This is a genomic window from Flexivirga meconopsidis, assembly GCF_026162425.1.
GTDB classification, from domain to species: Bacteria; Actinomycetota; Actinomycetes; order Actinomycetales; family Dermatophilaceae; genus Flexivirga; species Flexivirga meconopsidis.
In genome coordinates this window covers 226946-342288 of record NZ_JAOBQJ010000001.1, presented here as the reverse complement: position 1 = coordinate 342288, position 115343 = coordinate 226946, and the positions used below count along the sequence as shown (strand labels likewise).

104 protein-coding genes, 1 tRNA gene and 1 pseudogene (2 of these 106 running past the window's edge) are annotated in these 115343 nt (G+C 68.0%); 46 read left to right on the top strand and 60 right to left on the bottom strand.

Annotated elements, in window-relative coordinates:
• Both N2M23_RS01650 and N2M23_RS01645 read right to left on the bottom strand, forming a co-directional pair.
• A protein-coding gene (locus N2M23_RS01650; RefSeq protein WP_265442800.1) for a type II toxin-antitoxin system VapC family toxin crosses the window boundary here: on the bottom strand, positions 1-178 show its start. The gene continues 236 nt to the left of window position 1, outside the view; only the first 178 of its 414 coding nucleotides appear in the window; the start codon lies at positions 176-178; the stop codon falls past the left edge of the window.
• A complete protein-coding gene (locus N2M23_RS01645; protein ID WP_265442799.1) occupies positions 175-405 on the bottom strand; it encodes a CopG family transcriptional regulator in 231 nt (76 codons plus the stop codon). Before N2M23_RS01645 ends, N2M23_RS01650 begins: the two co-directional genes overlap by 4 nt.
• Before the next feature lie 104 nt (positions 406-509).
• Between N2M23_RS01645 and N2M23_RS01640 the strand changes: the two genes are divergently transcribed.
• The 4 genes from N2M23_RS01640 (at position 510) to N2M23_RS21080 (ending at position 3579) form a co-directional block, all read left to right on the top strand.
• Entirely contained in the window at positions 510-1178 is a 669-nt protein-coding gene (locus tag N2M23_RS01640) for a DUF6308 family protein (protein ID WP_265442797.1), read from the top strand.
• Positions 1179-1527: 349 nt separating this feature from the next.
• Positions 1528-1980: a MerR family transcriptional regulator gene (locus N2M23_RS21085; RefSeq protein WP_425270169.1), complete on the top strand. Its 453-nt coding sequence runs from the start codon at positions 1528-1530 to the stop codon at positions 1978-1980.
• A gap of 46 nt (positions 1981-2026) precedes the next feature.
• A complete protein-coding gene (locus N2M23_RS01635; RefSeq protein ID WP_265442796.1) occupies positions 2027-3049 on the top strand; it encodes a zinc-binding dehydrogenase in 1023 nt (340 codons plus the stop codon).
• A gap of 161 nt (positions 3050-3210) precedes the next feature.
• Entirely contained in the window at positions 3211-3579 is a 369-nt protein-coding gene (locus N2M23_RS21080) for a TetR family transcriptional regulator C-terminal domain-containing protein (protein ID WP_425270184.1), read from the top strand.
• Between the two features lie 417 nt (positions 3580-3996).
• Here N2M23_RS21080 and N2M23_RS01625 read toward each other — a convergent pair whose 3' ends face one another.
• A complete protein-coding gene (locus N2M23_RS01625; protein ID WP_265442792.1) occupies positions 3997-7317 on the bottom strand; it encodes a hypothetical protein in 3321 nt (1106 codons plus the stop codon).
• 1048 nt (positions 7318-8365) lie between these two features.
• Positions 8366-8956, bottom strand: coding sequence for a hypothetical protein (locus tag N2M23_RS01620; RefSeq protein WP_265442791.1), 591 nt, complete (start codon positions 8954-8956; stop codon positions 8366-8368).
• 649 nt (positions 8957-9605) lie between these two features.
• Between N2M23_RS01620 and N2M23_RS01615 the strand changes: the two genes are divergently transcribed.
• From N2M23_RS01615 to N2M23_RS01600, 4 genes are all read left to right on the top strand, one after another.
• Complete coding sequence (locus N2M23_RS01615) at positions 9606-11045, top strand: hypothetical protein (RefSeq protein ID WP_265442790.1); 1440 nt, start codon at positions 9606-9608, stop codon at positions 11043-11045.
• A gap of 608 nt (positions 11046-11653) precedes the next feature.
• Positions 11654-11899, top strand: a complete 246-nt coding sequence (locus tag N2M23_RS01610; protein WP_265442789.1) for a hypothetical protein — start codon at positions 11654-11656, stop codon at positions 11897-11899.
• A gap of 97 nt (positions 11900-11996) precedes the next feature.
• Entirely contained in the window at positions 11997-12959 is a 963-nt protein-coding gene (locus N2M23_RS01605; RefSeq protein WP_265442787.1) for a hypothetical protein, read from the top strand.
• Complete coding sequence (locus N2M23_RS01600; RefSeq protein WP_265442786.1) at positions 12937-13755, top strand: hypothetical protein; 819 nt, start codon at positions 12937-12939, stop codon at positions 13753-13755. The genes N2M23_RS01605 and N2M23_RS01600 overlap by 23 nt, the downstream gene beginning before the upstream one ends.
• Here N2M23_RS01600 and N2M23_RS01595 read toward each other — a convergent pair.
• Genes N2M23_RS01595 through N2M23_RS01580 form a run of 4 tightly spaced genes read right to left on the bottom strand, consistent with a single transcriptional unit; the run spans position 13749 to position 20726 of the window.
• Complete coding sequence (locus tag N2M23_RS01595; protein WP_265443865.1) at positions 13749-14372, bottom strand: ribonuclease D; 624 nt, start codon at positions 14370-14372, stop codon at positions 13749-13751. The genes N2M23_RS01600 and N2M23_RS01595 overlap by 7 nt on opposite strands.
• Positions 14373-14380: 8 nt before the next feature.
• Entirely contained in the window at positions 14381-17467 is a 3087-nt protein-coding gene (locus tag N2M23_RS01590) for a type I restriction endonuclease subunit R (RefSeq protein WP_265442785.1), read from the bottom strand.
• Between the two features lie 5 nt (positions 17468-17472).
• Positions 17473-18702: a restriction endonuclease subunit S domain-containing protein gene (locus N2M23_RS01585; RefSeq protein ID WP_265442784.1), complete on the bottom strand. Its 1230-nt coding sequence runs from the start codon at positions 18700-18702 to the stop codon at positions 17473-17475.
• Positions 18699-20726: a type I restriction-modification system subunit M gene (locus tag N2M23_RS01580; protein WP_265442783.1), complete on the bottom strand. Its 2028-nt coding sequence runs from the start codon at positions 20724-20726 to the stop codon at positions 18699-18701. Before N2M23_RS01580 ends, N2M23_RS01585 begins: the two co-directional genes overlap by 4 nt.
• Before the next feature lie 56 nt (positions 20727-20782).
• Between N2M23_RS01580 and N2M23_RS01575 the strand changes: the two genes are divergently transcribed.
• On the top strand, positions 20783-21109 hold the full coding sequence (locus tag N2M23_RS01575) for a hypothetical protein (protein WP_265442782.1): 327 nt from the start codon (positions 20783-20785) through the stop codon (positions 21107-21109).
• A gap of 21 nt (positions 21110-21130) precedes the next feature.
• On the opposite strand, the gene N2M23_RS01570 is transcribed toward N2M23_RS01575, so the two are convergent.
• Positions 21131-22336 carry an ATP-binding protein gene (locus N2M23_RS01570; RefSeq protein WP_171151905.1) on the bottom strand — a complete coding sequence of 402 codons (1206 nt, stop codon included), beginning with the start codon at positions 22334-22336 and terminating at the stop codon, positions 21131-21133.
• A gap of 249 nt (positions 22337-22585) precedes the next feature.
• On the opposite strand from N2M23_RS01570, the gene N2M23_RS01565 reads away from it, so the two are divergent.
• Positions 22586-23983 (top strand): M4 family metallopeptidase, encoded by a 1398-nt coding sequence (locus tag N2M23_RS01565; protein WP_265442780.1) that lies wholly within the window; start codon positions 22586-22588, stop codon positions 23981-23983.
• A gap of 124 nt (positions 23984-24107) precedes the next feature.
• Here N2M23_RS01565 and N2M23_RS01560 read toward each other — a convergent pair.
• A pseudogene (locus N2M23_RS01560) lies at positions 24108-24613 on the bottom strand (DUF1345 domain-containing protein).
• Positions 24614-24843: 230 nt separating this feature from the next.
• Between N2M23_RS01560 and ppk2 the strand changes: the two are divergent.
• Entirely contained in the window at positions 24844-25911 is a 1068-nt protein-coding gene (gene ppk2, locus N2M23_RS01555; RefSeq protein ID WP_341870573.1) for a polyphosphate kinase 2, read from the top strand.
• Here the strand turns inward: ppk2 and N2M23_RS01550 are convergent, their stop codons facing one another.
• Positions 25912-26796, bottom strand: coding sequence for a LysR family transcriptional regulator (locus tag N2M23_RS01550; RefSeq protein ID WP_265442779.1), 885 nt, complete (start codon positions 26794-26796; stop codon positions 25912-25914).
• Between the two features lie 86 nt (positions 26797-26882).
• Between N2M23_RS01550 and N2M23_RS01545 the strand changes: the two genes are divergently transcribed.
• Positions 26883-28118 (top strand): MFS transporter, encoded by a 1236-nt coding sequence (locus N2M23_RS01545; RefSeq protein WP_265442777.1) that lies wholly within the window; start codon positions 26883-26885, stop codon positions 28116-28118.
• 4 nt (positions 28119-28122) lie between these two features.
• Here the strand turns inward: N2M23_RS01545 and pdxY are convergent, their stop codons facing one another.
• The 9 genes from pdxY to N2M23_RS01500 all read right to left on the bottom strand — a co-directional run bounded on the left by pdxY (position 28123) and on the right by N2M23_RS01500 (position 35811).
• Positions 28123-28971: a pyridoxal kinase PdxY gene (pdxY, locus tag N2M23_RS01540; protein ID WP_265443860.1), complete on the bottom strand. Its 849-nt coding sequence runs from the start codon at positions 28969-28971 to the stop codon at positions 28123-28125.
• Between the two features lie 31 nt (positions 28972-29002).
• Positions 29003-29329 (bottom strand): rhodanese-like domain-containing protein, encoded by a 327-nt coding sequence (locus tag N2M23_RS01535; RefSeq protein WP_265442776.1) that lies wholly within the window; start codon positions 29327-29329, stop codon positions 29003-29005.
• A 25-nt stretch (positions 29330-29354) separates the two neighbouring features.
• A complete protein-coding gene (locus N2M23_RS01530) occupies positions 29355-30281 on the bottom strand; it encodes an Fpg/Nei family DNA glycosylase (protein WP_265442774.1) in 927 nt (308 codons plus the stop codon).
• Positions 30274-31335, bottom strand: coding sequence for an App1 family protein (locus tag N2M23_RS01525; RefSeq protein ID WP_265442773.1), 1062 nt, complete (start codon positions 31333-31335; stop codon positions 30274-30276). Before N2M23_RS01525 ends, N2M23_RS01530 begins: the two co-directional genes overlap by 8 nt.
• 23 nt (positions 31336-31358) lie before the next feature.
• Complete coding sequence (locus tag N2M23_RS01520) at positions 31359-31802, bottom strand: MarR family winged helix-turn-helix transcriptional regulator (RefSeq protein WP_265442772.1); 444 nt, start codon at positions 31800-31802, stop codon at positions 31359-31361.
• Positions 31803-31848: 46 nt separating this feature from the next.
• Positions 31849-33333, bottom strand: coding sequence for a long-chain-fatty-acid--CoA ligase (locus N2M23_RS01515; RefSeq protein ID WP_265442770.1), 1485 nt, complete (start codon positions 33331-33333; stop codon positions 31849-31851).
• Positions 33334-33399: 66 nt separating this feature from the next.
• Positions 33400-33972, bottom strand: coding sequence for an RNA 2',3'-cyclic phosphodiesterase (gene thpR / locus N2M23_RS01510; protein ID WP_265442769.1), 573 nt, complete (start codon positions 33970-33972; stop codon positions 33400-33402).
• Positions 33973-33979: 7 nt separating this feature from the next.
• Positions 33980-34870: an N-acetylmuramic acid 6-phosphate etherase gene (murQ, locus tag N2M23_RS01505; RefSeq protein WP_265442768.1), complete on the bottom strand. Its 891-nt coding sequence runs from the start codon at positions 34868-34870 to the stop codon at positions 33980-33982.
• Positions 34867-35811, bottom strand: coding sequence for a MurR/RpiR family transcriptional regulator (locus N2M23_RS01500; RefSeq protein WP_265442767.1), 945 nt, complete (start codon positions 35809-35811; stop codon positions 34867-34869). Before N2M23_RS01500 ends, murQ begins: the two co-directional genes overlap by 4 nt.
• Before the next feature lie 133 nt (positions 35812-35944).
• Between N2M23_RS01500 and N2M23_RS01495 the strand changes: the two genes are divergently transcribed.
• Both N2M23_RS01495 and N2M23_RS01490 read left to right on the top strand, forming a co-directional pair.
• Positions 35945-36874: a hypothetical protein gene (locus N2M23_RS01495; protein WP_265442766.1), complete on the top strand. Its 930-nt coding sequence runs from the start codon at positions 35945-35947 to the stop codon at positions 36872-36874.
• On the top strand, positions 36871-38037 hold the full coding sequence (locus tag N2M23_RS01490) for an anhydro-N-acetylmuramic acid kinase (RefSeq protein WP_265442764.1): 1167 nt from the start codon (positions 36871-36873) through the stop codon (positions 38035-38037). Before N2M23_RS01495 ends, N2M23_RS01490 begins: the two co-directional genes overlap by 4 nt.
• Before the next feature lie 3 nt (positions 38038-38040).
• Here N2M23_RS01490 and N2M23_RS01485 read toward each other — a convergent pair whose 3' ends face one another.
• The 6 genes from N2M23_RS01485 to N2M23_RS01460 all read right to left on the bottom strand — a co-directional run bounded on the left by N2M23_RS01485 (position 38041) and on the right by N2M23_RS01460 (position 44999).
• On the bottom strand, positions 38041-39378 hold the full coding sequence (locus N2M23_RS01485) for a hypothetical protein (RefSeq protein ID WP_265442763.1): 1338 nt from the start codon (positions 39376-39378) through the stop codon (positions 38041-38043).
• On the bottom strand, positions 39378-40028 hold the full coding sequence (locus N2M23_RS01480; protein WP_265442761.1) for an ABC transporter ATP-binding protein: 651 nt from the start codon (positions 40026-40028) through the stop codon (positions 39378-39380). The genes N2M23_RS01485 and N2M23_RS01480 overlap by 1 nt, the downstream gene beginning before the upstream one ends.
• Positions 40025-40837: a CPBP family intramembrane glutamic endopeptidase gene (locus N2M23_RS01475; RefSeq protein WP_341870572.1), complete on the bottom strand. Its 813-nt coding sequence runs from the start codon at positions 40835-40837 to the stop codon at positions 40025-40027. The genes N2M23_RS01480 and N2M23_RS01475 overlap by 4 nt, the downstream gene beginning before the upstream one ends.
• Before the next feature lie 151 nt (positions 40838-40988).
• On the bottom strand, positions 40989-44033 hold the full coding sequence (locus N2M23_RS01470) for a sunset domain-containing protein (RefSeq protein ID WP_265442759.1): 3045 nt from the start codon (positions 44031-44033) through the stop codon (positions 40989-40991).
• The gene (locus tag N2M23_RS01465; RefSeq protein WP_265442757.1) at positions 44033-44176 is read right to left on the bottom strand and encodes a Z-ring associated ZapG family protein; all 144 of its coding nucleotides are present in this window, start codon (positions 44174-44176) and stop codon (positions 44033-44035) included. Before N2M23_RS01465 ends, N2M23_RS01470 begins: the two co-directional genes overlap by 1 nt.
• 1 nt (position 44177) lies before the next feature.
• Positions 44178-44999: an OmpA family protein gene (locus tag N2M23_RS01460; RefSeq protein WP_265442756.1), complete on the bottom strand. Its 822-nt coding sequence runs from the start codon at positions 44997-44999 to the stop codon at positions 44178-44180.
• Between the two features lie 198 nt (positions 45000-45197).
• On the opposite strand from N2M23_RS01460, the gene N2M23_RS01455 reads away from it, so the two are divergent.
• A complete protein-coding gene (locus N2M23_RS01455) occupies positions 45198-46787 on the top strand; it encodes an amidohydrolase (protein WP_265442754.1) in 1590 nt (529 codons plus the stop codon).
• Between the two features lie 3 nt (positions 46788-46790).
• Here the strand turns inward: N2M23_RS01455 and N2M23_RS01450 are convergent, their stop codons facing one another.
• Together N2M23_RS01450 and N2M23_RS01445 are read right to left on the bottom strand one after the other, a co-directional pair.
• Positions 46791-47366 carry an HdeD family acid-resistance protein gene (locus tag N2M23_RS01450; RefSeq protein ID WP_265442753.1) on the bottom strand — a complete coding sequence of 192 codons (576 nt, stop codon included), beginning with the start codon at positions 47364-47366 and terminating at the stop codon, positions 46791-46793.
• A gap of 82 nt (positions 47367-47448) precedes the next feature.
• Positions 47449-48045: a hypothetical protein gene (locus N2M23_RS01445; protein WP_265442751.1), complete on the bottom strand. Its 597-nt coding sequence runs from the start codon at positions 48043-48045 to the stop codon at positions 47449-47451.
• 192 nt (positions 48046-48237) lie between these two features.
• Here N2M23_RS01445 and N2M23_RS01440 point away from each other — a divergent pair, with 192 nt between their 5' ends.
• Entirely contained in the window at positions 48238-49461 is a 1224-nt protein-coding gene (locus N2M23_RS01440) for a PucR family transcriptional regulator (protein WP_265442750.1), read from the top strand.
• Positions 49462-49516: 55 nt separating this feature from the next.
• Here the strand turns inward: N2M23_RS01440 and N2M23_RS01435 are convergent, their stop codons facing one another.
• Positions 49517-50938 (bottom strand): amidase, encoded by a 1422-nt coding sequence (locus tag N2M23_RS01435; protein ID WP_265442749.1) that lies wholly within the window; start codon positions 50936-50938, stop codon positions 49517-49519.
• 68 nt (positions 50939-51006) lie between these two features.
• Between N2M23_RS01435 and N2M23_RS01430 the strand changes: the two genes are divergently transcribed.
• A complete protein-coding gene (locus N2M23_RS01430) occupies positions 51007-51783 on the top strand; it encodes an ABC transporter ATP-binding protein (RefSeq protein ID WP_265442748.1) in 777 nt (258 codons plus the stop codon).
• Positions 51784-51802: 19 nt separating this feature from the next.
• Here N2M23_RS01430 and N2M23_RS01425 read toward each other — a convergent pair whose 3' ends face one another.
• The 7 genes from N2M23_RS01425 to N2M23_RS01395 all read right to left on the bottom strand — a co-directional run bounded on the left by N2M23_RS01425 (position 51803) and on the right by N2M23_RS01395 (position 57747).
• Entirely contained in the window at positions 51803-52642 is an 840-nt protein-coding gene (locus N2M23_RS01425; RefSeq protein ID WP_265442747.1) for a phosphoribosyltransferase family protein, read from the bottom strand.
• Positions 52609-53517: a phosphoribosyltransferase family protein gene (locus N2M23_RS01420; protein WP_265442746.1), complete on the bottom strand. Its 909-nt coding sequence runs from the start codon at positions 53515-53517 to the stop codon at positions 52609-52611. The genes N2M23_RS01425 and N2M23_RS01420 overlap by 34 nt, the downstream gene beginning before the upstream one ends.
• The gene (locus N2M23_RS01415) at positions 53514-54185 is read right to left on the bottom strand and encodes an HAD family hydrolase (protein WP_265442745.1); all 672 of its coding nucleotides are present in this window, start codon (positions 54183-54185) and stop codon (positions 53514-53516) included. The genes N2M23_RS01420 and N2M23_RS01415 overlap by 4 nt, the downstream gene beginning before the upstream one ends.
• Before the next feature lie 25 nt (positions 54186-54210).
• Entirely contained in the window at positions 54211-54801 is a 591-nt protein-coding gene (locus N2M23_RS01410; protein ID WP_265442744.1) for a TerD family protein, read from the bottom strand.
• A 94-nt stretch (positions 54802-54895) separates the two neighbouring features.
• The gene (locus tag N2M23_RS01405) at positions 54896-56041 is read right to left on the bottom strand and encodes a DUF475 domain-containing protein (RefSeq protein WP_265442743.1); all 1146 of its coding nucleotides are present in this window, start codon (positions 56039-56041) and stop codon (positions 54896-54898) included.
• 141 nt (positions 56042-56182) lie between these two features.
• Positions 56183-56881 carry a class F sortase gene (locus N2M23_RS01400; RefSeq protein WP_265443856.1) on the bottom strand — a complete coding sequence of 233 codons (699 nt, stop codon included), beginning with the start codon at positions 56879-56881 and terminating at the stop codon, positions 56183-56185.
• The gene (locus N2M23_RS01395) at positions 56881-57747 is read right to left on the bottom strand and encodes a DUF4397 domain-containing protein (RefSeq protein ID WP_265442741.1); all 867 of its coding nucleotides are present in this window, start codon (positions 57745-57747) and stop codon (positions 56881-56883) included. The genes N2M23_RS01400 and N2M23_RS01395 overlap by 1 nt, the downstream gene beginning before the upstream one ends.
• A 138-nt stretch (positions 57748-57885) precedes the next feature.
• On the opposite strand from N2M23_RS01395, the gene N2M23_RS01390 reads away from it, so the two are divergent.
• Positions 57886-58677 carry a hypothetical protein gene (locus tag N2M23_RS01390; protein WP_265442739.1) on the top strand — a complete coding sequence of 264 codons (792 nt, stop codon included), beginning with the start codon at positions 57886-57888 and terminating at the stop codon, positions 58675-58677.
• The gene (locus N2M23_RS20865) at positions 58674-59570 is read left to right on the top strand and encodes a CopD family protein (protein ID WP_265442737.1); all 897 of its coding nucleotides are present in this window, start codon (positions 58674-58676) and stop codon (positions 59568-59570) included. Before N2M23_RS01390 ends, N2M23_RS20865 begins: the two co-directional genes overlap by 4 nt.
• Before the next feature lie 12 nt (positions 59571-59582).
• Here the strand turns inward: N2M23_RS20865 and N2M23_RS01380 are convergent, their stop codons facing one another.
• From N2M23_RS01380 to N2M23_RS01350, 7 genes are all read right to left on the bottom strand, one after another.
• On the bottom strand, positions 59583-60170 hold the full coding sequence (locus N2M23_RS01380; protein ID WP_265442736.1) for a TerD family protein: 588 nt from the start codon (positions 60168-60170) through the stop codon (positions 59583-59585).
• A gap of 31 nt (positions 60171-60201) precedes the next feature.
• Positions 60202-60963: a hypothetical protein gene (locus N2M23_RS01375; protein ID WP_265442735.1), complete on the bottom strand. Its 762-nt coding sequence runs from the start codon at positions 60961-60963 to the stop codon at positions 60202-60204.
• Positions 60964-61258: 295 nt separating this feature from the next.
• Complete coding sequence (locus N2M23_RS01370; protein ID WP_265443854.1) at positions 61259-61813, bottom strand: TerD family protein; 555 nt, start codon at positions 61811-61813, stop codon at positions 61259-61261.
• A gap of 43 nt (positions 61814-61856) precedes the next feature.
• Positions 61857-62363: a hypothetical protein gene (locus tag N2M23_RS01365; RefSeq protein WP_265442733.1), complete on the bottom strand. Its 507-nt coding sequence runs from the start codon at positions 62361-62363 to the stop codon at positions 61857-61859.
• Positions 62364-62473: 110 nt separating this feature from the next.
• A complete protein-coding gene (locus N2M23_RS01360; RefSeq protein WP_265442732.1) occupies positions 62474-63901 on the bottom strand; it encodes a toxic anion resistance protein in 1428 nt (475 codons plus the stop codon).
• A gap of 223 nt (positions 63902-64124) precedes the next feature.
• Positions 64125-64478 carry a UBP-type zinc finger domain-containing protein gene (locus tag N2M23_RS01355; RefSeq protein ID WP_265442731.1) on the bottom strand — a complete coding sequence of 118 codons (354 nt, stop codon included), beginning with the start codon at positions 64476-64478 and terminating at the stop codon, positions 64125-64127.
• Between the two features lie 44 nt (positions 64479-64522).
• Complete coding sequence (locus tag N2M23_RS01350) at positions 64523-66085, bottom strand: MFS transporter (RefSeq protein ID WP_265442730.1); 1563 nt, start codon at positions 66083-66085, stop codon at positions 64523-64525.
• A 109-nt stretch (positions 66086-66194) separates the two neighbouring features.
• On the opposite strand from N2M23_RS01350, the gene N2M23_RS01345 reads away from it, so the two are divergent.
• Positions 66195-66842 carry a TetR/AcrR family transcriptional regulator gene (locus N2M23_RS01345; protein ID WP_265442728.1) on the top strand — a complete coding sequence of 216 codons (648 nt, stop codon included), beginning with the start codon at positions 66195-66197 and terminating at the stop codon, positions 66840-66842.
• A gap of 11 nt (positions 66843-66853) precedes the next feature.
• On the opposite strand, the gene N2M23_RS01340 is transcribed toward N2M23_RS01345, so the two are convergent.
• On the bottom strand, positions 66854-67711 hold the full coding sequence (locus N2M23_RS01340) for a TrmH family RNA methyltransferase (protein WP_265442727.1): 858 nt from the start codon (positions 67709-67711) through the stop codon (positions 66854-66856).
• 47 nt (positions 67712-67758) lie between these two features.
• Here N2M23_RS01340 and N2M23_RS01335 point away from each other — a divergent pair, with 47 nt between their 5' ends.
• Both N2M23_RS01335 and N2M23_RS01330 read left to right on the top strand, forming a co-directional pair.
• A complete protein-coding gene (locus N2M23_RS01335; RefSeq protein WP_265442726.1) occupies positions 67759-68445 on the top strand; it encodes a class I SAM-dependent methyltransferase in 687 nt (228 codons plus the stop codon).
• 216 nt (positions 68446-68661) lie between these two features.
• Positions 68662-70341, top strand: a complete 1680-nt coding sequence (locus N2M23_RS01330; protein ID WP_265442725.1) for an HNH endonuclease signature motif containing protein — start codon at positions 68662-68664, stop codon at positions 70339-70341.
• Between the two features lie 51 nt (positions 70342-70392).
• On the opposite strand, the gene N2M23_RS01325 is transcribed toward N2M23_RS01330, so the two are convergent.
• The gene (locus N2M23_RS01325) at positions 70393-70905 is read right to left on the bottom strand and encodes an NUDIX hydrolase (RefSeq protein ID WP_265442723.1); all 513 of its coding nucleotides are present in this window, start codon (positions 70903-70905) and stop codon (positions 70393-70395) included.
• Between the two features lie 73 nt (positions 70906-70978).
• Here N2M23_RS01325 and N2M23_RS01320 point away from each other — a divergent pair, with 73 nt between their 5' ends.
• The 8 genes from N2M23_RS01320 to N2M23_RS01285 are packed head-to-tail and all read left to right on the top strand — an operon-like array spanning position 70979 to position 80433.
• Positions 70979-72055: an acyl-CoA dehydrogenase gene (locus N2M23_RS01320; RefSeq protein WP_265442722.1), complete on the top strand. Its 1077-nt coding sequence runs from the start codon at positions 70979-70981 to the stop codon at positions 72053-72055.
• Positions 72052-73377: a bifunctional PIG-L family deacetylase/class I SAM-dependent methyltransferase gene (locus N2M23_RS01315; protein WP_265442721.1), complete on the top strand. Its 1326-nt coding sequence runs from the start codon at positions 72052-72054 to the stop codon at positions 73375-73377. The genes N2M23_RS01320 and N2M23_RS01315 overlap by 4 nt, the downstream gene beginning before the upstream one ends.
• Complete coding sequence (locus N2M23_RS01310; RefSeq protein WP_265442719.1) at positions 73374-74129, top strand: glycosyltransferase family 2 protein; 756 nt, start codon at positions 73374-73376, stop codon at positions 74127-74129. Before N2M23_RS01315 ends, N2M23_RS01310 begins: the two co-directional genes overlap by 4 nt.
• Entirely contained in the window at positions 74126-75256 is a 1131-nt protein-coding gene (locus N2M23_RS01305; protein ID WP_265442718.1) for a glycosyltransferase family 4 protein, read from the top strand. Before N2M23_RS01310 ends, N2M23_RS01305 begins: the two co-directional genes overlap by 4 nt.
• Positions 75253-76314 (top strand): glycosyltransferase, encoded by a 1062-nt coding sequence (locus tag N2M23_RS01300; RefSeq protein WP_265442716.1) that lies wholly within the window; start codon positions 75253-75255, stop codon positions 76312-76314. Before N2M23_RS01305 ends, N2M23_RS01300 begins: the two co-directional genes overlap by 4 nt.
• A 50-nt stretch (positions 76315-76364) precedes the next feature.
• Entirely contained in the window at positions 76365-77216 is an 852-nt protein-coding gene (locus N2M23_RS01295; RefSeq protein WP_265443852.1) for a glycosyltransferase family 2 protein, read from the top strand.
• On the top strand, positions 77213-79474 hold the full coding sequence (locus N2M23_RS01290) for a glycosyltransferase (RefSeq protein WP_265442714.1): 2262 nt from the start codon (positions 77213-77215) through the stop codon (positions 79472-79474). Before N2M23_RS01295 ends, N2M23_RS01290 begins: the two co-directional genes overlap by 4 nt.
• A complete protein-coding gene (locus tag N2M23_RS01285) occupies positions 79471-80433 on the top strand; it encodes a glycosyltransferase family protein (RefSeq protein ID WP_265442712.1) in 963 nt (320 codons plus the stop codon). Before N2M23_RS01290 ends, N2M23_RS01285 begins: the two co-directional genes overlap by 4 nt.
• Before the next feature lie 26 nt (positions 80434-80459).
• Here N2M23_RS01285 and N2M23_RS01280 read toward each other — a convergent pair whose 3' ends face one another.
• The 3 genes from N2M23_RS01280 to N2M23_RS01270 are packed head-to-tail and all read right to left on the bottom strand — an operon-like array spanning position 80460 to position 83849.
• A complete protein-coding gene (locus N2M23_RS01280; RefSeq protein WP_265442711.1) occupies positions 80460-82328 on the bottom strand; it encodes an ABC transporter ATP-binding protein/permease in 1869 nt (622 codons plus the stop codon).
• A gap of 8 nt (positions 82329-82336) precedes the next feature.
• Entirely contained in the window at positions 82337-83260 is a 924-nt protein-coding gene (locus N2M23_RS01275) for an extracellular solute-binding protein (protein ID WP_265442709.1), read from the bottom strand.
• Between the two features lie 37 nt (positions 83261-83297).
• Positions 83298-83849 (bottom strand): PadR family transcriptional regulator, encoded by a 552-nt coding sequence (locus N2M23_RS01270; RefSeq protein ID WP_265442708.1) that lies wholly within the window; start codon positions 83847-83849, stop codon positions 83298-83300.
• 152 nt (positions 83850-84001) lie between these two features.
• On the opposite strand from N2M23_RS01270, the gene N2M23_RS01265 reads away from it, so the two are divergent.
• Complete coding sequence (locus tag N2M23_RS01265; RefSeq protein ID WP_265442707.1) at positions 84002-84640, top strand: TetR/AcrR family transcriptional regulator; 639 nt, start codon at positions 84002-84004, stop codon at positions 84638-84640.
• A gap of 9 nt (positions 84641-84649) precedes the next feature.
• Here N2M23_RS01265 and N2M23_RS01260 read toward each other — a convergent pair whose 3' ends face one another.
• The 4 genes from N2M23_RS01260 to N2M23_RS01245 form a co-directional block, all read right to left on the bottom strand.
• The gene (locus tag N2M23_RS01260) at positions 84650-85162 is read right to left on the bottom strand and encodes a YqeB family protein (RefSeq protein WP_265442706.1); all 513 of its coding nucleotides are present in this window, start codon (positions 85160-85162) and stop codon (positions 84650-84652) included.
• A 71-nt stretch (positions 85163-85233) separates the two neighbouring features.
• Positions 85234-87756, bottom strand: a complete 2523-nt coding sequence (locus N2M23_RS01255; RefSeq protein ID WP_265442704.1) for a bifunctional FO biosynthesis protein CofGH — start codon at positions 87754-87756, stop codon at positions 85234-85236.
• Positions 87757-88079: 323 nt separating this feature from the next.
• The gene (locus N2M23_RS01250) at positions 88080-88850 is read right to left on the bottom strand and encodes an SDR family oxidoreductase (protein ID WP_265442703.1); all 771 of its coding nucleotides are present in this window, start codon (positions 88848-88850) and stop codon (positions 88080-88082) included.
• 10 nt (positions 88851-88860) lie between these two features.
• A complete protein-coding gene (locus N2M23_RS01245; RefSeq protein WP_265442701.1) occupies positions 88861-90066 on the bottom strand; it encodes an NAD(P)/FAD-dependent oxidoreductase in 1206 nt (401 codons plus the stop codon).
• A 297-nt stretch (positions 90067-90363) separates the two neighbouring features.
• Here N2M23_RS01245 and N2M23_RS01240 point away from each other — a divergent pair, with 297 nt between their 5' ends.
• The gene (locus N2M23_RS01240; protein ID WP_265442700.1) at positions 90364-91413 is read left to right on the top strand and encodes an NAD(P)-dependent alcohol dehydrogenase; all 1050 of its coding nucleotides are present in this window, start codon (positions 90364-90366) and stop codon (positions 91411-91413) included.
• Positions 91414-91515: 102 nt separating this feature from the next.
• Here the strand turns inward: N2M23_RS01240 and N2M23_RS01235 are convergent, their stop codons facing one another.
• A complete protein-coding gene (locus N2M23_RS01235) occupies positions 91516-92397 on the bottom strand; it encodes an undecaprenyl-diphosphate phosphatase (protein WP_265442699.1) in 882 nt (293 codons plus the stop codon).
• A gap of 55 nt (positions 92398-92452) precedes the next feature.
• Positions 92453-93265, bottom strand: a complete 813-nt coding sequence (locus N2M23_RS01230) for a COG4705 family protein (RefSeq protein WP_265442697.1) — start codon at positions 93263-93265, stop codon at positions 92453-92455.
• A 76-nt stretch (positions 93266-93341) separates the two neighbouring features.
• Between N2M23_RS01230 and N2M23_RS20860 the strand changes: the two genes are divergently transcribed.
• A complete protein-coding gene (locus tag N2M23_RS20860) occupies positions 93342-94763 on the top strand; it encodes a sensor histidine kinase (RefSeq protein ID WP_265442695.1) in 1422 nt (473 codons plus the stop codon).
• Here the strand turns inward: N2M23_RS20860 and N2M23_RS01220 are convergent.
• Together N2M23_RS01220 and N2M23_RS01215 are read right to left on the bottom strand one after the other, a co-directional pair.
• Positions 94736-95413 (bottom strand): response regulator transcription factor, encoded by a 678-nt coding sequence (locus N2M23_RS01220; RefSeq protein ID WP_265442693.1) that lies wholly within the window; start codon positions 95411-95413, stop codon positions 94736-94738. The genes N2M23_RS20860 and N2M23_RS01220 overlap by 28 nt on opposite strands.
• 12 nt (positions 95414-95425) lie before the next feature.
• On the bottom strand, positions 95426-97738 hold the full coding sequence (locus N2M23_RS01215; RefSeq protein ID WP_265442692.1) for an excinuclease ABC subunit UvrA: 2313 nt from the start codon (positions 97736-97738) through the stop codon (positions 95426-95428).
• Between the two features lie 65 nt (positions 97739-97803).
• On the opposite strand from N2M23_RS01215, the gene N2M23_RS01210 reads away from it, so the two are divergent.
• Positions 97804-98778, top strand: coding sequence for a helix-turn-helix transcriptional regulator (locus tag N2M23_RS01210; protein ID WP_265442691.1), 975 nt, complete (start codon positions 97804-97806; stop codon positions 98776-98778).
• A 46-nt stretch (positions 98779-98824) separates the two neighbouring features.
• Here the strand turns inward: N2M23_RS01210 and N2M23_RS01205 are convergent, their stop codons facing one another.
• Both N2M23_RS01205 and N2M23_RS01200 read right to left on the bottom strand, forming a co-directional pair.
• On the bottom strand, positions 98825-99484 hold the full coding sequence (locus N2M23_RS01205) for a GNAT family N-acetyltransferase (RefSeq protein WP_265442689.1): 660 nt from the start codon (positions 99482-99484) through the stop codon (positions 98825-98827).
• Positions 99485-99646: 162 nt separating this feature from the next.
• Positions 99647-99729, bottom strand: a tRNA-Leu gene (locus N2M23_RS01200).
• A gap of 213 nt (positions 99730-99942) precedes the next feature.
• Here N2M23_RS01200 and N2M23_RS01195 point away from each other — a divergent pair.
• From N2M23_RS01195 to pknB, 7 genes are read left to right on the top strand one after another with little or no spacing between them, the layout of a single operon-like run.
• Positions 99943-100869, top strand: a complete 927-nt coding sequence (locus tag N2M23_RS01195) for an FhaA domain-containing protein (protein ID WP_265442688.1) — start codon at positions 99943-99945, stop codon at positions 100867-100869.
• Positions 100866-101342, top strand: a complete 477-nt coding sequence (locus N2M23_RS01190; protein WP_265442687.1) for an FHA domain-containing protein FhaB/FipA — start codon at positions 100866-100868, stop codon at positions 101340-101342. The genes N2M23_RS01195 and N2M23_RS01190 overlap by 4 nt, the downstream gene beginning before the upstream one ends.
• Before the next feature lie 7 nt (positions 101343-101349).
• The gene (locus tag N2M23_RS01185) at positions 101350-102630 is read left to right on the top strand and encodes a PP2C family protein-serine/threonine phosphatase (RefSeq protein ID WP_265442685.1); all 1281 of its coding nucleotides are present in this window, start codon (positions 101350-101352) and stop codon (positions 102628-102630) included.
• On the top strand, positions 102631-103992 hold the full coding sequence (locus N2M23_RS01180) for an FtsW/RodA/SpoVE family cell cycle protein (protein WP_265442684.1): 1362 nt from the start codon (positions 102631-102633) through the stop codon (positions 103990-103992). It begins immediately after the preceding gene.
• 25 nt (positions 103993-104017) lie between these two features.
• On the top strand, positions 104018-105472 hold the full coding sequence (locus tag N2M23_RS01175) for a peptidoglycan D,D-transpeptidase FtsI family protein (protein WP_265442683.1): 1455 nt from the start codon (positions 104018-104020) through the stop codon (positions 105470-105472).
• Positions 105469-106734, top strand: coding sequence for a protein kinase domain-containing protein (locus N2M23_RS01170; protein ID WP_265442682.1), 1266 nt, complete (start codon positions 105469-105471; stop codon positions 106732-106734). Before N2M23_RS01175 ends, N2M23_RS01170 begins: the two co-directional genes overlap by 4 nt.
• Positions 106731-108647 carry a Stk1 family PASTA domain-containing Ser/Thr kinase gene (gene pknB, locus N2M23_RS01165; RefSeq protein ID WP_265442681.1) on the top strand — a complete coding sequence of 639 codons (1917 nt, stop codon included), beginning with the start codon at positions 106731-106733 and terminating at the stop codon, positions 108645-108647. Before N2M23_RS01170 ends, pknB begins: the two co-directional genes overlap by 4 nt.
• Positions 108648-108672: 25 nt before the next feature.
• On the opposite strand, the gene N2M23_RS01160 is transcribed toward pknB, so the two are convergent.
• Positions 108673-109986, bottom strand: a complete 1314-nt coding sequence (locus N2M23_RS01160) for a family 4 glycosyl hydrolase (RefSeq protein ID WP_265442679.1) — start codon at positions 109984-109986, stop codon at positions 108673-108675.
• On the bottom strand, positions 109983-110783 hold the full coding sequence (locus N2M23_RS01155; RefSeq protein WP_265442677.1) for a DeoR/GlpR family DNA-binding transcription regulator: 801 nt from the start codon (positions 110781-110783) through the stop codon (positions 109983-109985). The genes N2M23_RS01160 and N2M23_RS01155 overlap by 4 nt, the downstream gene beginning before the upstream one ends.
• 155 nt (positions 110784-110938) lie before the next feature.
• On the opposite strand from N2M23_RS01155, the gene N2M23_RS01150 reads away from it, so the two are divergent.
• The 5 genes in view from N2M23_RS01150 to N2M23_RS01130 are tightly spaced (at most 36 nt apart) and all read left to right on the top strand, a layout consistent with a single transcriptional unit that may run on beyond the window.
• The gene (locus N2M23_RS01150) at positions 110939-111937 is read left to right on the top strand and encodes a carbohydrate kinase family protein (protein WP_265442675.1); all 999 of its coding nucleotides are present in this window, start codon (positions 110939-110941) and stop codon (positions 111935-111937) included.
• 36 nt (positions 111938-111973) lie between these two features.
• Complete coding sequence (locus N2M23_RS01145) at positions 111974-113104, top strand: extracellular solute-binding protein (protein WP_265442674.1); 1131 nt, start codon at positions 111974-111976, stop codon at positions 113102-113104.
• Positions 113101-113991, top strand: a complete 891-nt coding sequence (locus N2M23_RS01140) for an ABC transporter permease (protein ID WP_265442673.1) — start codon at positions 113101-113103, stop codon at positions 113989-113991. Before N2M23_RS01145 ends, N2M23_RS01140 begins: the two co-directional genes overlap by 4 nt.
• Positions 113988-114818: an ABC transporter permease gene (locus N2M23_RS01135; protein WP_265442671.1), complete on the top strand. Its 831-nt coding sequence runs from the start codon at positions 113988-113990 to the stop codon at positions 114816-114818. The genes N2M23_RS01140 and N2M23_RS01135 overlap by 4 nt, the downstream gene beginning before the upstream one ends.
• Positions 114815-115343, top strand: the 5' portion of a protein-coding gene (locus tag N2M23_RS01130) for an ABC transporter ATP-binding protein (RefSeq protein ID WP_265442670.1). The gene runs 515 nt beyond the window's last position; the window shows 529 of its 1044 coding nt (coding positions 1-529); it begins with the start codon at positions 114815-114817; its stop codon lies beyond the right edge, outside the window. The genes N2M23_RS01135 and N2M23_RS01130 overlap by 4 nt, the downstream gene beginning before the upstream one ends.

The window sequence follows — 115343 nt, the reverse complement described above, 5'->3', positions numbered from 1 at the left end:
GGATTCGGGCGTCGCGTTGCGTTCCATCAGCCACCTCGGCGAGTGTTGCCGTGGAGGCGTAGAGGCTCGAGTCCGTGCGCCGAGCGACCTCCGTCCACGCCTGCATCCGGCGTTCACCGAGTGCGAGCGCGGACAACGCTTCCGCGTCAAGCAGGATCGACTGCGGCCGGACGATCACGCAGTGAGCCTGCTCATGATGGCAGCGACTTCCGCCTCGTCGACGGGACCGTGCTCTGCGGTCATCTCGGCGAGCAGATCGTCCAGCGCGTCACGTTCGAGTTGGCGTGCAACCGCGTCGGCGACGTACGCCGAAAAGCCGCGTGCGCCAACGCGAGAGCGCACGCCTTCGGACGTCTCGGCGGGCATGGTGACGGAGTGCTTCTCGGCCCCGGCTTGAGTGGACATGAGAGTTATCCTACTCGAAGTAGGACAAAAGGCGCGTTCGCTGTTGCCCCCTATTCGCGGTCAGACTCTGCCGATGCGAGGGATGGTGACCTACATTGCCCACCATGAGTGGAGGGGACCGGCTTCGCGTTGGACGCGTTACCGTCGGGTTAGCGACAGCGGCCGGGTGGGTCAGTGAGTACACCGACCCGGCGCGCATTGGCAGCAACGCTCCGTACGCGTTCCCGGCGTACGACCGGATGGACACCGAAAGTGATGCGTCTCGCCTGAACGACGGCGATCTGCTCGCGCCGGCGCTGCTCAACGTGACGCCGAAGCTGCGCGCGTTCTACGCGCTGAAGGCGATGCGCACGGACCTCGAAGAGCGGCTCGCCCGACTCGATAACCAGCCGCTCGAGAACCTGGACGCCGCCCAGATCGCAGCGGTAATCAATCTCATGTACGACCCTCTCGACCGCCACCGCGCCGGTCCTCGAACTGGTCTCAACGGAACGACCTACTCCAAGGTCCTGCACCGGAAGCGCCTGGCGCTGCTACCACTCCATGACCGATGGATCAACGCGTGCTACGTCTCCCATGATGGGCCGGTGCCTCCGGCGAAGAAGCGGACGTGGTCGGAGTACATGACCTTGGTCGCGATCGCGATGGCAGAGGACCTCAGTACACAGAGGCGCCAGTTCGACCAGATTGCAGACGCTGCGCACGAGCCGCTAACCCGGTTACGCCTGCTCGACATCGTCGCGTGGAAGTCCCAGGGGAGGTCGCACGAATGATCAACTAGAGATCAGCGTCGCCACGGGCAGAATCGATGCTCAAACTGGACAGAATGTCGGCCCACCCTTCCATCAACCCACGGCTCCGCAGGCATCCCACCGCGCGTCAGCGAATTGCCCTACGAAGCCTGCGGATGGAGCTTCTGCAGAAGACCCGAGGGATCTCGCCGCCACGCGATCCCTGAGGAGTCGGTGAAGACGAGTTCGAGCACTCGGTAACCGCGGCTGCGGGTATACGGCTTCGTCGCTTGCTCATGTTGCAACGGCGCCGGCAACGTCCAGCCATACTGCGGATCCTGCGTGACGACGAACTAAGTGGCGCCAACACACGCAGCCACATCGGCACCACGTGCCGGTGGTGCCGCGAACGTCTGCTCCTATCTCAGACTTTCTCGGTCCGGGAAGCCTTCGGTGGCCCGCAGCGTTGCCACCAGATGTGAAGATCAGCGAAGCCTCCCGGGTCAGTGGTGTGAGTGCACGCTCGTTACGACACTACGAGGAGGCGGGCCTGATCATCCCTGGCCGCTTGGACAACGGATTTCGTGACTACTGCCAGTCAACGATCGACCGAGTGCTCGTGATCCGTTCACTCTTGGGGTCCGGCATACCAGTGCGGTTGGCCAGGAAGGTCCTGCCAGCACCCACGGATGGAACGGGCGCTGGGGACGGCGAGGTTGATGCCGAGTTTCTGGTTGAGGTGCGCCTTTATCGCGATCGGCTTGCTGCGCGCATCGCCGCGCTAAGTGATCAGCGGCGAGCTCTGGAGTCGTATCTGAGGCAGGCTGGTCGCGCCTCTCGATGAGAATCCCTTGACCTTGACGCATGCGTCAGGTTCTTAGGTTCGGTACATGAAGACCAACGAGCCAGCTCGACTGAATGGCGATCCGATGCGGGCGCTCGTGCAGTGCTCGCGTCAAGGACCTATAGACCTCAGCCTCGCAACCGATCGCTGTCCGCCCACACCGGGGCCTGAGGAGTACCTGGTTCGCGTCAGTGCCGCCGGGGTCAACTTCGCCGACGTCATGCAGACGCGCGGCACGTATGGCTCAGGGCCGAAGGCGCCTTATGTGGCGGGCTTCGAAGGCGCCGGCGAGATCGTAGAAATCGGAACAGGGGTCGTCGATGGATTGCCGCTCGGCACCCACGTTGTCGGAGCCGGTTCGGGCGCGTTCGCGCAGTACATGACGATGCCGGCCGCCGGGGTACTGTCCGTGCCGATCGGCTGGCGCGACTCCGGCGCACTAGGCATGGTGCTGAACTGGGCAACCGCGTTGGCCGCTCTCAAGCCGTTAGGTGGAATCCGAACTGGCGACATCGTGCTCATCCATGCCGCCGCGGGCGGCGTGGGCCAGGCAGCGGTTCGGCTCGCTCGCCACTACGGCGCCCGCGTGATCGCCACAGCCTCCCCAGTCAAGCATGACGCTGTCCGCGCACTCGGTGCCCATGAGGTGCTGAGCAGCCACGACCCCGCTATGGCTGACAAGATCAACCGACTGACCTGCGGGGTCGGAGTCGACCTGGTCCTCGAATCGGTGGGCAAGGCTACCCTCGCCAGCAGCCTGGCGGTCGCCAAGCCGTTCTCCGGCACTGTCGTGGTGTTCGGCGCGGCTTCCGGCGACGCAACCTTGACCACGCACGATTTGGTCTTCACCCACCACGCCGCGATCAAAGGCCTCCACATCGGTGCCTTCGCGACCGTAGCACCGGGCCAATACAAATTGTTGCTGACAGAACTTGACGCGTTGATTGCTCAAGGCGTCTATCCCGAGGGCAATCCCCAGGTTCACCCGCTGGCTGAGGGGCCGGAGGTCCTGCGGCAGGTCGAGGCAGGGCTCACTCACGGCAAGCACGCTCTGGATCCCTGGAGTTAGACCCTCGTCGTCGGCCTGCATGCCCGGGATGGCATCAGATCGCCCTGAGCGATCTCACGCCGATGGTGTCGACCGGAGTTCGATGCACTAGTAACGATGATCTTGCGTTCCTGAGTCACGAAGGCGGACGCAGCAACGAGGAAGCCGAGAGCTGAACGGTCATCGATCAATCTCCACGAGCTGGGCATCCGCTCACCGGATGGACTATCGCGGCACTCGATTGCGGCGTCACCTCTGATTGCTGCCTTTATCGCGAAGCGGCCCGCAACCAGACCCTGCCCGGAATTCCGCATGGCTGCCTCATCATCCAGGGCGCCACGAATGTCCACCCCAGGTCCGCGGACGTTGTCGAGCAGCTTGCTCAGCGACGCAAGATGAGCGTCACGCTCATCCAACAGCGCATCGCTGACGATATCAACAAGGGCCTGCTGCCCGAGGAAACCGACGCGCGCCACCTCGCAGAGTACGTCGTGACCGTGCAACAGGGCATGGCCCAGCAGGCCCGCGACGGCGCCGACCGCTCGAGCTGAGAAGCGGTCGCCGAAACCGCGATGCGCGCCTGGCCAGCCGAGATCTCCTAGGGGCCGCAGAGTCGGGGCAAGGTTCGGCGCCGCCGGCGAGGCGGCACCAGGGTCATTGCTGCGACAATACGCGGAATCCTTTGATCGGACCCATCTTGAGTGCGTACCGTCGAAATGAGCAGGATCAACGATCATCTGCACTCGATTACTGTCCGGCATCAGCGATTTTGAGACTTCCGACCTGCGTAGGCGTCGATTCTGAGACCACCTCCGAACGACGAAAATGAGACTAGCTGCGGCCAACGATCGGCGTGCTGCCTGCGCACGCAGTCAGGACGTTGGGTGGGGCCCGACGGGTCACCACAGACATCGTCCGTCATTGGCCTCACCGTGCGAGCGGGCGAGACGCAGTGCGATCCGCCTTCATCACTGCTCGAGAACCCGGCGTCCAGCGAGCGCAACGACTGGGGCCCGACCCAACAAGACCTCGTCGAGCGGTCGGTCTGTGGCGAGTTCGCCACAAGTGAGCAGGGCGAGATTCAACGGGGTGAGCGGTTCCGTTTCGGCCAGCTCCGCAAGTCGTTGCGCCGCCGCTTCATTACCCAGCTCCGGGTACAGCCAGTTGCCGCCAATCGGGGCCCACATCAGAGCCGGAGGCGAACTCTTCACGAGCACGCCGGCGCCCAACGGTGACAAGACCCAGTCACCAGGGAAAACTCGGAAGCTTCGGAGGTCGATTCCGAGTCGAAGCGAGAGAGTGGAATCAATACTAATCATTGTGAGAACAAATCCTGACAGTTGACTGCGCCTGAATCCTTGAACGTCAAGGACTTCCGCGCCGTCGACTTGCTTCCTGAGTCTGAGGATATCAGTGCACGCCTTTGCCAGATTATGCGTTGCTTCCACGTTAGGCTGAAGGTGAGTCTCGCCGATCTGTCCAACGCACACTTTGCCCACGCGCGCCGTGACAGCATCCAACGCTCCATTTCGGACGATCGTGGCAGCGCGAACAACACTGAGTCTTGCGATATCCTCAGCACTCGCTGGCGTTTCGGAAATCCGACTATCGAGGTAGTCACACACAATCCGATTCTTAGCGCTCTCCACTCCACCGAGCAAGCCTATGCACGCGGCTTGCCACGAATTCAGAATCGACGTCCACCCGGGTCCCAGACTGAGATCGTTCACCTCAGTGAATTGGATGGCTTCCTCGAACGACGCCATCGCTTCCTCATATTTACCCATCAAGGCGAATGACTCAGCCAATTCAAAAATCAATTCGACACGCCTGTATGCACTGGGTTCATTCCTAAGCAGCTGAAGAATCCGCTCATGAACGACCCTGGTGTCGATGCTCGGGTCGCTCAATTGACGAGATACCTCCGCATAAGCCGACGCCCATCCCACGGCCCAACCGTCCGTCGATTGCAGTGGAAGCGTGAGCGCGTCGAGATCGTGCTGCCACCTGGCTACCTTGGGCACCCCCAGAAGCGAATCTTGCCTGGCATATACGAAGATGCCTCGCAGCTGTTCCACCGCTATAGCCACTTCGTTGAACCTATCAGGCGTAGCGTCGACAACTTCTTTGATTACACGGATGGCGCCATCGATAGCTTCTTCAATCTCGCCTGCAGGCGCATTCAAATGCAGAAGGATTCCCGCCGTTGACGCGTATATTTTAGCCCTAATGACAGGCGCAGGCAGATCCTCCGCATCGAGGTACATCAGTTCGGTTCGGTATAGCTTCAGAGCTTCCTGGTGACAGCCGCGTTGCATATAGCGTGCGGCGAGATTTCCTATCATGGTGACACCCTCGGGAGTGACCATTGCTGATGCCTCCGCGTGATCAAGGACGTAGTGACACGGCCCTTCGAGGGCTGCCGTGAGACGGAAGTCTTCGTCGTCGAGGGCTTGGAGTAGACACTGCGACAGAGCGATCTGAAGCAGGCTGAGATTGATGGCGCGATCGGTATTCGACTGAAGGCGGCGGACGATGTCGAGAACAACCTCGTTAACACGACCGAGCTCACCCAACGCACTGTCGGACGTCGAACCCTGGAGCAGTCCAAGGCTGACTAGACCGCGCATCGCATCGTCAATGGCGAGGTCGATCTTGCTGTCGTTCTCAGGAATCGCAGTGTTCCGATGGCGATGGTCGACGAAGATGGCAACTCGGCCAGCGAGGCTAATGGGCGCGCTGCGTGGGGGCAGGTAGGCCAGCGCATCGAGCAAAAGGGTAGGCGGCGGGCCAGCGACGGGCTCGAAGCTGGCAAGGTAGTCGAGCGTGACGAAGATTGCCTGTAGGAGGGTCGGGTGTGATTCGTATCCCGCCGGCATCAGGGCGGGCTCGTCCAGAACTCGCTCAGCGAGAATCTGCAAGTAACGGGATACTCCCGTCAGACCACGACCTGTTTGTTTGAGGAATGCACAAGCAAGGTCAATTGCGAGGGGCCAGTTTCCAAGGTTTTCAACCAGGACGCGAGCCAAATCCTCCTGATCGCGCCGGCTAGTGTCGACGCTGAGCCGCCGTCCCACCATGGAGATTGCCTCGGCGGTTTCCATGGGCGGCACATCCAATTGCTCAATGCTGTTCCACTCCATGGAAGTCGTGGAGGTTGCTACTATGTCTACGCAACCATTTGGCGGAATCCAATCCTTTATTTGGCCATATCCCTCCGCGTTGTCGAAGACGATCAACCATGTGCTGGGACTGCTGTTTACACGTTCAAGAAACTTAAGCCGCGCGTCCGTCTCGAGGACTTCCGGGCTGAGTCCTAGAAAGGTTCGCGCATAGTTGCTAATGAGTTCTTGGCTACTAGCGTCAATCCAGAGAATATGAGTGTACCGGTAGCCGATAAGATGGACGAAGTCGGCTGCGAGCATTGACTTCCCGATCCCGGACAGTCCCCAAAGGACAACTTGGCGAGGGCGCCGTCTGTCGGGCGGTCCGGGCAACGCACACAGGACGGCGTTGAGTACGTCGGGACGATGCACTGCGGCCATGGTCGGCATAGTGCCGAATACATTGCCCCAATCATACTGCCCAATCGAGTATGCCAGATTACGGTCCGACATGCCAAGAATCGCTTCAAGCTCGGCGCGGTGAAATTCGCGCGGCCCCCTGCGGCCGGAGAGGTAGAAGATCTCGGCGAGTAGATAGAAGAGCGATGCACGAGACGATTTTTCGCCAATTCCGTGGTCGCCGTAACGCCGCACCCGTAGAAGTCGGCGCCTAAGACTTTCTGCGAGATCGTCTGCTCCTTCCTTCGACACATTCACGGCGAGGTGCGCCAGTTTCGTCAGTTGTGAGTCGTCGAATCCTCTGAGCCTTGCTGCATATTTCTCTGGAAGACCGACGAGGCTCGATCGGATCTGAGGGCCATTCATGTCCTGGCATGTCCTGAGCATCTGGACGATGCGATTGGCGCCGCCCGTGAGTCGCCGGTTGGTCCGCAGTTCATGGCTGTGCGACCTGACGGCGATCAGACGTTCGGCGACGTCGAGCAAATCGGTTGCGGTCATCGCAGCGCCGTCCGGCCCATCGACGGCTGCTTTCGCCTGCACGACGAGGTCGATCTCACCGTCGACCTCAAAAGAGAAGTCGACGACCTCACCGCGTGGGTCCTCAGTGCGTAGAACGAAGTCGGTGTCCGAATCTTCGTAGCGGTCCAGGAGCTCCTCGACCGTTACCAGGTACTGGAACCCCAGTCCGGCCGCGGTCGCTACCCCGCCTGAAACATCGCTCACGGCCGATCCCCTTTGATTCTCTCGTGGGCTCTGGCAGGCTCATTACCACGCTATGCAGAAACCAACCCGGCGGTGGTAGTTCGGCGCCAAACGGCCTCAACTCGCTCGGGCGACCACCGATGAGCGATCGGGAGGACTGTGTTAGACGAACCATAACGAAGACGCCCGACGGCCTGAGCGATCGTTCCGGCGGACTCGGCCGGCTGACGGAAGAGACCGCTATCGGGCTCGCGCCGAATCTCAACTGCCGCCTGTCGGGTCCTCGCCAGGCAGTCCATCGGGAACGGCCTTCTTGCAACCAGCTGTGTAGTCATCATGGTCGATATCCGAACCATCGATCCAGGAGCCATCGGCCGAGTCGCCGTGCTCCGTCGCGATGTCGGCCCCTTCCGACACAGAAGATCTCGCTGGGAATCGGACATCGAGGTCTGGCCCGCGACCTTACGCATTGACGGGCCGAGATTGATCCCGTACTCATGGCCTGCCTTGTATGACGGTGACGACGAGTCGTAGCTACCTAAGAGCCCACTCGCCCCAGCAGCGCCGATCACGATCGTCACTACCAGAAGGGCGACCAAGCCACTGACGACCCAGAACCGGGGAGAGCGGTTCTTCAGGCGACGCGCGCCCGTCGGTACCCAGAGGTGCCATCCTTGAGGGACGGCCCCAAGTCTCGGGCGGGGTCCAGCCTTGTGGCGGGGTCCAACCTGCCGGAGGCGCTGGCCAATTCGGAGGTGGGTTGAACCGGTAGCTGGTTTGCGGCATGGCCGAGTCCATTCTGCGTCGACTGGTGCGTTGGGGGCATCTGCCGATTCCCCCAAGCCGAGTATGAACGTCCATTTGCTTGTTGCCCTCGCGATTTGGAACTCCCGAGCGCCCAATTTCATTACGTTCGCGGCCAGCGCTGTCTGGGGTCAGACCGGGCTCGTCTCACGGTGCCTGGTTGACGGAAGTGCGCCTTATCGGTGGACCCGCAAGGTCGTGGATGGGAACTGCCGCGGATCGCGGCCGGCGCAGACGCAGGGCTCGCGACCGGGCCGGCGTGGACTCATCCCGGCGGTGGTGGCCGAACGACCGTGCAGACGCGTTCGTACTCCTCGTCGCTGAGGAGTCCGCTCAGGTTGGCGACGGCCACCTGCGTCCACGTGCCCGGGTCGGACCCGTCGTCCAGGACACCTGGGGCGTACGCGGTGAAGGTGTAGCTCATAGTCGCCAGCGTGTGCACCAGCTCGTCCCGGTCTGTCCCGTGGACGGTGGCACGCAGGATGACCTCTTCGGGTGTGATCGCGTCGTCGTGCGCGTCTGCCGCGATGAGCATGCGACGAACACGCGGTTCGGTCGCGTGCAACATCGCCGCGATGTCGCGCGGTGAGAGTCCCTGTACCCGCAGACGGTACGCGGCATGCCGATCGTCGATGCGGTTGAGCCGCTCCTGGGCACGCCGAGTGACCGCAGCACGTGCGATCTCGGCGATGTCATCAGCGACCCCGGGCGCGTGGTTCGGGGCGTCTTGCGCCAGGTTTCGACCCCATTGCGGAACATCATCGCGGCCCGTCTTCTGCGACGCTTCCACGAACACACGCGCTGCCTGGACTTTGGTCGCCTGAGACACCGAGCGACGCTGTGCGTTACCAGCCATTGGACGCTCCTCCGCCGACTACACGTCAGAGTCTGCCCCTCGAGGCACGACGCGTCCATCGCGTTCGCTCCAGCATTTCCTAACCTGATCGGCACCCGCGCGTCAGGAGCTCGCGTGGCACCGTAGCTGAGCTCAAATGCGGTTCCAGGTCACTTAGTCACGTGCGCCGCGTTGGTCACCACGTCTGGCTCGATGGACGGGCACCTGCTGCTTGATTAACTCACTTGAGAACAGATTGAGCAACGGACGCAGCCAATCGTTGTCGGAATTGTCAGGGTGGACCGGCGGCCAAGGTGACGCCGCAACCTCGGGTTCATCAAGCACTACCAAAACCAATACGGAACGAGGATCACAGCGACCTGGACGGTATCCCTCGTCGCGCAGTCCGACATCGACGCACCGTGCGAACGATGCGCTGAGGCTGCTGCCGGAGATTTGCCGGAGTCACGGCCGACGGACCCGTCTCGACCCGTAGTCTCGGGCGAAGGGGGAACGCGACAAGGATCTAGTGACCAAAGGGGCTGCTTGAGTGACGGGATACCAAGTCCAATGGGATGGCGGCGACGTGGTACTCCCACCAGGCCCACGGGATGACTCGTGGTCCTTCAGCGTCTGGGATGCGAACGCCGAACGAAGGATCGAAGACTTCGTGCGCCGGTCTCTGCACGGTGCCGAACTGCCCCAGCACGGACTGATCAGCCTGCGTATGTCGCTCATACATCGCCCCGACAACGACTACAACCCGAACGCGATTTCTGTCTCGATGCCAGCAGACATCGGTCAAACCCCAGAGGATCGACATCTCGGCTATCTGTACGATCACCACCTTCGAAAGCTCGGGATGACGGCCCTTGCGAGCCTGGCAGAACTCAGCGGAGGCGAAATCCGCTGCACTGGCTTCTACCAAGGGGGAAACCTTGAGCTCGCACTGCCACACCCGAAAAGGCTCGCAGCCGCCATCGACGCGTTTCTGCCTGACCGGAAACCTCACGACCGCATACACACGAGCAAATCGCCTCAGACCACAGATGCCCTTTCAAGACTAAATTCCTTCGAGTCCCCACGCTCGCAAGTGCGCCAGATCCGTCTGGCACTCGGGACGTCGCGGCGTGGCGAGACGCGCTCCATCAGCCTCGCCGATGTGGACACCGGCCGCAGCCTTGGCCAGATCGCTGACACATACGTGCTTCTCAATGACGAGCGCGACCGTGACAATGTGCTCAATCTGTTGGCCGCCACCGAGGTGCCGGTTGCACAATCAATCACTCAGCCTGCCATCGCGCTGCATCCCGAGTGGCCGGTCGCGGCCATACCGAACATCTGGACATATCGGCTGCTAGATGCGCTTGCGTTTCGCGCACGCAACGTCGAGAAGCCGTATTCGCACGAAACGATGGCGATATACAACCCGGAAACGAAAAAGCTGTGGGTGGAAGACAGTCGGCTCGTCGGGCCGTGCCTGTGTTACGCCTCCAGAGTGGGCATCGAAATCTCAGCGGTGGGATTGCCGCGGAAACCGTGGCACCTAGAGGACGAGATCCCGTTTTACGAACTGAAGTCGAACCGGCGACGTAATCAGCTCGACGAGGCTGCATCCGTTGATGATTCTGACGCAGAGTGGACGCTCCTGAAGTCCGTTCGGCGATTGATCCCTCCGGACCTCTACGCCCCTGGACTTGTCCGGTGGTCTGCGACGCCTTACCCGCGGTTGACGGAACCTTCGGTGGATATCCACGAGCGGTACGTGACTGAGCGCCAGACCCTGTTTGGCAACCATTCGGTGGCACGCTCCGTCGGCAGATGCCGTCTCTGTGGCGAGCTGGGTCTTGCGTTCAGCACGCCCGCCTGCGTCGATGCACTGTGCTACTGCCAGGGGTGCCTGATTCGAGCGACCCGAGGGGCTGCTGAGGATCGCCAGCGTGCCGCGGCAGCGCTCGGCCTGATCGGAAGGCTTGAGTTTGACCAGTCACCCATGCTCGAAAGCCAGCTCGATCATCTGCACATCAATCCAGCCGAGCCCGTGTCAGGCGAATTCATCGACACACTGCTCCTACTGCGCTTCGCGATACGCCGCAACCTCTTCCCGTAGACCTACCTCCTAGAAGAGGCCGGCCTCGCACCTGACGGAGGCCTGCGCCTCAGCAGAGGCACTCTGTTGCGTGCCCGCGACGGGCACCGCTGCCTCTCGATGGGAGAGCAGACGATCTGCGACTTCCTCCACATGCATCACATCGCACACGAGCGTGAGCCCTTTTACCCGTCCGACCCCGAACTGAACCCCAAGGGGCTCCGCCGAGCGGACTGGGTCCTCGCCGACGGAACGTTCGTCGAGCTTTGGGGTCTACCGAATGACCCCGCGTACGCCGCCCGGATGGAACTGAAACGCCAGCTTGCAAATCGATGTGGACTGCCACTCCTTGAGCTGACAAGCGCAGACCTGCCGCATCTCCCACAACGATTCGCCAAGTGGTTACCGGGAGACGTGGGCACCACAACGAAATGGTCTTGGACACCGCGAGTCCCAACCAGGGCCGCCGAGCGGCGTTCGTTTGGTGCCAAGCGTGGCGAGAACGCCAGAAATCAAGCAGCGCGCGCCGAGCGGTTGGCGCGATGCAAGCAGTCCGTGGACGCGCAGAAGGAGGTCTCACCCGAAGTCAGATCGCTCAGCGTCTCAACGTCAGCACAGACACGGTCAAGATGCTCCTGCACGATGGCAAATTCCTGGCTGCCCCCGAGTCTGACCCGGAGCGGTTGCAGTGGGCGCAAGCCGCCACGGAGGCGAAGCGTCGCGGCATCACCGAGGAGGAGTTCCGGACCACCAACACGTTGACCCGACGCAAATCGAACGAGGCATGGAAAGACTCCGCGCTGCTCGAACTAACGTCGACGGATGCTGTCGAGCCTGAGGTGCCCGATTCACAATCGCCGGGCACATCCATCTAGCTGGTCAGCAGATTGGCTGGCCTTGCGCGCAGCCGGCGCGAGGCCCGCTGCAAATTCAGGCACCGAGGCTGTGACAGATGTGGTGCAAGATGGTGGCGTGAAACCTCAGGTGTGGGAGCGGCTCGACGTTTCCGCGTGGGAGGTTGTAGGACGACAGCAGACCGGATCGACAGAGAACCTGTGGCTCGCTGACCCAGACAGTCAAGTCTGGTGGCTGCACAAGGACACGGTCATACCGCGCAACGGGGTCGAGCAGGGCGAGGACTGGTCCGAGGTCGCCTCAACGCAGGTCGCCAGGATCCTTGGAGTGCCTTGCGCAACGACACGGTTGTGCATACGCGAGGGCAGGCGAGGATCGCTTTCGAAGACAGTTCGGCCTGTGGACGCTGACCTATGGGAGGGCCAAGTTGTCCTTCAGGATCTCGGTGTCCCGGACTATTTTCCGCACACTGAGGACCGCCCGGGCGTCGATCCGTCGCGACCGAAGGTCAAACGGCCCGGCCACAGCCTCCCCAACATCAAGCGAGCCTTGGACGCCACGGCGCCGCCACCCGGTTTCGATGGCCCAGCAGCTCTCAGCGGTTTCGATGTGTTCGCGGGTTACCTACTCCTCGACGCCCTTATCGCGAATCGCGATCGGCACGAGCAAAACTGGGCTGTGCTCATCCCTCGTCTTCTCGACCCGCCGAAACGACTGTCTCCGTCATACGATCACGCAAGCAGCCTCGGCTACAACCTCACAGACGACAAAAGGCTGACCTACCTCAGGTCCGACGCCGAGCTGGCTAACTGGGCAAGCAAAGGCACCGCCTATCGGTTTGAACACCAGGGCAGACCACCAACGCTTGTTGCACATGCCATGAACGCTGTCGGGCTCTGCTCACCTGAGGGTGCAGACTGGTGGCGGTCCCGGATAGGCACGCTCGACCTGAGGGAGTTGACTGAGGCATTGCTCGCACAGGACATCGAGGGGTTGTCACACCTCGCGGCTACGTTCGCGTGCGAACTACTCAATACGAATCTTAGGAGGCTCCGCGATGCGGTCCACGAGCGTTCTTGATCGCCGCTCAAGCGCAGCCGACGTCTCAGAAGGGCACGACCTGCTCTTGCTGTGGCAGCACCCCACGACGCGAGAGATTGTGCCGATCGGGCGATTCACGCATGACCGCGGCGAGTTCACGTTCCGGTATACCCGCGCGGCCGAAATGGTCGAAGGACTCCGTCCGCTGCCGGGACTGGGCGACCTTCATCAGACCTACCGCAGCGACCGGCTTCCGGCTGTGTTCGAGCAGCGCGTGATGGAACCAACGAGGCCGGACTACGCCGAATACCTCCACGACATCGGGCTTGATGCGATGCACGCCACGCCTTGGGAGCAGATCGTGCACTCTGGCGGTGAGCGCGCAGGGGACACTCTGCAGTTCATGCAGATCCCAGCCGTTATTGACGGCCGCGCGCGGGCCAGGTTTCTGGTAAGCGGCGTCCGTCACGTCGCAGGACCCGACCGGGTCATCGCGGGACGGTCCGTCAAAGTCACCGACACCCAACACGAAAGCGCTCTGCGCAGCCTGCACCCAGGACAAAGCGTGCGGATCGAAGCAGAAGAGGGCAACCAGGTCGACGTCTGCGCCTGCGTTGCCACGACGGACGGTGTGCCCCTCGGATGGGTGCCACGCGCGCTCTCCGCAAGTGTCCGCGAACTCCTTGATGCCGGGCCAGTCATGGCGACGGTCGTTCGGGTCGGGGCCGAGTCGACACCGTCACATCTCAGACTGGTGCTCGACCTCGACACGCCAGCACCCGCCGGTTTCGAGTTCGACCGAGAAGGTCGTTGGGAGCCAGTCGCGGCTCAATAGGTCAGCGGATTCGGAATACCGGAGACCTCCAGTTGCGCATCCACCGGCATGTAGGCACAGACTTTCTCAAACAACGGGCGCACTCCAGCTTCGACGAGACGCTGACCAAGGAGCTCGGCGAGGACAAGTAGATGCTCGACGTCGGTTGCGGCGTATCGCATCTGCTCCGCTGACAGCTGGGGCGTGCCCCAATCGCTGGTTCGAACAGATCCCTTTGAGATCTCGATGTCTAGCAGACGATGCAGGAGCCCCCGGAGGCTGTGCTGCTCCGACGCCAGATCAGGGAACAGGATCTTCGATGCCGCCTTCGTGCACTCGACTGATCTCACCGAGGCACCCCACCGCCCTTGTAGGAAACGGAGGTCGAAAGGTGCGAAATGGAAGACCTTCACGACGTTCGCATCGGCAAGTAGGTCAGCCAGCTGGGATGGCCTATCCGTGACGTTGCGTAGTAGCACCGCACCGGTCGCAGGCGTGAAGAGCTGGCACAACTGAAGTTCGTCCGTCACCCAATCAAGCCCGCTGGTCTCGGTGTCCACGGCCACCCGTCGCGCAGCGCGAAGGTCGCGAGCCAGCTCTGGTGTGAGGTCCCCTTCGAGGACCGTAACCGGAGTCACCGTTCGACTCACGCGCTCTCTCCTGACTCGCGGATGGTCTTGTAGAACTCGCGGCCGATCATCTGGGTGAGGGCCTGTCGGAAGTCGGGTTTGTCGAGGAACGCTTGAAGCAGACCGCTGTTGATGTCGTGGCGGTCGATCATGGCGCCTTCGAGGTAATCGTCGAAGACGGACATGAACTGGTCCTCGTCGTTGTGCTGCGCGACCGCCGTGACGTGCGCGTTGTCGGCCAGATCAGCCTGGGCTTGCTCGAAGAACAGCTGGTCGGTCTCGGTCAAGTTGGTGCCGAAGCGCTCGTTGAGCAGGCCGATGATCGACGACAACCGCTCACGCGGGTCCTCGTGCTGCTTGCCCTGCCCGCTTCCCTTGTGCCCGGTCTGCTCCGACTCCTCGTCCGTGACCGTCGTCAGCGAAGCATCGGTGAACGCGGTCTTCTCGATCCGCAGGTGCGTCAATACCGCGGCACCCGACAGGTCGACGATCCCGTCTTCATCTTCACCGGGCAGCCGCGGCAGCAGGACTCGTCCGTAGAGGTAGATCCGCTCCATATCCGGCGACGCCACCGGCACCACATGGGAAAGGAATGCGTACAGCCGCGTGAAGTCGCGGAGCGCGGTGCGGAACTCCTCCCGTTCGTCCTCCGGCAACGCCAGGTACCTGGCCAGCGCGAGGTCGGTCTGCGCGTACAACGCTTCATTGGTCTCACCGGTCTGCGCGAGCAGCGCATCCACGAGGGTGTCGACCTCGTCGCCGTCCAGCACGCCGGCCTGCCAGAGCCGGGTCTTCAGGTTGGACAGGATGTTCGGGTCGGTGGGTTGGGCCCAGGTGCGTTCGAAGAACGGCGCAAACGAGGCCTGTACGGCGTCGGCGTCGTTGACGAAGTCCAGCACGAACGTGTCGGTCTTGCCCGGCGCGATCCGGTTCAACCGCGACAGTGTCTGCACGGCCTTGACCCCATCGAGCTTCTTGTCGACATACATCGTGTGCAGCAACGGCTCGTCGAACCCGGTTTGGTACTTCTCTGCGACGATCAACACCTGGTAGTCGTCGGTCTTGAACTTCTTCGGCAACTGCCCCTCGGAGAAGCCATTCATCTTCGGCTCGGTGAACTCCACATCCGGCACATCCGGATCCTCGACCGCTCCCGAGAACGCCACCAGCGCAGCGATGTCTGTGTAGTTCTTGTCCTTGATGTAGGCATCGATGGCCTGCTTCATCCGGACCGCGTGCAATCGGGAACGAGTCACGACCATTGCCTTCGCGTGCCCGCCGACCTTGGCCGCGGTATGGGCGCGGAAGTGCTCGACGATGAGCTCGGCCTTCTGGCTGAACGCCGACGGGTGCAAGGACGCGAACCTCGCCAATGCCGCGGCGGCCTTGCCCTTCGGCAACTCCGGGTCATCACTAGTCAGGCCGTTCGCGAGCCGGTAATACACCGCGTAGGTCAGGTAATTCTTTAGGACGTCGAGGACGAAGCCCTCCTCGATTGCCTGCCGCATCGAATACAAGTGGAACGGCACCAACCGGATACCCTCCGGCGCGGCAACGTCCGGGATACGTTCGCCGAACGTCTCCAGCGTCTTCTGCTTCGGGGTCGCGGTGAACGCGAAGAATGACAGGTTCGGCTGCTTGCCCCGTGCCGCGGCCCGGGCGGCGAGCTTGTCCTGCCCATCCGGCTTCGACTCATCCGCAGCCTCAGCCGACTCGGCCGCTCTTAGCGCGTCATCACCCTTCTTCCCTGTCAGCACGGCCTTCAAATCCGTTGCGGCCTCACCGGTTTGGGATGAGTGCGCCTCGTCCGCGATCACCGCGAACCGGGCGCCGGCCAATTGTGTGGCGTGCTCGGCGACGACCGGGAACTTCTGCAACGTCGTGATGATGATCCGCGCCTTCGCCGACTCCAAGGCTTCCCGCAACTGCGCAGAGTTCTCATCGATCTTCTGGATCGTGCCCGGCGTGTGCTCGAACCCGGTCACCGTGTCCTGCAACTGCCGATCCAACACGACCCGGTCGGTCACGATGATCACCTTGGAGAACACCGGCTGATCCGTGCTCAACCCGACGGCCTGTGCGCCCTTGCCGAGTTCGGGATCGTCGGACGGGGTGTGCAGCGTCGCCAACGCCGAGGCGAGCCAGGCGATCGTGTTCGACTTGCCCGAGCCGGTCGAGTGCTGCAGCAAGTAGTTGTGACCAGGCCCGTAGGAGCGGGCATGCGCGGTCACGGTGCGCACCGCGTGCCACTGATGGAACCGCGGGAACAGCCAACGCCGGTCGTGCGCCTTGATCTTCGACGGCTGCTTGGCGCCGGTGGTGTCTTCGGACGCGAACGACCCGAAGAGCTCCAGCCAGGCGTCGCGATCCCAGACCTGCTCCCACAGGTATGCCGTCTTGTAACCGCCCGGATTCACCGGGTTGCCTTCGCCGCCCTGCTGGCCCGGTCCGCCTGATCCCTGGTTGAACGGCAGCCACCGGGTCTGCTCGCGCGCCAGCCGCGTGGTCATCGACACCACGTCCTGGTCCACCGCAAAATGCACGATCGACCGCGCACGGAAGAGCAGGTCGGCCGGGTTGCGGTCGTTCTCGTACTGGTGCTGCGCCTGCTGCACCCCCTGCCCCGTCACCCGGTTCTTCAACTCCGCCGTCGCGACCGGGATCCCATTGATCAGCAACAGCACATCGATGCTGTCGTGCGGGTTCGACTCACTGTGATGCACCTGCCGGGTCACCGTGCACCGGTTGGTCGCATACAGGTCCCACAACTCCGGAGTGATCCGGTGCGCCGGCCGCCAATACGCCAAGTCAAAGCGGACCCAGTTGACTTCCACGCCCTTGCGCAGCACGTCCAACGTGCCACGCGCGTCGACCTCGTCCGCAACCCGTCGATAGAACGCGGTCTGTGCGGCATCGGTTGACCCGTAATGGTTTTCGAGCTTCTCCCATGCATCCGGCTGCGACGCCTGGATGAACGAGATCAGCTCGAACCCATCGAATCCCAGATCCACCCGGTATGACGAAGCCTGCCCCTGATGCCAACCATGCTCCAGCAGGTAACGCTCGATCGTCTCCTCGAACGCCGCCTCCGAATGTTTCCCCACCACGACTACGCCACCCCTCTCCCCGACGCTGTCGTCACGTCGAACTCACCCGTCACCGCAGCCGTGGTCAACGACCGCTTCCGCTCCTGCATGAGGTCGATGTGCGCCTGCATCTCACTCTCAAGGGACGCCGTTGACTGCGCCGCTCTATTCATCTTCATCCCGATCATCGTCTGTGCGGCTTGGTCAAGAAGCGGGATTCGGTATGAACAGATTTGCTCAGCGCTCAGGTGCGGCACTGACAGTCCAGTCAGCTCGGACTCAACTGCAAGCCGAAATGCTGTTGCTCTGTATGCCCAGTACATGTAGTCGACCTCTAGCGATGGGCCGGGGCGGAGGAGCGCAACTCTCTGTAATAGCAGCGCTGGTAGGTCCTCGGCGGCGACTTTTGCGATTCGCATGCCACCGCGGATCCACGGACGATCCATACCCATCACGACGTCGCCCGCGTGCAAGTTGAAAGGTTTGAGAGACGCGGTCGGAGCAGCCCAGTGCACCGAATCCTCCCAGTTGAGTTCACCGACACCGACGTTGACGCCCCTCAGGAGCCGCACATCCTCAGCGTCATGCGAAAACCCTTCGCTTGGGAACGCATATCCGGGTGTGACCCGAAGCAGTAGTGAGGCCTTCGGATCGGTCTCTTCAGACTGAAAGTCTTGATCCACCAGCGTCTGCAGGCGCATCCGCAGGCTTCCGATCTGCTCCTCGCGGAGGCGGACGATCTCATCGATCCGGGCGACCTGGTCATCCAGGAAGTCCGCGATCTGCCGCTGCTCTTCCAAGCTGCGCCGGCGAATCCTGAAGTCCCGGAGAAAAAGGTCAGGAACGCGCTGCAGACCAGCAACTCCCTGAAATGCCGATACACCCTCGCCAAGGAACTGCTCAGTGTGGAACCCATAGGTCACATACCGCGGGTCGTTTCCAGGGCGCGGCCGAACGATGTGCACCTCCGTACTGGCGGCGCCAACAGTCGTCGGAACGCCTACCGCAAGAGCACTGCGTGCGGCTTGAAACGTAGGTGTCACCTTCGGCACAAGCACGTCTCCGTCACGGAACCGCACGTACCCAGTCGAGACTTCGGACTTCGGCCGAGCCCGCGACAAGTCCAATCGACTAGCAGGCCACACAGCCTCAAGGGGTACAAAGGTGACATCCGAATCTGCTGGTAACGATTCAAATTCGGGAACTGAAGGGTTGACCTCTGCCAGCTCTCGGACTCGGACTGTGTCGGTCATGCCAAGCCTCCGAGCAGTTCTCGAATCCTTGCCTCGCGCTCTGCGATCTCCTTGTCTATTTCGGCGACCGGGCGTGGTGGCGTGTAGACGTAGAAGTGCCGAGTCAGTGGGATCTCGTAGCCGATCTTGGTCTTGCTGTGGTCGATCCACGCCTCGGGCGCGTAGGGATGGACTTCGCGCTTGAGGTAGAGGTCGACGTCTTCGCCGAGTGGGACGTTCTCGTAGTCGCGGAGGTCGGGGTCGGGCAACGAATTGCCCTTGCGGTCTTTAACGATTGGGGCGTCCGGGTCGGGGGTCGCGGCAAGCTTCGCCAACTGTTTAGCAACGGATGCTGAAATGACCGGGCTGAGTTCGGCGATGAGGTCCTTGTCGGAGGCGTAGTCCTTGCCAACATACGACGCGAGGAGGTCAGCGGGTCTCGGCTCATGGTCTCGATACGCGGCTCGTTCCTCGCCGCTACTCGACCGGCGGGCAGGAACTTCTCGACCGGCGGAGGTGCTCTCGTACTTCTGCCATTGCTTGGACTCGGCCAAGGCTTCGAGGACCTCGTCGGTGATCTGCCAGCGACGGCGCAACGGCTGTTCGACGGTGATGCGCTGGAAGCCGAAGGCTTCGTTCGGCAGGACCTTGACCCGCGGTTCGTCGTCGGAGTCGGCGAGGTGGGGCGCATCGGCATACAAACGCGTTAGCTCGGCGATCGTGTCGTCGGTGAGGTAATGCCGTTTGTTGCCAAGGCTTTTGCGCATCTTCGACGCCGCCCCGCGGGCGTCGATCAGGGCGATCTTGCCCTTGCGGTCGGCGCTCTTGCGGTTGGTCAGCACCCAGAAGTACGTGGAGATGCCGGTGTTGTAGAACAGCTGGTCCGGCAGCGCGACGACTGCTTCGAGCCAGTCGTTCTCGATGATCCACTTACGGATGTTCGACTCACCCGAACCGGCTGCCCCGGAGAAGAGCGGGCTGCCGGAGAAGACGATCGCCAGCCGGGACCCGCCGCCGGTGCCGACGACCGGCTTCATGCGGCCGATCATGTGCTGCAAGAACAGGAACGATCCGTCACTCACCCGCGGCAGGCCCGCCCCGAAGCGACCGTCCGTGCCTTCGTTGTCGTGCTCGGCGACGATCGGGTCGGCATACTTCTTCCAGTCCACCCCGAACGGCGGGTTCGCCAGCAGGTAGTCGAACCGGTCGGTGGAGAACCCGTCGGCGGTGAAGCTGTTGCCCAGCACGATGTTGTCCGGGTCCTCACCCTTGATCAACATGTCCGACCGGCAGATCGCCCAGGTCTCCGGGTTCAGCTCCTGCCCGTAGACCTCCAGGTGCGCGTCCGGGTTCAGCGTCCTCAGGTGCTCCTGCCCGGTGGACAGCATGCCGCCGGTGCCGCAGGCCGGGTCGAGCATGGTGCGCACCGGAGCCGGACCCGCCAACGCTTCCTCGTCCTCGCTGAAGAGGATGTTGACCATCAGCTTGATGACCTCACGCGGAGTGAAGTGCTCACCAGCGGTCTCGTTCTGCATCTCCGAGAAGCGCCGCAGCAGCTCCTCGAAGATGTATCCCATCGCCTCGTTCGGCACTAGCTTCGGATGCAGGTTGATGTCGGCGAACTTCGCCACCACCTGGTAGAGCAAGCCAGCCTTGTCGAGAGTGTCGATGCGCTCGGCGAGGCGGTACTTCTCCAGCACGTCGGCTGCGTCCCGGGAGAAGCCTGCGACATACGAGCGCAGGTTCTTGCCGACGTTGGACGGGTCGTTCAGCAGATCGGTGAAGGACAGCGGAGAGGTGTTGTAGTAGGGCTGCTTGGTGACGCGCTCCAGGATCGGGTCGACGTTCTCGACCTTGCCGGCCAGCGCCTTCGCCTTCTCGATCACCTCGGGCTTGGTCGCTTCCAGCGCACAGTCCAGCCGGCGCAACACCACGAACGGCAGGATGAACTGGCCGTATTCGTGCTGGCGGATGTCGCCCCGCAACAGGTCAGCCACGGACCAGACGAATGAAACCTTGTCACTGAACCCCTCTACGCCTGACACCCTCGCGAGGGTAGTCGGTGCGTCACGCTGTCGGTGCTCGACGGCATGGTGTCGACATGAGCTTCCCAACAGCAGACATGGTCAACGGCATGATGCGCCTGACCGAGGCGCGGGCCATCGCCGAGAAGATCAAGCAGCAGCGGCCGGACCTCGCAGATCGGCTGGTCACCAGTGACACCCGACCGCTGGTGCGCTTGGTGCTGCCGGACTCGCGCAGCGTCGCGTGCGGGTTGGTTCAACTCGGCAACGTCGTCAACTGGATCGTCACCACCCCGGACTCCGATCTCGAGGCCGACATGGAGCACCGATTCGACACCCACACGAAGGACGAGCTCGCCGCCATGACGATCGCGGCGTATGACGAGCTGGCCGCTAGAGCGTGACCCAACCGGAAGCGCGTCCAGTCAACTCACGCTCCGCAAGTACCTCCCGAAGTGCGGGACCGTGAACGCGATCCGCCCGCGCTCACCGGAGTAGATGAGGCCTTTCTTCAGCAACGCATCCCGGGCGGGCGAGAGGGACTGCGGCTTCCGGCCCAAGACCGACGCCACTGCGGAGGTGGGCACCGACTCGACATCGTCCAGCTCGTCGGCGTCGAGCTCACCTGCGGCGTCGGCCATGGCGCGCAGATATTCGCGCTCGCCGGGAGTCGCTCTCTCATAACGGGATCCGAAGAATCCGACCGCCAGCTCTGCCTCCGCTGCCGGGGCCGCGACCTCGATGTCGGCGGCCGTCACCGGCGAGCCCGGGGCCACGTCCCAGGCGACCTTGCCGTAGGCCTGGATGAAGTAGGGGTAGCCGCCGGTGGCGGCATACATCGCGTCGAGCGCGGCTGCCTCGAAGTCGGCCTCCTCGTCACGCGCCGGCGTCTGCAACGCCTTGTCCGCCGCCTCCCGCGGCAGCCGGTCGATGCGGGAGTAGCGAAAGAGCCTCTCGCTGTAGGACTTCGACGCCGACAACACCGCCGGCAGGTGCGGCAGCCCGGCGCCCACCACGATCACCGGCAGCGACGCCTGACTGATCTCATGGCACGCCGCGCACAGCGCCGACACGTCGTCGGCGTGCAGATCCTGCATCTCGTCGATGAAGATCGCGATGCCCCGCCCCATGTCGGCCGCCAATCCGCCTGCGTCCGAGAGCAATTCGACCAGGTCGATCTCGATGTCACCCGAGTCGGCCCGGCCCGAGACAGCCGGTGCGTCGATGCCCGGGCTCCACTTGTCGCGCAGCTTCGCATTCGGCCCTGCATCCCGCTGCGCGAACGACTTGATCACGCCGAGCACCTGGTCGACGTCGCCCTGCTGCGAATGCCCAAGCTCGCGCACCGCCTGGTGCAGCGCCGACGACAGCGGCCGGCGCAACCGCTGATCGGGCCGCGCCTCCAGCTTGCCGGTGCCCCACTTCGCCCGGACTGCCGCCGACCGCAACGCATTCAGCAACACGGTCTTGCCGACACCGCGCAGCCCGGTCAGCACCACCGACCGCTCGGGGCGCCCCTTCGCGATGCGCTCCAGCACCACGTCGAAGGTGCGCAACTCATCGTCACGGCCGGCAAGCTCGGGCGGCCGCTGACCGGCGCCAGGGGCGTAGGGATTGCGTATCGGGTCCACGCGAGGACTGTATGGCGCAATCTAGCCTCCGGCCGATATATCGCTAGCGTGTCGTAGCGGAGCTGCCAGCAGTCCCTCGCGAGCAATGTATGGCGCTCTCTAGCGCGCGTCCGATAATGCGCTAGCGGGCGCAATCCGTTTTGGGTTCTTCAAGGCTCGTTAAAGACTCCATCAAGCCGGCCTGCACCGGTGCAGTCCCGTGATCTGCTGTGCGACACCCCAATTCACTACCGTCACGGGAGATCCTCCATGCGCACGTCTGCCCTCGTCGGCACGCTCAGCACCGCCGCCACCCTCGCGGCCGGCACCATCGCCTTCGCCCAGCCCGCAGCACACGCGGCCGGTCCGAACGTGCCGAGCGACGTCACCCAGGTGCGGGTCAAGCACTCGCTGCTCGGCACCCACACCTGGTATCAGCAGCGGGCCGGCGGCCTGCCGGTCGTCGGCGGCTATTACGCCGTGCACGACCTCAAGGGCAAGACCAGCGCCGACGACCACCGTGTCGCGGTCAAGAACCTCGCCGTCGGCAAGGGCCGCATCACCCCGGCCGCCGCCACCAAGGCTGCCGCTCCGCACGGTGTCGCCCGCGGGCAGCAGCTCGTCGTGCTCCCCGGAGACACCGCCAAGGTCGCCTACGAGGTGCGCACCACCGGCGGCAAGAAGGTGTATGTCGCAGCCTCCGACGGGAAGGTCCTCAAGATCGTCGACGAGCGCCGCTTCGCCGACGCGACCGGTAAGGTCTTCGACCCGAACCCGGTTGTGTCGCAACAGAATCAGTCGCTCAAGGACGGCAACAACGCAGCCTCCGCGGTGCCGGCCGCGGCATACAAGACGGTCACGCTGCAGCGTCTGGACGCCAGCGGTTACCTGCGCGGCAGCTTCGCGACGGTGATCAACGAGACCTCCGGCAGCAATCCGGCGGTCAAGGCAACGAACGGCGCGTTCAACTTCGACCGCAGCCAGCAAGGTTTCGAGCAGGTCAACGCCTACTACGCGGTCGATCAGGCGCAGGCCACCATCCAGGGCCTCGGCTTCACCGACGTCAACAACGAGGCGCAGGACCTGTCGGTCGACACCAGCACCGACGACAACTCCTGGTACACCCCGAGCGCCGACACCATCACCTTCGGCACCGGCGGGGTCGACGACGCCGAGGACCAGGAAGTCGTCTGGCACGAATACGGCCACGCCGTGCAGGACGACCAGGTGCCCGGCTTCGGCAGCACCGAGGAGGGCGGCGCGATCGGCGAGGGCTTCGGCGACTACCTGGCGTTCTTCATGTCCCAGCACAACAGCACCAGCACGGCGACCACGCCGTGGGCCTGCGTAATGGACTGGGACAGCACGGCTTACACCTCGACCACGCCGCACTGCATCCGTCGCCTCGACACGAACAAGACCGTCACCGACAAGACCGGTGAGGTGCACGACGACGGCGAGATCTGGTCGCGCGCGCTCTTCGACATCGACAAGAACCTCGGCCGGGACAAGGCCGCCAAGGTCATCTTCGAGGGGCAGTTCAGCTACGCGCCGAACGCCGACTTCGCGCAGGCCGCGAACGCCACCGTCGCCGCCGCCCAGGGGCTGTATGGCGCAGCCGACGCCGCGACGGTCAAGGCCGCGTTCCAGGCCCGCGGGATCCTCTGATGCGTCCGGGGGAGCGCTGGTTTCGATACGCGCTCCCCCGCTTCGCTCCTCCGCGACACTTGCTGGTCGAGTAGGCCGAGCCCCCACGGGCGAGGCCGTATCGAGACCAGCACGCGGGCGCAGATCAGCGCAGCACCGAGATCGCGATGCTCAGGATGATGCTGTTGTAGAAGAACGCCAGGATCGAATGAGTCAGCACGACATAGCGGGTGTGCCGGTCCTGCACGTTGACGTCCGATGTCGCAAACGACGTGCCGAGCGTGAATGCGAAGTAGGCGAAGTCGGATTCGTCCGGGTCGTCGGTCTCGGGAAGGCCAGGGTGCGCGGCTCCTGCTGCCGCTCGTAGTAGAGCCGGGCGTAGCTGTCGGCATACGCGAACTGCAGCAGCGCCCAACCGGCGAAAACTGCTGGCACTGCGACGATCCGGACGGCCGGCACCAGGTCCGGATCGACACCGCTGAAGAGAATGTCCGGCTTGGTGATCAGCAGACCTCCCGCCATCCCGGTGATGCTGGCGAGGAGCGCGCTGAGGAACGCCACCCGATAGCCGGACACCTGATGGATCCAGCTGGTCTGTCGACCGCGGGCGGCACGTCGGACGGCCAGCCAGCGCGTGGTGATGATCGCCATCGCGAGCACGTCCCACACCAACAGGATGAGCAGGTTGAGCGTCCCGCCGGGGGCAACTGCGAAGGCAACGCCCAGCAGCACCAGCACGATCTCGGCCAACCGCCGACTGCTGCGCCACCAGACATCGCGCGGGTCTCTCATGGCGGTAACCGTAGTGCGGCACGTGACGAGCAGGTGAAATCTCCGGCCACCGCTACCGATGCCAGGTCGGGTGCGCGAGACTCGTGGGGATGGACGAGAAGCAGGCCCCCGGCGCACCGACCGACAGTGTGGACGCACGCACCGACGACGCGGAGCACGCCGAGCACCTCGAGCGGGACCACGGGTTCGACGACGAGCACGACGACTACGACGAGGACGACGGCCCGTCGGAGTCACCGGGCTCGACCGGTTCGACTGGCGCACGGGCCGCGAAATCTCCTCTCGCTCTAGCCAGTTGGGCCGGCGCACAGGAGATCGACCTACCGGATCTGCATGCGGACGTCTGGAAGTCGGGCTACCCCTACGACACCAAGATGACCCGCAAGGAGTACGAGCGGATCAAGCGCAGCCTGCAGATCGAGATGCTCAAGATGCAGGCGTGGGTCAAGGAGACCGGGCAGAAGGTCGTCATCGTCTTCGAGGGCCGTGACGCCGCCGGCAAGGGTGGCGCGATCAAGCGCTTCACCGAGCACCTCAACCCCCGTGGCGCGAGCGTCGTCGCCCTCGAAAAGCCCACGGAACGCGAGCAATCCGAGTGGTATTTCCAGCGGTATGTCGCACACCTGCCCGCCGCCGGCGAGATCGTCTTCTTCGACCGGTCCTGGTACAACCGGGCCGGCGTCGAGCGCGTCATGGGCTACTGCACCAACAGCCAGTATCAGGAATTCATGCGCTCCTGCCCGCAGCTCGAGCAGATGTGGGTCAACTCCGGGGTCACGCTGATCAAATTCTGGTTCTCCGTCGGCCGCAAGGAGCAGATCGCCCGCTTCGAGCGCCGCGCGACCGACCCGGTCAAGCAGTGGAAGCTCAGCCCGACCGACCTCGCCAGCCTGGACAAGTGGGACGCCTACACCCAGGCCAAGGAGGCGATGTTCGCGCACACCGACACCGACTGGGCGCCGTGGACGGTGATCAAGTCCAACGACAAGAAGCGCGGCCGCATCGAAGCAATGCGCTACGTGCTCGACAAGCTGCCCTACCCCGGCAAGGACCGTGCGATCATCGGCTTCCCCGACCCCAAGATCGTCGGCTCCGCCAAGCAGATCCTCGACGAGGGCGAGGATGGATTCCAGGGCGGATACCGCTCGGGACGTTGACTATTCGCGCTCGTGACGGACGTCGAGCACCCGCAGCAACGCGTCCACAGCAGGTATGCCGCGAGCTGCTTGCGTCGACACCACGCTCATCCGCCAATGGAGCTGCGCGGTGAGCGGCCGGATGACCACGCCGGTCCCTGTCAGCCCCTGATCGGGCACGACCGCAACGCCGAGGCCGGCCCCGACATACTCCGGCACGGTGGCGAGGTCGGGCACTTCGACGACCACGCGCCGACGCAGCTTCTGCTCGCGCAGGTAGCGCTCGACGGCCAACCGATTGCCGAAACCCTGCGGCATGTCGACGAACGGCTCCTCGGCGAGATCGGCCAGATCGATCCGGGACCGGCCGGCGAGCCGGTGCCCGCGCGGCAGCACGGCAACCAGCGGACTGTCGTCGATCACTACTGGTGCCAGATCGGTCAGCTCCTCGGGCGCGAGCCCGACCAGCCCGATGTCGAGCCGGCCGGCGCGCAGGTCGCGCACGATGTCGGTCGAGCCACGCGGCCGGTGCACCATCGACAGCTGCACGCCCGGGTGCTCACGATGAAACTCGCCGAGCCGGGCCGGCAGGTCCAGCCACGCCAGGTTGGAGACCGTGCCCATCCGGATCCGGCCGGTCAGCCCGGCCCCAGCCTCGCCGGCGAGCGCACGAATCCGCCGTTCACCCTCCAGCATCTGCTCGGCCATCGGCAGCAGCTCGGCACCCAGCGCGGTGAGTTCGACCCGGCGGGTGGACCGGACGAAGACCGCATAGCGCAGCTCCTTCTCCAAGGCCGCCACGCCGGCGCTGACCGTCGACTGCACCGCGGTGAGACGCTCGGCGGCCCGGGTGAAGCTGCGCTCCTGGGCGACTGCGACGAAGTACTCCAGCTGGCGGGTCTCCATGATCCAAGACTAATCGCTAAAGACGATGGATCTATCCATTATTGTTCGTTGGACACGATCAGCGCGGCAGGCGCACCATGGATGCCATGACGGCTATGACGGGTGCCTCCGCACGCCCTGACCTCACCCCCAGCGCAGGCAGCGCACTCCATCGGCGCGCCTTCTGGCTGCTCGCCGCGGCGTTCGCCGCGACGATGGCGTTCACCACCGTGCCGACGCCGCTCTACTCGCTCTACATGGCCCGCGACCACTTCCCGACCGTGATGATCACGGTGATCTTCGCCGCCTACGGCTTCGGTGTGATGGCCGGGCTCTTCCTCGGCGGCCACGTCTCGGACTACCTCGGCCGCCGGCGCGTGCTGCTCGCCGCTGTCGCACTTGAGCTGGTGTCCTGCCTCATCTTCGTCCTCTTCAAGGACGTCGGCTCGCTGCTGGTCGCCCGTTTCATCTGCGGCGCGGGTATCGGCGCCCTGACGTCGACCGCAACCGCGCACCTGGCCGAGTTGCGTGGTGTGGGTGCGCCGCACGAGGACGGCCGGCTCGCGAGCGCCGTTGCCAGTGCTGTGAATACCGGCGGTCTCGCGCTCGGTCCCTTGGTCGGCGGCATCCTCGCGCAGTGGCTGCCGGACCCGTTGACGCTGCCGTTCATCGCGTTCCTCGTCGTGCTCGGACTCGCCGGGGTGATCGCGCTGCTCGCGCCGGAGACCGTGGACCGTCCTGCGCAGCTCCCGTCATACCGCCCGCAGCGAGTGAGCGTGGAGCCGCACCGCCGGCACGAGTTCATTGCGGCCGGCCTCGCCGCCGGCGGCGCATTCTCGGTGATGGGCTTCTTCACCGCGCTCAGTGGCAGCGTGCTCGGCACCGTCATGCACGAGCACTCGCTGCTGCTCACCGGGCTGGTCGTCTTCGTCGCGCTGGGCGCCTGCTCGGTCGCGCAGGTCGCGCTCTTCGCGGTGCGACCTCGCCCGAAGCTGTGGGCCGGGCTCGTGCTGATCGTGGGCGGGCTGGTGCTGATCGCGGTCGCCACTCTGGTCGCATCACTATGGCTGTTCTTCGTCGCGGGCGGCATCACCGGCGCCGGCATCGGGCTGGTGTTCGCCTCCAGCATTGCGGCTGCCAACCGGATGGCCGACCCGGCGAGCCGTGGCGAGACCGTCGCGGGGATGTTCCTGGCGGCGTACGCCGGGATCACGATCCCGGTCATCCTCTGCGGCGTGCTGCTCACCTGGGTGCCGACCACCACGCTCGTGGTCTGCTTCGCGGGCCTGATCATCGTGGTCGCCGGCGCGTCGACCCTGCGGATGCTGCAGCACACGCACTGACGCCTCAGCGCAGGCGGGTGACCTCGAAGCGACCCTGCGGGTGCGCGATCTCGTCCTGCGAGGCGATCAGCTGGATCTCGCGCGTGCCGGCATTGTGCGTGCGCTCCATGATCGAGTAGACCGAATCCGCAGTGTCGGCAAGCGCATTCGCGGGGTCCGCACGCAACCAGTGCGCGAGGAAGATCGCGGCGGTCGCGTCGCCGGCGCCGGAGACATACATCGGCAGCAGCGGCGTCGTCACCATCCACGCGCCCGCGTCGGTGACCACCGCGAGTTGCACTGAGTCCGCTGGGGTTTGGTCGGTCTGCACCGACGTGATCAGCACCGTGCGCGGCCCACGCTCACGCAACGCGTCAGCCGACTCGAGCAGATCGGCGACCGTGTGCACCTCGCGTCCGGTCAGGAAGTCCAGCTCAAACTGGTTGGGCGTGACGATGTCCGCCGCGGGGATCACCCTGTCCCGCATGAATTCCGGGATGCCCGGCCGCACGAAGAAGCCGCGACCGACGTCGCCCATCACCGGATCCGCGCAGTAGATCGCCTTCGGATTGGCCGCCTTGACCCGTGCCACGGCGTCGAGGATCACCGCACCGACGCGCTCACCGCCCTGATAACCGGACAGCACCGCGTCGCACTCGCCCAGCACGCCCCGCTCCTCGATACCGGTGATGACGTCGGCGATCGTCTCGGGATCGAAGACCGGGCCGCGCCACTCGCCATACCCGGTGTGGTTGGAGAAGTGGACGGTGTAGACCGGCCAGACCTCGTAGCCGAGCCGCTGCAGCGGGAAGACCGCCGAGCTGTTGCCCGCATGCCCGTAGGCCACCGACGACTGGATCGACAGGATGTTCAGCACCCGCGCAGTGTATGGCGGGAGCCGCCCCTTAAATGACCTGCGCGTCGCCGCTCTCGGACGTCAGCGGCTTGCCGGCGGCCGACCACTGCTTCATGCCGCCCTCGACGTTGACCACGTCGAAGCCCTGCTGCGACAGCCAGGCCACGGCGCGACCCGACCGGCCGCCGCCGCGGCAGACCACCGGCAGCGGGTTTGCCTCGTCCGCCTCGGGCAGCTCGCCCAGGCGGGCGGGCAGGTCACCGAGCGGGATGTGGACCGCGGTCGGCGCGTGGCCGGCGTCCCACTCGTCCTGCTCGCGCACGTCCAGCAGGACGGCGTCGTCGGGCAGTTGTTCCGGAGTCGTCGCGTTGCTCATGCCACCATCCTCGCCGAGAGCGAAATCATTTCAGCAGCCGGGACATCCGCCGGTCGGCGAGCGGCTTGCCACCGGTCTGGCAGGTCGCGCAATACTGCATCGAACGGTCCGCGAAGGACACCTCACGGATCACGTCGCCGCACACCGGGCACGCCTCGCCGGTGCGACCGTGCACCCGCATGCCGGCGCGCTTGGCGTCCTTCAAGTCCTTCGCCGGTTTGCCCGACGCGGCCGCGATCGCCTCGGTGAGGATGTCGCGCATGGCGTCATACAGCCGGGTGACCTGCTCCTCGTCCAGCGACCCAGCCACCGCGTATGGCGAGAGTTTCGCCGCGTGCAGCACCTCGTCGGAGTAGGCGTTGCCCACCCCGGCCAACACCGACTGGTCGCGCAGCAGTCCTTTGATCTGGCGCGCGGACTCGTTCCTCGTCCGTGCCCCAGATCCTGCACCTTCTGCCGTCCTCCGGCCGGACGTGATCTGCGTCCGCCGCCCCGCCAGCAACGCCGCGAAGTCGTCGCGGCTGATCTCCAGCGGGTCCGGCCCGAGCGAGGCGATGCCGGGCACCTGCTGCGGGTCGGTCACCAGGTAGACCGCGAGCCGCTTCTGCGTGCCGGCCTCGGTCAGGTCGAAGCCGGAGTCGTCGGCAAACCTGCAGCGCAACGCGATCGGCGACTTGCCCGGTCGCAGCACGGTCTGCGGGAGCTTGTCCGACCAGCGCAGCCAACCGGCGCGGGACAGGTGGAAGACCAGGTGGATGCCGTCGGCGTCGATGTCGACAAACTTCCCGTGCCGGGTCACGTCGGTCACGGTCAGCCCGCCGAGCGCCTGCGGCGCCGGGTCGTAGGTCTTCAGCACCGAGAACGACCCGAGCTCCACGGACGCGACCGGCAGGTCGACGATCCGCGAGCGGAGGAAGTCGACAAGACCCTGCACCTCGGGCAGCTCAGGCATCGGCGCTCCTCACCTCTTCGGGCTCGATAGGGCTGCCGGCCAACACTTTTCGCACCAGCCGGTGCAGCGTGAAGCCGTCCGGACCCTCGCAGACCATCACCTGCACCGGCCGCCCGCGGAACTCGTCACGCGCGAGTGGGTGACCATGCGACAACACCTGCTGGGTCGGGGTCAGCTGACGGATCGCGATGCAGGCGACGTTGTCCGGATGCTCCACCGCGAACTCCTCGTAGATCACCGGGTCGTGCTGGCCGTCGTCGCCGACCAGCAGCCACTGGATGTCCGGGAACTCCTCGGCGAGCCGGCGCAGCGTCGAGCGTTTGTGCTCGCGCCCGCTGCGGAATGCCCGGTCCTGCGTCGGTCCCCAGTCGGTCAGCAGCATGGGTCCGGTCGGGAAGCCGTGCCGCCGGAAGAAGCGGGTCAGGATCGGCTGGGTGTTCCAGGCGCCGGTCGACAGGTAGATGATCGGCGCCCCCGGCTCGCCGGCGAGCAGCGAGCGGAACATCGCCGGCATGCCCGGGACCACCTTGCGCGCGGTCTCCTCCAGCACGAACGTGTTCCACGCGGCGATCATCGGCCGCGGCAGCGCGGTGATCAGGCAGGTGTCGTCGATGTCGCTGATGATCCCGAAGCGAGCGGCCTGCGAGATGATCTGCACCGGCGCCTCGGCCTGTATGTCGCCGACCCCGATCGTCGCGGTGTGCCAGCCCGGTGCGAAGCCGTGGTCGCGCAGCTCGACGTCGAGGTAGCCGCCGCGGTCAGTGGTGACCTGCGCGGTCGCGGCACCACACCTGATTTCGACGTCCACCTCGGCCAGCGGAGCGGAGAAGAAGACCTTGAAACCGCGGCGCGCCTTGGCCTCGTCGGCGGTCGGCGCCGTCGCGGGCTGCCCGTCGCGGGCCAGCACCACCCGAGCCATGATGCGGGCGAAGCCGGCCCCGCCATACCCGGTGAAGGGCATCACCTGCAGTTGCCACCCGCGCTTGCGCAGCCGGCGCGCGACGACCGCGTTGAGCGCATCCTCGGCGCGCGACGCAGGGTGGACCTTCGGCATACGGCCAGACTAGAGGGGCCCACTCACGATTGCGGACGTTCGTTCGCACCGACCACGCGCAGGATGATCTCGGTCGCGCTGCGCAACGCCTCCTGCTCCTCCCGCGAGAGCCGGTCGAACTCCGGCGCGAGCGCCCGAGCGCGCGAGGCACGCAGGCTGGCGAGCATCTCGCGGCCGGCGTCGGTCAGCTCGATGAGCGCCACCCGGGCGTCCTTGGAATCGGTGGATCGGGTTGCCCAGCCTGCGGATTCGACCCGCTGCACCTGGGTGGTCATCGTCGGCTGGCTGCAGTGATCGGCGACTGCGAGCTCACCGATGCGAGCCGGACCGAGCTCGTCGATCAGAGACAGCAGGCGCCCCTGAGCCGGCGGGATGCTCAACTCGGCGTGCCGCGTCGCCCAGCGATTGAGCCGCGCCACGGCGCCCAGCAGCCTCGAGCCGGTTTCGTTGACAGGGGTGTCGTTCATGGGCGAATGTTACATAGTTAGTCTATGTGCTGTCAACTCTGTGCCGTCACTTCTGCGGCTCGCGCAGCTCTCGCTTGAGGATCTTGCCGGTCGCGCCCTTGGGCAACGCCTCGATGAACGTGATGGTGCGCGGGTACTTGTAGGCCGCAACCCGCTCCTTCACCCACTCGGTCAACGTGTCAGCGGCCAGATTCGATCCCGGCGCCCGGACGACGTATGCCGCAACTTCCTCGCCGTAGTGCTCGTGGGGCACACCGAGCACCGCCGCCTCGACGACTTCGGGGTGCTCGTAGAGGACTTCCTCCACCTCACGCGGGTAGACGTTGTAGCCGCCGCGGATGATCATGTCCTTGGCCCGGTCGACGATGAAGTAGTAGCCCTCGTCGTCCTTGGTGGCCAGGTCGCCGGAGAAGAACCAGCCGTCCTTGATCGCCTCGGCGGTGGCCTCCGGCTTGTCCCAGTAGCCCTTCATGATCAGGTCGCCCTTGATCGCGATCTCGCCGACCTCGCCCTCGGGGGTGTCCGAGCCGTCGCGCTCGGCCAGGCGCATCTGGACTCCCCGCAGCGGCAAGCCGATCGAGCCGATCTTGCGCGGGTGATCGGGCAGGTTGAACGACGCGACCGGAGACGTCTCGGACAGGCCGTAGCCCTCGAGGATCTTGGCGCCGAAGCGCTCCTCGAACTGGCGCATGACCTCGCCCGGCAGCGCCGCGCCGCCCGAGCAGCAGGTGCGCAGGGTCGCCAGGTCGATCTCGCCGTCGCCGGCAGCGGTGAGCATCGCGTTGTACATCGTCGGGACGCCCTCGAAGATCGTCGCCTTGTCGCGCTGCATGACCTCCAGCACCTTGGCCGGGTCGAAGCGCGGCACCAGCGTGAGGGTCGCACCACTCAGCACACCTGCGTTGAGACCGCAGGTCAGCCCGAAGACGTGGAAGAGCGGCAGGCAGCCCATGATCACGTCGCCCGGCTCGGTGCCGATCAACTGGTCGACGACCATGTGGCAGTTGTCGTCGAGGTTGTGGTGGGTCAGCTCGGCGCCCTTCGGCCGGCCGGTGGTGCCGGAGGTGTAGAGGATGACCGCGGTGTCGTCGGGCGCCCGGTCGACCGGCTCGGGGATCGGGTCGGCGTCGCCGATGAGTGCCACCGGGTCCGCCGGGTCGACGGCCTCGAAGTCGACTCCTGCCTCCTTGGCACCTGCCTCGCCGTCGCCGGGCATGCCGAACATGATCGACGCACCGGAGTCGGACAGGTAGTACTCGATCTCCCGCGGCTTGAACAGCGGGTTCATCGGTATGACGGTGGCGCCGGCCCAGAGCGCCCCGTAGAAGATCACCGGGAACGTCGGCAGGTTGGGCTGTGACAGCGCGACCCGGTCACCCGGCTTGATCCCGCGCGCGACCAGCTTGCCCGCGAATTTCGCTGCCGCATCGCGCAACTGGGCGTAGGTCAGTTCGAAGTCATCGAGCTTGATCGCGACAACGTCGGGGTGCTTGTCCGCGGTCGCTGCGAGGTTGGCCGCCAGATTCGTCATGGCCGCAACTGTAAGCGGGATCACGGCGCAGCGGGAGGGCCTTGCGCGAAGTCGGTTACGCGCGGGTCAGTGCACCCGGTCGTCCAGCAGGGGGATGCGCTCGACGATCTCGTAGCGCGGCCGGCCTCGTGGGCCCTCGCCCAGGTGAGACTCGATCAACGCGAAATCCGTTGCCTGCCAAGGGCTCCCGTCATACGTGCTGAGGACGTCCAGCCAATCGAGTTGCTGGCCGGCACGTTTCAGCCGGCTGACGGTCAGGTGCGGTCGAAAATCCTTGCCGTCCGGCGGGGCTCCGGAGTGCGCGGCGGCCCTGCGCACATTGGTTGCCAACCGATGCAGCTCGTCCAGATCGGCACTCGAGGCGGCGATGTCCAGCCAGAGCACCTTGGCCTGCACCGGATCCGGGAAAGCCCCGGCTCCGTGCAGCCGCAACGTCACCGGCGATCGCCGACGTCCGGCGGCACGCAGACCGTCGAGGAGCTCGTCGAGCCGGGCGTCGTTGACCCGTGCCAGGAAGGCCAGCGTGATGTGCCACTGCTCGGGATCGATCCATGGGTGCTCGGAGCGCGGCTGCAGAAACTCGGCGAGCTCTTCCTTGACCGGCTCTGGCGGGAGCACCGCCGCAAACATTCGCGTCATACAGCTTTCAATGTATGGCGGAAGACACGCTCCCGCCACCGCGAAGCAGCAGCTCGTCGGCCTGCTCCGCATCGACCCCGGCCAGCAGCATCACGATCGCGACCTTGGTGCGGCCGCCTGCCTCGTCAAGCGTCCGGGCCGCAGTCTCGGCATCGACCTCGGCGGCCGCCGCGACGATCCGGCCGGCCCGGTCGACCAGCTTGGCGTTGGTCGGCCGCATGTCGACCATGAGGTTGCCGTAGGTCTTGCCGATGCGCACCATCGCCGCGGTCGACAGCATGTTGCAGACCATCTTCTGCGCGGTCCCGGCCTTCAGGCGGGTTGAGCCGGTCAGCACCTCGGCGCCGGTCGGCACCTCGATGGCGACGCGGGCCTCCCGGCCGATCGCGGATCCCGGATTGCATGCCACCGCAACAGTGTGCGCACCCAGCTCGCGCGCGCGGCGCAGCCCCGCCACGACGTATGGCGTGCGGCCGCTCGCCGCGAGCCCCACCACGGTGTCCCGGTCCCCGACGTCGAGCCGCTCGAGATCGCGTGCTGCCGCGTCGGTGTCGTCCTCGGCACCCTCAACCGCCTGGATGAAGGCACCGTCGCCGCCGGCGAGCAACGCGGTCACCTGGCCTGGATCGGTGTCGAAGGTCGGCGGGCACTCGACCGCGTCGAGCAGGCCGAGCCGGCCGCTGGTCCCGGCGCCGAGGTAGATCAAGCGGCCTCCTGCTCGCAGCGAATCGGCAATCAGCTCAACCGCCTTCGCGATCTCAGGGAGCATGCTGCGCACGGCGGACGCGACCGTCTGGTCCTCGTCGTTCATCAGCTCCAGCACTTGATGGGTGCTCATCAGGTCCAGCCCGGAGCTGCGCGGATTGCGCGTCTCGGTGTCGAGATCGCCTAGCTTCACGAGCGAGTTTCCTTGGCATTGCGCCCTTTTCGGACGCGCTGCGGCGGTCGTCGTACGCTCACGGCCTGGTGGGTCCGGGCGAGGGCCTCGGTCGCGACGTCCAGCGCAGTGCGAGCGACCCCGACGAAGAGGAAATCGACCATCGCCAGCTGTGCGGTGCGACTGGCCAGCGCCCCCGACCGGAAGGTCGTCTCGCGGGCTGCCGTGGTCAGCACGATGTCCGCGTGCTCCACGATCGGGGAATTCGCGAAGTTGGTCAGTGCGATGGTCGTCGCTCCGGATTCCTTGGCGGCAGCGAGAGTTTCGACCACATCGGTGGTGCTGCCCGAGTGTGAGATGCCGATGGCGACGTCCTTATCCCCGAGCAGCACCGCAGCCGTGATCGCGGCATGGAACTCGGTCCAGGCAAAGGAGATTCGTCCGATCCGGTGCAGTTTGTACTGCAGGTCGTCGGCGACCATGCCGCTCGCGCCGATGCCGAAGACGTCCACCCGCGCCGCACCGGCGACTGCCTCGATCGCGGCGTCCAACGCCGCCAGGTCGAGGTGTTCGGCGGTCTCCTGCAAGGCCCGCACCTCGTGGTGCACGATCGTGGCGACGATGTCCTCGGTCGTGGCCGCCTCGTCGAGGTCGGCGGGCGGTTGGCGCCGTGGCCCTCCGAGGGCCGACTCCCGGGCGGCGGCTCCGGCCAGCGCGAGCCGCAACTGCGGATATCCGCCGAAACCGACACTGTGGCTGAAGCGCGCAACGGTGGCGACGGACGTCGACGCGCTCTCGGCCAGGTCGGTGATCGACAGTTGAGCCGCGGCCGCCGGGTCGCGCAACACCACCTCGGCGACGCGGTGCTCGGCGGGCTGCAACGACGGCAACGCGGCACGCATCCGGACCAGCACGTCGCGTGTCGGATCTGCGGACGGTAGTTCGCGGGATTGGTCATCCATCACTGGCCTCCCTCGGCTGTGCGGGGACAGATGTCGACCGATTCCATGTCAACGGCGTCACTCTAACCATCGTATGAAAAGCAACCAACACTATCGCGGCACGAGCCGGAAACGATTCACATACTCTGTGCGCGTGATTCGGGTTCTCGCCGTCGAGGTCCGGCCGATGGAGACCGTCGGTCGGGCCTTCCAGGTGCCTCGGTCGCGACCCAGTCCGCAGGCGCTGCAACCTGTCCCTGACACGCCCGATCTCGACGGCCGCGGCGCCGCGTCGTATGTCGCTGCATCGCGCGTGGTGTCGGACGCCATGCACAACGACCGGGTCGGCCGAAGCGACGTGCTGGCGGTTGCCGCAGCGCCACCGCTGGAGCCCGCGCAGACCGCCCGCCGCATCCGCGAGGTGACCGGTGACCGTGCCCAGGTGGTCGTTGCCGAGTCGGCCGTCGCCGCCCATGCCGGAGCACTCGCCGGCCGTCCGGGCGCGCTGCTCGTCGCAGGCGCCGGCGCGATCGGGGTCGGGATCGACGCGACCGGCGCACTCAAGCTGCGCGACGGGCGCGGTCCGGAGACCGGCGATCTCGGCAGTGCGCACTGGATGGGCCGGCAAGGCTTGCTGCTTGCCATGACGCACGGCGGCGCACTCGCCGACGCCGCACACGCGCGATTCGGGGAGGCGTGGGAAGGGCTGGCGACCGACGAAGGTCCGCACGTGACGACCCAGCGCGTGGACTTCGCACGCGATATCGCTGCCGCGGCAACGGCGGGCAACCCCGAGGCCTACCACGTGGTCCGGTCGGCGGCCGCGTTGCTGGGCCGCACACTTGCCGACGCGTCGGTGACACTGGACCTGGAGGAGGTGCCGTGCGTGATCCGCGGCCGGCTCACCACCATCGGCCCTGACTTCTTGCGCCAAATCCTTTCCGCCGCAACCTCGCTCGACCCGAGACTGCGACTTGTCGACCCCGCGGGCGACACACTCGCCGGCGCCGCGCGACTCGCGATCGACCCCACGACGCCACACGAAGCTCACGTCGTGCGCCGCCCGGACCGGGTCGCCTCGTGATCGTCGCGGGCTGCATCTCCGGCACCTCGATCGACGGGATCGACGTTGCGGTAGGCGAATTCGGCGGCGCGGCCGATGGCCGGCTGACCTTGCGCGCGCTGGGCGCCCGCACGTTCAGCTGGTCGGCGCAGGTCCGCCGGGACCTGCTCGAACTACTGCCGCCCGCAACCACCACGGTCGAGCAGATATGCAGGCTCGACGTGCTGACCGGCCGGGAGATCGCCGCTGCAGTGTCTCGGGCGATCGACGAATTCGCCGGCGGTGCAGCGGATTTCGTCGTCAGTCACGGGCAGACCGTCTTTCACTGGGTCGCCGACGGCCGATCTCAAGGCGGGCTCCAGCTCGGTCAACCCGCGGCCATCGTCGAGCGCACCGGCCTGCCTGTGGTCAGCGATGTGCGCAGTCGGGACATCGCAGCCGGCGGCCAGGGGGCGCCACTCGCCGGCACCCTCGACGTGTTGCTGCTGCACGGGATGACCCCCGTCATACCTCGGGCGCTGCTCAACCTCGGTGGCATCGCCAACGTGACCCTCAGCGACGGGCCGCTCGCGTTCGACACCGGGCCGGCCAACTGCCTGATCGACGCGACGATCGCGGCAGCCACCGGCGGCAAGCAGTTGTATGACGAGAGCGGCCGCCTGGCCGCATCCGGCAAGGTCGACCGGCGCCTGTTGACGCACCTGCTGTCCGAGCCCTACTACCGACTCCCACCGCCCAAATCGACTGGACGCGAGCTTTTTTCGGGCGACTACGTCCCGAGCGGCACCGGGCTGTCCTTGCCCGACCTGGTCGCAACGCTCACCGAACTCACTGCGATCACCGTCGCCGAAGCGCTCAGACCGCACGGCGTGCGCGAGGTCTACGCGTCCGGCGGTGGAGTGCACAATCCGATCCTGACGGCGCGGCTGCAACACCACCTCGGCACCACCGGGCTGCTGACCAGCGACCGGTTCGGGCTGCCGGTCGATGCCAAGGAGGGTTATCTGATGGGCCTGATCGGATACCTGACCTGGCACGGGATCCCGGGCGTTCTGGCCGGCGCCTCAGGCACGCTCACCGGCGCCGACCACGCGCGGGTGCTCGGCCGGATCAGCCCGGGCGACGCACCGCTTCGTCTGCCCGATCCGGGGGTGCGACCCGTCGCACTGCGCGTTGTCGATTGACCGTCACTGGGCTGTAGCAGGCGCGAATCGTGCTGCGGCACGGGCATATCCGATCGCCAGCAACAACAGACCGACGACGACGGCCGTGCTGGCGCCGAGGGTCATCCCGAAGCCGGCGGCGAGCGCCAGGATCGCCGGGTGCATCGCCCACAGTGCACCCGCACCGCGGCCGGGACCGGTCAACATCAGGCCGCCGGTGAGCGGCTCCTTGTGGGCGTAGAGCAGCCCGCTGCCGGCGAGCGCGGCCGCCACCCCCACGCCGTAGGCCGGCGCGATCGCGCCGACACCGGTCACCAAACCGGCCACGGTCACTGCGCAGCACTGCAGCACGGCCAACGGCGCCAGGTGCAGCACGACCTCCTGCTGCCACGGCAGTCCGAGCAGCGCGGGTTCGCCCACCGAGCCGGCGTGGTGCTGCAGGCCGCGCGTCAAGCCCGTGGCGGCCAGGTGCGCCAGCAGCAGGAGCACCGGCAGGACGAGGGGTGAGTCGGCATTAAGGACGACGCGCGTGCCGAGCACGACGAGTGCCGCCAGCTCCGCGATCAGCCAGGCCGCGACCGACCAGCCGCTGCGCAACAGACCAGTGAGGTCAGCCAGCACGACCGTGACCCACCGCCCAGCTGTCGGGATGCGAGCCGGCTTGCGCCGCAACGCGATCGGGAATGCCTGAGCGCGAGCACGTCGGGTGTCGGCGATCATCAGCGACGACGTGACCGCCTCGGACAGCAGCGACTGTCGCAGGAGCAGCGAGCCGGGCAGTGCCGCAACCAGCGACCCCGCCGGGGCGAGCAGGCTCGGCACGTGGCCGCAGGCTTGGCCGCGCAGCCATGCCTGCACGATGACAGCGCCGCCGACTGCGCCGAGCAGCACGCCGGCCGCGAGCGACCACCCGGGCCCACCGCTCAGCGCGAGCCCGGCGGGCACCGCGACCCCGAGACACACGCAGGTGGTGAGCACGACCAGTTGCGATCCGCGCCAAGCGTCGCGCAGGGTCAGGCGACGCGGCAGGTCGGTTGCGACGACGAACTCGAGGTGGCCGGGCTCGGGCAGCACCGGCCCGCGGGTTCGTCCCACCCGGAAGGCGACCGCCGAGCCGACCAGGATCAGCGCGATGACGATGCCGATCGACGCGAACGGCCGGTCCTCGATCCAGCCGGCGATCGCCGGCCACTGGTCGAAAACGTAGTGCGCCAGCACCGACCCGTAGACGATGCCGAGCAGGCCGGCAAGATAGGCGCCGAAGAGCGGCGCCGACATCGGGCCACCCTCGCCACGGAAGCGCAATTCGTAGGCGTCCGAGAGCCGTTCGCGTTCTTCGGCGGAGCCGACCCGGGACGTCATCAGCGTGCGCCCGGGAAGTGCACGGTCCGGGTTGCGGTCGCCTCCGCGAGCGTCCGGTCGTGACAGGCCCAGACGACCGAACTTCCGGCGGCGACACGCTCCCGGAGCACCTCGCCGAGCATGCTGCGGCGCCCCTCATCAAGACGCTGCTCGGGCTCGTCCAGCACGAGCAGTGCAGACGGCCGCAGCAGCACCATGGACAACTCCACGAGTTGGCGCTGCCCGGAGGAGAGTTCGGCCAGGAAGCGGTTGCCGAAGCGCATGATGTCGAGCCGTTCGAGCACGGCCGCAATGCGCTCGCCGGCACCATCCCGGTCGCCGCCCCAGGTCTGATCGATCAGGATCAGATGGTCGGCCACCGTCAGGTCCCGATAGCCGGCGACCGGGCCGATGAGCGGCGCGATGACACGTCGGGTGCCCGCGTCGCGCTCGTCGATCGGCTGCCCGTCGAGGGTGATCGTGCCGCCGGTGGGTTTCAGGTTGCCGGTCAGCACCCGCAGGAAGGTCGTCTTGCCGCTGCCGTTCTCGCCGGTGATCACGACGTTCTCCGCCGGCGCGACGGTCAGCGACGTGGGCGGCAGCATGGTGACCTCGCCGCGCCGGCAGGTCACATCGTCGGCCGAGACCTGTTGAAAGGCAGGGGCTTTCACGACAACCAGCCGACATGATCGTGCAACAGTGCATAGCCCACGAATGCGACGATATCCAGCAACGCATGCGTGATGATCAGCGGGAGCACCCGGCGGGTGCGCAGGTAGACCGTCCCGAGGATCAGACCCATCACGATGTTGCCGACGAATCCGCCGAACCCCTGGTAGAGGTGATAACTGCCCCGGATCACCGCGGACACCACGATGATCAGCGGCAACTTCCAGCGCGCCTGAGTCCAGCGAGTGAAGAGGTAGCCGACCATCACGACTTCCTCGACGATCGCGTTCTGGCACGCCGAGAGGATGAGCACCGGTGCAGTCCACCAGTATTCACCGAGGTCGGTCGCGACGACTGTGGTGTTGAACCCCAGATCGCGAGCCACGACATACAACACCAGGCCCGGTATGCCGATGAGCGCCGCCAAACCGGCGCCGAGCAGCAGATCGCGCCCCGGCATACGGCCGTCGATGCCGAGATAGCGCGCCGGAGAAGGGATTTGGAGCCCGAGCAGGTAGAGCGCCAACAACGCCGGCACGACACCGAGACCGATGTCGACCACCTGATACGCCAGGTCCAGCCAGGCGTTGGTGGACTGAGTGGTGTTGAGGGTCGACGTCTGCTGATTGAGCGCGGTCGTCGACTCAAGGCGCTTGATGATCGACAGGATCGAGTAAATCGCCGATGCACCGAGGCTGAGCAGCAGCACCAGCACCGTTTCGGTGTTGAGGGTGCGCGGTGTCAGCTTGCTCGGCGGCACGTCGAGCGGGCCGCGCCACAAGCTGCGCAACGAAGCGATCACCGCCGACACCGGGCCATTGAAACACTGCTACCTACGAGCGGACGTCAGTCGCCGCGGTATGGCGAGGCTCCCGGCCCGAAGTGCGCTCGGCAACACGGAGCCCGCACCCCCGGGGCCGGGGATGCGGGCTCCTTGCGATGAGCGACGAGTTCGCGCGGGATCAGCGCTTGCGGTGATCCCAGTGCTTGAACCCGGCCTTCTTGGCGGCGTCCTCGTCGACGAACCAGACCTCGGCAACCGTCGCCTGATAGCTCGGGCTGTCGCTGGTGTGGAAGAGCATCGAGTCGGCGTTGCCCTTGATCTTGTACTTGTCCGACGGGGCGCTGCCGTCCTCGCGGGGAGAGGCTGCACCGTCGCCGAACTGTTCCTGGATCGGGTCGGGCGTGCTGTCAGCCGCAGCCGACGTCGTCCCGCCCTGACCGGCGACCGATTTCGCGTCCGCCGAGCCCGCCGAGGCGGCGCCGGTCAGACCCGCGGCACCCGTCGCGCCAGCACCCGCCGCGCCGGCACCCGCCGCGCCGGCAGCCGCGGCACCGGTCGCACCTGCCGTGCCGGTCGACGTCCCGCTCGACGCCTTGTCGCTCGGCGGCGTCTTGTCGAACTCGTCACCGGACTTGGACGGTCGGCGGTTGTGATCCCACCGCTTGAATCCGGCTGCGGTCGCTGCCTTCTCGTCGGTGAACCACACCTCGGCACGGGTCGCCTTGTAGTAGGGCGAGTCCTCGGTGTGGAACAGCATCGAGTCGGCATTGCCCTTGACGGTGTAGCTGCCCGAAGGCGCTTCACCGCCGTCCTTCGGGGATGCCGCACCGAGGCCGTACCGCTGCGCCATCGGGTCCGAGACCGACGAGGAGGTACCCGTCGCGCCGGAGTCCTTGCCCGACGCTGCCGCCGCACCGGCACCGGCCACGCCCGCCGCACCGGCACCGGCCGCGCCGGCGAGCGGAGCAGCCGACCCGGTCGTCGAGCTCCCGGACGTCTGCGTCCCAGCAGCAGGCGCCCCAGCAGTCGGCGAGCCGGCAGTCGGAGCACCGGTCGCACCGGACGCCGTCGAATCGACACCGCCCTTGTCGGCAGTGGCGCCACCAGCAGCCGACCCGGCGGCCTTCTGCTTGTGGTTCCAGGCCTTGAAGCCGGCCGCCTCCGCGGCGGAGACGTCCACGAACCAGACCTCGGCCCGCGTCTGCTTGTACGACGGCGAGGTCTGGTCGTGGTAGAGCCCCGAGTCCTGGTTGCCCTTCACCGTGTATGACGAGTCCGGCGCGGCACCGTCCGCCTTCGGCGACGCAGCACCCTTGCCGTACTTGGCGGTCAGCGGGTCGCCGCCGGCGGCCGCGGACCCGGCGCCTGCACCGCCTGCGGTGTCCGCAGCGCCAGTCGTGCCGGCGCCAGTCGTGCTGCTGGAGGGTGCCGAACCGGTCGCGCTGGACGAGCCGGCCACCGGAGCAGCGGCCCCGGCGGCACCCGACGCACCGGTCGCGGAGTCACCGGCCGTCGCCGCATCCGTCGTGCCGGCACCGCTGCCGGACGCCTTGCCCGCGACGAACGCCGCGCCGCCCGCAGCCGCGGCACCACCTGCCGCGCCGGCCGCCGCAGCACCCGTCGAGCCGCCCGCGCTGCCCGGCGTGCTGCCGGACCCCGCGGTGGTCGAACCGGCGCCGGTAGCCGAGCCAGCCGCACCCGAACCAGCACCAGCGCCAGCACCAGCACCAGCGTCGGTGGACGTGCCCGGGGCCTCCGAGGTGCCGGTCGTGCCGGTGGCTGCCGAGGCACCGGCGCCCGAAGGAGCGGCCGAACCGCTGCCACCGGCCGCACCGCCCGACGCACCGCCGCCACGCTTGCTGCGGTCCCAGTGAGCGAAGCCGGCCGCGGTGGCCGATGCCTCGTCCTTGAACCAAACCTCCGGCTTGGTCGCGTCGTAGCGCGGGCTGTCCGGGGTGTGGAAGAGCATCGAGTCGGCGTTGCCCTTGATCGAGTAACCGGCCGGCGCACTGCCGTCGGCGGTCGGCGACGCGGCGCCCGCACCGAAGCGCGAGGTCATCGGATCGGTGCCGTCCGTCGCGGAGCCGGCCTTGGCGCCGTCCTTCTGATCGGCCGACTTCTTGCCGACTGCGTATCCGGCGACCGCACCGGCCCCCGCGGCTGCGCCACCGGCAGCCACGGTGCCCGCGGCGCCGGTGCCCTGGTCGGCACCGGCCGGCGCGCCGGTCGTGCCAGCAGTGCCGGTGCTGCCAGTCGTGCCAGCAGTGCCGGTGGTGCCGGTGCTGCCAGTCGTGCCGGTCGTGGTCGAGCTGCCCGTCGTACCGCCCACGGCAGGGATCGCCGTGGTCGGCGCGTCATGCAGGTCACCCGAGGCACCGGTCTTCGGGTCTGCCGCCTTCGCGGTGCCCGCTGTGCCGGTCGTCGTGCCGGCGCCCGGGCCACCGACCTTGCCGACGTCGGACTTCTCGACGTCGGTCTTGGGGTTCTGCTTGTCCTCGTGGCGGTGCGCCGCAGCAGCACCCGCGACACCAGCCGCACCCGCGGCGGCGCCGGCGAGGCCGACCTTTTCGCCGGTGCTCAGCCCGTCGTCGTCCTTGCGGGCCAACGCCGGATCCGGCTTCTTGGCTCCGGCGCCAGACGCGCTCGCCTCGGGCGCCTTGTCGGCAGCCCGGTCAGCGGGCCCGTCCGCACTGCCCGCGACCGGCGTGGTCGTCTGCGGCTGCGCCGGCTTGGTGGTGTCGGTGACCTTCGCGTCCGCGTCACGCTTGCGCAGATCGGGCTCGGCGTCGTCGTCCTTCTTCCGCTTGCCGGCAACCGCCGCCGCACCAGCGCCCACGGCAGCGGTGCCGGCCGCGGCGGCGCCGGCGGCCTTCCCGCTCACGCCCGGACGACCGGCATCGGCCTTCGGCTTGTCGACATCCGCCTGGGGCTTGTCCGCATCGACGCGGCGGCCCTCGACATCGGCCTTGTCCCGATCGTTGTCACGGTCCTTGTTGCGCTTGCCGGCGAGCGACGCCGCACCGGCGCCGACGGCAGCGGCGCCACCGGCGGCGGCTGCACCCGCAGCGGCGGTCTTGCCGCGCAGGCCACCGCTCGCACCGCGGCGCTCACGCACCTCGACCTCACGGCTGACCTTGCGGACCACCAGGAACCAGGTGATCAGGAAACCGAGGATGAGCGAGATCAGAATCCACAGCCACTCTTGTTTGAACAGCCAACCCATTAGGACCGACCTCCTTCGAGAACGTCCTTGAACGCGTCACGTTCGTTCGGGAACAACAGGTACGCAAGCAGCAACGCAATCACTGCCCCGACCACGAATGCCACCAGCAACCAGATCCAGGTCTGGAAGAAAAGCCAACCCATTTCAGCCTCCCACCACGGTGATTTCGACGCGACGGTTCTGGGCGCGCCCTTCCTCGGTCTTGTTGTCGCCGACCGGGTTGGCCGATCCGTAGCCCTTCGCGCTGAGGTTTGCCTTGTTGTCGCCCTTGCCGACCAGGTAGTCGACGACCGACTGGGCGCGGCCCTGCGACAGCGTCTTGTTGAACGACGCGTCACCGGTGTTGTCGGTGTAGCCGCCGACCTGGAACTTGGTGGTCGGGCAGCCCTTGATCAGGTTCGCGACCTTGTCCAGTGTCGGGTCGGTGGCCGACTGCAACTTGGTGGAGGCCGTCGCGAACTTCGGCTCGTTGCCCTTCAGCAGGGCGGTCAACTTCTCGCCCAAGGTCGCGCAGTCGTCGGCCGACGAGGACGGACTGGGTGACGGGCTCGACTCGGTGGGGCTCGGCTCGGTGCTCGACGGGGCCGGCGCCGGAGCAGCGGCCGTGCCGCCGCCCTTCACGTCGGCGACGCGCACCCCGTCCACGTTCTTCGCCAGGCTCTTGGCCTTCGCCGCGTCGGCGCCGTCCGGCAGCGTGATCGTGCCGTCCCGGCCGTCGAACTTCACGCCCGCGTCGGACACTCCACCCGCCTTCAGCGCCTCGGTGGTGCGACCTTTCAAGTCTTTCTCGATCGACCCGTGACGCACCAGCCCGGTAATGAGGGCGAGCACTGCGGGTACCAAAATGAGGCCGAGCAACCACGGCAACCAGGCGGGCTTTCGCACCCGCTTACTGATCGTCTCGCGACGGACGACTTGGCCGTCTCCGTCACGACTTTGTGAGGTGTTGCCATCAGCGGGGTCCATGCGGATCTCCTGTCCAGGCGAAGGTACAAGCCCAGCGGAAACTAGCCGTTCCGCACCTGGATGGGAATGGCATCAAGCACCGATTCGTCGTTCTTGTCAGCACATTTACCAAATCGTTACCAATACTTGATATCCGGTATGACGGGTGCTATGAGCCCCTCGAGTCGCCACGCTCGTGCCCTGCCTAAGCTGACCGCCGTGCCCGCTCTCTTCCGTCACCCCCGCATTCACACCGGCGACTCGCACCGCCCGCTCGTCACCGGACTCCTCGTCACCGATGGCGTAATCACCGAAGCAGGGGACGCCGACCAGCTGGCCGCCACGCACACGCGACTGCAGGTCGTCGACCTGCCCGGTGCGCTCGTTCTGCCCGGCATGCATGACGCGCACATCCACACCGCCGCCCTCGCCCGGTCGCTGGTGTCGGTCGACCTTCGCCCGGCGCGGTCGCTCGCCGAAGCGCTCGAGCTCGTGCGCGCGCACGTCCGGACGATGCCGGAGGGTGCCTGGGTCTTCGGCGGGCGCTGGGACAGCAACAAGTGGGAGCGCGCGGTGCAGCCCACCGCCGCAGACCTGGACACGGTGAGCGACGGACACCCGATAGCGCTGTCCAGCATCGACGGTCACACGATGTGGGCCAACAGTGCGGCGCTGCGGCTCGCCGGCATCAACGCCGACTACCGCGACCCCGCCGGTGGTCACGTGGTGCGCGATGCCGACGGTGTGCCCACCGGCATCCTGCGGGAAGAGGCTCAGGGCCCGATCGATTCGCTGTCCGAGAGCCCGGCATCCGGTGAGCTGGCAAGTCTGCTGGTCCTGGCGCAGGACCAGCTGCTCTCGGTCGGCCTGACCAGCGTGACCGACCTCAACGGTGAGGACGCCCGAGCGGCATACCTGCAGCTCAAGGCAAACGGAGACCTGAAAATCCGTGTCAACAAAGGCATTCCGCGCGAGTCGCTGGCGGCAGCGATCTCCGAGGGACGCCGCACCGGAGTCGGGGACGACTGGATGCGGGTCGGCCCGGTGAAGCTCTTCAGCGACGGCGCCCTCGGCTCCCGCACCAGCCACATGGGCAAGGACTTCCACGGCGACCCCGGCAACCGCGGCATCGCGGTGATGACCACCGACCAGCTGTATGACGCAGCCCGCACAGCGGTCGACGCCGGAATAGCGGTGGCAACGCACGCGATTGGCGATCAAGCCAACCACCTGGTGCTCGACGTCTACGAACGCCTGCGCGCCGAGACCGGCACGCGACTGCCGCTCAGCATCGAGCACACCCAATTCCTGCAGCCGCCCGACGTCGAGCGGCTGGTCCGCCTCGGCGTCACCGCGTCGATGCAACCGACCCACTGCACCAGCGACATCGACCTGGTCAATGCGCTGCTGCCGGACCACGAACTGGTCGCCTACGGTTGGCGCACCCTGCTCGATGCGGGCGCGATGCTCGCCTTCGGGTCGGATGCGCCGGTCGAGGAGGCCAACCCGTTCTTCGGGCTACACGCGGCGGTCACCCGGCAGCGCCCGGACGGGTCGCCGACCGGCGGGTGGCAACCCGACGAGCGCATCCGTGTCGATGAGGCGATTGCGGCGTACACCTCCGGATCCGCCCGGTTGGCAGGCGATTTCGACCGCAAAGGCCGGCTCACCCCGGGACGGCTCGCCGACTTCATCGCGGTCGACACCGACATCACCGGTGACGCGGTCGCGGCGGAGCCCGGCCGCATCCGGGACACCGGGGTGTTGCAGACGGTCGTCGGCGGCGAGGTGCGCTGGTCGGCCGGTTGAGGCTCAGGCGACCCTCTGGCGCAGCGCCGATCGCAGCCGAAGTCCACGCGCGACCTCAGCAACTCCGCCGACGACCAGGAAGATGGCGGCGACCAGCACCAGCACACTGAGTGACTCGAACGGCGTTGCCAGCATTACGAATCCGCCGATGAGCAGGAACACCCCAGCCAGCACGTCCCAGCCGGACCCGGGCCGGGTCGACGCCAGTCCGTCGACGAGGCGGCTGACGCCATACATGATCCAGCCGATGCCTATCCAGATCGCGAGTAACAGCACCGACTGAAAGCTGCCGCGAAAGGCGACGGCTCCGACCACGAGGCTGAGGCCGCCGCTGACGATCAGCAACACACGGCCCGGACCGGACAGCTCACCCACGAGCCCGATGACCACCTCGATGACACCGCTCACGACCAGGTAGACACCGAAGAGCAGCCCGACCAGCTCGATGCTCCGGCCGGGCCACGCAAGCACCAGCACACCGACGACGATGCCCAGCAGACCGAGGCCCACGAGCAGTTTCCAACCGTGCTCGGCAAACCCGCTCACCGGCGTCTCGACACTGTTGACCGAAGCGGCCATGGTCCCTCCTGCTGATCGGGAGATGAGATGAGGTGCGGGGCCGGCGACCATCCCCCGACGGGTCACCGGCCCCGCGGGGCAGCTACGGCAATGGAAGGGGTGGTCCGCCGCGCTGCCCTCGTGCCGACCCAATTCCGGCACGAGTCGGGTGGTCGATAACCGGCTGCCCGTGGGGCGCCGGTGGCAACCGGAGTTCGGCGGCGACCTGCGCGGACGGCCGCCGCGCGATCATGCCGCCGAATCCGGTGACGAAGAGGTCGAGCAGACTGGTGTCGCGCTCGCAGGTCTCGGCCACGATCGCCACCCCGCCGTGCGAGACCAGCCCCGCGAAGGTGTCGATGGTGTCTGTGCAGTCGACGGTGTCGACCGGGTGTTCCGGATCGAGAACCCCACGCGCCGGGATCGGCGTGCCGACAACGCTTTTGGTGGCCCGCCCGAACAACGACGCCATCCGGGCTCCCACCGCCGAGATCAGCGACGGCAGCAGCGAGTCCTCGCGGGGCGGGCGCAGGGACAACTCAAGCGTGCGTTCGGCGACGCGCATCGCCCCGCTCGCGGTGCGTTCAACCAGGGCGGCCGACCCGATCTCGGGACATCCGGCGCTCCCGCGCAGGCTGCCGAAGACCGATCTGGTGCGCCTCGTCCTCGGCGTCGTTATGACGGTTGCGTAGGTGGTCATCTGTGTCGTTCCCCCGAACTCCGTTGCGCGACGGACACTTCCGCCGCTGGCAAACCGTGCCCTGAACCCTGCGGTCTGCACTCCACGATCCAAGCCGCATCGGCTCTTGTCATCGTGACAGTTGACCAATCCGCGCGCCTCGCATTGTGTGTTGCGACAAACTGAGCGGTCACCGCGTCCTATCGTGCTGACATGCCGTCGGGATCGGGCCGGGTCGCGACGGCATGGGCCGGGCAACTCGCAGCCGACTCCGTGGAGCGCAACCGCCAGCTCGTGGACCGGTTGCGGGCCGAGATCCCCTCCTTCGGCGACGCCATGGTCACCGTCGATCAGTTGCGGTCGTGGGTGCAAGCGACCAGCCGGGCCTTCGTCGCCTGGCTGCTCGGCGACGAGTCGGTGGAGGGCAACGAGGACGAGCTGACTCTTTTCGGCCGGCGCAGCGCTGGCGCCGGCATCCCGCTCGCCGACGTGCACACGGCGATGGCGATGGCATTCGAGGACCTGACCCGCCGGCTGCCCGAATTCGCCCGCGAGTCGGGCTTCGACGCGGAGGCCATGGTGGAGATCGCCGAACTGCTCTGGACGGGATTCCGCCGGGTCTCGGCGGCGACCGACGCCGGTTACCGGGAGGTCATGACCACCCAGACCATCGAGCGGGCCGAGCAGGCTGCCTTCTATCTGCGAACACTGTTGGCGGGCAGGGAATTCGACCACATGCAGGTCTGGGAGGCGCTCGGTTACCTCGGCCTGGACCCGGTCGGCCGCTTCCGGGTGGTGATCGCGGGACCGGCGCACGACGACGGCGTGCCGCTGCCGGGCGTGCGCGCCCGGCTCACCAACGAGGGCGTGTCGTCGGTCTGGATCAGCGACCTCGACGGGCAGACCGGTCTCATCGGGATCGCTTCCGAGCTGACCTTCCGCCGGTTGACATCGGTGCTGCGGCAGGTCGCGCGTTCGCTGGTCGGGATCAGCTCGGAGGTCGGTGCGCCGGAGATCTCGCAGGGCTGGCGGCTCGCGCGCGTGGCGCTGCAGGCCGCCACTCCCGAGATGGCCGTGCGCACCTTCGGCGACGACGCCCTCGCCGCGGCGACCGTCGCCTCACCCGAGGTGATGGACCTGATCTCCGACGAGGTGCTGCAGGGGCTGCGCAACGCCTCGGCGCGCACCCGCGAAGAACTGCTCACCACCTTCCTCACCTGGCTGGACAGTCACGGGTCGATGGCGGCCGCCGGTCGCCGGCTCGACCGCCACCCCAACACCGTGCGCTATCGGCTGCGCAAGCTGGAGATGCTGACCGGGCGGTCGCTGACGGATCCGCGCGAGACGAGCGAACTCGCCCTGGCTGCAGTCAATTTCATGCATCGCGAGCGTATGGCGGCCTACCTGCGCGAGGGCGACGGCGAACGCAGTGGCTGAGCGCGCCCGACTGCCAGGACACTCACCATCCGGACGCATCGCTCAGATGCTTGCCTCAATCCTGAATGCGCCGCCAGGGCCTCGCCTGCTCCAGCTGCAATGCCAATCGCAGCAGCAGGGACTCTGCCCCGTGGTTGGCACTCAGCATCGCGCCGATCGGCAATCCCTGCTCGGTCGCACCGGCCGGCACGGACAGTGCTGGTCCGCCAGTCGCGTTGTGCAGCGGGGTGAAGCCGGCGTAGTCGACCAACCGGCGGAAGTGCTCCTCGGCCGGCAGATCCGCTGCGAGATAACCGAGTTCGGGAGTGGTGTGGGTCAGCACCGGAGTGAGCACAACGTCCGGGCCACGGGTGAAGGCAACCCGCGAGGCGACCGAGGTGGCCAGCAGTCGGCTCAGGTAGATCGGTGCCTTCCACAGCCGGCGACGCCCCTGCGCCGCGAGCCCCAGCGTCAACGGTTCGAGCTTGGCCTTGTCGAAGCCCTTGCCGAACATTGCCGGCCCGGCCGCCTCGATCACCGCCGAGAGGAAGCGCCAGTAGTCGACGAAGTCGGACTTGAAGAACTCCGGCACCGGCAACTCGTAGGGCTCGACCTGATGGCCGAGCGACTCCAGCTGATGGGCGAGTTCGAGCGTCGCCGCGCGGGTCGGGGCATCGGTGGCCGGCCCGACCGGTGAGTCGAGCAGCAGCCCCACCCGCAGCTTCGTCTCGATCGGCCGGTCGACACCCTCGATCGGCGGTAGCAACCGGTTGCGGTGATTGCGCTGCGCCGCGACATAGAACCCGGCGACGTCACGGACCGAGCGCGCGAGCACGGAGTCGGTGACCACGCGCACCGGCATCGCCTCGCCGCCGTCGGTCAGCCGCAGGCGACCACGCGTCGGCTTCAGGCCGATCAGCCCGCAGGCGGCCGCCGGGATGCGGATCGACCCACCACCGTCGTTGCCGTGCGCGATCGGCACGACGCCGGAAGCCACCCACGCCGCAGAGCCGCCGGAACTGCCGCCGCTGGAATAGCCGAGGTGCCACGGGTTGTGCGTCTGCCGGGTGAGCGTCTCGGTGGTGGCCGTCCAACCGAACTCCGGCATCGTGGTGGTGCCGATCGGGATGATCCCGGTGGCGCGGAATTGCGCCGCGACCCGGCCGTCCTTCTGCTGCGGCACTGCGGGTATGGCGGCCGACCCCTCGGTCATCGGCATCCCGCCGACCCGGATGTTGTCCTTGAAAGCCGCTGGTACACCGGCGAATTCGGCATCTCCCGGGTCCGCGGCGCGATCCCGGGCGCGAGCGAAGTCGTCATACGCCATGGCCTGCAGCTGCGGCTCGAGTCGTTCGGCTCGGGCGATCGCGGCATCGACCGCCTCGCGGGCGCTGATCTGCTTGGTGCGAATGCGCTCAGCGACACCGGTCGCGTCGAGATCTCCCAACGCGTCGTCGGTGAACGCATGCACCCTGGTCGTGGTCTCCTGGGTCGTCACCTACGCAAACGTACCCGGGGCGGCCCGGGCCAACCGCCCGGATCGCGAAATGCCATAGTCGGTAGGCCATGTCAGGGACTGCTTTGGAGCTGCACGAGGTCGCGTTCATCCGGGAGGGCAAGCACCTGCTGGAGGACATCGACCTGACCGTCGGCAGGGGTGAGCACTGGGCGCTGATCGGACCGAATGGCGCCGGGAAGAGCACGCTGCTGAACATCTGCGGCGCGGTGACCTTCCCCAGCCGCGGCACCGCGAGCATCCTCGGCTCCCGACTCGGCACGATCGACCTGCGGGACCTGCGCCGGTCCATCGGCTTGGTCAACCCCCGACACCCGCTGCGGTCCAATCTCGCAGCGCGCGGCATCGTGCTCACCGGCGAGACCGGCACGATCGAGCTGGTGCCGCGGTGGGAGCCTGGGCCGGAGGTGGCCGATCGCGCAGACCTGCTGCTGAAGACGATGGGGGTCGACCCCGATCTGCACTGGCACACGATGTCCCAGGGTGAGCGCGGCCGGGCGCTGATCGCGCGAGCGCTGATGCCGCAGCCGTCGTTGCTCCTCCTCGACGAGCCGTCGACCGGTCTGGACGTCGCGGCGCGGGAGCAGATGATCCGCACTATCGCAGAGCTTCCGGTCAGCCACCCCGAACTCACCACGGTGATGGTGACGCATCACTTCGAGGAACTCCCACCGTCGACCACGCACGCCGCGCTGCTGCGGCACGGCAGGCTGGTTGCTGCTGGTCCGGTCGAGCAGACCCTCACCACCGATCGGGTCACCGAGTGCTTCGAGCATCCCATCGAGGTCGTGCGGCGCCGCGGCCGCTGGGCGGCAATCGCCGGCTGAGAGCAGCCGCAATCGCCGGTCAGCTCGCGCCCGCGCCGACCCGGCGGCCTGCTCCGGTGACGACCGCCTCCCAGGCGCGGACCCGCTCGGCATACGCGGGAACGCCTGCCAATCCGTCGAATTCGATGGCCTGGCACAACCAGCCCCGAAGTGCCGGCGACGCGCCACGCAGGAAGACGACCAACTGATCGGCCGGCAGCGCGAGGACCCGTCGGCAGAACCGCGCGTTGGGCACGAAACGCGGGGTGGCGGCGATCTGCAGGAGTGTGTCGACACCGTCGATCGCGGCCTCGTTGAGCACCGACTCGATGCGCGGCGACCCCGCAAAGTCGTGAGCATCGACGATGTAGAGGTGCCGAACCTGCTCCACGCCGGCGGCGAGCAGGCAGGCGTCCATGGCGAGTTCGTGGGTGCCGGTCACCCGAATGTCGTCGAGAGCGAGCACGCGCGCACCGCGCACGTCACGCTCCGGTGTCAGATTGCCGGGCCCGACGGCGCAGCGGCGATCGGCGATCGTCATCTGCGAGTAGTCGCCGTTGCTGACGCCGCGCCGGAGCACCCGGAATGCGGTGACGTCCAGGTCTGGGCGCAGCGTGCGCAGGTGCTGCACGAACGGCGCCAGCAGGCTGTGCGCGGCGGGCGGCACGCGATCGAAGGCCGACGTGGTGACCTGCACCGGCTGGCCGTCCAGGGCGCGAGCGGCCAGCGCCGCGAGCGCCATCGCATACCGCCGGCCGACGGCCGCGTCGCCGTGCTTGAAGCGCGAATAGCCGACGGCGTCGACCAGACCAGTGCTCGGCAGCCCGGCCTCGGACTTGAGCGCGGTCAGCCGGATGCGTCGCGTGCGATGGTCCTGCATGAGAGCCCTCCCTCGTTGGCGGACACTCGCTCGCCCCCGGTGTGCCCGTGGTCCGACGCCGCGTCCAGCGCGGCCGTTCCTCGCGGATATCCGGCCAGGAACTCCGGGCCGGTCGCGTATGCGTAGTCCCGGAACTGCGCAATGAGCTCCGGTGGGCAGTGCGCCAGGAACTGCGCTGCCTGCGGGTCACCGAGCAGCCGCTTCAGGAAGCGGATGGTGACCACGAACTCGCCGCGCTCGATGCTCGGCAGCATGTCGGTGATCGACCGGACACGAGCGTGGTTGAGTGCCGACTCGATGCTCGGATCGGTGGCCAGCGTGACGTCACAGTCGGCGACGTATGCCGCGATCAGCCGCGCCGCCCCGGCTCCCTTGAGGGTGCCGAGGATCACCTCTTCGGCGAGGCCGGTCACCCGGATGTCGTCGACCACGATCGCGATCGCGTCGTCGATGGACTCAGTCAGCCGAAAACCGATGCTCTGCAGATCTTTTCGCCGGTCATCCGCCGACGACGCCGCATAGTCGATGTGGGTGACCGAGTCCTTGTGCACGTGGACGATGCGGGCAGCGGGAAGATCGGGGCGCCGTGCGTCGAGGTGTTCGCCGACGACCGCGGCGAGGTGATAGCAGGCCGGCGGCGCCACGAGATAGGCCACCGGGAGCACGATCGGCCGCGGATCGGTGCGCAACCACGGGCACTGCTCCAGCAGCGTCGCGGCAAGCTCCTCACCGAGCGCCCGGATCGACGGCACATCCCCGTGCTTCATCAGCGAATAGGTTGCGGTGTCGAAGTTTTCGCCGGTGCGCCCGTCGACCGGCCGGTCAGCGGTGCCGGTCAGCGGGTGCGCGACCACCCGGGTCGTCGGCCCGCTCATCGGACCCCTCGCAGCACCTCGAGCGTTGACACGCCATCGGGGCGCACCAACGCCGCCACCATGCCCGCGGCCTGCGCGCCTTGCACGTCCGCCACCGGGTTGTCGCCGACGTGCAGCACCTGCTCCGCGGGGACATCGAGCACGGCGCGCGCCTCAGCAAAGATCTCCGGGCGCGGCTTGGCGACGCCTACCTCGTTGGAGAAGACTCCGGGGAGCCCGCCGAAACCGGCCAGCGCCAACAGTTTTCGCATCAACTCGCCCGGCAGCATGCCGGTGTTGCTGGTGAGCACGACCGGCACCGGCACAGCCGCCACCGCTTCGGGGAGCTCGGCGGCCAGCGGCACCGGCGGGTGCGCGAGTGCGAGCGCCTCCTGACGGGCCATCAGCTCCGGCGCTCGCGTCTCGACCGAGACTTCCGTCATACCCAGTCGGCGCAGGGTGGCCTCGATGCGCCCGGCGAAGCCGACATCGACGCCGTCGACGACCACCTGGTCGTCGACATCGCGGTCGGCCTGCCGCATGGCAGCGTCGAAGGCGTCGGTCGCGACCGTCGGGGCGAGCGCGTCGCGCACCATCTGGTTGCGCGCCGGTTTGAAGGCGGGATCGCTGCCGAGCAGCGTGCCCCAGATGTCGAGGCTGACGCCGGCCGGGCGCAATGGAGTCGTCATCGTGGGGCGACCCGTCGGTCGACGGTCAGACGGCGCTCATCGCGAGCGGCTCGAGGTCACGGGCGGTGCGGCCGTTGCCGGGCGTGCCGATCGCGGTGAACTGCCAACCGGCGCCGGTGCGCGACACCTTGGCCATCACCAACGCGGTGTGCGAGCCCGACCCGGTCAGCTGGAACCGTGCCAGCTCGGTGTCGCCCGCCATCGAGTCGACGACCCGGACGAAGGCGTTGTCGACCTCGGTGAAGTTCTCACCGCTGTAGGAGTTGACCACGAAGACGATGTGCTCGACCGAGCCGTGCACCTGGGGCAGATCGACGACGATCGACTCGTCGTCCCCTTCACCCTCGCCGGTGAGGTTGTCACCGGTGTGCTGGATCGCCCCGTCGCCCGAGCGCAGCTTGCCGAAGTAGACGGTGTCGAGCACCCGGCCGCCGCCGATCACGATCGCCGAGGCGTCGAGGTCGATCGCCCGCTGCACCTGCTTGCTGCCGCCAAACAGGCCCTTCTTGGTGACCACCTTGGTGTCCCAGCCCAGGCCCATCCGGACCCGGCTCAGCGCGCCGCCGTCGTTCTTGGCCAGGTTGACCGACTGACCCTTGGACAGATTAATGCTCATGCTGCCTCCCTCCTTCGTCGTGAGCCAGCATTCGCCGGCCGTGCCTTTGGTCGCTCGCTGCGCTCGCGTGCCTTTGGTCGCTCGCTGCGCTCGCTCATGCTCGAGCTCCTTGATCCTCGTTGATCGTGTCGTCGGCCCCCTCGGCCGCGTCGTCACGCCTGTTGGCTGCGATCGAGCTGAGCCAGGCCGCCAGGATGAAGGCGATGCCGACTCCGCCGATCACGAACTCGCCCAGCTCGTACTTGATGCTGAGGATCAGCATCACGGCGAGAGCGCCGATCGCCCAGTGGGCGCCGTGCTCCAGGAAACGGTATTCGGCGAGCGTGCCCTGACGGACCAGGTAAATCGTCATCGACCGCACGTAGAGCGCACCGACACCGAGGCCCATCATGATGATCAGCGGGTCGGGGGTGATCGCGAAGGCGCCGATCACGCCGTCGAAGGAGAACGTCGCGTCGAGCACCTCGAGGAAGAAGAACATCGACAGTGCGGCCTTGCCGGCCAGCAGCGCGGTGTGGCCGGTCGAGGAGTGCGCGTCGGCGTCCTCGAACTCCCGGTCCATCCGCTCCTCGCGCGCCTCCATCATTGTCGACAGGCCATTGACCGCGAGATAGAGCACGATGCCGAGCAGGCCGGAGAACAGCACGATCGAGCGCATCTGCACCTCGGTGTGCACTGGCGTCGAGTGGACCAGCGTCTCGCTGGCGATCAGCAGGAAGACGCCCGCGATCACGACGGACAGCACGTCGAGCTTGCCCAGCTTCTGCAACGGCTTCTCGATCCAGGACAGCCAGGTGATCTCCCGCTCCGGGTCGAAGATGAAGTCCAGGAAGAGCAGTAGCAGGAACATGCCACCGAAGGCGGCGATCGCCGGGTGCGCCTCGTTGAGGATGTAGCCGTAGGTGCCGGGCACCGCCGGGTCGCCCTTCTCCAAGGCGAGGTCGAGCGCCTTCATCGGGCTGATGCCGCCGGAGATCGTCACGATGGCGAAGGGGAAGATCAGCCGCATGCCGAAGACGGCGATCAGGATGCCGACGGTCAGGAACATCTTCTGCCAGAACTCGTTGAGCCGCACCAGATACTTGGCGTTGACCGCGGCGTTGTCGAAGGAGAAGACGATCTCGACCAGGATCAGGATCGCGCAGAGCGTGACACCGGTCCAACTGTCGTAGAGGAACGCGACGACCAGAACGAGCGCCGTGATGACGAAGTCGATCCGGAAGTGTTTGAGGGCGGTCAAAGTGTGGCTCTTCTCGCGTGACGGCGGGACAAGGGTGCTGCGCCGGACCGGTGCCCGGCGTGTGGTGGGACGTTCGGCGCTGTCGCCGAGTTCCCACAACGGGGCCAACGGAGAGGCCCGGGCCGGGGTTCCCGGCCGAATTCAGCCGCGGGTCGCCGGCCCGTCCGGGACGGCGACGACCACGCGGTTTTGATCGTAGTGCCCGGTCACCGGGTCGAAGGTGCCGGTGCAGGTGATCAGGACCAGCCGGAGCGCTACCGCCTGGTTGAACGGATCGGCCCCCGCGGTCAGCGTCAGTTTGTTGACGTCATCGACCTCGGTGATCCGGAAATCCTGGCGCCCGGCGACGCCGCCCAGCCTCACCCGGTCACCGCGCTGCGCTGTCAGCAGCTGGGCGAAGACGCCGATGCCGCTCGTTGCCGAGTCGACGTGGCCGGCCAGCACCACGCTGCCGTATGCCGCGCCGACCCGCGCACCGCCGGACCACCAGCCGACGACCCGCGAGTCGTCCGGCGGCAGCAGCACCCCGCCCGCCCCGGGCGTGATCGGCTGCACCCGCGCGCTCACCCGCCCTCGGTCCAGCCGGACGGTGGTCGGCACGAAGGTGAACCGCTGCGTCGGTCCGGGCCGGGCGGCCACGGCCGGGGGCGCGGAGGGTGACGGACTCGCCTCGGCGCTCGTCGTGCCAGTCTCCGGCGCCTGCGGCGCGGCAGGGGTCAGTGTGCGGACCGGACCGGTCGCCGCGCTGGCGCCCGGCGCGGACGCAGCCCCCGTCATACGGCTGGAGCCGCAGGCGGTGAGGAGCAGGCCGACGACCAGCGCAGCGACCGCACCCCGCATCAAGATGAGCGGGTATGACGCAGCTTGCGCCGCGACGCGAGCAGCCCGCCGCCGAGCACGCCGACCGCGAGAAGCGTTGCCGCGGCTGAAGATTCGCCGGTGGAGGTCTGCTGTGATTGCCGGATCAGTGCCTGCGCCTGACCACCGGTGCCCGAGTCGACCTTGACCGGCGGTGCGGCGGCTGCGCCGGTCAGCGGCAGCACCTGCACGATCGCGTCCATCGTGCCGTCCGCGACATCGCCGACGGCGAAGACGCGGGTGAGCTTGCCCGCCGCGACCGGCAGGTCGACCGGCCCGAGCACGGTCGGCCCGGTCTTGCCGACCGGGACGATCTGCACCGAGTAGGTGGCTGCGGGAACGCCGAGGGTGAGCTCCTCACCGTTGCCGATGTTGGCGAACAGTGTCTTGCCGTCCACCCGCACGTCCGCCGGTCCGACGACGGCGTCGTGCGCCACGGTGACCCGCCCGGTGCCGGAGGCCACGGGAGCGAGATTGTTGACACTGGTGGTGACGGTCGGCGAACGCTTGGCGTCGTTGCGCCGGTGGACCACGACGTCGAGGCTCCGGCCGCTGGTGACGGTGAACGACGCCTTGGTGTCGTCCGCCGTGCCCGGGGCGTCGACCGCGACCTCGTGCTTGCCGGCAGCCAGTTGCAACGGTCCGATGACGGCCTTGCCGGCGGCCTTCGCCGCGACGGTGCGGCCGTCGACCCGCACCGCGGCGTCGACTCCGGTCAGGCCTTGCAGGACGTAGACGGTGCCGCCCTGGGCAGCGGCGGGCGCCGCGGCAGCCGCGGGGAGGACGAGGCAGCCGGCAACGCTCGTCACGGCGATGGCGGCGGCCGACAGCCGCAGATTCTTGCGCATGTGGGGTTCCTTCGGCAGTGGCTGGACGGATGACCAGTACGATCTCCGCAGAAACTACACCCGCCCGCGTCGCACCGTCGACGGATAGCGAGGCGGGTGCGCAATGTTGGACAGTGCCTCGGGGTGGGGAGGTTGGGCGTGCGACAGCACCTGCGACGTATGTCGGGGCTGCTCCTCGCCGTCGCGTGCGCGGCAGCCGCCGTCGCCGCCGGTCGCACCCCGGAGCCGTCGGCGGCGGCTGCACCGGTGATCGGTGGGTCGTCCGGGCCGGCCGCCGCGCCGTCGAGCTCGCCGTCGGCCTCATCGTCGCCCCGCGCGCCCAGCTCGACCAGTCGGCCGAACGCCGCACCATTCCCGAAAAGCGGCCCGGGGCGGTCGATTCCCGGCAGTTTCGTCGTCGCGTCGCTGGACAACATGGGTGCGGTGCTGGTCTGGCAGCGGGTGCTGCTGCCCGCGCCGAGCACCAGCGTCAAGGTGCAGGTGCCCGATCCGCGCAGCCTGCCCGGACTGCGCGACGTGCAGCCGATGATGCGCGATGTCCAGATCCAGGTGGGCGACCAGCCGGTGGCCCCGTCCGAGCCGCTGCAGATCGGCCGGACCGTGACGGTGACCTTGCCGGAGCCGACGCGGTCGGTCGCGCTCGGCTACCGGCTGACCGGAGTGGCACAGCGCAGTTCGCCGGCGCCGGTGGGCCGCGCACTCATCGCCCTGGCGCCCGCGCAGGTGACCGGATCAGGTGCGTCCGGACCGACGGTCATCGGCATCACCGGCACCGGGGTGCTCGGCGCGCAGTGCCCGCGGCAGGGCGGTCCGGGTCAGTTCTGCGCGGTCGGCACGACCGGGAGCTTCCTCACCCGCCCACTGGCGGCCGCCGATGCCGCGGTCGTCATCCAGGCAACGCTCGCCGCGCCGAACGGCGGCTCCGGGTGATCGCCGGCGCGACCGCAGTGGCCGGTGACGTCACGACATCGGGCTTCGACACCGTGCTACTCGGCGGCGTGCGAGTGCTCGGCTACCTCGGTTTCGTGCTGCTCGTGGGGACGACCTTCTTCCTGACCTGGCTGTGGCCGGAAGGACGGGTGCTGCCGACCTTCCGGAGGCTGATCGCTCTCGGGGCAGCGCTGACGGTGATCGCGACCCTCGCCATACCTCTGATCGGGTCGGGTTTCGCCTGGTCCAGTTATGCCGGACGTGACGGCGTCTGGTCATTCGCCCGAATCAGCCTGGTAGCGCTCGGGATTGCGTTCGCCCCCGACATCAGCGGCACGACGCGACGGCATCGATTGCTGATCACGCTCTGGCAACTGGCAATGATCGAGACCTACGTGCTGAGTTCGGACGCCTGGGGCGGGTCACTCGCGGCGGTCAAGATCGTCGCGACCACCGGTCACCTCGCGGCGACGGCCGCATGGCTCGGCGGTCTGCTCGCGCTCGCGTCGGTGCTCATCCCGAGCGATGGGCTGGACGCGCTGCACGAGGTCTTGCCGCGCTTCTCGATCGTGGCGATCGTCAGCGTGATCACTCTGGTCGTGAGCGGCACGCTGCACGCCCTCGCGGTCGCCGGAGGGGTGCACGCGCTCATCGACTCGCGATTCGGGACGTCGCTCATCGTCAAGATCGTGGTCTTCGGGGCGATGCTGCTGCTCGGCAACGTCGGCCGACAGTATGCCGGCCAGGCCGCCCGCCGGAGCGCGCTCGAGATCGACGAGACGGCCCCACCGCACAGCGTGCAGGCGCTCGGCGTCGCCATCGGGATGGAGTTCAGCCTCGCTGCGGGCGTGCTGGTCGCGACCGCCGTGCTGGTGCAGTTCGCGCCGGGGTAGGCGCGCGCCGGGTCAGCCGACCTGCAGACCGAATTCGGTGATCACGCTGGCCAGACCCCCGGCATACCCCTGGCCGATCGCGCGGAACTTCCACTCCGTGCCGTGGCGGTAGAGCTCGCCGAAGATCAGCGCGGTCTCGGTGGATGCGTCCTCGCCGAGGTCGAACCGCACGCCCTTGTCGGCGTTGTGTGGGTCGTCGGCGTCGTAGATGCGGATGTAGGCGTCGGCGACCTGACCGAAGTTCTGGCTGCGCTGGTCGGCCTGGTCGATCGAGGCCACGACCACGATGCGCGCCACGTCCGGCGACACCTGCGTCAACGACACGTTGATCGACTCGTCGTCGCCCTCTCCCTCACCGGTGCGGTTGTCGCCCTGGTGCTGCACCGATCCGTTGTCGCCGGTGAGATTGTTGTAGAAGACGAAGTCCTGGTCCTGGCGGACCTTGCCGTTCTCGCCGAGCAGCAGCACCGAGGCATCCAGGTCGAACGGTGCGCCATCGGTGGTGCGCGGGTCCCAGCCGAGGCCGATCACCGCGTTGGTCATGCCAGGTGCGGCCTTCTCCAGGGAGATGTTGCCACCCTTGGTCAGACTCACTGCCATGTCGAATTTCCTTTCGTTGGAACGTTTTTCGTCATACAAGAGGGGTGTAGGGGTCGCGCCAGGACAGCTCGCGATAACCGTATGCCGCAGTCACTTGCTGCAACGTGCCGGAGTAGGGGTCGTGTTCCGCACGCAGCACCAGCCGGCCTTCCACGACGTATGCCGTGAGCAGCGCCTGCGCGCCGAGACTAGGCCCGGCGACCAGCGGCAGCTCGAGTCGCGCCCGGCCGTAGGTGGTGACTGCGACGGTGCCGCCCGGCATCTGCTTGGTGGGTCGGGTCGGCACCGCGAAGATCAGGAAGCGGTTGATGCCGCGGATGTGCCGCAGGTTGACCGCGACCCCGCTGGAGGTCGCCCGGAAGATCGGCGAGCGCGGGTCCGGACCCTGCTGGGCGAGCCCGGGCAGCACGAGCGACTCGCGGCCGTCGGCGGTCTCGAAGACCGTGCCGAGCACCACCTCCGACGGGTTGGCGACCGCGACCCTGGCCTCGAGCGCGCCGGCGGCGGACTGCATCCGGGTCAGCTCGACGACCGGCTCGTGCTCGGTCATCAGCCGCCGCTCGTCCGCGTGGATCGTCGGCAGCCCGAGGTCGTGCTTCGCCGGGAGCGTATGACGGGAGCTGCTCGCCGCCGGCGCGACGGCGCCGGACGGGGCGTCGAGACTCAGCGAGGTGCCTCCCGGCGGCGTGACCGGGTCGGACGAGCCGAGGTCGAGCGACGTCCCACTGGTCTCGCTGGTCGAGTAGGCCGGGGCGCCTGCGGAGGCCGTATCGAGACCAGCACCCAAATCCAACGACGTACCGCCTGATCTCGATACGGGCTCGCCCTGGGGGGCTCGCCCTACTCGATCAGCATCCGCAGCCGGCGCGGGTGGACCACCCAGGTCCAAAGACGCACCCTCGGGGGCTCGCCCTACTCGATCAGCATCCGCAGCCGGCGCGGGTGGACCACCCAGGTCCAAAGACGCACCCTCGGGGGCTCGCCCTACTTGATCAGCAGCTGTGGCCGACGCGGGCTGCGTCATACCGCGCAGCGAGCGCCGCCGCAGGAAAGGCAGGTCGGTGCGGGTGCTCACGAGTCGTCGCCGTTCATAGTGGAACGCCGAATTCCTTTGCCACGCCTGCCAATCCGGCGGAGTAGCCGAGCCCGAGCGCGCGGACCTTCCAGTCACCGTTGTGCTTGTAGAGCTCGACCAGCTTCAGCGCGGTCTCGTTGCCGAGGCCGCCTGCGAAGTCGACGGTGGAGATGATCGACGCGCCGCCGTCGAGGTTGAGCAACCGCACCACGAGGCTGCGCAGCTGGCCGAGCGTGCGGCTGCTGCCGCCGCCTTCGGACAGGTAGAGCACGAAGACGATCTTGGCGACCTCGTCGGGCACGCTGTCGAGCTCGACCTCGACCTGTTCGTCGTCGCCGCCGAGCGCCTGCTCCAACTGTGCGGTGGACAGGTCCGCCGAGACCAGTTGGTTGAAGTAGACGAGGTGCTCGGGCGACAGCGCGCGGCCATCGGCTCCAACCAGCACGGTCAGCAACGCCAGGTTGTCGTCGAGCGACCGCTCACCGCCGGTGTTCCAGGACACCCCGACGACGACACCCTTGAGGTCGGGCAACTCCCGGCGCAGCGCGATGTTCGCGCCCTTGGCCATGGGGCTCACGATGTCTTGTCCTCCTTGAGGCTCGTCGGGGCCGTCAGATGTCGAGTTCGGACTGGCCGAACTTGTCCTGCAGGAACCGTCCCTGCACCTGCAGCGCGCTGAGGTCTCGCTGGCGCCCTGCGGCGGCGAGCTCCTCCACGCTGCGGCGGAGCGTGGTCAGCTGCTCGACCAGCGCGTCGGTCGCGGCTGCCTCGCCCTGGGGGCCGGCGGCGCGAACCGCACCGACATACGCCCGGATCGTGCCGGGCAGGTAGTCGGTCAGCGTGCCGTTGATCGCGACCCGCACCCCGATGTCGAGGCGCGAGGCGTCACCACCGGTGAGCACCTCGCGGATCGTGTCGGTGACCGCGCGCGCGAGCACGACGCCGATCGCCGGCAGGTCGGCGGCGCTTGAGTTGATCTCCAGGATCAGCGAGCGCATCTTGCCGAGCAGTGCATCGACCGAGTCGCTGTCGGCGGTGACCTGCTGCTGCACCGACGCGACCGCCTGCGCCGCACGCGACGACCCGTCGGGGTCGAAGAGTCGTGACAGCAATCCCACGTTCGCGACCCTACTCGTGCCTCAGGTATGCCGTGTCGCGCCCCGGACGAGACGCCCCCGTCATACCCAACCCAACTGCCGTCCGTGCCGAAGCCAGGTGCGGCTGAGGTTCACTGCTGGCCGGGACGCAGCTGGTGCTGCTGCCCGTCACCCGCAGGCTGGAAGGACGCGGCGGTGGTCGCGTCGATGCCCTGCTGACGCATCGACCGCTCCAGGTAGGGCTTGGCGCGCTGCACCTGACCCTCCAGGGCGCCGATGGTCTGCGCCATCGACTGCGTTGCCTGCGAACGGAACTGGTCGATCGCGTCCATGGTCTGGAAGACGTTGTCGAAGGCTGCCTGCAGCTTGTCGATCTCGATCGTGCTGCTGGCCGCCTGCTGGTTGATCTCGGCGCCCTGGGTCTTGAGCTGCTGCGAGGTCTGCTCGATCAGGTTGGAGGTGGTGCTGTTGAGCGCGGTGATCTGGTCGAGCACGACCTTCTGCTGGGCGAGCGCCTGGCTGACGATGACCGCAGTGCGCAGTGCCGCGACCGTCGTGGTCTGGGCGCGGTCGACACCGCGGATCAGCTCCTGGTTGTTCTTACGCACCAGGTCCAGTGCCAGGTAGCCCTGCACCGACACGGCCATCTGGGTCATGATGTCCTGCCGCCGCTGCCGCACCGCGAAGAGCACGTCGGACTTCATGATGTTGGCGTCCTCGGTGCGGCCGGCCGCTTCCAGCTCGCCGACCTTGCTCGCGACTGCGGTGTCCAGGGCCGTCGCGAGCTGGTTGTACTCACCGAGCTTCTGCATCGCCTGCCACATGTTGTTTCGCTCGACCTCGATCGAGGCGTTGTCCTTGCGCAACTCGTCCTGGCCGGCGGCGAGCGACCGGATGATCGCGTCGAGGTGACTCTGCGCCGACTGGTACTTCATGAAGTAGTTCTCGATCTTGTTGCCGCCCGGCAACCACTTGAGCACCTTCTTGGCACCCTTGAGGTCGGCCCGGTTGGGGTCGAGGTCGGTGATCGTACGGCGCAGGTCGACCAGCGTGCCGCCGACCTTGCTCTGCGCGGAGTCCTTGCCGGCCTGCGCGGCCGGGCGCTGCAGCATCCGGTTGGACACATCGGACGAGCGCCGGATCTCCGTGTCGCCCATGTTGACGATCGAGTTCACCTTCTCGGTGAACGACGGTGCCTTCATGTCCATCGCGGTCAACTCATTGACGAACGCCTGCGCCTTCTTGTCCAGCTCGGTCTGCGCCTCGGGCGCGACCGGGATCGCCTGCACGGCCTGCTGGTCCTGCACGACGGCAACCGGCTGCGGCGCCTCGAGCACGAGCGAGGTGTCACTCGGTGCGGCGACCGGCGGCAGGTTCGGGGCCGGCGGGGTTGCCGTCTGAGTGGGCGGAGCCGGTTGGGGAGCCTGCTGAGGAGCGGGCGCCTGCTGCGGCTGCGGGGCCGGCGCCTGCTGGCCGGGTTGCGGTTGCTGCGGCTGACCCTGGCCGTTGTTCTGCTGCCACTGGTCGCCGAGCCCGCCACTGAGGTCGAGGTTGGACATGTCTGCAAGCCTCCTATGTGCCTTGCTCGCGAACTCCGCCGAACGCGCTGTTGCCGCGGCCGTTCCGCGGACCCCCGAGTTCGCTCATCACCTTACGTACTTCGGCGGGGTCGGGAACACCCCGTCGTCGTACTGGTAGACCGTGAATGACGCACGGTCGTTCCATCGGGACTCAACGCTCGAGGGGTGCGGGGAGTTCGCGGCCCCCGTCGTACAGCGTCGGTCAGTGGATGAGCTCCTGCCAGTTCGGCGGGACCGCACCCTCGGGGCCGGGCACCGGCTGGTCGATCGGGTGGGAGTGCGGTGCGGCGAGTTCCGGTGCGGCCAGGGCCTGTTCGGTGGCGAAGTTCCAGGCCCACTCCTCGCCGGGCTCGAAGCTGACCATCACCGGGTGGCCGGCTGTGGCGTAGTGCTTGCTGGCGTGCTGCGACGGTGAAGTGTCGCAGCAGCCGATGTGCCCGCAGGCGGCGCAGCGGCGCAGATGCACCCACCAGCCACCGCTCGCCAGGCATTCCACACAGCCCGTGCCGGAGGGCGGCACGCTCGGGTCGATGTCCTGGTCGATGTTTTCAGCCATGCTTCGACCCTCGCACACCGAAGGCGGCTGCGGGCGTGGATTGGTCAGGCCGTTCGCCGGCTGCCGAGAGCCAGCAGCAGCGCGACCACGACGGTGGCGGCGACCGAGATCACCGCGGCCACCAACAGGATCGTGTGAATGCCGTATGCCGTGGCGTCCACCGCCGCCGACGCCGCCCGGGCGCGCAATGACGGCGGCGCGGCGCTGGCCACGAGCTGCCCTGCGCCGGAGGCGACCGCTTCGCGGAGGGACGTCACAGCGTCCGCCGGAAGGTGCGCCGGCGCGACGTTGCTCGCCATACGATCCCCGGAGCGGGCCGAGAAGACCGCACCGAGCGAGGCCACCCCGGCCGCGGTGCCGACCTGGCGGAGCGTGTTGACGACTCCGGTCGCCATGCCGGCGCGATCGGGCTCGACGCTCGCGAGGGCCGCGCTCGACAGCGTCGCGCTCGATGCGCCGAGGCCGACGCCGGCGAGCACGAATCCGGGGGCCAGTGCGGTCCAATCGGACGAGGCATCGACGCGTGATGCCCAGTAGAGCCCGATCGCGACCAGAGCGAGGCTGCCGGTGAGCGAAACGACCGTCGGGATGCGGTGTGCCAGCTGGGCGATGACCGGCGCTGCGACGAACGAGCTGACGGTCAGCGGCAGGAAGCGCACACCGGCTTCGAACGGCGAATAGCCCAGTGTATTCACGAAATACAGCCCGACGTAGTTGGTCGCGGCGACGATCGTGCCGGAGATGATGAGCGCGGTGATGCCGATGCCGACGTAGCCGGGGCGACCGAAGAGCTCCAGGTCGACCATGGGGTCGACCACCTTGCCGGCCCGTATGACGAAGGCCGCGAGCGCCAGGGCCGCGACGACGAACGACGCAACGATGAGTGCGGACCCCCAACCTTCTGATTGGCCGCGGATCAGCCCGAACACCAACGCCGCCAATGAAATCGTCAGCAGCGCCGTGCCCGGCCAGTCGGTGCGACGGGCGGAGACGGCGCGTGACTCGGGCAGACCGACGCGTGCGCCGAGGAAGGCCAGCGCACCGATCGGCACGTTGATCGCAAAGATCCACTGCCAGCCGATGTGGTCGACGATCAGACCGCCGAGCAAAGGGCCGACCGCAGTAGCGCCGGCGAGCGTCGCACCGAACGCCCCGATGGCCTTGGCGCGTGTCTTGGGGTCGGGGTAGGCGTGGCCAAGGATCGGCATCGCCGTGCCGAAGAGCATTGCTGCGCCGATGCCCTGCACTGCGCGCATTCCGTTGAGCATCAACGGGTTCACCGCAAGGGCGGCGCCGAGCGAGGCGAGCGTGAACACCGCCATACCAATGCTGAAGAGGCGGCGGCGCCCAAGGCGGTCTCCGAGCGTCGCAGCGGTGAGGAGCAGGGCCGCGAGCGGCAGGGTGTAGGCATCGACGACCCATTGCAGGTCCCCGAGGTCGGCGTGCAGGTCGTTCTGAATGTCCGGCAGCGCGACCGCAACGATCGTCATGTCCAGCATCAGCATGAACATTGCGATGCAGATCAGCGCGAGCGCGACGCCGGGGCGGCCACGGTCGGCGGTGGGCTCGGGTGGTGTTGCGCGACGACGGGACAGGTCGACGGTCATCGGATGCCTCTTGAGGTTGGGAGGGGCGCGGCCACAGCGCGTGGTGTGATGATCAGTGAACAGCTGTAGCGCTACACTTGTCAACTTACAATTCTGCGAGGATGCTCATATGGCTGCCCGCACCGCACCGTCCGACCAGCGCCCGCGCACCACGCGCACCCGACGCTCAGTCGCCGCCCGAGGGGACGGAGCGCGCCTGCGCGAGGAGATCCTGAACGCCGCGATTGCCCTGGTCGAGGAGCTCGACGACCCTTGGCGACTCTCGCTTCGATCGGTAGCGCGCGAAGTCGGTGTGGCGGCGACTTCGATCTACCTGCACTTCGATTCACTCGAATCCCTTTTGCAGGCAGTCAAATCCGAGCTATGGGGTCGATTCGGCGACGAGATGGTCTCGGCCGCCGACCAGGCCGGGCCCGACCCCTTCGACCGGATCGTCGCCTTCGGCCGGGCCTACGTGCGGTTTGCCGCCGAACAGCCCGGGGCCTTTCGCACGCTGTTCGCGACCACCTGGAACCTCGAGTTGCCCCAAGGCGAGAGCTTCGTCGGCCAATCGCAGTTCGAGCTGATCGTCGACGCCGTGGCCGAGGTCAGCACCGACCGCGAGGACGCCGTCCAGCGCGCCACCCAGCTGTGGTGCGGCCTGCACGGGATGGTCATGCTGCGGTCGCCGCTCAGCAAGTTCCCGTGGCCCGACATCGACGACCAGCTCGTCGGGCTCGCACGTCAGTGGAGCCGGCCGCGGCCGGCTCGCGATTGACACGACGTCGCTCAGCGGTAACCGGCCGCCTGGTCGTTCCCGTCGGACGACTGACCGCGCTGTCGCAGCGCCTCGTGCAGCACGATCGACCCGGCGGTCGCGGCGTTGAGCGAGCTGGCGGTGCCGACCATCGGGATGCTGACAACGCCGTCGACGGCATCGCGCCAGGCCCGGCTTAGGCCGCGGGTCTCGTTGCCGATCACCAGCAGCGTGGGTCCGGTCAGGTCGACCTTGCGCAGGTCACTCTCGCCGCCCTCATCGGTGCCGTAGATCGTGTATGCCGTGCCTGAATCTCGTTGTGCTGCAACCCAGTCGAGCACTTCAGCGGCCGAACTCACCCGCACCGTCGGCACCGCGAAGATCGAACCGGTGCTGGCTCGCACGGTGCGCGGGTCGTAGGGGTCGGCGGCGTGCCCGGACACGACCAGACCCGTGCCGCCGAACGCGTCGATCGACCGCAACAGCGTGCCGAGGTTGCCCGGTTGCGTGGGCCGGTCGAAGACGGTGATCAGCGGATCCGGCACCGCGAGGCGGTCCAGATCGTCGGGCGACATCCGGACGATCGCGACCAGCTCGGGAGGTTCGTCGGAGTCGCGTTCGGCCAGCTCGGCGAGCAAGTCCGGCGCGAGCTCGTAGCGGTCCCCCGGGGCGTCCCGCCATACCTGATCGGCCCAGGCGCTCGGCCGGGCACCGGTCGGGCGCAGCAGGGCCGCGAAGTCCCAACCCTGTTGCAGCGCAATGGAAATCGGCCTCACGCCCTGCACGACGAACTGAGCCGAGCGGTGTCGCTTGGTGCGGTTGTCGAGCAGCGCCTGCCACTGCTGGAAGGTCGCGTTGCGGCTACCGATGCGCTGCACTCGTCCGGTCACCCCGCCATCCTGCTGCATTCGCTGCGGTTGGGTGGGAGGCTGCAGGTATGGCGACCAACCCCGACAACCCGGACCAGGACGAGGCAACCCTGCGGTTGGCTCACGACGCGGTAGCAGCCGGCAACCCGACCGGCTGGTTCGAGCCGTTGTATGACGCGGCCGGTCGCGGCGAGGCGGTCGTGCCATGGGACCGGGGCGGCCCGCACCCGATGCTGCTCGACTGGGCGCAGGAGCAACGCGGTGGCGCACCCGACGGTACCGGCAAGTCCGCGATCGTGCCTGGCGTCGGCCCGGGAGCTGACTCCGAGCTGCTGGCGTCATACGGCTATGCGACAACGGGATTCGACGTTTCGCCGACGGCCGTGCGGACTGTGCGGGCGGCACACCCGCAGAGCCCGGTCGACTACCGGGACGCCGATCTTTTCGAGCTGCCGTCCGAGTGGGTCGGCGCGTTCGACCTGGTCGCCGAGGTGATGACCGTGCAGTCGATGCCGCACGGCGATGTCCGGGCGCGAGCCACTGCCGCGGTGCGGTCGCTGGTCGCGCCCGGGGGGACGCTGCTGGTGATCGGCAGCACCCTCCCGGAAGGCATACCGCTCGAGGAAGGACCTCCGTGGCGGCTCACGCCCGAGGAGATCGCCGCGTTCGCCGCCGATGACGTTGTGCTCCAGCGCGTGGTGCATTCCCAGGACAGCGGCGTGCGCTACCGCGCGGAGTTCGTGCGGGCGCGTTGAGTGCGTGCGGCCAATTGCGGTCGTTTTGCGCTGGTCGAGCAGGGCGGAGGGGCGATGCGGGGGAGCCCGTATCGAGACCACTCCTACTCCACCACGCAACACCATCCCACCCGCCACTGACAACCCCCGCCTGATCCCACGAATCACACTGGAAACACTCACTATTCGGCCTTGTGCACCCTTCCCAACCACATCGAACACGTGTATGATTTGGGTATGTCCCAGCTGCAGCAGGCACTCACCAACCAGGTGATCACCGCTGCCACCACCAGCGAACTACTGCAGGCAGCACAAACCCTGCTCCGCGCCGCGTTCGAGAAGGCCCACGAGCCCGACGGCACGGGTCTCTCGGATGACGACCTGCTCGATCAGGTGCTCGCTACCCAGCAGGTGCAGAACTCCGCGTGGGCGACCCAAACCCTGCGGCTGGACCAGCTCGCGCAGCGCGAATACGACAAACACCCCGAAAGCCCGGACACGTGGACACCGTTGGAAGTCGGTGCCCGGCTGGGGTGGACCGACCGGCAAACCAGTCTGCGACTCAGCCAAGCGGTCGAGAGTGTCCGCTACACACCGCTGCTGCTCCACCAGGCCGGGACCGGCGAGTTGGAGGGACGGAAAGTGATCGCGGTCAGCGACACCCTCGCCGACGCGATCCCGGCAACCGGCACACCCGAAACACCCGAGGCAGCTGATTGTCCGGTCGACCTCGCCGCAACCATCGAAGCCGAGATCCTCGCAAGCGCCCCGAAGACCTCGACATCGACGAAACTGCACCGCCGCACCCGCCGCCTACTAACCCAGCACGCACCCGTCGCAGCCGACCACGCTGCGGCGGCACGACGGCGAGAGTCCACCGACGTGACCGTCGCACCCCACTGGGAGCCAGGCATGTCCACCCTCACCGCCGTCCTGCCCTCCCTGGACGCGGCGAAACTCATCACCGCAATCAACACCCACGCGAGAGTGCTGCGCGGCTCGACCGCCACCGGTAAGAGCCTCGGCGAATGCCGGGTCGACGCCCTTACCGACCTGCTCCTGTCGAACGCGCACGTGACCACCGAACTCGTCCTACACGTCCCCTTCCACCCCGCCACCACCACAACGGCCGCGGCCACAGGGGACGCGACCGGGACTGTTGAGGCGACCGGACCGGCCCGCGAAACATGCACGGGCAAGGTGCGACCGCCCGCGCTGCGGGAGTTCATGCTCCCGATCAACCCGGTCGTCCTCGACCTCGGCCCCTGCCGCCCGACCAGTTGCCACCCGATCAGTGAGGCCGAACGCCAACTCAAAGCGATGGTGCGCGAAGCCGCACCACGGACCGGCACCCGACCACCACCGGCCCCACCACCCGACCCGGCGCCACCGGCTCATCCGATGAGCAGCACTGATCCAACGCGCTCCACTAACCCAGCGCGAACCCGTCGGCGCGAGACTGTGCCCCGCTTCGCTGACAACCCAACACCGATGCGTTACCGGCTCGGCGACATCCACGTCCCCGGTGTCGGGGTCATCCCCGCCGATGCGATCCGCGAACTCACCGACCTGCTCGGCACCAAACTCACCCGCGCCCTGGTCAACGCCGACACCGGCACGGTGGCCGAAACCGCCAACCAGACCTACACCCCCGGTGCGCGGTTGGCGCGGTTCGTCCGCGCCCGTGACCAGCACTGCCGATTCCCCGGCTGCACCCGACCGGCAACACTCACCGACCTCGACCACGTCACCCCATACCCGGACGGTCCGACCGCAGCCCACAACCTGCAATGCCTCTGCCGACACCACCACCGCGCCAAACACGAAGCAGGCTGGACCGTCACCATGACACCCGACGGTGCCTGCACCTGGACCAGCCCCGCCGGGCACACCTACCTCACCCACCCCGCCGACTGAGCACCTCCGCACGACTGAGCACCTGCGGGCGACTGAAACGCGCCTTACCGACTACGCCCCGCCCGGCCGGCGGCCATCCATCCCGAAGAGCACAGCGTGGTCTCCGCTCGCGGCGTGCTCGATCTGGTGACGCATCCGCGGCGAGCTGACGGGCAGGTCCGCCACCGGGAACCAGCCGACATCGGTGGACTCCGCGTCCCCGACCCGCGCCTCACCGCCGGTGGCCCGGCAGCGCACCGTGGTATCGAGGAACTGGCAAACGTCACCGTTCGGGTAGGTGGTCACCGGCAGCGCGAGCACCCACACGACCCGCTCGACCACTGCGGAAAGAGTCGTCTCCTCACGAATCTCACGGACCGCGGCAGCGTCGACGTCCTCACCAGGGTCGACGATGCCGGTGACAGGGGTCCACGCACCGTTGTCGGCCCGGCGCACCAGCAGCACCTCCGGGCCGTCGTCCGCGCTGTCGCGCAATACCACCGCGGTCACTCCGGGCAACCACAACAGGTCCTGTCCGACCCTGTCGCGCAGCCCCTGCAGATATGGATCGAGTGGTGCAGCCATCGGGTCCTCTCGTGATCGGAGCCTCCGCCATACGGCCAGGTGTGAAGCGGGCCGAAACGGGTAGTCAGCGGGCATGTCTGCCAGTTCGTCCATCCTGCCCGCGCTGGGCGATCCCCCGACGGCCGCACCCCCGGCGATCGGCCGCGACGAGATACGAGATGCCGCGCGGACAGCCGCCGACAGCCCCGAGCGGGTGACCACCGCCCTCGCGCTCGCCCAGCGGCTCGGCACACGCCTGCCGGTCCCCGGCGACGGCCGCACCACCGAATTGTGGGCGACGCTCGCCGATCTGGGCGAAATCGACCTGACCGTGGCTCGCGCCGTCGAGCCGCACCTCGACGCCGCCGCGATCCTCGTGCAGGCCCGCCGGGACGGTTACCTGGACGGCGACTTCGAATTTGCCGGCAGTTGGGGCGTTTTCGCGGCCGAGGCGCCGGACGCCCGGCTTCGCGCGTCCCGGTCGGACACCGGCGACGGCTGGGTCCTCGACGGCAACAAGCCGTGGTGCTCACTGGCCGACCGGCTCGACCACGCGCTGGTCACCGCGTGGCTGGACGACGACACCCGTGGACTCTTCGCGATCGACCTGCACGACGAGCGCGTCACGCCGGCCGACGACTCCGGCTGGGTCGCCCACGGACTGCCGGAGGTCACCAGTGTCGCCATCGAGGCACGCGGGCTGCCGGCGCGGCCTATCGGCCCGCCGCACTGGTATCTCGACCGGCCCGGATTCGCCTGGGGAGGCATGGGAGTCGCGGTCATCTGGTTCGGGGCCGCCCGCGCAATCGCCGATCAGGTACGACGACGCCGGCGCGCGCCGGACCAGATCGCGAAACTCCACCTGGGACAACTCGATCTGCTCATCTGGTCGGGCGAGACGGTGCTGCAGTCGGCCGCAACACAGGTCGACGGCAGCATGGACACCACACCGCAGATGCTGGCCCTGCGGGTGCGGGCCCAGTGCGCGCAGATCGCCGAGGAAGTGCTCCGCATCGCCGACCATGCGATGGGTCCTGCCCCGCTGGCGCTCGATCGGCGCTATGCGGAGCGGGTCAGCGACCTGCGTCTCTACGTGCGCCAGCACCACGCCGAGCGCGACCTCGCGGCACTCGGCGAGGCCGTGTATGCCGGTGGGACCGGCCGGCGATGACCGCGACCTTCCGGCACGACGAACCCAGCACTCCGGCAGCCGATTGGGCGGCCGAGCCGGACCTCGCTGTCGGCCTGGACGGGATCGACCGGGTTCTGGTCATTGCCGCACACCCGGACGACGAGAGCCTCGGCGCGGGCGGGTTGATCGCGACCGCCGTGCGGCGCCGACTGCCGGTCGAAGTGGTCATCCTGACCGCCGGCGAAGGCTCCCACCCCGACTCGTCGACTCACAGCCCGTCGATCCTCGCGACGCTGCGCCGCGTCGAGGCCCGTCATGCGGCGTCCGCGCTCGGCCTGCCGTATGGCGCTGTCACCGTCGGCCACATCCCCGACGGCGCCGTGCAGACCGCCACCGACGAGATCGTCGCCGACCTTGTCCGCCGGCTGCACGACCCCCGCCGGACCCTGGTCGTCGCGCCGTACCGTCACGACGGCCATCCCGACCACGAAGCCGCTGGAGCAGCCGCTGCGACGGCCGCGCACCGCACCAACAGCCGGCTGCTGGAGTATCCGATCTGGTTTCGGCACGTCGGTCTGCCAAGCACGCTTCCGGACGGCAAGCTGGTCGGTCTCAAGCTCGAAACCGACGCCCAGACAACCAAATCGGCGGCGATCGCCGCGCATCGCAGCCAATTGCAGCCGCTGTCCGAGGAGCCCGGCGATGAGCCGATCCTGCTGCCGGACTTCCTCGAGCACTTCACCGGTATGACGGAGCTCTTCGTCCGGTCGGACGTCGGAGCCGACGACCGCCTCGAGCGGTTGCATCGCGAAACCGCCGAGCCGTGGGGCGCGGACACCCGTTGGTACGAGGAGCGCAAACGACAGATCCTCCTCGCGATGTTGCCTCGGGCGCGATTTCGTCGGGCGCTCGAAATCGGTTGTTCGACAGGGGTGCTCACCCGGGAGCTCGCCGAGCGCACCGACCGGTTGGAGGCACTCGACAACGCACCGACCGCGATCGCCGCGGCCCGGTCCCGCGTGCCCACTCCCCACGTGCAGATCAGGCACGGGAGCACACCAGCCGACCTGCCGGACGGCGAGCCGTTCGACCTCGTCGTCTGCTCCGAGGTCGGCTACTTCCTCAGCCCCGACGCGCTGACCGGCACGATCCGACGCATCGGCGAACTACTCGCAGACGACGGGGTCGTCGCGCTCGCGCACTGGCGGCACCCGATCGACGGGTGGCCGTTGGATGCCGCAGCCGTGCATGCGGCATTCGCGGCCGCACCGCTGCCGCCGGCGTCGGCGGTCTATCGCGATCGCGACGTGGAGATCGTCCTGCACTGCGCCGCCGAGTGCCTCCCCGACCCGACGGCATGACGATTGCGCAGGCGCTGGTCGTGATCCCGGCGCGGGACGAATCCGCCTTGGTGGCAAGGGCGGTCGCAGCGGCGAACGTCGCCCGCCGCCATGCCGAGCAGCAGCATGGCGTGCGCACCGCGTGCGTCGTCGTCGCCGACGCGTGCACGGACGACACCGCCGAAATCGCCGCATGCGCCGGCGCCCATGTCGTCGAATCCCACTGCGGTTGCGTAGGACTCGCCAGACGCCTCGGGGTGGCACGCGCCCGCGCGACCGCTGCGACCGTTGCGGTCGAACCCTCACGGATCTGGATCGCCTGCACCGACGCCGACAGTGTCGTCCCCCCAGGCTGGCTCACTCGCCAACTCGACCACGCGCACGACGGCACCGACCTGGTGCTCGGCCGGGTCGAGCCGGATGCCGCGGATCTGCCGACGGACGTCCTGCGCGCCTGGCGTGCCCGCCATGACGATCGCGATGGGCACCGGCACGTGCACGGCGCGAATCTGGGTTTCCGCGCGGCGCCCTACGACGCGGTCGGCGGCTTTCCCGCCGTCGCACACGATGAGGACGTGCTCCTGGCCCGCAAGCTGAGTGCCGGTGGTTTCGTCATACATGCCGACGGGGCGGACCCCGTGATCACCTCGGGTCGTCGAATCGGCCGCGCACCAAGCGGATTCGCCGCCTACCTAAACGCCCTCGCTGGTGCGAGCTCGCGTCGGCCTGGCAGTCAAGCTGTCCGGGCGGTAGTCCACCAGACCGGCACATGAGCTATTCATCGGAGGTTGCAGTGCTGTCATCGCCGACGCACGACCTGAGGATCGCCGTCATCGCCCCGAGCCGATTCCCGGTCGCCGAGCCCTTCGCGGGCGGGCAGGAGTCATTCGTCTGGCATCTCTGCGCGACCCTCCGAGCGCGCGGTGCGCAGGTGGTGCTGTATGCCCCGGCCGGCTCCGATCCGAGCATCTGCGATGAGCTGCAGGCGTTTCCGCCCGTTACGTTGAGCGACGCGTCCTGGATGGACACCACGTGCCCACCACCGGAGGAGATCGGGAGTCACCTCGCCTACCTGTGGGCGATGCAGCAGCTGCGCCACCGGGTGGACATCGACGTAGTCCACAACCACAGCCTGCATCACTATCCGGTCGCGCTCGCCGATCTCGTGCCGGCACCCATGCTGACCACCTTGCACACACCACCGTTCGGTTGGCTCGAGGTGTGCGCGCAGCTGGCCGGGGAGCGGCATGTCTTCACCGGCGTGAGCGCCTTCCTTGCTGCGCAGTGGAGCACGCTCTCCGCGCGAATTCGGGTGGTGCACAACGGTGTTGACCCGGCTCGCTTTCCGCCCGGACCGGGCGGGGAGGCGCTCGCGTGGGTTGGTCGAATCACCCCGGAGAAGGCCCCCCACCTCACCATCCGGGCGGCGTTACGAAGTGGTCGGCCGCTGCGGATCGCCGGCCCGGTCAGCGACAAGGAGTATGCCGCCACGCACGTCTTCCCGGCCATCGACGGCGTGCGCGTGCAGTATGCCGGCCACCTGTCCGGGCGGGAGCTGGCAGCGTTCTACGGCAGCAGCGCGGCGACGCTGGTCACTCCGGACTGGCCCGAGCCATTCGGCCTGGTGGCAGCGGAGTCCTTGATGTGCGGCACGCCCGTGGTTGCCCTCGCCCGCGGCGGCTTGACCGAAATCGTGCGGCCGGGCCTCAACGGCGCGCTGGTGGACGACCCCGACGAGCTCGCGGGCGGGGTTGCGATCGTCGACAGCCTGGACCGCGCCCAGATCCGGACTGCCGCTGAGCGCCACCTGTCCGTGGACGTCATGATGGACAGCTACCTGCGGCTGTATCAGGGATTGACGGCCAACCGGAGTCACACCGCCCTGAGTCACCCGGTATGACGCGGGGGGAAGTCGCCTTCTACGTCCACCACCACGGGCGAGGCCATCTTGCCCGTACGACGCTGCTGGGCTGCGAACTCGCCGCGGGCGGTGCAGCCGTGACTCTGCTCGGCGAGTTGCCGCACGCACCGAGCCTGCCGGGGGTGGCCTGCGAACGCATCGGTCCCGATGCCGACGACCCGCCGGCATCGGGGGATCCGAGCGTCCACGGGCTCTTGCACTGGGCGCCGCGCGGCGCTGACGGGCAGTTCGCGGAGCGTATGCGCCGGCTTGCTGCCTGGTTGGTCGCTCACCGGCCGGCGGTCCTGGTCACCGACACCTCGGTGGAGGTCACCCTGCTGGCGCGGCTGCTCGGCATACCGACCGTGGTGGTCACTCAGCCAGGCGAGCGCACCGACGCGGCGCACCGGCTGGGCTTCGCCTGCGCCGACGCGATCATCGCCCCGTGGCCCGAGCGTTTCTACCGCCCCGACTGGCTGGCGGCGGTGCGCGATCGAGTCGTTTTCACCGGAGCACCGACGGGAAACGCGCTGGCGGATGCGACCGCCGCCATACCCGGCACCGTCCTCGAAGTCACCGGAGCCGGCGGTTCGGCCCAGCTCTTCGATCAGGCCGTGGCACCGGACGCCGGATCGGCGGAGCTTGCAGACCCGTGGCGGACCGGGCGCGCGTGCCCGACGACCGTCCCGCCGCGGACAGGGCACCAAGAACGCCCATGGCGCCGGAAGGCAATCGGGCCGGCCGAATGGTGTGACGACGTACCCGCCGCCATCGCCTCCAGTCAGGTCGTGGTCTGCCATGCCGGACAGAACCTCATCGCCGAGGTCGCCGCCGCCGACCGGCCGGCGGTCGTCATCCCGCAACACCGGCCCTTCGGGGAGCAGGCGGCGACCGCCGCTGTGCTGCACCATCACGGTCTGGCCCGCGCACTTTTGCACGAACCGACCGACTGGGAGCCGATCTACGAGCAGGCCATCGCCTGGCCGCGGGACTGGACAGCGTGGGCACCCGCGGACGCCGTGGACCGTGCCCTGGAGGTGATCGGACGGTGGCTGTGAGTGGCATGGCTGTGAGTGCCATGGCTGTGGGTGCCACGACTCCGAGCACGATGGCGGTCGTGACAATCGTCCGGGGGCGGCACCAGCACCTACGACGGCAGGAGGCCGTCCTCGCCCTCCTGCCGTCGATCGGCCCGCGGGTTGTCGTGGCGATGGGCGACCCCAGCGTGCGATCACTCGTCGCGCCCACCTCCACCGTGGTCGACCTCCCGACGTCCGGACCGGAGCTGCCGCTGGCGACCGCCCGCAACGTCGGCGTGGCAACGGCCGCGTCCCTGGGTGCCGACGCGGTGCTGCTCCTCGACGTCGACTGCCTGCCGGCCGCCAGCACACTCCCGCGGTATGCCGCGGCGCTGCAAGCCGATCCGCACACCGTCGCCTGTGGCGCCGTCACCTACCTTCCTCCGCTGGACCTGCCGTTTGCCGGCGCTGCCGTGCTCGACCTCTGCGCACGCCACCGCTCACCTCACCCGGCGCGTCCGGATCCCCGACCCGGCACGACAGCGCGCGTGCCGGGTCTTGGCCGGGCACCCGCTGACGCCGCCGAACTCGGCGACCATGCGCTGCTCTGGTCGCTGTCCATGGCGTGCACCCTCGACACCTGGGCGCGCGTCGGCGGGTTTGACGAAAGTTACGTCGGATATGGCGTCGAGGACACCGACTTCGCCTGCCGGGTGACCGCGTCCGGGGTCGGCCTGGGGTGGGTCGGCGGCGCCGACACTTATCACCAGCATCATCCGACGAGCACGCCACCGACCGAGCACGTGCGCTCGATCGTGCGCAACGGCCAGATCTTCGCCGATCGATGGGGGTGGTGGCCGGCGGAGGGATGGCTGACCGGCTTCGAGCGCCAGGGTCTGGTCTCACGACACGACGCGGGGTGGCAGCTGTGCGCCCGGTGAGAGTCCTCGCGATCCCCGCCGGCCACACCTACGTGCGACATCTGCTCCCGGCGCCGGGCACTGGGCCGGCGCGCGCTCCTGCCGTGGTGCACCTTGCCGACCCGCCGGTGCCGGACGCGCTCAAGCCGCAACCCGGTCAGTGGTGGCCGCACCAGGGGCTGACGGTGTCGTGGCTCCGCGAGCACGCCGACGACTTCGACCTGGTCCATCTGCACTTCGGCTTCGAGCACCTCACCGTCGAGCAGGCCCGTGACTTCGTGGCGGCACTACGAGACCTCGGTAAGCCGTTGGCGATGACCGTCCACGACCTGACAAACCCGCACCTGAGGGACCAAACGTCATACGACCGGTTGCTCGACGTGTTCGTGCCGGCGGCGGACGAACTCTTCACACTCACCCCGACCGCGGCTCGCAGTGTCCGTCAGCGGTGGGACCGCGCCACGACGGTCGTGGCTCATCCGCATGTGCTGCCGTTGGAGCGCATCCGGCAACGGCCTGCCAAGCCACCGGACGGGCCGGTGATCGTGGGAGTGCACCTGGGTGCGGTGCGCGCCGCGACCGCGACGGTCGAGCTGCTCGAGCCACTGCTGCAGGTGGTGCGTCGCCTCTCGACCGAGGGCCGGGCGGTGCGGCTGCGCGTCGACCTGCGGCCGCGGGCTGGGTCGGCCGAACTGGCGGACTGGCTCGCCCGGCGCGGCGATGAAGTCGAGGTGGAACGCCTCGGCTGGCAGGATGATGACGCTCTGGCAGCCGGCTTGGAAAGCCAGGACATCGCGGTCCTGCCCTACCGCTGGGGCACGCACTCCGGGTGGGCCGAGGCATGTCGCGACGCCGGCGTCCACGTCGTGGCCCCCGACCATGGCGCGTATGCCGACCAGCAACCGACCGCGCTCTACCGGCTCGGGGACCGGGCGGCCACCGAGCAGTCGCTGCATGCTGCGCTGTCCGACTGCCTGGCTGCCCCTCCCGTCGACCGGGCGACGCTGGCGACGTCCCGGGCACGCGATCGCGAGCGGACGGCGCACTCGCACGCGCGGCGCTACGCCGCCCTGGTCGAGCCCAGGGTGGACGTCGTCATCCCGTGGTTTCGCGATCAGCGAGCGCTCGACCGGTTGCTCAGCGCGCTGGAGCAACAGACCTTCCCCATGCACCGGATGACCGTGCTGGTCGGCGACGACGGCTCGCCGGCACCACCGGCCATCGGGCAGCGACCCTTCCAGGTTGTGGTGCGGCGTCAGCGACGTGACGGCTTCCGCGCGGGCGCCGCCCGCAACCTGGCTGTGGGCGCGGGCAGCGCACCGGTCCTGCTCTTCCTGGATGCCGATATGGCCCCGACAGCCACCTACGTCCAGCGCATGTATGACGCGGTGCGCGAGACGCGCGGCCTCGTCGTCGGCCGCCGGATGCACGCGCTGCTCGACCCCGAGACACCCTGGTCGAGCCCGGACGGTGACCAGGCGCCGGCCGGCGCCCAGCTGCTCCCACAGCCGGCATGGCTCGACGAGGGATACGCCGCGACCCGCGAGCTGCGCGACGCTGACGAGCGGTCCTACCGCTTCGTCATCAGCGCGGTCGCCGGGATCGACCGCGCCCTGTTCGAGCGGATCGGCGGATTCGAGGAGTCCTTCCGGGCGTACGGCGGTGAGGACTGGGAACTTGCCCATCGAGCCTGGATCGCTGGCGCAGACCTGCGTCATGTGGGTGCCGCGGTGGCCTGGCACGACGGTGAGGAGCAGGGCAGGCGGGGCGCCGCCGCGGACCGGGTGGAGCGCAAGAACAAGGAGCTGCGCGCGCTGGCGCAACTGATACCCGACCCGAGATTGCGGCACGGTTCACTGGCCTGGGAGCACCCGCAGGTCGCGGTGCTGCTGCGCGAGGCGAACAACCAAGCTGCTCTGATCGCTTGCGCCGCAAGCGTATTCGCGTCTGGCGACGTTGCACTCATCATTCCACCGGGCATCACCGCGCCGCCGGAGCTGGCGACCGACCATCGGGTGCGCGCCACCTATCGACGAGGGCGCACGCCGTGGGAGATCCGGTTGTCGACGCCGTGCGTCCTCACTGAGACCGTTCAAGCGATCGTCAGCGCCGGTCCGGTGATCTACCGGCATCCCGACCTCGAGGCGAGCGTGGTCGACGTGCGGGCGGCGCACCGGCATACTCCCTCGCGAGTCGTCCACAGGGTGCCACCCTGGGTCGTTCCCCGGTCGCTCGTCCACCCGGTTGACCTCGAGGCAGAGTGGGGCTGGCGCAGGTGACCGTGCACCTGGTCGTGGGACCGGAGCACCACGGCGTAGTGGCACACGCACAGCTTCTGCTGAGCCAGCCGCCCTTCGCCGGCACGTCCGTGGTCCGCGCGGCCGACGCACAGCAGGCCCGCGCGCGCCTGCGCCCACACCCGGACACGGATGTGCACGTGCACTTCACCGACCAGCTGTTCGGCGGAGTCGGGCGGGCGCGCTCGACGCTGGCCGAATTGACTGCCGGCCGGCGGTATTCGGTCACCCTGCACGATGTGCCCCAACCGTCCGACGGACCGCTTCAGTCGGCGCGCAGCGAGGTCTATCGAAGCGTCGCCCGGGGCAGCAGGCTGGTGGTCGTCAGCAGCCGGCACGAGGCCCGGCTGCTCGCCGACCTCGGGCTGGCGGACGTGCCGGTCGAGGTGGTCGCGCTACCGGTGCTGCCCCGGCAACGGACCGCTCGCCCAGGCGGCTGCGCTGTGGCGATCGCAGGGTTCATTTACCCAGGCAAGGGCCACGAACAGGTCCTCGCGGCAATGGCCGGGCTGCCTCGGGCGGCACGCCTGCTCAACCTCGGCGCCCCCTCGCCCGGGCACGAGACGCTGGTCGACCGGTATGCCGGGAGCGCCGCCGAGCTGGGCCGCACGTTCGCGTGCACCGGCTATCTGCCGGACGCGCAGTTGCTCGACGCCATGGCCACGGTCCGCGTGCCGGTCGCCGCGCCGGCGCACGTCTCCGCGTCCGGGTCGCTCACGCACTGGAACGCCGCCGGGCGCCGGCCGGTCGCGACCAGGAACCCGTTTGCCGAGGAGGTTGCCACGCTCAATCCCGGCGCCATCTGCCTCGTCGACGACCTTGCCGCGGCCCTGCGGCGAGCGTGGGACGACCCCGACTCGACGGTGCTGCCGAGTGCGCTCGCCGTGCAACCCAGCCCGGAGCGGGCCGCCCACCAACTGGCGCGGGTGCTGCAGTCGTGACCGCGCACGAGCGCGGCCGGTTGACATCAGCGTCGGCCGGTGAGCACGGGCGCCGAGTCGGGCTGCGCCCACACGGTCACGCTGTCCGGGCGGAAGTCGACCGAGACCGGCGCACCGGGAGCCAGCCGCGCGGCAGCAGCGTCCGTCGAGCACCGGGCACGCAGGTAGGGTCCGCCGTCGAGCTCCACGTCGACCAGCACCGACGTGCCGACGTCGGCGACGTCAACGACGGTCGCGGGCACACCGGCCGCGCCGACCAGCACGTCCTGGGGTGCCACACACCAGGTCACCGGCGTGCCGGCTGGCAGCCAGGTCCGCACCGGCACCTGCACCGACCCGGCAACGAGTTCGCCACCGTCGGCGACACCTTCGAGCACGTTTTCGATGCCGAGCAGGCGGGCCACCTGCGGCGACGCCGGAGCATCGAAAACCTCACGCACCGAACCCGATTGGACGATGCGGCCGTCGGCAACCACGACCAACTCGTCGGCGAGCATCGCGGCCTCCTGCGGATCGTGCGTGACGACGATGGTCGACAGCGCGTCCCGGCGCTGCAACCGCCGCAACTCGGTGACCAGCTCCTGCCGGACCGGCGCGTCGAGCGCGGTGAACGGCTCGTCGAGCAGCACCAGGCGCGGCGTCTGGCTGAGCGCCGCCGCCAGCCCGACGCGCTGCTGTTGCCCGCCCGAGAGCTGGTCGGGCAGCCGCCCGTGCAGACCCTGCAGCCGAAGCGTCTCAAACCACCAGGCCGCGACACCTGCATCAGCGCGCACCCCGAAAGTCGCCTGTTGCCAGGCAGTTCGGTCCGGCAGCAGCCCGTGCCGTTGTGGCACGTAGCCGAGCCGGCGTCGCTCCACAGGCACGCGGGACAGGTCGTCCGAGCCGCACCGCACGGTGCCGACGTCGGGCCCGAGCAGGCCGGCGAGCGCCCGCAACAACATGGACTTGCCGGCACCCGACGCGCCGAGCACCGCCACGCGGGTGCTGGTCGCCTGATGCGCCATCCGCAGGTGGAAATCACCCACGCGAGTGTCGAGATCGAAACTGACCCGCTCCGGTGAGACTGCCGGCGGGTGAGTCGGCGGCGGCACGGATGCGGCCTTCGTCATACGGCTCCGCCAGCGGCGCGGCAGCCGAAAACCCGCCACCAGCAACACGATTGCCGCAGTCGCCAGCGCGACGGCAGTCGGGGCCTGCGTCGACGGGATGCCGGTCGACTGAAACTGCACGGCGGTGAAGACCGGCAGCGTGTAGGGGTGATAGGCGAGCAGCACCGTCGCGCCGTACTCACCGATGGCGCGCAAGAAGGTCAGCAGCAGTCCCGCTCGTATGGCGGGGGCCGCGATCCGCAGGTCGACCCGGGCAAAACGGGCCAGCGGCCGGTGCCCGAGGGTTGCCGCGATGTCGTCCAGCTCCGGATCGACCGCGGCGAACGCCGACCGTGCCGCGATCACCAGGAACGGCGCGGCCACGAACGTCTGCGCGATGACGACTCCGGCGAGCGACTCGGTGAGCCGGCCGTCGAAGAGTTCACCGAGCCAGGTGTAGGGCCCGACCAGGTAGATGAGCACGATGCCGCTCATCACCGGCGGCAGCGCGAGCGGCAGCTGCACGAGCATCCCGACCACGCGCTGCACCGGCCCGCGCGCGTGCGCGAGCCAGTAACCGAGCGGCACCCCGAGCACGAAGACGACGGCCGCCGAGATGGCCGCCGAGACCGCCGAAGTGCGCGCCGCGTCCCAGAGGCCGGGCTCGCCGAAGCCGCGGCTGTCCTCAGTGGTGACGAAACGCAGCAGGAAGTAGCCGAGCGGGATCGCCAGGTAGAGCGCGAGCAAGGCCCCCAGCCAGCCGAGCGGGCGAGCGCGGTGACCGGGCACGGGGCGCGAGTTGGGCACGGCGCTGCTCAGGAGGTGATGACCTTGCTGATCGCGGCGGGCACGCCGGTGCCGGTCACCTTGGGCGGGGTGGTCAGCTCGAAACCGTCCTGCCGCAACGTCGTGGTGCCCTTCGGTCCGAGCAGGTAGGCGATGAACGACTCGGCGCCGGCGGGGTTGGGGGCGTCCTTCACGATGGTCACCGTGTAGGTCGCCTTCAGCGAAACGCCGGCCAGCTGCACCGTGGGGATGCCGGCGGCCTTGGCCTCGCTGGAGTAGAAGAAGCCGGCATCCAGCTGCCCCGACTGCAGATCGGCCACGAGCGTCTCCTCGGGAAAGATCGTCTTCTCGTCCTTGGCGACCTCGAGCAGCTTCGGGTGCTCCTTGCCGTTGTCGGTCAGCGCCTGGGCGGCGAGCTTGCCCTTCGGGTCGGTCTTGGGGTCGGTGGTCCCGATCCGGATGCCGTCGGCAGTGATCACGTCATACCAAGGTCCGGCCTTGATCTTGTCGGCGAACTTGCTCTTGGGGTTGTAACCGAGCACCAGCGGTGAGGCCGCGTAGGTGATGTACCACTGCACCCAGTTGCCGTTCTGCTCGCCCATGATCGCCTCGTCGGCCTTCGGGCTCGCGCTCACGAAGACGTCCGCCTTGCGGACCTTGCCCTTGATCTGTGCGGCGAGCGCCGTTGAGCCGGCTCCGAATCCGGCGAAGTCGAAGCCGGTCGCCTTGGCGAAAGCCGGGCCGAGTTGCTTCTCCATCAGGGTGACCAGCGACCCCGCATAGAGCACGTTCACCGTGCCGGAGCCGGTCGGACCACCCGACGAACCGGCTGCGGCAGGTGCGGACGGCGACGCCCCCGAGCCGTCGCTGCCCGACGACCCACAGGCCGCCAACGCCGACACGCCACCGGCCAGGGTCAGTCCGAACAGGCCGCGGCGAGTGAGGGCGCTCATGATCGACGAACCTAGCAGGCAACTAGTCACACTGTGACTACTCGCCATCATCCGGTATGGCGCCCGCCGCGACCGCGTTCAGGAAATCCAGCGCCGCCCGCGTCGAGCTCAGGCGCCAGAGCAGCAGCGTGCGCTCGAAGTCATCGACCGACGTGGCCGCCGCCGCGGCGCCCAACTCGCGCGCGCGCATCTCGAAGACGGCGCGCTGCGCGTCGATCAGCGGCCGTGGGTCACCGCCGCGACGATGCAGCAGCGCCAGTTTGAGCAGCAGTGCGTCCCGCACCTCGCGAGCGCGCTGCACCGGTTCGACCAGCCAGCGGTCAAGCACCGCGCGTCCCTCGTCGGTCACCTCGACGACCACCCGGCTCGGGCCGGGCCCGCCGGTCTCGACGCCGACCTCCCGCACCAGACCGGCCTCGCCGAGACGCGCGAGCTCGCGGTAGATGACCGGCCGGGGCAGGCGCCATACCCGCCCCAGGTCACCGTTCGCCGCGAAGAGGCCGGCGACCGCGAAGCCGTGCGTCGGCGACTCCGCGACGACACCGAGCACGGCGAGGGTCGCCGGTCGTAGCTCGTCGTCGTCCGCCACGTCACCGCACCTTAGGCGATGGGGCGTGGCCTAAGGCCCGCCACGAATATGAAAGGTTTTGTGCGCGACTTTGACAGCCGCCCTAACAACACGCGCCACTTTCCTTGCACCGCAGCGACAATCTGCGGACAACTGCGTGCAAAACTATGAAGGTGACCTCGACGAGCGCCTCCATCCCCTTCACCGAATCCGCGCCCTCACCGGCTTCGTCCAACGACAGCGCCACCCACCGCGGACGCCGGCACGACCTTGCGGTCGCCGCGCTCCAGACCTGGAGCGAACACGGCTACTCCCATGTGTCGGTGCGCAACGTCGCGCGACGCACCCGCTTCTCGCACGGGATGGTGCACTACTACTTCAGCAGCAAGGACGCGCTCGTGGCCGAGTGCGTGCGGATGCTGTCCAACAACCACACCTTCGACACCGCCGGCCTCGACGAGGCCGTCGACGTGACCAGCTACTCCGCCGGCCTGGCCGCGGCGATCGCCAGCAGCTTCCGCGAGAACCGACAGATGCACCGCATCCGCTACGACCTGCGCAACCAGAGCCAGTTCGACTCGACACTGCGCACCTATGCCGACGAACTGGAGAAGATCCGCTACGAGCGCAACGACAAGATCGAGCAGCGCTATCGGGAGTTCGGCTGGACGTTCGACCCGCCGTTCGCGCTGCTGGCCGCGCAGGTCGACGCGCTGATCGAGCGTGCGGTGCGCGAGGACAGCTTCGGCGCCCCCGACGCCGCCGATCAGCTCTACCAGGACCTGCTGCAGATCCTGCCCAGGCAGGCCTGACCGCGCGGGTCACGACTCGTAGGGGTAGCCCTTGCCGGTGAACGCGTCGCGCACCTGCGCAGCCTTCGCCTCGACCTCCTGCTCGAAGATGCGGCGTCCGCCCTTGCCGTCGATCACGACCTTCTTGCCCTCCCGGTAGACACCGACGATCTCGTCGCGCGGGACCGTGCGCCGGTCCTCGCCGTGCCGGATGACGAGCCGGTCGTCATACACCTCGAGGTAGTGCGCGGTGGCCGCGATGACGACCGCGCCAATGACTCCGACCACCAGCCCGGCCGCCGCCAGCACTACGTGCGCCCACCAGTCGTCGAATCGGCTGATCGCGTCGATCGCGTCTTGATAGGGCACGCCCGGCACGTCCTGCAGCCATCGGGCGATCCAGGGCGCGGCGCCCAACAGGATCGCGGCTCCTGCGCCGAACAGCCCCATCATCCAGCGGCGGTCCTCGCGGGTATATCCGAGGCTGGCCGGCTTCTCGTCGGGTCCGTCCGGCTTGCCCAGATGTATGGCGTCGTCACTCACGGTCGCCGACACTATGCGTGATCCGGGCCTGCGCACATCGTGCCGAGGTCCATGGCCGATCCGACGAAAGTTCAGGCGCGAGACAGCACTTCGTCGTACGTCGTGGTCCGCTCGCGGGCCGGACGGCCGATGTCCCCGGCAATCTGCCGCAGCTGCTGCACGGTGAGCTCGGATCCGTGTTGTGAGCCGGCCATCCGGGAGATCGTCTCCTCCATCAGCGTGCCGCCGAGGTCGTTGGCGCCGCCGCGCAGCATCATCTGAGTCCCGGCGACGCCGAGCTTGACCCAGCTGGTCTGAATGTTGGCGATCCGACCGTGCAGCATCACCCTGGCCAACGCGTGCACCGCCCGGTTGTCGCGCTTAGTCGGTCCCGGCCGAGCGGCGCCGGCCAGGTAGATCGGGGAGCTCTGGTGCACGAAGGGCAGCGGTACAAACTCGGTGAATCCGCCTGTGCGGTCTTGAATTTCGGCGATCAGCCGCAGATGCCCGACCCAGTGTCGCGGCTGGTCGACGTGGCCATACATCATCGTCGAGCTGGATCGGATGCCCACCTCGTGCGCGGTGGTGATCACCTCGACCCAGGTCTTGGTCGGCAGCTTGCCCTTGGTGAGGATCCAGCGCACCTCGTCGTCGAGGATCTCGGCCGCGGTGCCGGGGATGGTGTCGAGGCCGGCTTCCTTCAGCTCGATCAGCCAGTCCCGCACGGGTATGCCGCGGCGCGACGCGCCGTTGACGATCTCCATCGGGCTGAATGCGTGCACGTGCAGCTGCGGCACGCGCGCCTTCACCGCGCGCACCAGGTCGGCATACCCGGTCGCCGGCAGCTCCGGGTCGATGCCGCCCTGCATGCACACCTCGGTGGCGCCCGCGGCGACGGCTTCCGCGGCGCGGTCGGCCACCTCGGTCATCGACAGGGTGAACGCGTCGGCGTCGCCCTTGCGTTGCGCGAACGCGCAGAAGCGGCAGCCGGTGTAGCAGATGTTGGTGAAGTTGATGTTGCGGTTGACGACATAGGTCACGTCGTCGCCGACGGCCTCCTTGCGCAGCGAATCCGCAAGCGAGACAAGGGCTTCCAGACCATCGCCGTTCGCATGGGCGAGCGCCAGATAGTCGGCCTCCGACGCGCCGCCGGGGTCCTTCTCGACGGCCGCGAGCGCAGACTTCACGTCCGACTCGAGTCTGGCCGGTCCGGCCACGGCAAGCACCTGCTCGCGCACGGTCTCCCAGTCGCCGAACGCGCTGCCGAGGTCGCTGCGAGCCTGCGTGTTACGGCCTTCGGTGTCGATCGAGGTCGCCAGGTCGGTGCGGCCGCTGGACTCCCACTCCGGGTCCGGCTCCTGCCACGGCAGCCCGGCCGGTATGGCGCCGGCCCGCGCCAGACCGGTCTCCTCGTCGGTGAGAGCCGCCACGTGCGGGCGCACCCGCGGGTCGATCCAGGGCGCGCCGGCGAGGACATACTCGGGCTGCGCCGCGGACCGCTCGGTGAGCGTGAAACCGGCAGCGGCCGAGATCTCGGCGAGCGCGTCGAGGTTGGGCCACGGCCGCTCAGGGTTGACGTGGTCGGGGGTCAGCGGGGACACGCCGCCCCAGTCGTCCACGCCCGCCGCGAGCAGCGCGGCGCATTCGCCTGCGTCGACCAGGTTGGGCGGCGCCTGCACGCGCATGGCGGGGCCGAGCACGAGCCGGGTGACCGCGATCGCGGCGCGGTATTCGTCAAGATCGGCGTCGGGCGTGTGCCGCATGGCAGTGTCGGGCTTGGCGCGGAAGTTTTGCACGATGACTTCCTGCACGTGCCCGAAAGCCTTGTGTGCCTTGCGGATCGCGAGGATCGAGTCGGCCCGCTCGGCGCGGGTCTCGCCGATGCCGACCAGGATGCCGGTCGTGAACGGCACCGTCAGCCGGCCCGCGTCGGTGATGACCCGCAGCCGCACCTCGGGGTCCTTGTCGGGGCTGCCGTAGTGGGCCTCGCCCTTCTCGGTGAACAGGCGCGTCGAGGTCGTCTCGAGCATCATCCCCATCGACGCGGACACCGGCTTGAGGCGGCCGATCTCTTCCCAGCTGAGCACGCCCGGGTTGAGGTGCGGGAGCAGGCCGGTCTCCTCGAGCACGCGGATCGCCATTGCTCGCACGTAGTCGAGCGTCGAGTCGTAGCCGCGCTCGTCCAGCCACTGCGCGGCTTCCGGCCAGCGGTCCTCCGGTCGGTCGCCAAGGGTGAAAAGTGCTTCCTTGCAACCGAGTTCGGCGCCGCGCCGGGCGATTTCCAGCACCTCGTCGGGTTCGAGGTAGGCGCCGTGACCGGCGGCGGCGAGCTTGCCGGGGACGGTGACGAACGTGCAGTAGTGGCAGCGGTCGCGACACAGCCGGGTCAGCGGGATGAAGACCTTCTTGGAGTAGGTCACCACCCCTGCCCGGCCCGCTGCCTCGAGGCCGGCATCGCGCACCCGGGCCGCGCTTGCGCACAGATCGTCGAGGTCGCCACCGCGGGCCGCGAGCAGTGTCGCGGACTCGTCGGCGTTGAGGGTCGCTCCGTCACGAGCTCGCCGCAGAGCGCGGCGCATGGCGGACTCGGTGGGCAGCACGTCGAGTGGTCGCACCGTTCAACCCTAATCAGCTAAAGACGCACGGCAGCGGTCGAGGTTGCTGCGACTTGGGCTGAGATTGGCTGCGACCGATTTCGGCCTCGGTCCCATAGCGACCCCGACGCGTCGCTCCTAATGTTGCTGGTGTCGGACAAACCGGTCGGGGCCGGTGAAGACCGGCAGGCGCTCGAGGTGGCCGCTGGGGGGTGGGCCACGCGGGATGCGGCGGACTCGGGGGTTCGCACTGCACCCGTCGCGAGCGTCGGAGGGGGATCGCTGGTGCGGTGTCCGTGGTACTTGGGGAGGTGCTTCGGGCACCGCATCGGTACGTCCGGGGGTCAGTGGGTCCCCGTGATGCCACCGTCCACGGGCAGGTCGACACCGTTGATGTATGACGCCTCGCTCCCGCACAAGAAGCTCACGGCGGCGGCAATGTCCTCCGGCCGGCCGAGTCGGCCCATCGGGTTGGGCGCGTAGTCACGGGTCACCTCCGGCTCGATGTCCTCCCAGGTCCGCCCGGCGCTCTCCGGACGGTCGGCGAACATCGCCCGCAGGCTCGGCGTCAGGATCACGCCAGGGCTGACCATGTTGACGGTGACACCGGGTGCGGTCGCCGACCGGGCCAGGCTGATCGTCGCGTTCGCGAGCGCGGCCTTGGCCGCGGAGTATTCGATCATCGTCGGGATCGGCGTGCGGGTGGCCCGCGTGCCGAGGAAAATCACCCGCCCGAACCCCTCGGATCGCATGTGCGGCAACGCGATTCGCGCCAACTCGACGGCACCGACCACGTTGCCGCGGTAGGCATCCAGCCAATCCTCCGGTCGCGCCGACTCGACGTCGTGCTCGGCGAACGGCCCGAGCGCATTGACCAGGATGTCGACCGGGTGCGCCCGCAGCCAGTCACCCAGGACGTCGAGCCCCGCGCTGGTGGTCGCGTCGGCGGCGACGGCACCTGCCGCGCCCAGCTCGCCGGCGGTGGCCGCGGCGCGTGCGGAATCACGTCCGTGGACGGTCACCGACACGCCATCGGTGATGAGGCGCTGTGCGATCGCGCGCCCGATGCCGACCGTGCTCGCAGTGACCAGTGCGGTGCGCGGGAGTGCCGTCATACCCGCCGCACTAACCGGGCGGGATCAGACCGCTCAGCTGGTCCTTGCCGAGCTCGCCCTTGCCGGACTTCTCGATCACCTCGCGCGCCTTCTCGACGCTGTCCCAGGTGTTCCAGAGCAGTACGCCGCGGACCGTGCCGTCGGCGAGGTAGTAGACGACCGCAGCGGTGTGCTCGCCGTTCCAGTCCTCGACGGTGTCCATCGCGGACGACAGCTCGCCGATCGCCTCGTAGCCGTTGGCGAACAGGTCCGACCAGAAGAACGGCGTGTGGTCGTAGGGCTGGTCGGCGCCGGCCATGTTCTCGCCGGCGACCTTGCCCATCGTCTCGGCGTTGTCGACGTGCTCGACCCGGCGCCGCCCGAGCAGTGGGTCGGGGAAGCTGGTGTCGTCGCCTGCGGCATACACGTCCGTGGCGCTGGTGCGCAGCCGGTCGTCGACCACGATGCCACCCTCGACGGTGAGCCCGGAGTCCTGCGCGAGCTTGGTGCGCGGTTCGACGCCGATGCCGACGACCGCGGCGACACCCTCGACCAGCTTGCCGTCCTGCGTGCGCACCGCGACGGTGTCGCCGGTGACCTCACCGGACACGACCCTGGTGCCGGTCAGCAGCTCGACGCCGTGACCGCGGAAGTCCTTGGTCACCAACTCGGCGATCGACGCGGGGAACATGTGCTCCTGCACCAGCTCGCCCTCGAGGATCATCGTGACCTTGACGTCGTTCTGGGCCAGGGCGGAGGTGAGTTCGGCGCCGATGTAGCCACCGCCGACCACGGTGACCGCCGACCCGGCTGCCGCCAACTCCCGCAGCCGGCGGTAGTCGGCGACCGTGCGGTAGTAGACGATCCGGTCCGACTCCGGCAGGTCGAGGTGTCGCGGCTGCGCACCGGTCGCGATCAGCAGCGAGCCGTAGCCGACCTTCGCACCGCCGTCGATCTCCACCTCGTGCGCCTCGGTGTCGATCGAGGTGACCGGGAGGCTGGTGTGCAGCTCGGCGCCCTTGCCGTCCATCAGCCAGATGTCGTCGAGCTTGGTCTCCTCGCTCAGCCACAGCCCCTTCGACAGGTCCGGGCGGTAGACCGGCGGGTCGGGTTCGAGCCCGAGCACCAGCACCGAACCCTCGGCGTCCCGCTCGCGAATCGCCTTCGCGGCCGCCGCGCCGGCGACCCCACCGCCGACGATCACGTAGTCGTACTTGGTTCCGTCCAGACTCGCCATCACTTCTCCTGCGGTTCCGTGGGTGCTCTCGGCTCGATCGTATGACGGGAGTCCCGCGCGCGACTCGTCCACGTTCGGTCGACTTGTCACGTGTTAGAGCACGTGACAAGTCCCACTGTGACGGGACAAGTGCCCCCGGCCTGGACAAGTCCCACTGTGACGGGACAAGTGCCCCCGGCGCGGACGAGTCACGCCGGCCGCAACGTGGGCACCGTCATACAAAAGGGTGAAAGCGGTTGGATATCAACGGGATCGACGATTTCACGGACACCGTCTCCGGAGGTATTGTTTTTGGTTATGCCAACAACAACACCCGCATTGTCCGTGCCAGCCGCTGGGCAGCCGTTCGGTGCAATCGAGCTGGAGCGCCGCGATCTGCGCGACGACGACGTGCGCATCGACATCAAGTGGGCAGGCATCTGCCACTCCGACATCCACACCATCCGCGAGGAGTGGGGCCAGACCCCGTTCCCGCTCACGCCCGGCCACGAGATCGCCGGCATCGTCACCGAGGTCGGCTCGGCCGTCACCCGCCACAAGGTCGGCGACCGCGTCGGCATCGGCTGCATGGTCGACTCCTGCGGCGAGTGCGAGCAGTGCAAGAACGGCAACGAGCAATACTGCGAGAAGGGCGCCGTCTTCACCTACGCCAGTGAGGGGTATGACGGGGAGCTCACCCAGGGCGGCTACGCCCAGGCGATCGTCGCCTCCGAACGGTTCGTGCTGTCGATCCCGGAGGGCATCGAGCTCGACGAGGCGGCGCCGCTGCTCTGCGCCGGCATCACCACCTACGCCCCGCTGAAGCGCTGGGGCGCCGACAAGGGTGCGAAGGTCGCGGTCGTCGGCATGGGTGGCCTCGGCCACCTGGGCGTCAAGATCGCCGCGGCGATGGGCGCCGAGGTCACCGTGCTCTCCCGCAGCACCGACAAGTCCGCCGACGCCAAGTCCTACGGCGCCGCCGACCACCTGTCGACCAAGGACGCGAAGACCTTCGACAAGCTCGCCGGCACCTTCGACCTGATCCTCAACACGGTGAGCGCCGACCTGCCGATGGAGGACTACCTGCGGCTGCTCAAGCCGTTCGGTGCGATGGTCAACGTCGGGCTGCCGAGCAAGCCCTACTCGATCGCGCCCGGGTCGCTCGTGCACGGCGACAAGGCGGTCGCCGGTTCGCTGATCGGTGGCATCCCGGCGACTCAGGAGATGCTCAACTTCTGCGCGGAGCACGGCATCGGCGCGACCATCGAGCGGATCGACGCCGGACAGGTCGACGACGCCTACGACAAGGTCGTGGCCGGGGACGTGCGCTACCGCTACGTCATCGACACCGCGACGATCGGCAAGTAGCCCCGGCATACGCCGATCTCGTCCGCACAAAGGGGACTTGTCACGTGCTAGAGCACGTGACAAGTCCCCTTTTCGTGGCACCAGTCCGCCGGACACCGCCGGTCAGGCGAACCGGATGATGCTCGCGATCCCCGCGATGAGGCAGTAGACGACGAACGGCCACAGCGTGTGCGTGCGCACGAAGCGGGTCAGCACCTTGGTCGCGAAGAGCGCCGCGACGAACGCCACGAGCATGCCGACGATCACCTGGCCGTGTATGCCGGACGCCTCCGGCCCGGCGAGCTCCGGCATCTTCAGCACGCCCGCCGCGAGGATCACCGGGGTGGCGAGCATCAGCGCAAATTTCGTCGCCTTCTCGTGACTGAAGCCGCGCAGCAGCCCGGCGGAGATGGTCACACCGGACCGCGAGATGCCGGGCATCAGCGCCAGGATCTGCGAGCTGCCGATGATCAGCGCGTCGCTCCACGGCATCGTCGACAGGCTGCGCTCACTCGTCGCGTGCCGTCGGTATGACGCCTCGCTCGCCCGGGTCAGCAGCTCTGCGACGGCGAGCACGCCGCCGTTGACGGTCAGGAAGATCGCGGCGACCAACGGCGTCGAAAACGCTGTGCGCAAAGGCTTTTCGAAGAGCAGGCCGACGATGCCGACCGGGATGGTCGCGACGATCAGCAGCAGCGCATAGCGCGACCGGGCGGTGTGCAGGTCGCGGCGTCGCACGATGTCGATCAGCCCCTGGACGACCCGCAGCCAGTCCCGCCAGAAGCAGACGATGAGCGCGAGCGCGGTTGCCACGTGCAGCGCGACGATGAACGCCAGGAACGGCGTGTGCCCGGACTGCTGTTGCTGGGTGACCAGGTCCTTCCACGAGCCGCCGATCCAGGCCGGCACGAGGATCGAGTGGCCGAGGCTGGAGACCGGGAAGAGTTCGGTGACGCCCTGCAGGGCGCCGATAGTGACCGACTGGAAGTAGGACAGATCGCTCATCGGGGCCCCCGCAAAGTACCGGAGCGACGAAGGAGCGGAGGACTTTGTGGGGCGATCATCGGGCACCCCGCAAAGTGGCCAGCTCCAGCGGCTGCGGCTGACGACGAGTCTGGGCGGCATACACCCGTTGCGCGACCACGATCAGCACGACCAGCACGATTCCGAGCACGAGCGCGACCGGGAAGTCACCGAGGTCGAGCCCGTGCGCGGGGCTCTTGGGCTTGGCGAAACCGTCCGCGATCGACGCGCCGAGCGGCCGGGTCAGCACGTAGGCGAACCAGAACCAGAACACCTCGTGGCGCCCGGTGACCCGCCAGCCGATCGCGGGCACGGCGATGGCGACCGCGAAGAGCACCACCGACGGCCAGTAGCCGAGCTTCAGGGTGGCGGCGGTGAGGTCACCGACCGCGGTGCCGAGCGCGAAGGTGCACATGACCGCGGCCCAGTAGAAGAGCTCGCGGCGGGTGGTGTTGATGTCGTGCATCGACAGGGTGCCCTCGGTGCGGTGCCAGAGCCAGAAGACGAAGGCGGTGGCCGCGGCATACAGGACGCTGGTGAGGGGGTAGCTGAAGCCGAGCACGACGTGCACTCCGTCGGCCAGCACGGTCCCGAAGACCGCGACCGCCGCCACGGCCGTCCAGTAGCGCACCGGCACGAAGCCGCGGGTGCGCAGCTGCCACAGCAACGCCGCGACGAGCAGCAGGCCGCCGACGGCGACCGCGAGCGCGGGGCTCTGCTTGGCCAGCCCGTCGGAGGCGGCCTCGCCGAACGCGGTCGAGACGAGTTTGATGATCCAGAAGAGGGCGCCAACCGGAGCCACCCAGGAGGCGGCTGTCGCGAAGTCGGCGCGGGCAGGGTGATGTGACACAACCGGCATGCTGCCCGCAGGTCGCTGAGCGGATGCTGAGACGCGGATCCGCCGCAGGAGCAGGCAGTATGGCGGGGTGCTTGCCTCCCTCGTGCGTCTCGCCCGCAGTCTGCGGGTGCGCATCGCCCTGGTCACCGCGCTCGCCGTGGTGGTGCCGCTCGTCATCGGGGTGTTCGTGCTCGCGACGCTGCTGCAGCATTCGTTGACCGGTTCGCTGGTCGGGCGGGTCAGCGACCAGGCTGCGGGGGTGGCCAATGCGGTGCAGCGGCAGGGGCCGACGGAGGCTGCGGTGAGCAACGTCGACCCGTCGCTGCGGGCGGTGGTGCTCGACCGGACCGGCGCGGTGGTGGCGTCCTCGGCACCTGGCGACCAGGCACCGTTGTCCGCCGATCGTCCGCGGCCGAACACCAGTTCCGTTCGGGGAGAACGCCGTTGGTATCGGCCCGGTGACGTCGAGACACCACTGATCGTCTCGCAGGGGGTGCGCTCGGGAGGGCGCGACTTCGTCATACAGGTGTCGTCGTCGCAGCAGGCGCAGCACGAGGCGATCAGCACCGACGTCAAGATCCTGCTGCTCGGCACCCCGGTGCTGACTGTGCTGGCCGCGTTGCTCGCCTGGTGGGTGTCCGGACTGGCACTCGCGCCGGTGCAGCGCATGCGACGGGAGGTCGACGAGATCGAGGCTCGCAGCCTCGACACTCGGGTCGAGGTGCCGCGACAGCAGGACGAAATCGCTGCTCTCGCAACGACTTTGAACCGCATGCTTGACCGGCTCGAGCATGCGCAGGGGGAGCAGCGGCGCTTCGTCGCGGACGCGAGTCACGAGCTGCGGTCACCACTGGCCACCTTGCAGGCGGCGGTCGAGCTCGCGACCGACGACGACGAGTGGCGGCAGGTGGCGCCGACCGTGCGCGACGAGATCGGCCGCATGACGGGCTTGGTCAATGACCTGCTGCTGCTGGCCCAGCTCGACGAGCGGCCGGCGACCGGCACCGAGGAAGTCGACCTCGACGACATCGCCCAGGCGGAAGTGCAACGGTGGCGCGGTGATTCGACCATCCAGGTGCGGTATGTCGGGAGCCCCGCCCGAGGCCGGGGGCGCCAGCGCGCGGTCGAGCGCATTGCCCGCAACCTGGTCGACAACGCGGTCCGGCACGCCCGGTCGGAGGTGGTCGTGTCGACCACGACCGGCCGGGACGGGGCCGCGGTGCTCACGGTCGACGACGACGGCCCGGGCATCCCGGCGGCGGATCGCGGGCGAGTCTTCGACCGCTTCGTGCGGCTGGACTCTTCGCGCAGCCGCGGTCAGGGCGGTTTCGGGCTTGGGCTGGCGATCGTGCGCGATCTGGCGCGCAGCTCGGGTGGTGACGTCGTCGTTGCCGAATCTCCTTCGGGCGGAGCGAGATTCGTGGTGACGCTGCCCGGGCAGGTCGGCGACGATGCGGCGGTCGAGGGTCAGGCCGGCAGGGGTCAGGCCGGCGCGTCGTCGAGCCGGTAGCCGATGCCGCGCACGGTGCTGATCGTGTCGGTGCCGAAGGGCTTGTCGATCTTGCGCCGCAGGTAGCCGACGTAGACCTCGACGACGTTGTCGTCGCCGGTGAACGCAGGATCCCAGACGGCCTGCAGGATCTCGCCCTTGCTGACCGTGCTGCCGGCATGTTGCATGAGGAAGAGCAGGAGGCTGAATTCCCTTGGTGTCAGGTCGATCTCGGTCTCGCCGCGAAACACCTGGGTGGCAGCCGGGTCGAGCCGCAGGTCGCCGACGGTCAGCACCGCCGGCCGTGCGACGGGGGTGCGGCGCGTCACCGCGCGCAGCCGGGCGACCAGCACCGGGAAGCTGAACGGTTTGGTGAGGTAGTCGTCGGCGCCGAGGTCGAGCGCGTCCACCTGGTCATACTCGCCGTCCTTGGCAGTCAGCATGACCACCGGCGTCCACACCTCACGCTCCCGCAGGCGTCGCACCACGTCATACCCGTGCATGCCGGGGAGCATGATGTCGAGCACGATCGCGTCGAACTGCTCCTCGGTCGCCTGCCACAGCCCGTCGACGCCGTTGTGCGCGACCTCGACCACGAAGCCTGCCTTGGCCAGGCCGCGCCGGATCAGCTCAGCGAGTGGGACCTCGTCCTCCACCACCAGTACGCGCACGGGACAGGCTTATCACTCTCCGTCCGCCCACCGTGACTCGATCGCAGCTCGTAGGTACTGGCCAGTGATCGAGCCCGGTGCACGCGTCAAGCCGTCTGGTGAGCCCTCATAGACAACGGCGCCCCCGTCGTGGCCAGCTCCCGGCCCAACGTCAATCACGTGGTCGGCCGCCGCGACAACGTGCAGCTTGTGCTCGATCGCGACGACGGTTGCCCCATCCTCGACCAGCTCGTTGAGCAGCCGGACCAGCCGGCCAACATCAGCGCCGTGCAACCCCGCGGATGGTTCGTCGAGCACGATGCGGAGGTCTGCGTCGGCGCGGACCGTTGCGAGGTGCCGCGCGAGACGCAGGCGTTGTCGTTCACCACCCGAGAACGTGTCAAGTCCCTGCCCGATGGCCAGATAGTCGAGGCCGACCCTGCGGACCCAGTCCAGCGGCTGCACAATCGCGGCTTCGGAGGAGAACAGGTCGGCAGCATCGCCGGCCGTCATCGCGAGGACGTCGCTGATGCGGTGGCCGCGGACGGCGACACCGAGAGCACGCGGGTTGAAGCGCGACCCACCACACGCGTCGCATGCCGTGCGAACGTCGTCGAGGAAGGCGAGGTCGGTGACCACGACTCCCTTTCCCTTGCACACCGGACAGGCTCCCCGGCCGTTTGCGCTGAACCACGACACCCCCAATCCGCTTGCCTGTGCGAACACCGCACGGATCGGCTCGGCGACCCCGAGCACCGTCGCGGCGGTCGAACGCGTTCCGCCGTGCAGTGGTGACTGGTCGACGACCGCAAAGTCCACGTGTTGTCGGGGCAGTTCGTCGGCGAAGAGGGTGCTCTTTCCGGATCCGGCGACACCAGTGACCGCAGTGAGCACCCCGAGCGGGACGTTCACGCTGACGTCCTTGAGGTTGTGCCGACGCGCGTGCGCGATCTTCACCACGCCGTCGCCAAGTCGTGTCGCCGGTTTCAGTCGGATCGGCTCCCGCAGGACACGACCAGTGAGCGTATTGCTGCGTGCCACCGTCGTCGGAGACCCCTCGATGACGAGTTCACCGCCCTCCGTGCCGCCCCCGGGACCGAGGTCGATCACGTGGTCTGCAGCCGCGATGAAGGCCGATTGGTGTTCCACGACCAGGATGGTGTTGTGCGCGTCGCGCAATCGCAGTAGAAGGTCGAGCAGCCGCTGCACGTCGTGCGGATGCAGACCAGCGCTGGGTTCGTCGAATGCGTAGGTGACCTCACTGAGCGGGCTACCGAGATGGCGCACGATCTTGACGCGTTGCGCTTCCCCGCCTGACAGGGTGGCCGACTCGCGCTCCAGCGAGAGATAGCCGAGACCAACGGCGGCAAGTGCATCGAGACGCTCAGTAACCGCCGCGACCACTGGCGCTACTCCGGGCTCGGCGACGGCCCGGACGAGAGCCGGCAATTTGTCGATCGGAAGGCGCGACCAATCGGCGATCGACCTGCCGTGGATGAGGCTGCCACGGGCAGCGGCATTGAGGCGGCTTCCGCCGCAGTCTGCGCACCGTTGCCGCGAGACCACGCGGTCCAGACCGGACTTCTCCTCGGTGGTGAGGCGGGAAGGGGACGTGCGCAGGTAGGAGTCCCGGATTCGGGGAACGACTCCATCGAAGATCCCGTGTTTTGGGTATGCCGCCGCTGGGCTCGACAGAGTGAGGCCCTCGGCGTACAGCAGGGTGTGCAACGTAGTGTCCGGCAGGTCACCGAGCGGGGTGTCGACGTCCGCAAGTCCCGAGTCCATCAGACGTTTCCAGCGATATGTGCCCGGCGCAAAGGTGGGGAAGCGAATCGCCCCCTGCCGCAGCGTCATTGATCGATCGACCAACTCGTCCAGGAGGACGTCGTCGATCACCCCGAGCCCTTCGCACCGTGGGCACATTCCGCTCGGGTCGTTGAAGGAGTAAGCCGGACTGAAGCCCGCCGACGGCCGGCCGGCACGAGAGAAGAGCACTCGAAGGAGCGGAGCCAGGTCGCTGGCGGTACCGACCGTCGACCGTGCATTGCCGCTGAACGGGCGCTGATCAACCAGCGTGGTGAACGTCAGTCCGTCGATCCGATCCACATCGGCAAGAGGATGCTGAGCGAGCCGGTTCCGGACGAATGCGGGATATGACGCCATCACCGTGCGTTCGGCCTCCGCCGCAATCGTGTCGAACGCCAGCGACGACTTTCCTGAGCCGGACACACCTGTGAATACGGTCAGTCGGTGCTTCGGCACCCGGACGGAAACGTCACGAAGGTTGTGCGTGCGGGCCCCCTCGACGTTGATCCACCGTCCGCGGTCGGCCTCGGCATGCCTCATGCCGTCGACCGTACGCATAGTTCTGGTCGTATTCTGGCCACAATTGCGTCCAGCGAAGGACTCGTATGACGACACCCGGCGAGCGCATGCTCCGGCTGCTTTCTCTGTTGCAATCCGGACGACACTGGTCCGCGGCGGACCTTGCGCGAGCAATGGACGTCCCGACCCGAACACTGCGCCGGGACATTGGTCAGTTGCGTGCCATGGGCTACCCGGTCGAGAGCACCCGCGGACCAGGCGGTCATTACCGCCTGATTGCCGGCGCCTCACTTCCACCGTTGATGCTGGATGATGATGAGGCGGTCGCCGCGGTTCTGGGTTTGCAGCTCGCAGCGGCAGGAGCCACCGGGATCGAGTCCGCCGCAGACGCCGCCGACCGCGCCGGAGAGAAGCTGCGGCGGGTGCTGCCTGCGTCACTGCGGCGACGGACGGATGACGTCTTCACAGCTGTCGAGTTCGCCCCGGCTGGTCAACCCCAAACGCACACCGCCGTACTCAACACGTTGGCGCACGCGATCTCGGTGAACCGCACAACTCGGTTCGCCTATCGCGCAGCGTCCGGGGTGATCACACAGCGCGAAGTCGAACCGATCCGACTAGTGCAACTGCGCGGCCGGTGGTATCTGTTCGCGTGGGATCGGGATCGTGGCGATTGGCGCAACTTCCGACTCGACCGTGTCGCCGAAGCACGCACCCTGGCCGAGACATTCACCCCGCGTTCCCTGCCATCGGAAGACCTACCCGCATATCTTCGCGGCCGCTTCTTCGGACCGAGCAACGTGCGGGTGGTGCTCGTTCTCGGCACCGACGTCCGAGATGCCGTGAGCAGGTTGCACCGCGTCGACGGCACTCTGGAAGCGATCGACGATCAATGCTGTCGCTACACGGCACTCGTCGACTCGTTCGAGTGGCTCGTCACGGTGCTGATCATGACCGACCTCGACTTCACCGTCCTGGAGCCCGATGAGTTTCGAGAGTTCCTGCGCCGCACCGCGCACCGTCTAGAGGCCGCCACCAGTCCACCGGCCGCGTCTCGTTGACGGTGCAAGCTGGCTGGCCCGGTCGCCCCGCTGAACACATCGTGCGTTATCCCGCACGATCCGCATGGCGCCCGGAACGCGTCAGCCCGAACTGTGGCGCCAGGGTCGTCCAACCGGTCGCGGCGTAGAGCGCCCGTCCGTCCTGCGACGCGTCGAGCACTGCGTGACGGACACCGCAGTCGTACGCCGCGGTCAGCAGAGCGTCCATGATCGCGCGGCCGAACCCGCGACGGCGATGGGCCTCGACGGTCCGAATGCGATCCGGCACGCACCAGTCGCCGACCAAACCCGTTCTGCCCGTTGCAATCACATCGTCGTCGCCCCGGATCTCGGCCGTGATGAGCGCGCCCGTGCGCCGGACAAGCACCTTGTCGGTCACGTCGACTCGCGACGCGTCGCCAAGCTCGCATGTCATGAACCAGCCGATCGGGTTGTCCTCCCACTCGGTGCCGAAATGCGGCCGCCAGTCGTCATACCGCCCGGCGAATTTGAGGCAGGCGAGCGGTGTCCGGAGCCCGTCTGCGATGCCGCGGACGTCATCGACGCTCCCGCGCACCGGCACATATCGCTCGGACTCGTGCGCCTGCCCGGTCGCCACATGCCAGCCGAGCGCGACCGGGGTCGGCCTCGGCGCCCCCCGGGAGACCGCCCATCCGGCAACGTATGCCGACACCGCCTCGCTGGTGCGCGGGTCAATTGTCAGCATCCGGCCACCGTAGGACCCACGGCGGGCCGACAGCCGAATCCGGCTCCGCGCGGTCCAGATCGCGGGCTATCCGGCGCGATGTGAACCGCGCGGGCGATCACCTGCCGAGATACGACGAACTCCCCGGCCCACAATTGGGATCCGGGGAGTTCGGGCATCGCGTGCGCGAGGGGGGATTTGAACCCCCACGCCCTTTCGGACACTGGCACCTGAAGCCAGCGCGTCTGCCGTTCCGCCACTCGCGCGAGTGCCGGACCAGTGTGCCTTGTCTGGCCGCCAAACGCCAATCGGGCGACGGCGGGCACGATGAGCCGACGACGCGCAACTCATTGCACGGAGCCGGGCGCGTATGCCGGGACGTCACACACGGCGCAGTTACGATGACCGGGCGGTGGACTGCCCCTCGGCAGACACCCGGCCACCGACGACATTTCGAGCACACCGCAGGGAGGCGACACGTGGGCATCTTCGACAAGCTGGAGCGACGGCTCGAGCGCGGTGTCAACGGCGCCTTCGCGCGCGCGTTCCGCTCGGAGGTACAGCCGGTGGAGATCGCGAGCGCGATGCGCCGCGCGATGGACGACCGGGCGGCGAGCGCGGGCAAGGGCAAGCGGCTGATCGTGCCCAACCTGTTCACCATTGAGCTGTCCACCACCGACTTCGAGGCGCTCGTCGGCACACACGAGGCCGAGCTGGCCGATGACCTGATCGCGACGGCCGCCGAGCACGCCGAGAGCCAGCGCTACCAGCCGGGCGGGCCGGTGAGCGTGCAGTTCAGCGAGGACGACTCGCTGGAGACCGGCGTCTTCCGGCTGCGCCCCTCAACGGCCCGCCAGGTGAAGTCGGGCGCCGTTCCGCGCCGTATGCCGCCCGCCCGCGACTACGACGACCCACGCGTGCCCTCCGGTCGCGAGCCGGGTGGACGACCGTTCCCCCAGCAGCCACCCAGCCCTGTCTCCGACCGCGCCGAGACCGGCGACGCCAGCCGCCACTACGTCGAGACTTCGGACACCGGCCCGGCATACAACGCAGTAAAGCCGGAGCGCGAGGACTACCGCCCGTCGCCCGCCGCGCCGCGCAGGCTGAAGCAGCGGCCGTGGCTGGAGATCGACGGCGACCGTTACCCGCTGATCGGTGCCATCACGGTGATCGGGCGCGACGACGACGTGGACATCGTGCTCGACGACCCGGGCATCTCCAGGCGGCACAGCGAGATTCGGCTGACCTACGACGGCCCGCACCAGATCCTCAGCATCCGCGACCTCGGCTCGACCAACGGCACCTACGTCAACGGCGACCCGGTCGGAAGCACCCACCTGCACGAGGGCGACCGGTTGACGGTCGGCCGGACGAAGATGATCGTCCACGAAGGCGGCAGCCGGTGAGCGAACTGACCATGACGGCGATCCGACTCGGATTGCTGGCGCTGCTCTGGGCGTTCATCTTCAGCATCGTGGGCGTGCTGCGCGGCGACATCTACGGCACCCGGGTCGTCACCCGCGCGGCCGACCGCCGCGGCAACACCCCGACACCACCGCCCGTGCGTCAGCCGCGCGCGATCCGGCGCGGCCCGACTCATCTGGCGATCACCGAGGGCTCGATGCGCGGCAGCAGTGTCCCGCTCACCGACGGCGGCGTGCTGATCGGCCGCAACCCCGAGTGCACGCTGGTGCTGTCCGACGACTTCGCCAGCGGCCGCCACGCCCGCATCTACCGCGACGGCGACCAGTGGCTGGTCGACGACCTCGGCTCCACCAACGGCACGTATGTCGGGGGCGAGCGCATCGGCGAGCGCGTCCCGATCGGCGAAGGCAGCCGCATCCGCATCGGGCAGACCGTGCTCGAGGTCAGGAAGTGACACCCCGATGACGATCTCGCTGCGCTACGCGGCACGCTCGGACCTCGGGCTCGGCAGCAAGAGCCGCAACGAGGACTCCGGCTACGCAGGCCCCGACCTGCTCGTGCTCGCCGACGGCATGGGCGGCCACGCCGCCGGCGACATGGCCAGCTCCACCGTCGTCGCCGAACTCGTCGGGCTGGACGGCGAGTCCTACGGATCCGACGAGGCCTTGCGGCGGCTCAGCTCCGCCGTCGACCACGCCAACGCCCGGTTGCGCGAGGAGATGGACCACGAGCCCGACCTGGAGGGCATGGGCACCACGCTGATCGCCTTCCTACGCAGCGGCAGCATGCTGGCGATGGCCAACATCGGCGACTCGCGCGCCTACCTGGTGCGCGACGGCGTCTTCACCCAGATCACCAAGGACCACAGCTTCGTCCAGGCTTTGCTCGACGACGGCCGGATCACCCCCGAAGAGGCCGAGCACCACCCGCAGCGGTCACTGGTCACCCGCGTGCTCACCGGCCGCGAGGAGGACGAGCCCGACCTGTCGCTGCGCGAGGCGAAGGTCGGCGACCGCTACCTCCTCTGCTCCGACGGCCTGCCCGACTACGTCGCGGCCGGCACCATCGAGGACATCCTCACCGGCGACGGCACCCCCGGTGAGATCGCCGACCGGCTGATCGCGATCGCGCTCAAGGCGGCCACCCGCGACAACGTCACGGTGATCGTCGCCGAGGTGGTCGACGAAAAGTCCCCGGCGTCGACCTCACCGCAGGTGGTCGGCGCGGCGGCGGCGCATCACGTCGTGCCCGACGCCGAGGAGTCGCAGCCGCGCACCCCCGCCGAGAAGGCGGCCGCGTTGCGCCGGGAGGCCAACGCACCCGCAGGCACCGCAGCGGACGACGGCGACGACGGCCCTGCAGCGCCGGTGCTCGCCGAGGAAGGCGGTCGCGGTCGCTTCAAGTGGCTGCGCCGGGGCCTGCTCGCACTCCTGATCGTGGCGGTGCTCGCCGTCGCCGGCGTGCTCGGGTATGGCGCAACGCAGCGGCAGTACTACATCGCCCAGCACAACGGCAAAGTCACGATCTACCAAGGCATTTCGCAGAACCTCGGCCCGATCAGACTGCACTCGGCCGACACCGAGACCGACATCTGGGTCGCCGACCTGCCCAGCTACGACCGCAGCAAGGTCGCCTCCAAGACCATGACCGCCGGCAGCCGCGAGGCCGCGATCGGCATCGTGGAGAACCTCCGCTCCGACATGGTCGCCTGCCAGCTGCAACTCGACGGGAGCAGTTGCTGAGTGAGCACCGTCGACGAGGCCCCACCCAAGACACGACGCAACACCGAGCTGGTCCTGCTCATCGTTGCCGTCGCGATCGTGCTGATCGCCTACGCCAACGTCGGTCTGGCGATTGATGATTCGCTGCCGGTCGACCTGGTGACCCTCGGTGGCGGCTTCGCGATCGTGGCCTTTGCCTTCCACCTGGTGTTGCGGTGGAAGGCGCCATACGCCGACCCGGTGTTGCTGCCGATCGTGACGCTGCTCAACGGTCTCGGCCTGGTGATGATCCACCGCATCGACCTGACGCCCGGCGGTCCCAACGCCGCGCCGAAGCAATTGATGTGGACCGCCGTCGGGGTGATCGCGGCGGTGGCACTGCTCTTCGTAGTGCCGGACCATCGACGGCTGCGGCGCTACACCTTCATCTTCGGCCTGGCCGGTTTCGTGCTGCTGCTGACACCACTGCTGCCGCTGATCGGTAAGAACATCAACGGTTCTCGCGTGTGGATCGGCCTCGGCGGGTTCTCGTTTCAGCCCAGCGAGATCGCCAAGATCCTGATCACGATCTTCTTCGCCAGCTACCTGGTGCAGACCCGCGACGCGCTCTCGCTGGTCGGCCGGCGAGTGCTCGGCCTGCCGCTGCCGCGCGCTCGCGACATGGGTCCGATCATGATCGCCTGGCTCGCCTCGCTCGGTGTGCTGGTCTTCGAGTCCGACCTCGGGACGTCGCTGCTGTTCTTCGGCCTCTTCGTCGGCATGCTCTACGTCGCCACCGAGCGCCGCTCGTGGATCATCATCGGCATCGGCCTGTTCCTCGCCGGGTCCTACCTGGCCTACCTGCTCTTCGCGCACTTCCAGGAGCGGGTCTCGCTCTGGTTCGACCCGTTCCAGCCGGGCAAGTCCGACCAAATCGCCAAGGGCCTGATGGGTATGGCGGCAGGCGGCATGTTCGGCACCGGCCTCGGCCAGGGCCACCCCGAGCTGACCTACTTCGCCAACTCCGACTTCATCATCCCGTCCTTCGGCGAGGAGCTCGGGCTGGTCGGACTGTTCGCGATCCTCGTGCTCTACGGGCTGATCGTCGAGCGCGGACTGCGCGCCGGCATCGCCTGCCGCGACGGGTTCGGCAAGCTGCTCGCGACCGGCCTGGCCTTCTCGATCGCACTGCAGGTCTTCGTGGTCGTCGGCGGTGTGACCCGGGTGATCCCGCTCACCGGCCTGACCACGCCCTTCCTGTCCGCGGGCGGTTCGTCACTGCTGGCCAACTGGGTGATCGTCGCCCTGCTCTTACGCATCAGCAACCAGGCCCGCCAGCCCAGTGACCCCGAACGCCCGGAGCGGCTGTCCACCGACGACACCCAAGTGGTGAAGATCAGATGAATCACCGCACGAAGGTTCTCCCCCGATGAACGCACCCATCCGCCGACTCGGCCTCGTCGTGGCCGCGATGTTCTGCTCGCTGCTGGTCGCGGCGACGATCATCCAGTTCGCCCAGGCGCGTTCGCTCGACAACAAACCCGGCAACCGGCGCACGCTGCTCGCGTCATACAGCAAGGAGCGCGGGTCGATCCTGGTCGGCGGCAACGCCGTCGCCTACTCGTCCCCGACCGACGACCAGCTCAAGTGGCTGCGCAAGTACCCGCAGGGCCCGATGTATGCCGCGGCGACCGGCTACTACTCCTTCACCTACGGCAGCAGTGCGGTCGAACGCGAATACAACGACTTCCTGTCCGGCAGCTCGGACAAGCTCTTCTACCGGCGCCTCGTCGACATCGTCACCGGCAAATCGGCGCAAGGCGCCAGCGTGCAGCTCACCCTCAACGCCAAGGCGCAGCAGGCGGCGACCAACGCCCTGAAGGGCCAGCGTGGCGCGATCGTCGCACTCGACCCGAAGACCGGCGCGATCCTGGCGATGGCGACCAGCCCGACCTACGACCCGAACCTGCTGGCCAGCCATGACCTCAACGAGGTGCAGTCGGCCTTCACCCGACTGTCGAAGGACCCGGCGCAGCCGCTGCTCAACCGAGCCATCAACGGCAACCTGTACCCGCCGGGTTCGACGTTCAAGATCATCGACACCGCCGCCGCGCTCGAGTCGGGCAAGTACACGCCCGACTCGACGCTGCCCGGCCCGGCCTCGCTGCGGCTGCCCGGCACCAACAGCTACCTGCCCAACGACTTCCCGGGCAACTGCGGCCCCGGCGACAAGGTCAGCCTGTCCCGCGCCCTCACGATCAGCTGCAACACCGCCTACGCCCAACTCGGCATGGACCTCGGCCAGGACGCCGTGCGCAGTATGGCGACCAAGTTCGGCTTCGGTAGGTCGCTGGACATCCCGATGACCGTGACCCCGAGCGTCTTCCCGAAGGACCTCGGCAAGGCGCAACTGGCGCAGTCCGCCATCGGCCAGTTCGACGTGCGCGCCACCCCGATGCAGATCGCGATGGTCAGCGCGGCGGTCGCCAACGGCGGCAAGGAGATGTCGCCATACCTCGTGCAATCGGTGCGGGACAAGAACCTCGACGTCATCCAGACCACCGACCCCAAGACGTTCTCCACGCCGATCTCGAGCGACACCGCGAGCCAGCTGAACACGATGATGCAGTCGGTGGTTTCGGACGGCACGGGAACCGGCGCGGCGATCCCGGGCATCAAGGTGGCGGGTAAGACAGGCACGGCCGAACACGGATCGGGCACCAACGCCGACGTGTGGTTCACCGGTTTCGCACCGGCGGACAACCCGAAGGTCGCGGTCGCGGTGCTGGTCGAGAACGGCGGAACGGTCGGGCAGGAAGCAACCGGCGGTCTGGTGGCAGCACCGATCGCCAAGCAGGTGATGGAAGCGGTGATCGGGAAATGAGCTCTGCCGGTGATCTGATGGGGGGCCGCTACCGGCTGACCGACCGCATCGCGGCCGGCGGCATGGGTGAGGTCTGGCAGGCGCGGGACGAGATCCTCGGCCGCACGGTCGCGATCAAACTGCTCAAGGAGGGGCTGACCGACGAGGAGGGCTTCACCGAGCGGTTCCGCAACGAGGCGCGGCTGTCCGCGGCTCTCGCGCACGGCAACATCGCCCAGGTCTACGACTACGGCGAGGACGGCAACCTGGCGTTCCTCGTCATGGAGTACGTCCCGGGCAAGCCGCTGTCGAAGATCCTCGCCGAACGCGGCCCGATCTCCGCCGCCGACACCGTCGGGCTCATCGGCCAGGCCGCGGCCGCGCTGCACGCCGCGCACCGCGCCGGGCTCATCCACCGCGACGTGAAGCCGGCCAACATGCTCGTCACGCCCGACGGCGTGGTGAAGCTGACCGACTTCGGCATCGCCCGCGCGGTCGGCTCGGCCGCGATGACCAAGACCGGTGAGGTCATGGGCACCGCGCAGTACCTCGCGCCGGAAGCCGCGATGGGCAAGGACACCACCGCGCTCACCGACGTCTACTCACTCGCCGTCGTCACCTACGAAATGCTCGGCGGTAGAAGGCCGTTCAACGCCGACAGCGCGGTCGCGCTCGCGCTGCAGCACGTCAACGACACACCCCCGCCGCTGCCGTCCGAGATCCCGCCCCCGGTGCGCGCGGTCGTGCACGTGGGGCTCGAGAAGGACCCGGCGCTGCGCCCCGACTCCGCCCAGGAGTACGGCCGGGCACTGCGCCAGGCGGTCTCGGACAGCCAGCAACTCGGCTACAACCCGTATGCCGCACCGCCGCGACCCACGCCCGCGAGCGCGCCCGGTGGCCCGTCCGGCCCGCAGTCGGGGCCCCCGTCCGGCCCCCAGACCGGACACCCCTCCGGACCGCAGTCGACCGGCCAGTCGGGTCCGCAGTCCGGCCCGCAGCCAAGCGGCGCGTCATCCGGCGGCCACCGGCTGCCGGGTGCGTCCGGTCCGCACCAGACCACCGGGTCCACGGGCAAGGCGGCGGCCGGCGAAAAGTCCACCGGCTCGCGTCGGTTGTCGCCGCTCGCGATCGGCCTCGGCATACTCGCCCTTGTGGTCGTGATCGGCATCATCATCGGCGTGATGATCGCCACCTCCGGCGGCGGCAGCAAGGTGCCGAGCCCGCCCAACACCGGCCCGTTCAACTCACCCCTGGTGACCTACACCCCGCAGGCATCCTCGTGACCCAGACCGATTCCCCCCGCATCCTCGGTGGCCGCTACGAAGTCGGTGAACTCATCGGCCGCGGCGGTATGGCGGAGGTCCATCTCGGGCACGACACCCGGCTCGGCCGCACGGTCGCGATCAAGATGCTGCGGGTCGACCTCGCACGGGACTCCTCGTTCCTGACCCGCTTCCGCCGCGAGGCGCAGTCGGCCGCCGGCCTGTCACACCACTCGATCGTCGCGGTCTACGACTCCGGCGAGGAGACCTTCACCGAGACCGGCGGCGCGACCGTCGACGTGCCCTACATCGTGATGGAGTACGTCGACGGGCAGACACTGCGCGAGATCCTCAACGAGGAGGGCAAGCTCTCCCCGGACGAGGCGGCACGCGTCACGATGGGCATCTTGTCCGCGCTGGAGTATTCGCACGACAAGGGCATCGTGCACCGCGACATCAAACCGGCCAACGTGATGCTGACCAAGGGCGGCAGCGTCAAGGTGATGGACTTCGGCATCGCTCGCGCGCTCGCCGACACCGGCGCCACGATGACCTCCGCGCAGGCGGTGGTCGGCACCGCCCGTTACCTGTCGCCGGAGCAGGCGCAGGGCGAGACCGTCGATGCCCGTTCCGACCTCTACTCCGCCGGCTGCGTCTTCTTCGAATTGCTCACCGGCCGCACGCCGTTCGTCGGCGAGCCGGTGTCGCTGGTCTACCAGCACATCACCGACCCGCCGAAGCCGCCGTCGTTCTACGAGCCGTCGGTGCCGGGGTCGATGGACGCGGTCGCGCTGCGCTCGCTGGAGAAGAAGCGCGACGACCGCTACCAGAGCGCCGCCGACTTCCGCTCCGACCTGCAGGCCGCCCGCACCGGCGCTCCGCTCAGCGCACCGACTCAGGCGTTGCTCGTCGGCGCCGGAGCCGGCACCGGGGCAACCTCGATGATGCGGCGCACCCCGCCCGCGGCCGAAGCGCCGCCACCGCGCCGACGCGACTACACCCGCGAGATCGACGACCACGACCGGCCAACGCGGCGTCATACTGGCCTGTGGATCGTGGCCGCAGCCGTCGCACTGCTCGCCATCCTCGGCATCGGCTACCTGGTGATGAACGGCAGCGGCAACGACACCAAGACGATCCGGGTGCCGAGCGTGGTGCAGCAGCCGCAGGCATCGGCCGAACGCACGCTCAACCAGGCCGGATTCAGCAACGTGAAGGTCAACCTGGTCAAGAGCAGCGACGTGACCAAGGGGTATGTCGCAAGCACCGACCCGTCCGGCGGCACCGAGACCGAAGCGAGCACCCAGATCGTGCTCAACGTCAGCGACGGTCCCGGGCTCGTCGCGGTGCCGAACGTGGCCGGCAAGACCGAGCAGGAGGCACGTGACGCGCTCAAACAGGCCGGCTTCCTGAACGTCAGCGTCGGCAACTCCGCGGTCGCCGACACCCAGTACGAGAAGGGCCAGGTCACCTCGACCAACCCGAGCACCGGCACCCAGACCGATCCGAGCCAGACCGTCTCGCTCAACCTCAGCAGCGGGAAGGTGCACGTGCCCGACGGAATCGTCGGCATGACCGCCGGCGACGCGCAGAGCGCGCTGTCCGACGCACACCTGCGCTACCGCACCCAGAGCGTGCCGGTCAGCGATCAAAGCCAGGTGGGCAAGGTGCTCAGCGCGTCACCGAACGCCGGCTCGGAGGTCGACCTCAACTCCACCGTCGACTTGCGCATCGGTGCGTATGCCGCGCCGACCGTCACCGCGACGGTCACCCAGACGCCGACCACCGAACCGACGACGCCGACGCAGCCGAACTCTCCCTCGCCGACGAAGTCGACGCCGAGCAGCAAGCCGAGCCCCACGTCGTCGTCGAAGCCGTCCTCGCCATCGCCGTCGCCGTCGGCCAGCGGGAGCGGCGACGGCAACGCGCAGTGAGCGCACGGCTGCCGGCGCCCGCGCCTCAGGGAGCAGCGAGCAGGTAGCCGCTGGCCAACTGCTCGGCGACTGCGACCGAGCCGACCAGTGGGTGCTGTGCGAGTGCGGCAGCGAGCTCGTGCGCGTCGCCGGCCGCGACCGCGGCAATGACCTGCTGCTCGACGCCCTTGAGCTGGGTCATCAGACCCAGCGCGGCGGTCGGCGGCGGGGCCGTCGCGAACGGCCGCACGCCGCCCCCGTCGACCAGGGCCGGCACCTCGATCACCGCATCGGGCGGCAGCTGGGGCAGCGTGGATCCGTTGCGAACGTTGAGGATCATGGTGCGAGCGCGGCCGGTGGCGAGGCAACGCATCACCTCCAGCGCGACCCCTTCGTATCCTCCGCCGGCGGTGTCCGGTCGCTCCTTGTCGGCCTCGCGAGCCTCACTCATGTAGGTCGTCTCGCGGTCGGCCCGCGCCCGGCGCCAGAGGGCGAGAGCCGCCGCCGGGTCGGCTCCCGCAGCCGCGCGGTAGAAGTCGGTCTGCTGCTGCAACAGGTATTCGCCGCGGGTTTGCGCCGCACTCTCCAGGGCGGCGACTGCCTCGCGGTTTCGGTAGTAGTAGTAAAGGTATTCGTTCGGCAGCATTCCGAGCCCACGAAGGAAGTCGGCGCCGAAAAGCTGTCCCTCCTCCAGCTGCAACAGCCGACCCTCGTCCCGCAACACCTCGGCGACCAGATCGCGGCCACCGGTCCAGGCATGCCGCAGCCAGCCGAGGTGATTGAGCCCGACATAGTCCAGACGCACCTCGCCGGGGCTCACGTCATACAGGGTGGCGAGACGGGTGCCGAGGCCGCTCGGGGTGTCACAGATGCCGACGACCCGGTCGCCGAGGATCTGCTGCATTCCCTCGGTGATGATGCCGGCCGGGTTGGTGAAGTTGATGACGTATGCCGAAGGCGCCACGGCCGCAACGGTGTTGGCGATATGCCACGCGACCGGGAGGGTCCGCACGGCGTAGCCGATCCCGCCCGGACCGGTGGTTTCCTGTCCGAGGACGCCAAGGTCGAGTGCTGATCGTTCGTCGGCGACTCGACCCTGCAGGCCACCGACGCGAATCGCGGAGAAGACGAAATCGGTTGCCTGCAGCGCGGTTTCGAGATCGTCGGTGGCTCTCACGCGCACCGCCGCACCGGGAGCAGACGCCGCCTCTCCGGCGAGGACCTGCTCGATCACGTCGAGGCGTCCTTGGTCGTTGTCGTGCAGCACGATTTCGTCGATGAGGTGCTCGGGGTCGTCGAGCAGCGCCCGATAGACCTGCGGCACGCGGAAACCCCCGCCGCCGAGGACGGTCAGCTTCATACCGTGATCACCTCTCCGCCGGCATCCCGGCACCGGTCGAGGGTTGCCGGGTCCGATGCGGCAGTGGTGATGACCGTGTCGACCTCGGTCAGGTCGGTGACCTTGAAGGTGCCGATCCCGGGAAACTTCGCATCGGTCGCGAGCAGGACTAGCGCCTGGGCGAATTCGGCGGCGCCGCGTTTGATCGCCGCCTCGGCCGAGATGTCGTCGAGCACCGCACCGTCGGGCCGCACACCGGTGCAGGACAGGAAGGTCACGTCCGGGCGCACCGCGCGCAGGGCGTCCGTGGTCAACGGTCCGACGAACGACTCGAAGTTGCGCCGCAGGCTGCCGCCGAGCAGCAGCACCTCCGCGCTCCCGGTCCGTAGCTGGTCGAGCACGGCGAGGCTGCTGGTGACGACCAGCACGTCGCGCTCGCGCAGCCGGCGCGCGACGCGCATGGTCGTGGTGCCGATGTCCAAGTAGACGACATCGCCGTCGTGCACGAGCTCGACGGCTGCGGTGGCGACCGCCTCCTTGTCGTCGGCCCGATCCAGCGCGACGTCGGCGAAGGCCCGCTCACCGTCCGGGGTGTCGACCGACTGCACGTAGGCGCCGCCGTGCACCCGGTGCAGCCGGCCCTCGTCGGCCAGCCGTCCCAGGTCGCGGCGGATCGTGGAGGGGCTGACGTGCAGCATGCCGGCGAGTTGCTGTGCCGAGACGCTGCCGTCGCTGCGCAACACCGCCAAGATCCGGTCGTCCCGCTGGCGGGCGATCATCCGGGTAGAGGGTGTGGTGTGGGTCTCCGGCTCATCCACAGACCGGACCATATGCGCAAAACCGCGCATGGTCCACCCGCCGACGGTGGCGATATCGGCCCGGTCAACGATCACGTGGCGGCGACGTGAACACGTTTCGACCAACTTCGCGCAACCGTTGCCAACTTCGCTCACCCGTGCCACGGTTACCAATCGTGAGCAGCGTGCCCGCAGCACCCGCGATCGACCCCGCCGATCGGATCGACGTGCTGCTCGTCGGCACCGTCTTCCTCGACGTGATCTTCTCCGGGATATCGGGCGCGCCCGCACCGGGGACCGAGACCTGGGCCGATCGTTCGGTGCTGTCCGTCGGGGGCATCGCCAACAACGCGGTCGCAGCCGCACGCCTCGGTGCCCGCACCTGCCTGATCGCGCCCGTCGGTGACGACCCCGCCGGCGAATTCGTGCTGCGCACGCTGCGCGACCAGGAACGACTCGACGTCCGGGTGCCGGCGCTGCCCACCGTGACCACGCCGGTGACCGCGGCCTTCGGCGACGGCGCCGACCGCGCGATGGTCAGCCACGGACAGCTCGACCCGGTGCCGGTGGGCGACTTGGTCGACCGGCTGCCACAGGCGAGCGCCTGTTTCGTCAGCCTGCAGCCCGGTGGTGGCGACTGGTTCCTGGCGCAACGCGCTGCCGGTGCGCGCGTCTACGCCGGGGTCGGGTATGACGAGCGGCACGACTGGTCGGGTCAGGTGCTGCACCGGCTGGCAGACGTCGACGTGTTGGTGCTCAACGAGATTGAGGCGCTCGCCTACTCCGGATGTGAGGACGTGCCGACTGCGGCGATGACGCTGACCGAGCATGTCGAGCGGGTCGTGGTGACCTGCGGGAGAGGCGGCGTGCACTCCGCGTCCGCCGCCGGCGACCCGCCCCTGACGCTGCCCGGCGAGTCCGTCCCGGCAGTGGATGCGACCGGTGCCGGTGACGTCTTCACCAGTGGCCTGATGTATGCCGAACTCCTCGGTCTACCAGTCGAATCCGCGCTGCGCTTCGCCCAGGTGTGTGCGGCGCTGTCGGTGCGCGGACTTGGCGGGGCAGCGAGCGCGCCCACGTTGGCGGATGTCCGCACCTGGTGCCGGCGATCCGGCTCGACCGCGCTGCACCGACTCGACGCCGCACTCGACCAGCGACCCCCGTCATACGGCTGAGAAACCGAAACCTTCACGACCGCAAAGGAATCGACCATGAAGACGACCCGACTCGCGGTGTGCGCCGTGCTTTGCGTGGCTGTGCTCCCGCTCGCTGCATGCGGCTCGTCCGGCTCCAAGGCGGAGTCGGCCGACGCGAAACAGACGTTGACTGTTTTCACCGACAGCGACGTCAATGTGCAGAAGCTCTGGACCGGGACCCTCATCCCGGCCTACCAGAAGGCACACCCCAACATCACGCTGAAATTCAGCAGTGCCGACGCTTCGGCCGACACCACCCAACTGGCGAAGCTGTCTGCCGCGGTGAAGGCGGGACGCACCCCGCCGATGGACGTCATCGTCGACGCCGGTTTCCTGCCCGATGCCGACTCGGCCGGGCTGCTGACGCCGGTGAATACGGGCAACATCCCCAACCTCGGCGCGGTCGACAAGGCGTCGATCCAGGGCAAGGGTCAGATGCCCTATCGCGGGTCGTCGGTAGTGATCGCCTACGACAGCAAGAAGGTCAGGCCGGCGCCGAAGACGCTCGCCGACGTCATTGCATGGAGCAAGGCGCACAAGGGCGGTTTCACCTACAACAGCCCGAGCAGCGGCGGCGCCGGACAAGGCTTCGTGCAGGCGGTGCTCGACTCCAAACTCGACCAGGCCGACACCGTCGCACTCACCAAGGCAGCCGACCCGGCGGTGGAGAAGAAGTGGGCGCCCGGGTTTGCCGAGCTGAAGTCGTTGACCCCGTCGATCTATCAGAAGACCTATCCGAACAGCAATCAGGCAGCGCTCAACCTGCTGGCCAACGGGACCATTGCGATGACTCCGACCTGGTCGGACATGTTCCTGTCCAACAGTGCAAACGGCACGCTGGGTAAGAACATCAAGGCGGTCTCGGTGAGCAATCCCGAACTGCCAGGCGGCAATTCGAGCCTTGCGGTGGTGAAGAACTCCAGCCACCAGAAGGCTGCCCTGCAGCTGCTCAACTGGATCCTGGAGCCGGCACAGCAGTCAACGATCGCGACGACGTTGTCGGGCTACCCCGCCATACCCCTGTCGAAGCTGCCGGAGTCCGACCAGAGCAAGTTCAACGGCCTCAACACCAGCAAGCTGCGGTTGTTCTACACCGCAGCCGCCGTCACCGATATGACTGCCGAATGGCAAAAGCAGGTCCCGTGACCGGACGCCGACGACTGAGCGAGCGAACCCGCGGATTCCTTTTGGTCTCACCGCCATTGGCGGTCATCGCGGTCTTCATCGGGCTGCCGATCGCCTTCGGGGTGCTCTACACGCTCGGCTACACCGGCGGCTTCAACGACACAATCTCGCTGATCGCCCAGCATCAGAGCACCGGGTGGGGGATCGGTGCCTACCGTGACGTCTTCGGTGACTCGCTCTTCTGGCGCAGCGTCCGGGCGACCGTGCTGGTGACGGTCGTGTCAACCGTGCTGGTGGTCGGTCTCGCGTGGCTGATCGCCCTGCAGTTGCGCTTCCGTGCCGGCCGGTGGGCCAGGCTGGTTGCCGGTGTGTCGGTGCTGCCGATGTTCATCCCGGTCGTGATCGGCGCCAACGCGATCCTGTCCTGTTACGGCTCCGCCGGGCTGTTCCGCACCGTGCTGCACGCGCTCGGCTGGTCCGAGCCGCCGGTGTTCGCCTACACGGTGACCGGCATCATCATCGGCCAGCTGTGGACGAACCTGCCCTTCGCGGTGCTGATGATCACCTCCGGGGTGCAGGGCGTGCCGCAGAACCTGCTCGACGCCGCTCGCGATGTCGGTGCGAGCCGGTGGCAGCGCTTCTGGTCGGTCCTGTTGCCGCTCAACACGATTCCCACGATCATCGCGATGACCTTCACCGTCATCTCGGTTCTCGGCAGCTTCACGCTGCCTTTCATCGTCGGCCCGACAGCGCCCAACCTGCTCGGCCCGCTGATGGAAGGCACCTACAGTGCGCTCAACCGGCCGCAACAGGCGGAGGTCATGTCGGTGTTCGTCTTCGTGCTCGCCGCGTTCGCGTCGGTGCCGTACGTCTGGGCCAACCGACGCGCCGCGCGGGGTGTGGCGTGACCGCCGGCGCCGGCGGTCGGCCGGGCGCGGCCGGACGATTCGCCTCCGCGGTCTTCGGCATCGCCGTCCTGGTCTTCGTGCTGGCACCGCTGCTCTGGCTGGCGCTGCGCGCATTCGCCGGGTCGTGGACCTACCCCCACCTGCTGCCGTCGCAGTGGTCGCTGCGCTGGTGGTCGCAGGTGTGGGACACCCCCGGCTTGACCTCGTCGATCCGGCTGAGCCTGATCATCACCCCGATCGTCACCGTCCTCGCGATGATCGTCTGTCTCCCGGCGGCGTATGCCATTGCGCGCTATCGGTTTCCGGGCCGTCAACTGGTCCTGATGACGATCTTCGCGACCAACGCCTTCCCACGCTTCGGGCTCTTCATCACGATGGCGAGTCTGTTCTATTCGCTCAACCTGATGGACCGTATGGCGGGCGTCGTGATCGTCCAGCTGATCGGCACCATCGTCTTCATGACCTGGATCCCGGCTGCCGCGTTCGCCGCCATACCACCGAGCCTGGAGGAGGCCGCCAGGGACGCGGGCGCCGGGGCACTCCGGACGTTCTTCACCGTGACGCTGCCGCTCGCGGCGCCGTCGATCCTGGTCGCGGTGATCCTGTCCTTCCTCGCCGCGTTCGACGAGGCGCAAGGCACCTTCCTCGTCGGATCACCGGACATCGTCACGATGCCGGTCCAGATGTACTCGCTCATCGGCAACTATCCCGATCAGGTGGCCGCCGTCTTCTCCATCATGTTGTCGATCCCGTCGGTGCTCCTGCTGTCCCTCGTGCGGCGCCGCGTGCTCGGCGGCACCATTGCGCAAGGATTCACGATCCGATGACCACCACCCTCCAGCTGCACAACATCACCAAAGAACTCGGCGGCAACCGGGTCGTCTCCGACCTGTCGCTGGACGTCGCGGCCGGTGAACTCGTCTGTCTGCTGGGCGCGTCGGGCTGCGGCAAGACCACGACGTTGCGGATGATCGGCGGCTTCCTGACCCCGGATTCGGGCCGCATCGTGATCGACGACGAGGATCACACCGCGACCCCGCCGGAGCATCGACCGACCGCAATGGTCTTCCAGAACTACGCGCTCTGGCCCCACATGACGGTCGCGCAGAACGTCGGCTACGGACTGCGCCTGCGCGGTATGACCAAGCGTGAGGTGGCCACCCGGGTCGCGCACCTGCTGGAGACCGTGGGCCTTTCGCACCGGGCCGACAGCAAGCCGGTCGCGATCTCGGGCGGCGAGCAACAACGCACCGCCCTGGCTCGGGCGCTCGTGCTCGAGCCGAGCGTGCTCCTGCTCGACGAACCACTGTCCAACCTGGACGCGAAACTTCGGGTGCGCGTGCGCGAGCAGA

Excerpts from the sequence above, each read along its gene's own strand:
- N2M23_RS01645 (WP_265442799.1), bottom strand. The coding sequence starts at position 405 with ATGTCCACTCAAGCCGGGGCCGAGAAGCACTCCGTCACCATGCCCGCC.
- N2M23_RS01640 (WP_265442797.1), top strand. The coding sequence starts at position 510 with ATGAGTGGAGGGGACCGGCTTCGCGTTGGACGCGTTACCGTCGGGTTA.
- N2M23_RS01635 (WP_265442796.1), top strand. The coding sequence starts at position 2,027 with ATGAAGACCAACGAGCCAGCTCGACTGAATGGCGATCCGATGCGGGCG.
- N2M23_RS01620 (WP_265442791.1), bottom strand. The coding sequence starts at position 8,956 with ATGGCTGGTAACGCACAGCGTCGCTCGGTGTCTCAGGCGACCAAAGTC.
- N2M23_RS01610 (WP_265442789.1), top strand. The coding sequence starts at position 11,654 with ATGCTCCTGCACGATGGCAAATTCCTGGCTGCCCCCGAGTCTGACCCG.
- N2M23_RS01600 (WP_265442786.1), top strand. The coding sequence starts at position 12,937 with ATGCGGTCCACGAGCGTTCTTGATCGCCGCTCAAGCGCAGCCGACGTC.
- N2M23_RS01585 (WP_265442784.1), bottom strand. The coding sequence starts at position 18,702 with ATGACCGACACAGTCCGAGTCCGAGAGCTGGCAGAGGTCAACCCTTCA.
- N2M23_RS01575 (WP_265442782.1), top strand. The coding sequence starts at position 20,783 with ATGAGCTTCCCAACAGCAGACATGGTCAACGGCATGATGCGCCTGACC.
- N2M23_RS01565 (WP_265442780.1), top strand. The coding sequence starts at position 22,586 with ATGCGCACGTCTGCCCTCGTCGGCACGCTCAGCACCGCCGCCACCCTC.
- ppk2 (WP_341870573.1), top strand. The coding sequence starts at position 24,844 with ATGGACGAGAAGCAGGCCCCCGGCGCACCGACCGACAGTGTGGACGCA.
- N2M23_RS01550 (WP_265442779.1), bottom strand. The coding sequence starts at position 26,796 with ATGGAGACCCGCCAGCTGGAGTACTTCGTCGCAGTCGCCCAGGAGCGC.
- N2M23_RS01545 (WP_265442777.1), top strand. The coding sequence starts at position 26,883 with ATGACGGCTATGACGGGTGCCTCCGCACGCCCTGACCTCACCCCCAGC.
- N2M23_RS01535 (WP_265442776.1), bottom strand. The coding sequence starts at position 29,329 with ATGAGCAACGCGACGACTCCGGAACAACTGCCCGACGACGCCGTCCTG.
- N2M23_RS01530 (WP_265442774.1), bottom strand. The coding sequence starts at position 30,281 with ATGCCTGAGCTGCCCGAGGTGCAGGGTCTTGTCGACTTCCTCCGCTCG.
- N2M23_RS01525 (WP_265442773.1), bottom strand. The coding sequence starts at position 31,335 with ATGCCGAAGGTCCACCCTGCGTCGCGCGCCGAGGATGCGCTCAACGCG.
- N2M23_RS01520 (WP_265442772.1), bottom strand. The coding sequence starts at position 31,802 with ATGAACGACACCCCTGTCAACGAAACCGGCTCGAGGCTGCTGGGCGCC.
- N2M23_RS01515 (WP_265442770.1), bottom strand. The coding sequence starts at position 33,333 with ATGACGAATCTGGCGGCCAACCTCGCAGCGACCGCGGACAAGCACCCC.
- thpR (WP_265442769.1), bottom strand. The coding sequence starts at position 33,972 with ATGACGCGAATGTTTGCGGCGGTGCTCCCGCCAGAGCCGGTCAAGGAA.
- N2M23_RS01500 (WP_265442767.1), bottom strand. The coding sequence starts at position 35,811 with ATGGATGACCAATCCCGCGAACTACCGTCCGCAGATCCGACACGCGAC.
- N2M23_RS01485 (WP_265442763.1), bottom strand. The coding sequence starts at position 39,378 with ATGACGTCCCGGGTCGGCTCCGCCGAAGAACGCGAACGGCTCTCGGAC.
- N2M23_RS01470 (WP_265442759.1), bottom strand. The coding sequence starts at position 44,033 with ATGGGTTGGCTGTTCAAACAAGAGTGGCTGTGGATTCTGATCTCGCTC.
- N2M23_RS01465 (WP_265442757.1), bottom strand. The coding sequence starts at position 44,176 with ATGGGTTGGCTTTTCTTCCAGACCTGGATCTGGTTGCTGGTGGCATTC.
- N2M23_RS01460 (WP_265442756.1), bottom strand. The coding sequence starts at position 44,999 with ATGGACCCCGCTGATGGCAACACCTCACAAAGTCGTGACGGAGACGGC.
- N2M23_RS01450 (WP_265442753.1), bottom strand. The coding sequence starts at position 47,366 with ATGGCCGCTTCGGTCAACAGTGTCGAGACGCCGGTGAGCGGGTTTGCC.
- N2M23_RS01445 (WP_265442751.1), bottom strand. The coding sequence starts at position 48,045 with ATGACCACCTACGCAACCGTCATAACGACGCCGAGGACGAGGCGCACC.
- N2M23_RS01440 (WP_265442750.1), top strand. The coding sequence starts at position 48,238 with ATGCCGTCGGGATCGGGCCGGGTCGCGACGGCATGGGCCGGGCAACTC.
- N2M23_RS01430 (WP_265442748.1), top strand. The coding sequence starts at position 51,007 with ATGTCAGGGACTGCTTTGGAGCTGCACGAGGTCGCGTTCATCCGGGAG.
- N2M23_RS01425 (WP_265442747.1), bottom strand. The coding sequence starts at position 52,642 with ATGCAGGACCATCGCACGCGACGCATCCGGCTGACCGCGCTCAAGTCC.
- N2M23_RS01420 (WP_265442746.1), bottom strand. The coding sequence starts at position 53,517 with ATGAGCGGGCCGACGACCCGGGTGGTCGCGCACCCGCTGACCGGCACC.
- N2M23_RS01415 (WP_265442745.1), bottom strand. The coding sequence starts at position 54,185 with ATGACGACTCCATTGCGCCCGGCCGGCGTCAGCCTCGACATCTGGGGC.
- N2M23_RS01410 (WP_265442744.1), bottom strand. The coding sequence starts at position 54,801 with ATGAGCATTAATCTGTCCAAGGGTCAGTCGGTCAACCTGGCCAAGAAC.
- N2M23_RS01400 (WP_265443856.1), bottom strand. The coding sequence starts at position 56,881 with ATGCGGGGTGCGGTCGCTGCGCTGGTCGTCGGCCTGCTCCTCACCGCC.
- N2M23_RS01395 (WP_265442741.1), bottom strand. The coding sequence starts at position 57,747 with ATGCGCAAGAATCTGCGGCTGTCGGCCGCCGCCATCGCCGTGACGAGC.
- N2M23_RS01380 (WP_265442736.1), bottom strand. The coding sequence starts at position 60,170 with ATGGCAGTGAGTCTGACCAAGGGTGGCAACATCTCCCTGGAGAAGGCC.
- N2M23_RS01370 (WP_265443854.1), bottom strand. The coding sequence starts at position 61,813 with ATGGCCAAGGGCGCGAACATCGCGCTGCGCCGGGAGTTGCCCGACCTC.
- N2M23_RS01360 (WP_265442732.1), bottom strand. The coding sequence starts at position 63,901 with ATGTCCAACCTCGACCTCAGTGGCGGGCTCGGCGACCAGTGGCAGCAG.
- N2M23_RS01355 (WP_265442731.1), bottom strand. The coding sequence starts at position 64,478 with ATGGCTGAAAACATCGACCAGGACATCGACCCGAGCGTGCCGCCCTCC.
- N2M23_RS01350 (WP_265442730.1), bottom strand. The coding sequence starts at position 66,085 with ATGACCGTCGACCTGTCCCGTCGTCGCGCAACACCACCCGAGCCCACC.
- N2M23_RS01345 (WP_265442728.1), top strand. The coding sequence starts at position 66,195 with ATGGCTGCCCGCACCGCACCGTCCGACCAGCGCCCGCGCACCACGCGC.
- N2M23_RS01335 (WP_265442726.1), top strand. The coding sequence starts at position 67,759 with ATGGCGACCAACCCCGACAACCCGGACCAGGACGAGGCAACCCTGCGG.
- N2M23_RS01330 (WP_265442725.1), top strand. The coding sequence starts at position 68,662 with ATGTCCCAGCTGCAGCAGGCACTCACCAACCAGGTGATCACCGCTGCC.
- N2M23_RS01325 (WP_265442723.1), bottom strand. The coding sequence starts at position 70,905 with ATGGCTGCACCACTCGATCCATATCTGCAGGGGCTGCGCGACAGGGTC.
- N2M23_RS01320 (WP_265442722.1), top strand. The coding sequence starts at position 70,979 with ATGTCTGCCAGTTCGTCCATCCTGCCCGCGCTGGGCGATCCCCCGACG.
- N2M23_RS01315 (WP_265442721.1), top strand. The coding sequence starts at position 72,052 with ATGACCGCGACCTTCCGGCACGACGAACCCAGCACTCCGGCAGCCGAT.
- N2M23_RS01310 (WP_265442719.1), top strand. The coding sequence starts at position 73,374 with ATGACGATTGCGCAGGCGCTGGTCGTGATCCCGGCGCGGGACGAATCC.
- N2M23_RS01305 (WP_265442718.1), top strand. The coding sequence starts at position 74,126 with ATGAGCTATTCATCGGAGGTTGCAGTGCTGTCATCGCCGACGCACGAC.
- N2M23_RS01300 (WP_265442716.1), top strand. The coding sequence starts at position 75,253 with ATGACGCGGGGGGAAGTCGCCTTCTACGTCCACCACCACGGGCGAGGC.
- N2M23_RS01295 (WP_265443852.1), top strand. The coding sequence starts at position 76,365 with ATGGCGGTCGTGACAATCGTCCGGGGGCGGCACCAGCACCTACGACGG.
- N2M23_RS01275 (WP_265442709.1), bottom strand. The coding sequence starts at position 83,260 with ATGAGCGCCCTCACTCGCCGCGGCCTGTTCGGACTGACCCTGGCCGGT.
- N2M23_RS01250 (WP_265442703.1), bottom strand. The coding sequence starts at position 88,850 with ATGACGGCACTCCCGCGCACCGCACTGGTCACTGCGAGCACGGTCGGC.
- N2M23_RS01245 (WP_265442701.1), bottom strand. The coding sequence starts at position 90,066 with ATGGCGAGTCTGGACGGAACCAAGTACGACTACGTGATCGTCGGCGGT.
- N2M23_RS01240 (WP_265442700.1), top strand. The coding sequence starts at position 90,364 with ATGCCAACAACAACACCCGCATTGTCCGTGCCAGCCGCTGGGCAGCCG.
- N2M23_RS01235 (WP_265442699.1), bottom strand. The coding sequence starts at position 92,397 with ATGAGCGATCTGTCCTACTTCCAGTCGGTCACTATCGGCGCCCTGCAG.
- N2M23_RS01215 (WP_265442692.1), bottom strand. The coding sequence starts at position 97,738 with ATGAGGCATGCCGAGGCCGACCGCGGACGGTGGATCAACGTCGAGGGG.
- N2M23_RS01210 (WP_265442691.1), top strand. The coding sequence starts at position 97,804 with ATGACGACACCCGGCGAGCGCATGCTCCGGCTGCTTTCTCTGTTGCAA.
- N2M23_RS01205 (WP_265442689.1), bottom strand. The coding sequence starts at position 99,484 with ATGCTGACAATTGACCCGCGCACCAGCGAGGCGGTGTCGGCATACGTT.
- N2M23_RS01185 (WP_265442685.1), top strand. The coding sequence starts at position 101,350 with ATGACGATCTCGCTGCGCTACGCGGCACGCTCGGACCTCGGGCTCGGC.
- N2M23_RS01175 (WP_265442683.1), top strand. The coding sequence starts at position 104,018 with ATGAACGCACCCATCCGCCGACTCGGCCTCGTCGTGGCCGCGATGTTC.
- N2M23_RS01170 (WP_265442682.1), top strand. The coding sequence starts at position 105,469 with ATGAGCTCTGCCGGTGATCTGATGGGGGGCCGCTACCGGCTGACCGAC.
- N2M23_RS01160 (WP_265442679.1), bottom strand. The coding sequence starts at position 109,986 with ATGAAGCTGACCGTCCTCGGCGGCGGGGGTTTCCGCGTGCCGCAGGTC.
- N2M23_RS01145 (WP_265442674.1), top strand. The coding sequence starts at position 111,974 with ATGAAGACGACCCGACTCGCGGTGTGCGCCGTGCTTTGCGTGGCTGTG.